This window comes from Stenotrophomonas sp. SRS1 (assembly GCF_026130205.1).
GTDB lineage: Bacteria > Pseudomonadota > Gammaproteobacteria > Xanthomonadales > Xanthomonadaceae > Stenotrophomonas > Stenotrophomonas rhizophila_B.
The window spans coordinates 977,755-1,093,097 of record NZ_JAINFD010000002.1 but is presented as its reverse complement, the minus strand read 5'-3'; the positions used below and the strand labels follow the sequence as shown (position 1 = coordinate 1,093,097).

Sequence of the window (115,343 nt, the reverse complement as noted above, 5' to 3'; positions counted from 1 at the left end):
CGCCGACATCGTGGCGTGGCGGCGCGAGTGCGAAGCGCGCGGCGAGGCGGCCGTGCTGCTGTGCTACGCGCTTGGCAAAGCACAGCGGATCCTTGCCGAACTGCTGCCACTGGATGACCAGCCTGCGCTGCTGCATGGCGCGATCGCCACCGGTGTCGCGGTCTATCGCGAAGCCGGCATTCCCATGCTGGCCACCGAGCCGGTCAGCGAACAGGCGCGCGGCGCCGAGTTCGCCGGCAAGCTGATTCTTGCCCCACCCTCGGCCGCCGGCAGCGCGTGGATGCGCCGCTTCAAGCGCGCGCAGCTGGGCTTTGCCTCCGGCTGGATGCGGGTGCGTGGCAACCGCCGCCGGCGCAACTACGATCGCGGCTTTGTGGTCTCCGATCACGCCGACTGGCCCGACCTGCTGCGCACCATCGCCGAGACCGGCGCACGCCGCGTCATCGCCACCCACGGCAATACCGATGCGCTGATCCGGTTCCTGCGCGAGCGGGGTGTCGCCGCCGAGGCCTTCGCCACCGGCTACGGGGACGAAGAATGAAACGCTTCGCCGCGCTTTACAGCGAACTCGACCGCAGCACCGCCACCGGCGACAAGCGCGCTGCGCTGGTGCGCTACTTCCAGCAGGCGCCTGCGCACGACGCGGCATGGGCCCTGTTCCTGTTGGCCGGCGGCAAGGTCACCAGTGCGCGGCAGAAGATCGCCGGCAATGCCGAACTGCGCGCGTGGGTAGCCGAGATGTCCGACACACCGGCGTGGCTGGTGGACGACAGCTACGACCAGGTCGGCGATCTGGCCGAGACACTCACCCTGCTGATGGATGATCCGGTGCAGGCCGGTGCGGATGTCGCGCTCGCCGACTGGATCGAGCAGAAGCTGCTGCCGGTCGCCAATCAACCCGAGCCGGTGCGCCACGCCGCGATCACCCAGGCGTGGCAACAGCTTGCCTTCGACGAGCGGCTGGTGTTCAACAAGCTGCTGACCGGCGCGCTGCGCGTGGGGGTGTCACAGCGGCTGGTGCAGCAGGCACTGGCCGAATGGTCCGGCATTGATATCGCGCGCATCGCCCAGCGCATGCTCGGCAGCTGGGTGCCCACGCCCGGGCTGCTGGCGGCATTGCTGTCGCCGGAAGAGCGGCCGGAAGATCGCCAGCAACCCTACCCGTTCTTCCTGGCCTCCCCCCTGGAGGCGGAGGTCGACACGCTCGGACCGATCGACGACTGGCTGCTGGAGTGGAAATGGGACGGTATCCGCCTTCAGGTCCTGCGCCGCCAGGGTGAGGTCGCGCTGTGGTCGCGCGGCGAAGAACGCCTGGATGGCCGCTTCCCGGAGATTGAAGCGGCGGCGATGGCCTTGCCCGATGGCTGTGTGATCGATGGCGAGTTGCTGGCCTGGGCCGACGGCGATGATCTGCCGTTGCCCTTCACCGCGCTGCAGACGCGCATCCAGCGCCTCAAGCCTGGCCCGAAGACGCTGCGCGATACGCCGGTGCGCGTGCTCGCCTACGATCTGCTTGAACTGGGTGGTGACGACCTGCGCGCCTTGCCGCTCGCGCAACGGCGTGCGCGCCTGGCCGAGGTGCTTGCCGCGCTGGACGACCCTCGCCTGATGCTGTCGCCGGCGGTCCGCGTGGCGGATTGGAGCGAGGCGGCCGCGCAGCGCGATCTGGCCCGCGAGCGCGGTGTGGAAGGGCTGATGCTCAAACGCGGCGACTCTGTCTACCAGGCCGGGCGCCGACGCGGCGACTGGTGGAAGTGGAAGATCGCCCCGCTGACCATCGATGCAGTGATGATCTACGCGCAGTCCGGCCACGGCCGGCGCAGCACGCTCTACACCGATTACACCTTCGGGGTGTGGGACGGCGAAACGCTGGTGCCGGTGGCCAAGGCGTACTCGGGCCTGGACGACAAGGAAATCCTGGCGCTGGACCGCTGGATCCGCGCGAACACGATCGAGCGCTTCGGGCCAGTGCGCAGCGTGCGTGGCGAGCAGGTATTCGAACTTGGCTTCGAAGCGGTGAACCGCAGCAAACGGCACAAATCCGGCATCGCCGTGCGCTTCCCGCGCATCCTGCGCTGGCGGCATGACAAGCCGGCCAGCGAGGCCGACACGCTGGCCCAGCTGCAGGCGCTGGCGCGGTGACCCGACGCGAGGCCATGGCCCGCCTGACGGCGTGGTTCGCCAGCCGGGGCTGGGCGCCGCTGCCCTTCCAGAAAGCGATGTGGCGGCACTACCTGGCCGGCGAGTCCGGCCTGCTGCATACCCCGACGGGCAGCGGCAAGACGCTGGCGATGTTCGGTGGGCCGCTGCTGCAGGCGCTCAACGATCCACCGCCACGTACCACCCGCGGCCGCGCAAAGACTCCCGTACCCGTCCTGCAGGTGCTGTGGATCACGCCACTGCGCGCACTGGCCGCCGACACGGCGCGCGCCCTGCGTGAGCCGCTGGATGCCCTCGGGTTGGACTGGCAGGTGGGCCTGCGTACCGGCGATGCCAGCGCGCGCGACAAGCGGTTGGCGCGAGAAGGCCGGCTCGACGTGCTGGTCACCACGCCGGAGTCGCTGGCGCTGTTGCTCAGCTATCCCGACACGATGGCGCGCCTGCAGCACCTGCGCTGCGTGGTGGTGGATGAGTGGCACGAACTGCTGGGCAACAAGCGCGGCGTGCTGCTGCAGTTGAATCTGCGCCGCCTGCGCGATGCCCTGCCCGCGCTGCAGGTGTGGGGGCTGTCTGCAACGCTGGGCAATCTGGACGAAGCGCGCGAGGTGCTGTTGCCCGATGTACCCGATGCCCCGCTGGTGGCCGGCGTGCGGCCTCGCCCGGTCAGTGTGGAGACGCTGCTGCCCGCTCAGGGCGAGCGCTTCCCGTGGGCAGGCCACCTGGGTCTGTCGCAGTTGCAGCGCGTGCTGGAAAAACTGCTGACGGTGCGCACCAGCCTGCTGTTCACCAACACGCGTGCCCACGCCGAGCTCTGGCATCAGGCGCTGTCCGCAGTGTGGCCGGAAGACCCGGACACACTCGCGCTGCATCACGGCTCGCTCGACCCGGCCCTGCGCCGCGCTGCCGAGGAAGGCCTGCGCGAAGGCCGGCTGCGCTGCGTGGTGGCCACCTCCAGCCTGGACCTCGGCGTTGATTTTCCCAGTGTCGATCAGGTGCTGCAGATCGGCAGCCCCAAGGGCATCGCGCGTTTGCTGCAGCGTGCGGGGCGCGCCAAACATCGCCCCGGCGAATCCGGGCACATCGTGTGTGTGCCTTCGCATGCGCTGGAGCTGGTCGAGTATGCCGCGGCACGTCGGGCGCTGGCGCAAGGGCACATCGAAGCACGCCGGCCGCTGAAATTGTCGCTGGATGTACTGGCGCAGCATGCGGTGAGCTGCGCGCTTGGCGGCGGCTTCGAACCGGAGGCATTGTTTGAACAGGTACGACGGACGCATGCCTTCGCCGCACTGGACCACGCGCACTGGGACGGCGTGCTGGAGTTCATCGTGCAGGGCGGTCGTGCGCTGTCGCAGTACCCGGACTTCCACAAGGTCGTGCGCGATGACGATGGCCTCTACCGCGTGCATGACCGCCGCGTCGCGCTGCGGCATCGGCTGTCGATCGGCACCATCACCAGCGATGGCAGCGTCATGGTGCAGTTCCTGCGCGGCGGCCGGCTCGGTGCGGTGGAGGAACAGTTCCTCAGCCGGCTGCGCCCGGGCGATCGCTTCCAGTTCGCCGGCCGCCTGCTGGAACTGGTGCGCCTGGAGAATCTGACCGCCTACGTGCGCGTGGCACGCGGCGGCGATGGGGTGGTGCCGCGCTGGCAGGGTGGTCGGCTGCCGCTGTCGGAGGCGCTCGGGCATGAAATGGAAACGGTGCTGGCCAGCCCACCCGAGAGCCCGGAGATGCAGTGGCTGGCCCCGCTGTTGTCGCTGCAGACGCGCCTGTCCGCACTGCCCGCCCCCGACCGGCTGCTGGTGGAACATGTCCGCCGCCGCGAGGGCCAGTTCGTGTTCGTGTATCCCTTCGCAGGGCGGCAGGTAAATGAAGGGCTGGCCGCGTTGATGGCGATGCGCTGGACGCGGCTGCAGGCCAACACGTTCGGGTATGCGGCCAACGACTATGGCTTCGTACTGGCACCCGCGCGCGCTGTCGAGATAGACGCGGCACGCGTGCGGACGCTGCTCCAACCGGAGGGGCTGCTCACGGATCTGCGCGAGAGTCTCAATCTGGGCGAACTCGCACGACGCCAGTTCCGCGACATCGCGCGCGTGTCCGGCATGCTGGTGCCCGCATTGCCGGGACGCACGCCGCGCAGCCTGCGTCAGCTGCAGGCCTCCAGTGGGCTTCTGTACGACGTGCTGCGCCAGCACGATCCGGATCACATTCTGCTGACGCTGGCCGAACACGAAGTGCTGCACGATCAGCTTGAGCTTGGCAGTCTGGCCACGACGCTGTCGTCCTGCCAGGCGCGCACCCTGAGCCTGCAGCATCCGACCAGCCTGGGGCCGCTGTCCTTCCCGCTGTGGGCCGAACGGCTGCGCGGTCAGTTCAGCAACGAAGACTGGAAAACCCGCGTACTGCGCGCGGCACAGCAACTGGAGAAACGTCATGGCGCCTGAGCTGCCGATCACCCTCGCTGGCGAAACGGTGCACCTGCTGGGCGCACGTGCGATGTACTGGCCTGCGCGGCACGGCTTGTTGATCGCCGATCTGCATCTGGGCAAGGCCGATCTGTTCCGGCGTGCAGGCATCGGGCTGCCCCGGGGTGGCACGCAGGATGATCTGGAGCAGCTGGGCCGGTTGCTGCAACAGCACGACGTGCGCCAACTGTGGATTCTGGGCGATGTGCTGCATGGCGCCGCCCATCGCGCGGCGTGGTACCGCCAGTGGCAGGGCTGGCGCGAGCAGCACCCGGACCTGTGGATCGGCGCGCTTGAAGGCAATCACGATCGCGTGCTGCCCAAGGCAGACCTGGGTATCGAGTTGCTGGGCGAACGTGTGCAGGAAGGCCCCTTTCTGCTCCGTCATGCGCCACAGCCGCATCCGGGACTGCACGTGCTGTGTGGCCATCTGCATCCACTGGCACGCCTGCCGGGCATGCAACGGCGCTGGCCGGCGTTCTGGTTGCGCGAGCGACTGACGATACTGCCGGCGTTCTCCCGGTTCACCGCAGGCATTGCACCCGTCATGGACGCCGGAGAGCGCTTGGTGGCCTGCGTCGAAGACCAGGCCATCGCACTGCCGGCGCGCTAGCCTGGCCAGCGCGCAACGGCATGCACCGCATGCTCAGGCGGCCGAAGCCACCAGCAGGTCCGGCATCAACCGGATATCCGGTGCGTTCGGATTGGGACGCACCGGTTGCCGCTGGATCGCGGTGAGCATGTCGTGTGCGGCGGCACGGATGCGCGGGTGGTGCTCCGGCGCGGCGTGGGTAATGAGGCTGGTGACATGGAATTCGAACACGTCTTCCATCACATCCGGCTGATCCTCATGCAGCATCTGCAGTAGTCCGCGAAGTTTGCGGATTTCACTTTCCAGAGTTTCGGCCGAGAACAGCATTTCAATCTCCTTGGGTTGCGATCGGTCCAAAGGACCGTGAGTCGCAAACGCAGCCCCACAGTACCACCGGTCGGTGGCGCTGCTCTTGGCGATCAGGAATCGGACAGAGCACCAGCGGAAGCAACATGACGCGTATCGAACACGCACACGCCTGCTGCGTTTGCCTGAGTGTTGTCCCATGCGGGCGGTGAGTCCACCGTCAATGAATGTTATTCACGCCTTCACATCGCCGCGCATGCACTGCTGCGCGTGGTTATCAGCTGATGCGATCACGCGTGTGGGCATCGTTCAATGCCGCCAGGAAACCCGCCGACAGCGGCAAGCGGCCCAGCCAACCGCGCTGCGTGCCACTGAGCACGCGCAACATATGACCGCGCCCGCCCGGCACACGCCCCATCGGCTGGAACAGCACATCGCGCGCACGCGCCAGCCCATCACGATCGGACTGGAACAACGGCGTCAGCCATCGGCTCCAGTACTGGTAGATCGCCACGTGCGCGCGCCGTTGTACCTGGTAGGCCTGCAGTGCGGCCTCCAACGCGCCGTGCGCGCGCAGGGCATCGCGCAAGGCCATCGCATCCATCAGCGCCATGTTCACGCCCTGCCCCAGCTGTGGGCTCATCGCATGGGCGGCGTCGCCGGCCAGCACCAGCCGCTCACGATGCCAGCGCGACATCACCGCGTCGCGATAGCCGGCGCGGGCAAGCTGATCCGTTTCACGCACACCGGCCAGGCGCGCGTGCGCCTGCGGCCACAGGGCCGCGATCTCATCGAGCCAGCGCGTCATCCCGTCGCGCTCCCACTGGGCGAACTGGTCACGCGGCAGGCTCCAGAAGAAACTCAACTGCGGCACATCGTGGCCGGGACGCGTGCCGACGGGCAGCAGCCCGATCATCTTGCGGGCCGCGACATAGCGTTGGCGCAGTTCATCCACGTGCGGCCAGTCGCCGCGCGGCAGCAGGCACCACAGCGCGCCCCACGGGTACTCGCGGTCGAGCGTGGTGGCCTGCACCTGCGTGCGCAGCGTCGAGGCCGCGCCATCGGCAGCGATCACCAGATCGTAGGGGCCATGCCAGCGGCCGCGCGCATCGCGCAGTCGCCCCTGCGCGGCATCCACCGCCACGATCGCCGTATCAGGCTGGAGATTGCCGGGGTGTTCCCATGCTTCGGCCAGCAGCGAAAACAACGCGCCCCGTTGCATGCCCACGCCATGCAGCCGGGCATCAAGCTGCGCATAGCGCATGTCCATCACCGCGCGTCCGCACGGCGTCTCGCCGTACAGCCGGCGCACGCTGGCGCCGTGGTGCAGCACATCGGGCAGCAGCCCCATCTGCCACAGCACCTCCAGGCCGCTGGGCTGCAGCAGGAAACCGGCGCCGACCGGACCCGGGGTTGCGGCACGCTCGAACACGTGCACTTCGTGATGATCGCGCGAAAGCAGGATCGACAGCGCCTGCCCGGCGGTGCCGTAGCCGACGATGGCGATGGTGCGACGTGGGGACATGCGCGTACTCACTGATGAAAAAAAACCCCGCCGAAGCGGGGTTTTCAATGCGCAGCTGAAAGAATCACTCAGCCGGCACGATGTTCGAGGCTTGGGCGCCCTTCGGGCCCTGGGTCACGTCATAGGTGACCTTCTGGCCTTCCTGCAGACTGCGGAAGCCCTTGGAGTTGATCGCGGAGAAGTGCGCGAAGACGTCGGCGCTGCCGTCCTCCGGCGAGATAAAGCCAAATCCCTTGGCGTCGTTGAACCACTTGACGGTACCGTTCGGCATGGTGATGCGAGACCTTCTTCTATGAATGGGTGGTGTACGCTCAACCAGCGCACTGGCGGAGTATGCAAACCTTGTACCGGAATGACAATCACCCCCGTGCCAATTCACCGATCAATTCGGGCAGGCCGGAGGAGGCAGCGTCTACATTGGCCAGCACTTCGGCCATCGTGATTTCATCGCCATCGCCACAGCCGGCGGCCCAATTGGCCACGATTGCCAGGCACGCATAGTCCAGGCCGAGCTCACGGGCCAGGCTGGCTTCGGGCATGCCGGTCATGCCGACCAGGTCACAGCCATCACGGCGCATGCGCGCGATTTCGGCATTGGTTTCCAGACGCGGGCCTTGGGTGGCGCCATAGCAGCCGCCATCCTGCAGGCGCACGCCGGTCACTTTCGCCGCGGCCAGCACCTTGCTGCGCAGCATCGGCGTGTACGGATGGCCAAAGTCCACGTGCAGCACGTCGGTGCCCGGTTCTTCGCACAGGGTGGAGATGCGGCCCCAGGTGTAATCGATCAACTGGTCAGGGCAGGCCAGCACGCGCGGGCCGAAGTGCTCGGTGATCCCGCCGACGGTGTTCAGCGCAAGCACGCGCTGCGCACCGATCTGCTGGAGCGCGGCGAGGTTGGCACGGTAGTTGATCTTGTGCGGCGGCAGCGAATGGCCTTCGCCATGACGCGCCAGAAACGCTACGCGCTGACCCAGCAGCGTGCCGACGCGGATCGGACCGGACGGCGTGCCGTAGCGCGTCTCGACCTGATGGCTGCTCACGTCGTCGAGCTGTGCCAGCTTGTAGACGCCGGTGCCGCCGATGACGGCGAGAGAGATGTGCTCCATCATTCCTTCATCGCGTAGATGGCCGGCACGCAGCGCAGCGTCTCATTGACGTCCATGCCGAACCCGAACACATAGCGGTCCGGGAGGTCGATGCCGGCATAGTCGGCTTTGACGTCCGGCAGTGCGCGGTCGTGCAGCTTGACCGTCAGCGCGGCGATGCGCACATCGGTGGCGCCCTGCTCCAGGCACCAGGTGCGCACGCCCTGCAGCGTGTAACCCTCGTCGAGGATGTCGTCGACCAGCAGCACGCGGCGACCGAACAGCGAGGTGGCCGGCTTGTGCTTCCAGACCAGATCGCCGCCGGTGGTTTCACCGCGGTAGCGGGTGGCGTGCAGGTAATCGAACTGCACGTCCTGGCCACGTGCGCCCAGCTCCAGCGCGAGCTGGCCGGCGAACGGCAGCGCGCCGTGCATGATCGACAGGAACAACGGGACCTCGCCCTTGTAATCGCGCGCGATGGCGTCGGCGATGCCAGCGATGGCCTTGTCGATGGTGGGACGGTCGACCAGCAGGTCGGCCTGGGCCAGGGCCTGGGAAATGGTGAGGTTGGGCATCAGACGGTTCTTCCAAGGGTGTCAAGCAAACGGGATTGGGTAGTGCCATGGCGGGAATCGGCCAACAGGCCGTCCCAGCCCAGCGCGCCACGACCGATCAGGCCGAGCAGCGCAGCAGTGTTGAGGGTGCGGCCTTCGACCGCGCGCAGCGATTCTTCCACCAGTTCGGGGTGGCAGACCAGCACCACGTCGCAGCCGGCATCCAGGTGCGCATCCACGCGCGCCTTGACGCCACCGGCCGAGAACGAGGCGGCCATGCCGATGTCGTCGGAGAAGACCACGCCACGGAAGCCCATCTCCTCGCGCAGGATCTGCTGGATCCAGCGTGGCGAGTAGCCGGCCGGTTCCGGCGCGACCTGCGGGTAGACCACGTGGGCCATCATCACCGCATCGGCGCCGGCAGTGATGCCGGCCGCGAACGGGATCAGGTCCAGCGCGCGCAGTTCATCGAGCGAACGCGGGTCGCTGGCATCGTGGAAATGGGTATCTTCCAGCACGGTGCCGTGCCCGGGGAAATGCTTGAGCGTGGCGGCCATGCCGACGCTGTGCATGCCGCGCACATAGGCGGCGGTGAATGCAGCGACGACCTGCGGGTCCGCGCTGAACGCGCGATCGCCGATAGCCAGGTTGCCACGGCCCAGATCAACCACCGGGGCGAAACTGAGGTCCACGCCGCTGGCGCGCACTTCGCTGGCCATCAGCCAGGCATGCTGTTCGGCCAATGCCAGCGCAGCCTCGGGATCGGTGGCATACAGGGCGTCGAAGCCCTGCAGCGGCGGCAGCGCGCTGTAACCGTCACGGAAGCGCTGCACGCGGCCGCCTTCCTGGTCCACGCAGATCAACTGCGGGCGCGGCGCGGCGGCGCGGATGGCCGCCGACAGCTCGGCCACCTGCTCGCGCGAGGCGAAGTTGCGCTTGAACAGGATGACGCCGGCCACGGCATCGTGCTGCAGCCACTCGCGTTCCTGGGCGGTGAGTTCGGTCCCGGCAACGCCGATCACGAGCATGGGATGTCTCCAATACGGGGCGCCATGATGGCGCACCGCCGCATTGTCGCAGAACCCGCGCGCAGCGTCAGACCTCGCAGCCGTCCGGGCCGCAGCCATCACCGGGCCCGGCAGCCCCTGCGGCCGGGCCTTGCGCTGCGATCTGCCGCAACGCCTGGGCGAAGGCTTCGGCCGGCTGGGCACCCTGGATGGCGTACTGATCGTTGATCACAAAGGTGGGCACCGACTGAATACCCAGTGCCTGGGCCTGGGAAAGCTGGGCCTGGATCTCCTCCAGCCCCTCCTCACCCGCCAGCAGCCCGGTGATGCGCTCGGCGCTGAGGCCACCGGCGGCGCCGGCGGCGATCAGGGTCTGCGGGTCGGCCAGGTTGCGGCCCTCCACGAAATGCGCGCGGAACAGCGCCTCGCCGACCGCCGCCTGGACGCCTTCACGCCCGGCCAGCCACATCAGGCGGTGTGCGGGCAGCGTGGTCACCCGGACCTGGCCCTGGTCGAAATCCATCGGCAGGCCTTCGGCGCGCGCGGCGGTCTGGGTCTGGGTCAGGACCTGCCGGGTGCGCTCGGCGCTGCCGAACTTGGCCTCGTAGGCCTCGCGCAGCGGTACAGGGGTGGTTCCCGCGTCGGGATCCAGCAGGAAGGGGTGCCAGTGCACCTCCACCTCGGGGGCGTCATCACCCAACAGCGCCAGGCCCTGCTGGAACCGGTGCTTGCCGATCCAACACCAGGGGCACACCACATCCGACCAGATATCGATTTTCATCCGGCCAGATTGTGGGTGCTGCGGAGCGTTTACAAGGTCTGGCGGTCAGCTGCGTTCAGCACTGGACCAGCGTGAAAACGGATGGGCAGCCAGTGCCAGATTGTAATAACGGACCTCGTCGGTGACTTCAGCGCCGGCCCAGTCGGGCAGCGTGATCGCCTGATCGGCGTGCTCGAGCTCGACTTCGGCCACCACCAGCCCGGCGTTCTCGCCCAGGAACTCGTCCACTTCCCACAGCAGCCCCTGGTGCTCGACCAGATGCCGACGCTTATCGATCAGCCCGCCGACACACAGCGCCAGCAGCGCGCGTGCATCCTCCACCGGAATCGGGTAATCGAACTCCTGCCGGGTGTGCCCGATCTCGCGCGATTTCATGTTGAGGAAGGCCTGCCCGCCCTGGATGCGCACGCGCACCGAGGCCTTCTGTGCGCCGCTGTCCAATGCGGCGGTGTCGTTGAGATAGCCCTGCGCCATCGGGATCACCGCGTGCGCGGCAGTGCGCCAGCCCTCACCGGTGACGAGGTATTTGCGTTCGATTTCAATGCCCATGCGCACAGTATGCGGCGATCACCGCACTGCGACCACGGTCGGCTTCTATACTGGCCGGCTGCGCTACATGGACGCCCGATGAAACCCCTTTTCCCCACCCTGTTGCTGACCCTGCTGCCACTGCCCGGGGTCGCCGCGACGCCACCGACCCCTGCGCAGATCGAAGCGGCCATCATGGCCATGATCGAGGCCGAGAAGAAGCCGGCGGGCTCCGCGCAGGATCTGCTGCTGCAGTCGATGTTCACCCCGCGCGGGTTCGAGCATGGGCCGTGCTTTGCCAGCACGACGGTCACCGGTGCCTACGAGTGTCTGGTCGGCATGGAGATCGGGCTCAAGAACCGCTACCGGATGCTGCGCTTCGTTCCGCAGGGCATGGGCTGGGCGATGCAGCGGGCTGATGTCGCTGCACCGGTTCCCCCGCGCGAGCGTGTCCGCGAACTGCTCATCGAACAGCTCGGTCAGCGTGCCGCATCCCTCACCGATGCCGCCGCCCGCGACGAACTGCGCGCCTTCCAGCAGCGCGTGCAGATTCTTGCGGTCGACGACTGCGAACTGCACAGCACGCAGTCGCCGGACATCCGCTGCGATATCACCGCGGGCGATGACACCGAGCGCGGCACCTACCCGCAGACCTATGTGTTCGACGCACAGGGCCAGTGGCAGAACGCCGCACCGGGGAACGGCCGGTAAGCGCGAACGCCGTCAGCGCTTTTCGAACACCGCGATGCTTTCCACGTGCGCGGTGTGCGGGAACATGTCCATCGCGCCGGCCGAGACCAGGGTAAAGCCCTGCTCGTTGACCAGGTAGCCGGCGTCGCGCGCCAGCGAGCCGGGATGGCAGCTCACGTAGACGATCCGCTTGAACTGCTTCAGCGGCAGCTGCTGCAGCACTTCGATGGCGCCCGAGCGCGGCGGATCCAGCAGCAGCTTGTCGAAGCCCTGGCGCATCCACGGCGTCTGGCGCTGGTCCTGGGTCAGGTCCGCTGCGTAGAACTCGGCATTCTCCAGCCCATTGCGCACGGCGTTCTCTTTCGCACGCGCCACCAGGCCGGCGTCACCTTCCACACCGACCACGTTGCGCACGGTGCGCGCCAGCGGCAGGGTGAAGTTGCCCAGCCCGCAGAACAGATCCAGCACGCGCTCGTCCGGACCCGCATCAAGCAGGGCCAGCGCATGGGCGATCATCTGCACATTGAGCTTGGCGTTGACCTGGATGAAGTCCAGCGGGCGGAACGCCAGCTCGACATCCCACGGTGCCAGCTTGAACGACAGCGGCACCTCGGCCGGCCACAGCGGGTGGACCGACTCCACGCCGCCAGGCTGCAGCGAAATCGCGAAGCCGTGTTCCTGCCCGAAGGCGGTCCATGCAGCACGGTCGGCGTCGCTGAGCGGCTGCATGTGACGGATGGTCAGCATGATCGCGTCATCGCCGGCGATGAATTCGATCTGGGGGATATCACGCTTGCCATCGAGGGTTTCGATGAACTCGGCCAGCACGCCCACCTTCATGCCGATTTCCGGGATGACGGTCAGGCACTGGCTCAGGTCCGCGACGAAACGCGGATCCTGTTCACGGAAGCCGACCAGGGTCTTGTCCTTCTTTTCGACGCGGCGCACCGAGAAGCGGCCTTTGCGGCGGTAGCCCCAGCTGTCGCCGACCAGCGGCGGCAGCACGGTGCCGGGACTGACGTGACCGATCCGGGTCAGGTTGTCGATCAGCACCCGCTGCTTGGCCACGATCTGCTGCGACTCCTCCAGGTGCTGCAGCACGCAGCCGGCGCAGACGCCGAAATGCGGGCAGCGCGGGGTCACCCGCTGCGGCGAGGCCTGTACGACCTCGATGGTCCGGGCTTCATCGAAATGACGATTGCGCGCGGTCGGCTCCGCGGTCACCACCTCACCCGGCAGCGCGCCGGTGATGAAGGTGACCTTGCCACCCTCGCCGTCGCGGCGGGCAACGCCACGGCCGTCATGGCTGAGGTCGAGGATGTCGGTCTGGAAGGGGGTACGGTCGAGTCGGGAGCGGGTTCGGGCCACGTGGCAACAGGCTGCGGGCAAAAAGGGTGCGTATTGTCGCAGATACCAACTGCCAACTGACTTGCCGCCCGCTGAAACCGCTTGCAGGCGAGGACTTCGCGTTTAATATGGAGGCCGCTGACATGGAGGCAGCCACAATGCAGATGACCCCGAGGGATCCCATGCCCCGATTCCTGCTCGTCGAGGACGACACCATCAGCCGCGGCTTCTTCAAGGCCGCGCTGGAAACCCTGCCGGCGCAGGTGGATACCGCCGACTCCCTTGCCACGGCCATGGACCGCGCCCGCGGCAACCAGCACGATCTGTGGCTTATCGACGTCAACCTGCCTGACGGCAATGGCACCCAGCTGCTGCAGGAACTGCGCCGCTCGCGCCCGGACACCCCGGCGCTGGCGCATACCGCCGACGGCGACACCTCGATCCACTCGCGCCTGCGCGATGCCGGTTTCAGTGAAACCCTGGTCAAGCCGCTGAGCCGCGAGCATCTGCTCAAGGCCGTCCGCCGCGCCCTGGTGCATACCGCTGGCAGCCTGTCCGCCCCGGCGGTTGCCGGGTCCGACGAGGTCGAAGGCGAGCGCCAGGACTGGGATGAAACCACCGCCCTGGCTGCGCTGAACGGGCAGCGCCACCACCTCATCGCGCTGCGCGAACTGTTCCTGGCCGAGTTGCCCGGGGTCCGCGACGCTGTGGCCCAGGCCCTGCGCGAGGACGATGTGCGGGCCCTGCGCGGGCAGTTGCATCGGCTGCAGGCCAGCTGCGGGTTCGTCGGCGCCGCACGCTTGGCTCGGGCAGTCCGTCAACTGCACCAGGCGCCGGAGTCGACCGGTGCGCAGAGCCGCTTCCGCGTCGCGGTTGACGCCCTGCTGCAGTGAGCACGGGGCGGCAGCCCGGGCACCGGCGCCGCTTGAGTCACCCCGCAACGATGCAGCGGCCCGCCAGGGCCTACGTGCGCCGCCGGGCCAGGTCCTCCAGCATTTCCCATGATTTCAGCCCCCGCCCGCCCAGATGGTGCATCAGCACCGCGCGGATCGGCCGACGCAGGCTGACCAGATCCTCGGTACCGGGCATTTCATCGGCAGCCAACGCCAGCAGCGCGCTGCCGGTGGCGGTACCACGGCGCTGATCCACGCCCCGATCGCTGAGCAGCCGGCGAGGCCCCTCCTGCGGATCCAGCTCATACCGCGCCGCCGGATCGACAGGCTCGTCATCGCTGCCGTGCAGCAGGTCGAAGCCGAAACCCAAGGCCTCCAGCAGGTCACGCTCGAAACGACGCAGCGTCCACGCCAAGGGCTCTCCGTCACGCAGCCGCGCACGCACCTGCGCGTAATGGTCGTACAGCTCCGGCAGCGGATCCTGGCGGGGCGCCAGCCGCATCATCAGTTCGTTGATATAGAACCCGGCCAGCATCGCTTCGCCGGTCAACCGCGGCGCGGCGTCCAAGGCCTCGGCACCGCGCAGCTGGGCCAGTTCGCCCCGCTGCACGGCAGTCAGGCGGATCCACTGCAGCGGCTGCAGGGCCGCGCGCAACGCCTGGCTGCGCGGGCTGGACACGCCCCGCGCGAGCACCCCGATCCGGCCGTACTGCTCGGTCAGCACCTCGACCAGCAGACTGGTCTCGCGCCAGGCCCGGGCGTGCAAGACGAAGGCCGGCTCATCCTCGATGCGCATGGCTCAACCGCCCGGGGCCGGAGTGGCCGGCTTATTCGTAGCCGAACGCCTTGAGCGCGGCTTCGTCGTCGGACCAGCCTTCGCGCACGCGCACCCAGGTTTCCAGGAAGACCTTGGCCCCGAACAGGCGCTCCATCTGCAGGCGCGACTTGGCGCCGATTTCCTTCAGGCGGGTGCCGGCCTTGCCGATCACGATCGCCTTCTGACCTTCGCGTTCAACCCAGATCACCGCGCCGATGCGCAGCAGGTTGCCGTCTTCGACAAAGCGCTCGATCTCGACCGTGGTCGCATACGGCAGCTCTTCGCCCAACTGGCGCATCAGCTGCTCGCGGACCAGTTCACCGGCGAGGAAGCGCTGGCTGCGGTCGGTGATCTCATCCTCGCCGAACATCGGCGGGGCTTCCGGCAACAACTTCATCAGGTCGCGGACCAGCGATTCCAGGCCGTTGCGCTTCTGCGCCGAGATCGGGTGCACGGCCGCGAACGTGCGGCCTTCGGTGACCTGCTGCAGGAACGGCAGCAGGGCGCCCTTGTCCTTCAGGCGGTCGATCTTGTTGACCACCAGCACCACCGGGATGCCCGAGTCGCTGAGCACGTTGAAGGCCAGGGTGTCTTCGTCATCCCAGCGGCCGGCCTCGATCACCAGCATGCCGGCATCCACGCCCTCGAGCGAGCCGCGCGCGGCGCGGTTCATCACCCGGTTCATGGCCCGCTTCTGCGCACGGTGCAGGCCGGGGGTATCGACCAGCACGATCTGGCCTTCCGGGTAGCTGGCAATACCCAGCAACCGGTGCCGCGTGGTCTGCGGGCGATTGGAGACGATGCTGACCTTGGCGCCCACCAGGGCGTTGGTCAGGGTGGATTTGCCGACGTTGGGGCGACCGATGACGGCCACGCTGCCGGAACGATGGGGGGTTGCTTCGTTCACTTGGAATCCAGTTGCTCAAGGGCGGCCGCAGCCGCTTGTTGTTCGGCCAGCCGTCGCGAGGCACCTTCGCCTTCGGTGCTGACAGCGGGGTCGGTTACGCCGCAGCGTACCCGGAAGGTCTTGGCGTGATCGTCACCCGATTCTGACACCAGCTCGTACAGCGGCAGCGCCTTCTGTCGGGCCTGCAGCCATTCCTGCAGGCGGGTCTTGGGGTCTTTCTCCGGCTTGCCGGTCGCCGGCAGGGCCTGCATCGAGGCCAGGAACCACGGCAGCACCACGGTCTGGCAGACCGCAAAACCGGCATCGAGGTAGATCGCCGCGACCACCGCTTCCAGCGCATCGGCCAGGATGGAGTCGCGACGGTGGCCGCCGGTCTTCATCTCGCCGGGCCCCAGGATCAGGCGATCGCCCAGCTGCAGCTCGCGCGCGATCACCGCCAGTGCGCCTTCGCGCACCAGTTCGGCGCGGGCGCGGGTCAGCGCGCCTTCGTCAGCCTTGGGCCAGCGTTCGTACAGCGCCTGGGCCACCATCATGTTGACGATGCTGTCGCCGAGGAATTCCAGCCGCTCGTTGTTGGGCGAGCCGGCGCTGCGATGCGTCAAGGCCTGCGTGAGCAGGCCCGGATCGTTGAAGGCGTGACCTATCAGGTCACCGCGTTGAAAAGTCTTAGTCGGCACCGCGGAGAGTCAAATCCTGGTTTGTGTCAAATTTGCCCACCACATCGAGATTGCCGATCAGTTCACGGCGCACTTCGTAGTTGACCTTCAAGTTCCAGCCGCCATCAATGCGATCGAACTTGATATCGGAGGGCTTGAGATTTTCCGAGTAACTCATGCGAACGCGCTTGAAGAACAGCTCCTGGACCCGTGCCGGCTCCATGTTCGCCACACCCGGCTCCTTGGCCAGGCTCTTCAGCGCCGTGCGTACGGCGTAGTACTCCTGGTACATCGGGAACAGCTTCATGCCGACGTACAGGCCGAAAGCGACCACGATCAGCACCACCAGGAACGAGGTCAAGGTGATGCCGCGCTGCGATGTCATCTTCTTCATTGCGTTTCTCCCCAGATACGCGTGTGCCATGAATCAATGGATAGCCGTGCCGATCCGCGACGGCTCGAAGCCGTCCTTGCAGAACCAGCCGGAGCAGTTAAGCCAGATCAGGAACGCCTTGCCACGGAGATTCTCCTCCGGCAGCAGGCCCCAGAAGCGGCCGTCGTCACTATTGTCGCGGTTGTCGCCCATGACCAGGTACTTGCCGGCCGGCACGGTCCACTGGCCCTGCCCACGCGCGTAGTCGGTCTCGAGCACGGTGTGGGTACGGCCCGGCAGGTGCTCGACCAGCAGTGAGCTGCCCTCGCCCTGCCCATTGTGGCCGGCGTACAGGCCCTTGTTGTCGTACGTGACCGGCTCGCCGTTGAGGATCAGGCCGTTGCCCTGGAATTCGATCTGGTCACCCGGCACGCCGATCACGCGCTTGATGAAGTTCTCGCCCTTGGCCGGATCGTTGTCCGAATGGCCCGGGAAATGGAACACCACCACGTCGCCGCGCTTGGGCTCGCCGAACGGCACCACCTTGGCGTTGTTCAGCGGCAGGCGCAGGCCGTAGGAGAACTTGTTGACCAGGATGAAATCGCCGATCAGCAGGTTGGGCATCATCGAGCTGGACGGAATCTTGTACGGCTCGGCGATGAAGCTGCGCACCACCAGCACGATCGCCAGCACGGGGAAGAACGCCCGCGCGTAGTCGACCATCACCGGCTCGGTATCCAGCAGGCCGGCACGCTGGGCGCGGCGCTTGGCGAAGTACAGCTTCTCGCCCAGCAGGATCAGGCCCGAAGCCAGCGTCAGTACGACCAGGAGGATCTCAAACAATTTCATGCAGTGTCCTTGGGAACGATTGCAGCGGTACGGGGGTGGTTCCCTGCGCGCCCGGCGACACCGGGAGGGTGCCGCCTGCCGCCACCGGGAGGCCGTCCGGCCTTACTTGTCCATCTGCAGCACGGCCAGGAAGGCTTCCTGCGGGATTTCCACGCGGCCGACCTGCTTCATGCGCTTTTTGCCTTCCTTCTGCTTTTCGAGCAACTTCTTCTTGCGCGAAACGTCGCCACCATAGCACTTGGCCAACACGTTCTTGCGCATCGCCTTGACCGTGGTGCGCGAGATGATCTGCGAGCCGACGGCGGCCTGGATGGCCACGTCGAACTGCTGGCGCGGGATCAGTTCCTTCATCTTCTCGCACAGCTCGCGGCCGCGGCGGTCGGCATGGCTGCGGTGCACGATCAGCGACAGCGCATCGACCTTGTCGCCGTTGATCAGCACGTCCACGCGGACGAACGGACCGGCATCGAAACGCACGAAGTGGTAGTCCAGCGAGGCATAGCCGCGGCTGACCGACTTCAGCTTGTCGAAGAAGTCCAGCACCACTTCGGCCATCGGCAGCTCGTAGCTGATCTGCACCTGGCTGCCGAGGTAGTTGATGCCGATCTGGCTGCCGCGCTTTTCTTCGCACAGCTTGATGATGTTGCCGATGTACTCCTCGGGGGTGAGCACGTTGGCGCGGATGATCGGCTCGCGGATCTCATCGACCATGTTCACCGGCGGCAGCTTGGCCGGGTTGTCCATGTTGATGATGCTGCCGTCGGTCTTGAGCACTTCATAGACGACGGTCGGCGCGGTGCTGATCAGGTCCAGGTTGTATTCGCGCTCCAGGCGCTCCTGCACGATTTCCATGTGCAGCATGCCCAGGAAGCCGCAGCGGAAGCCGAAGCCCATCGCTTCGGAGCTTTCCGGCTCGAAGCGCAGCGCCGCATCGTTCAGGCGCAGCTTGTCCAGCGCTTCGCGCAGGTCCGGGTAATCCTCGGCATCGACCGGGAACAGGCCGGCGAACACGCGCGGCTGCATTTCCTGGAAGCCCGGCAGCGGCTTGGCGGCCGGATCGGCGGCCAGGGTCAGGGTGTCGCCGACCGGCGCACCGTGCACGTCCTTGATGCTGGCCGTCACCCAGCCCACCTCACCGGCGTTCAGTGCCGGCAGCACCTTGCGCTTGGGGGTGAACACGCCGACGTTGTCGACCTGGTGGTTGCGGCCCGTGGACATGACCTGCAGCTTGTCGCCGGCCTTGATCTGGCCCTGCATGACGCGCACCAGCGAGACCACGCCGAGGTAGTTGTCGAACCACGAGTCGATGATCAGCGCCTGCAGCTTGTCGGTATCGCGCGGCACCGGCGGCGGAATGCGATGCACGATCGCCTCCAGCACGTCGCCCACGTTCAGGCCGGTCTTGGCGCTGACCGCCACGGCGTCGGTCGCATCGATGCCGATCACGGCCTCGATCTCGGCCTTGGCACGGTCGATATCGGCGGTGGGCAGGTCGATCTTGTTGATCACCGGCACCACTTCCAGCCCCTGCTCGACGGCCGTGTAGCAGTTGGCGACGGACTGCGCTTCCACGCCCTGGGCCGCATCGACCACCAGCAGCGCGCCTTCGCAGGCGGCCAGCGAGCGGCTGACTTCATAGGAGAAGTCGACATGCCCGGGGGTGTCGATGAAGTTCAGGTGGTAGGTGTGGCCGTCTTTGGCGACATACGGCAGCGAGACCGACTGGGCCTTGATGGTGATGCCACGCTCGCGCTCGATCGGGTTCGAGTCGAGCACCTGCGCCTCCATCTCACGGGCCTGGAGGCCGCCGCAAAGCTGGATGATGCGATCGGCCAGCGTGGACTTGCCGTGGTCGACGTGGGCGATGATGGAGAAGTTGCGGATGAACCGCATCGAATCAGAAGACATAGGTGGCGGCGGCGCGTCGCGTCGTCAGGATGACTGCGGATTATCGCATGGCCGGCCCGGTCCCGCGTGGGCCCGGTAGCGATTGTCGCCAACGGCCCCCCAGAAACGACCGGGCCCGCCGAAGCGGGCCCGGAAACGCAGGCGGGGCGGGCTTATTGGCCGGCCTTGACCGGCACGAACGCGCTGTTGCCGTTGGCACGGACCAGCAACATGACCACATCGCCCTTGCTGTAACCGCCCAGTGCCCTGTTCAGCGCGGCCACGCTGCCGACCGGGGTCCGCCCGACCTGCAGCACCACCATGCCCTGCGACAGGCGCGCATCCCGTGCCGACTGACCGGTGACCCGGGTGATGCGCACGCCCTCACCCGAGGCCAGGCCCAGCTGCTGGCGTTGCGGCGCGGTCAGATCGGCCACTTCCAGGCCCAGCAGGGCATTGGCACCGGTTTCCGGCTTGGCCGCGTCGGCCGTCTGGGGCGCGTTGCCGCGATCGGCGTCCTCGGCCAACTCGGTCAGCGTGGCGGTGATCTCGCGCTCCTTGCCCTCTCGCAGCACCACGATGCGCACCTTGGTTCCCGGCGGCAGGGCACCGATCAACGGCGGCAGGTCGCTGGACACGTTGATCGGCGTGCCGTTCACGGACCGGATCACGTCACCGACCTCCAGGCCGGACCTGGCGGCGGCGCTGCCGGGCACCAGCTGGTTGACCAGTGCGCCGCGGCTGTCGGGCAGCTTGAAGCCCTCCGCGACGTCCGCCGTGACCGCCCCCACCATCGCGCCCAGCTGGCCGCGGCTGACCCGGCCATTCTTCTTGATCTGTTCGACCGCCCCCATGGCCAGGTCGATCGGGATCGCGAAGCTGATGCCCATGTAGCCGCCGGAGGCGGAGAAGATCTGCGAGTTGATGCCGACCACTTCACCGCGGGTGTTGAGCAGGGGGCCGCCGGAGTTGCCCTGGTTGATCGCCACATCGGTCTGGATGAAGGGCACGTAGCGCTGGTCAGCGCCGCCGGTGCTGCGGCCCACCGCGCTGACCACGCCGGCGGTGACCGAATGATCCAGGCCGAACGGCGAGCCGATCGCGACGACCCACTGGCCCGGCTTGAGGGTGTTGGAATCCCCCACGCGTACGGTCGGCAGATTCTTGCCGTCGATCTTGAGCAGCGCAACGTCGTACTGCTGATCGCTGCCGATCACCTTGGCGGTGAACTCGCGGCGGTCGCCCAGCTTGACCTTCACTTCGCTGGCGTCGGCGACCACGTGATAGTTGGTCAGCACATAGCCATCGGCGGAGATGATGAAGCCCGAGCCCATGCCCCGGCCCTGGATGCGGGGACTGTCGTCCTGGCCACCGGGGCCCTGCCCCGGCATCTGGAAGTCCGGGCCGAAGAAGCGGCGGAAGAACTCGGGCATTTCATCGTCGCCGCCCGGCCCCATGGTCCGGGCCTGGCGGTTGCTGCGCACGATGGTGGTTTCGACATTGACCACGCCCGGGCCGACCTGTTCGACCAGGTTGGTGAAGTCCGGCAGGCCACTGACCAACTGCGGCGCAGGTGCCCGCGGTGCGGCGGCGGCCGGTGCGGCCGGGGTCGTCGGCGATGGCGACTGAGCGCAGGCCACCAGCGGCAGGGTCATGGCGATCAGCGCCAGGGCATGGGTACGGATACGGGCGGTCATCAGACACGAACCTCCGGGTCAGGGAACAAAGCGGGGGGGAGCGCTCCGGCGCACAGGCCGGAGCGGAACGTCAGGGCAACGATGTTCAGTCGCGGTGCCGGCGCGCAGGTTCGGCCGTGTCGGCCGATTCCTGAAGACGCGGCTCGAACGGATAGAACGCGGCCTGCGGTGCCTGCGTGGAGAAGCTGGCATTGAGCGCGCCGCCCGCGGCCGGGGCCAGGCTGGAGCGCGGCCACGGTTTGGCCTGCAGATTGCCCACCTCACCGAACGGGAACTGGCGCGCGGTGGCCGCCGGTACGGCCGGCGTCAGCGGCGCCTGGCCGGCGACCGCACGCTGCGGCTCGGCACTGCGCTCGGCAGCGCTGCGTGCCGCCTGCTGGGTGCGGGTGGCACTGGCGCGGCGCACATTGGCCACGTCCTGGCGGCGGCTGGCGGCCGCCACGGCTGCAGCCGGAACCGCCGCTACGGCCAGCGCCTGCTCGGCGGCAGAGGCTTCGGTCGCCGGCGCGGGCGCGGGCGGCAGCTCGGCCTGGCTGGCGATGATGGTGGTCGGCGCGTCCAGCGCTGCCGGGTCCGGCAGCTGCTCGCGGGTCATGAACATCGCCACGGCCGCGACGGAAGCGGCCAGTGCCGCGCCACCGCCCCAACGACGCCAGCCGCCACGGCGTTCCTGGCTGCGCTCGACATTGGCCTGCATCGCTGGTGCCGGCTCAGCGGCCACGGAAACGCGGACCCGCTCGGCGAAATCGACCGGCGCCGGTGCGCAGGCCTGCCCGCGCAGCACATCACCGAGCATCTGCCAGCGCTCGTTGCAGCTGGACAACGCCTCATCGTGTTCCAGCCGACGCAGCATGAAACGCGCTTCATGGGCTGACAGCTCGCCATCGATCAACGAGGACAGCTGCTGCCGGTAATGGGCGTCGAATTTATCGGGGGACGCGCCCCGGGAAGCATTATTGGACATATCGTGGCTCATGCGCGGCTCTTCTCGCGGGTGGCGCTGCCCACATCGAGCAGCGGCCGAAGTTCAGTGTCGATCGCCTCGCGGGCACGGAAGATCCGCGACCGCACGGTGCCGATCGGGCACCCCATCTTCTGCGCGATTTCGTCGTAGCTCAGGCCGTCCACCTCGCGCATGGTGATGGCCGATCGCAGTTCTTCAGGCAGCGCGGAGACCGCCTTCATCACCGTCTGTTCCAGCTCCTGCCGCATCAACTCGCGCTCGGGCGTGTCGGTGTCGCGCAGACGCGTACCGCTGTCGAACTGTTCGGCGTCCCCGATCTCGATGTCATCGGTGGGCGGACGGCGGTTGTGGGCGGCGAGATGGTTCTTGGCAGTGTTCACGGCGATCCTGTGCAACCAGGTATAGAACTGGGCGTCGCCGCGGAAACTGCCGATCGCGCGATACGCGCGGACGAAAGTGTCCTGGGCCACGTCCTGACATTCACTCCAGTCCGCGATGTAGCGCCCGATCAGCGCGATGATCCGATGCTGGTACTTGCGCACCAGGACATCGAACGCCGCGCTCTCGCCACGCTGCACACGTCGGACCAGCTCCAGGTCCAGCTCCTGTGGTGTTTCAACCTCGGCCATGGGGGGCCGCACTCCTGTCAGCCCAACCGACGTCGGGCAATGAGACTGCCAATCCCGGGAAAAGTTCAGCGCTCGATCACACCGCGCCGCACCAGCTTTTAACCACCGTTCCGTTAAGGTTTCCGATCCAGGCAATGGATCGGCGGCTTCTCTCCCCAGCTATAGGGATTTGACGGGGAGGAAACAACCTCTGGATCATAGCCCCCTTCTCCATACACAACCGGATGGAACGTTCCCATGCTCTCAGGCTTCGATGGGCTCCGCTTCTCGCATTGGCACCCGCAGATCCGTGACGATGGCGTCGTCGTGCTCAGCCTCGACCGCCAGGACAGCAGCGTCAATGCCATGTCGCAGGACGTGCTGCTCGAGCTGGGCGACCTGATCGAGCGGATCGCGATGGACCCGCCCAAGGCGGTGGTGATCCAGTCGATCAAGGCCGCCGGCTTCATCGCCGGTGCGGACCTGAAGGAATTCCAGGAATTCGACCGCCGCGGCACCGTCAATGACGCGATCCGCCGTGGCCAGAGCACCTACCAGAAGCTGGCCGAACTGCCCTGCCCGACCGTCGCGGCGATCCACGGCCACTGCCTGGGTGGCGGCACCGAGCTGGCGCTGGCCTGCCGCTATCGCGTCGCCTCCAACGATGCCTCCACCCGCATCGGCCTGCCGGAAACCCAGTTGGGCATCTTCCCGGGCTGGGGCGGCAGCTCGCGCCTGCCGCAGCTGGTCGGCGCCCCGGCGGCGATGGACATGATGCTGACCGGCCGCAACCTGTCGGCCTCGGCCGCGCGCAACATCGGCCTGGTCGACAAGGTCGTCGCACCGGCCGTGCTGCTCGACACCGCCGTGTCGCTCGCGCTGAAGGGCACTACCCGCCCATTCAAGCAGCGCGCGACCGCGTGGATCACCAACACCTGGCTGGCGCGCAAGCTGCTCGCCCCGCAGATGGCCAAGCAGGTCGCCCGCAAGGCGCGCAAGGAGCATTACCCCGCTCCCTACGCACTGATCAACACCTGGGCACGCACCGGTGGCAGCCCGATCCAGACGCGTCTGGATGCCGAACGCCGCGCTGTGGTGAAGCTGGCCGGCACCCCGACCGCACGCAACCTGATCCGCATTTTCTTCCTGACCGAACGCCTGAAGGCACTGGGCGGCAAGGACCACGGCATCCAGCACGTACATGTGGTCGGCGCCGGCGTGATGGGCGGCGACATCGCGGCGTGGTCGGCCTACAAGGGCTTCAACGTGACCCTGCAGGATCGCGAGCAGCGCTTCATCGACCCGGCCATGGAACGTGCGCAGGCGCTGTTCGCCAAGCGGGTGAAGGACGACAGCAAGCGCCCGGCCGTGGCGGCGCGCCTGAAAGCCGATCTCGCTGGCGAGGGCGTCGCCCAGGCCGATCTGGTGATCGAAGCCATCATCGAAAACCCGGAGGCCAAGCGCGAGCTGTACCAGTCGCTGGAGCCCAGGATGAAGGCCGATGCGCTGCTGACCACCAACACGTCCTCGATTCCGCTGGACGAACTGCGCGACCACATCCAGCGCCCGGCGCAGTTCGCCGGCCTGCATTACTTCAACCCGGTCGCGCAGATGCCGCTGGTGGAAATCATCCATCACGAGGGCATGGCGCCGGAGACCGAGCGCCGCCTGGCCTCCTTCTGCAAGGCACTGGGCAAGTTCCCGGTGCCGGTCGCCGGCACCCCGGGCTTCCTGGTCAACCGCGTGCTGTTCCCGTACATGCTTGAAGCTGCCACCGCGTATGCCGAAGGCGTGCCGGGCCCGGTGCTGGACAAGGCCGCGGTGAAGTTCGGCATGCCGATGGGCCCGATCGAACTGCTCGACACCGTTGGCCTGGATGTGGCCGCCGGCGTCGGCAAGGAACTGGCGCCCTTCCTCGGCCTGCAGGTACCGGCCGCCCTGGCGACCGTGGAACAGGGCAAGCGTGGCAAGAAGGACGGCCAAGGCCTGTACAAGTGGGAGAACGGCCGCGCCCAGAAGCCGGACGTCCCCGCCAACTACGAGGTCCCGGCCGATCTGGAAGACCGCCTGATCCTGCCACTGCTCAACGAAGCCGTGGCCTGCCTGCACGACGGCGTCGTCGCAGACGCCGACCTGTTGGATGCCGGCGTGATCTTCGGCACCGGCTTCGCCCCGTTCCGCGGCGGCCCGATCCAGTACATCCGCGCCACCGGCGCCGATGCCCTGGTCGAACGCCTCAAGGTCCTGCAGCAGCGCTACGGCGATCGCTTCGCCCCGCGCCCGGGCTGGGATTCGCCGGTACTGCGCGAACCGGTGATCTGAGGATCGCGAAAACGCCAGCGCACGCTGGCGTTTTTGCTTGTGTCCGCCTGCGTGCAACCAGAACAACCTGTTACCGATACAGGCCTCCCACCCCCACACCCCGCATGCGATCCTCCCGCTCTGTCCCCGCCAGCGAGACCGCCCGCATGACGACCATCATCGCCCCCCGCATCCATGACATCGGTGGCCTGCAGGTCCGCCGCGCCGTGCCGACCCTGCAGGCGCGCAGTGTCGGTCCGTTCGTGTTCGTCGACCAGATGGGCCCGGCCGTGCTCTCCCCGGGCACCGGCATCGACGTACGCCCCCATCCGCATATCGGCCTGGCCACGGTCACCTTCCTCTGGTCCGGCGCCATCGGCCACCGCGATACCCTCGGCTCGGACCAGGTCATCCGCCCCGGCGACGTCAACTGGATGACCGCCGGCCGTGGCATCGCCCACTCCGAACGCACGCCTGCCGTCGAACGCGAACACGACCACCCGCTGCACGGCATGCAGACCTGGCTGGCGCTTCCAAAAGACGTTGAAGAAACCGACCCCGCGTTCTACCACCACGCGGCCGCGACCCTGCCCCAGCAGCGCCGCAACGGTGCCTGGCTGCGCGTCATCGCCGGCCGCGCGTACGGCGAAGAATCCCCGGTCAAGGTCTTCGCCGACACCCTCAACGTTGCCATCGATCTCGATGCCGATGCGGAAATCGACCTGGATACCGGCCATGCCGAACGCTCGCTCTACATCCTCGAAGGCCAGGCCCAGCTCGACGGTGTGGATGTCCCTGCCCAGCACCTGATCATTCCCGAGCCCGGTGCACGCGGCCGCCTGCGCGCCAAGACCCCGATCAAGGCAATGCTGATGGGTGGCGAACCGCTCGACGGGCCACGCCATCTCTGGTGGAACTTCGTCTCCAGCTCCACCGAGCGGATCGAGCAGGCCAAGCACGACTGGGAATCCGGCCGCTTCGGCACGATTCCGGGCGACGATAAAGAGTTCATCCCGCTGCCTGCGTACTGAGCCGCCCAGTCGGCGGACAACCGTTCGTCGGCTGTTGACGCGACCATCACCCCGATGAACCCCGATTCAGCTACGTTGCGCCTGCCCACCCCGGGCGTAACGTGGAGCACGTCGATGAGCATGGGCAAACGTCTGGCCGCCGAGTTCCTGGGCACGTTCTGGCTGGTGTTGGGCGGGTGTGGCAGCGCGGTGCTGGCCGCGAAGTTCGGTGGTGATGGCAATCCGCTGGGGATCGGTTTTCTGGGCGTGGCGCTGGCCTTCGGCCTGACCGTGCTGACCGGCGCCTATGCGTTCGGGCACGTCTCCGGCGCGCACTTCAATCCCGCGGTCAGTGTCGGCCTGTGGGCCGGCGGTCGTTTCCCCGCCCGTGACGTGCTTCCCTACATCGTGGCGCAGGTGCTGGGTGGCGCGCTGGCCGGTTTCATTCTGCTGCAGATCGCCTCCGGAGCGCCGGGTTTCCAGATCGATGGCAGCCAGGCCGGCGCGTTCGCGAGCAATGGCTACGGCGCCCTCTCACCGGGCGGTTACAGCGTTGCCGCCGCCTTCCTGTGTGAAGTGGTCCTCACCGCGTTCTTCCTGATCGTGATCATGGGCGCGACCCACGGCAACGCGCCTGCGGGGTTTGCCCCGATCGCGATCGGCCTGGCGCTGACGTTGATCCATCTGATCAGCATTCCGGTCACCAATACCTCGGTCAATCCGGCGCGCTCCACCGCCGTGGCGCTGTTCGCCGGCAGCGGCGCGCTCAGCCAGCTGTGGTTATTCTGGCTGGCACCGCTGCTGGGCGGCCTGATCGGCGGCATCGTCTACAAATGGATGGGTTCCGCGCCCCGCTGACGGTTTGGCCGGGCGGTCCCCGAACCGCCCAGCGTCAGCGCATGAAGGTTCACCTGAAACCGTTATTTGTACACTGAGTCACATTCCGTTAAGGTCCCGATCACTCGTCCGACACTGATGGCAGCGAGTGATCCGGTACGCGCGCGGGGAATGCGCCACCACGGCCTGGGTTGTCGACGGCCACCGGAATGCCTGTCAGCGACGGACGCGATCATCGACCTTGGGGGAATCATGAACGTCCTGCGCGCTGTCGTATGTATATGTCTGCTGGTCACCGCCGGCGCCGTTGCGGCGCAATCGACCAGCGAATGTCCGTCCCTGCCCGCCAGCAGCGGGCTGCAATGGCAGGAGCTCGCCCAGCGCGACTTCATCCTGTGCAAGGCCACCGCCGCCGATGGGCGCGAAGTGCTCAGCCTGACCTTGAGCGCCCGCAATCCCGAGCTGCCGTTGAACCGCTCGCTGCGCCAGGAAAAAGGCAGCTTCGCCGGTGAAACGCTGTACTGGTACCAGCCCGACCTGGGTGGACAGAAACCGCCGGGCTATGAGACGCGCCGGATCACGGTGGTGAAGTTCGACAAGAACCGTTTCGCGCAGATCGCGCTGTACGCTGGCGACAAGAGCGAACTGGGTTCGCTGCAATCGCTGGCGCAGGGCATGAACCTGACGCCCTCGGCCGTGGCCGCCGGGCGCTGAGCACGAGGCCGGGACGGTGCACCGCACTCATCCCGCCATCCACGGTAGCGCCGGCCGCTGGCCGGCGCCTCCCACACCGTCAGGTGTCATGCGTTTGCCGGCCAGCGAGCGGTGCCAACGCGCCTCAGAAACGGCCTTCCTGGAAATCCACGAAGGCCTGCATCAGCTCCTGCTTGGTGTTCATCACGAACGGCCCGTGGCGCATCACCGGCTCACGCAGCGGGCGGCCCGCCACCAGGATCAGGCGCGCACCCGTGTCGCCTGCGCGCAGGGTCAGCCGCTCACCGCCGCCCAGCACCGCCATTTCCTGCTTGGCCACCGGGCGCGCGTCGTCGCCCTCGCCGATCTCCAGGCCCCCTTCGAACACGTACGCGAAGGCGTTGTGGCCATCCGGCAGCGTGTAGCTCCAGCCCGCGCGCGCATCCAGGGTGATGTCCAGGTACACCGGATCGGTGGCCGGCTGCACGATCGGCCCAACGGTGTCACCCACCTCACCGGCGATGACCTTGACCTGCACGCCGTCGGCCGGCGCGGTCACCGGGATGTGGTCCGGCGCGAACTCCTGGTACTTCGGGTCGGTCATCTTGTCGCGCGCCGGCAGGTTCACCCACAGCTGGAACCCACGCATCTGCCCGGATTCCTGCTCGGGCATCTCCGAGTGGATGAGACCGCGGCCGGCCGTCATCCATTGCACGCTGCCCGGCGTCAGCAGGCCCTCGTTGCCGTGGTTGTCCTTGTGCCGCATGCGCCCGTCGAGCATGTAGGTCACGGTCTCGAACCCACGGTGCGGATGGCTGGGGAAGCCTGCGATGTAGTCCTCGGCGCGGTCCGTGCCGAATTCATCCAGCAGCAGGAACGGATCCAGATCGGGCAGCGAGGGGCCACCGATCACCCGCGTCAGGCGCACGCCGGCGCCATCGGAGGTGGCCATGCCACGGATGGTGCGCAGCACGCGCACCGGGGTTGGGCTGCTCATGGTGACTCCAGACTGAGGAAACTGGGTACAAGATGGGCGCACGCGTCCCCCCGGCCAACGGTCATGCCCGCAACCGATTGTTCCAAGCGTGATGTTCCGGCGACGTGTACAGGCACGCGCCACACCCACCCTACGACCAAAGTACTAGCGGCAAGCCCCCGCCATTGCATTGACCCGGTCAGTGCCAAGGCGGACTCTTACGACGATCTCCAGGGAGACGCAATCTCATGAAAGGTTTTTCAAAACTGGGTTGGGCAGTCATCGCACTGCTTGGCGCATTCTGTCTAGGCACCGTCGCACTGCGCCGCGGTGAACCCATCAATGCGCTGTGGATCGTCGTCGCTGCGGTCTCCATCTATCTCATCGCGTATCGCTTCTACAGCCTGTTCATCGCCGACAAGGTGATGCAGCTCGATCCGACCCGGGCCACGCCCGCGGTGATCAACAACGATGGCCTGGATTACGTCCCGACCAACAAACACGTGCTGTTCGGCCACCACTTCGCCGCCATCGCCGGCGCAGGCCCGCTGGTCGGCCCGGTGCTGGCCGCGCAGATGGGCTACCTGCCCGGCCTGCTCTGGCTGGTGGTGGGCGTGGTCGTGGCCGGCGCGGTGCAGGATTTCATGATCCTGTTCCTCTCCAGCCGCCGCAACGGCCGCTCGCTGGGTGACCTGGTGCGCGAGGAAATGGGGCCGGTGCCCGGCACCATCGCCTTGTTCGGCGCCTTCCTGATCATGATCATCATCCTGGCGGTGCTGGCGATGGTGGTGGTCAAGGCGCTGGCCGAAAGCCCCTGGGGCATGTTCACGGTCATCGCGACCATGCCGATCGCGATCCTGATGGGCGTGTACATGCGTTACATCCGCCCGGGCAAGATCGGCGAGATCTCCGTGGTCGGGCTGATCCTGCTGCTGGCCGCGATCTGGTTCGGTGGCAAGGTCGCCGCCGATCCGGTCTGGGGCCCGGCCTTCACCTTCACCGGGATCCAGATCACCTGGATGCTCATCGGCTACGGCTTCGTGGCCTCGGTGCTGCCGGTGTGGCTGCTGCTGGCCCCGCGCGATTACCTGTCCACCTTCCTCAAGATCGGCACCATCGTGGCGCTGGCGATCGGCATCCTGATCGTCATGCCGGAACTGAAGATGCCGGCCCTGACCCAGTTCGCCGCCAGTGGCGACGGCCCGGTCTGGAAAGGCGGGATGTTCCCGTTCCTGTTCATCACCATCGCCTGCGGTGCGGTTTCCGGCTTCCATGCCCTGATCGCCTCGGGCACCACGCCCAAGCTGCTCGCCAATGAGCGCCACATGCGCTACATCGGCTACGGCGGCATGCTGATGGAATCGTTCGTCGCGGTGATGGCCTTGGTGGCCGCCTCGATCATCGACCCGGGCATCTACTTCGCCATGAACGCGCCGGCAGCCGTGATCGGCCCGGATGCGGTCTCCGCTGCGGCCTACATCAGCAATACGTGGGGCTTCATCATCACCCCCGAGCAACTGGAGGCCACGGCCGCGGCGATCGGCGAGCCGACCATCCTGCACCGCGCCGGTGGCGCACCGACGCTGGCGGTGGGCATCGCGCAGATCCTGCACGAGGCGATCCCCAGCGGCAGCAACGCGATGATGGCGTTCTGGTATCACTTCGCGATCCTGTTCGAAGCATTGTTCATCCTCACCGCAGTCGACGCCGGTACCCGTGCCGGTCGCTTCATGCTGCAGGACCTGCTGGGCAACTTCATCCCGGCCCTGAAGAAGACAGAATCGTGGACCGCCAACATCATCGCCACCGCCGGTTGCGTGGCGCTGTGGGGCTACCTGCTCTACACGGGCGTGGTCGATCCCTTCGGTGGCATCCAGACCTTGTGGCCGCTGTTCGGCATCTCCAACCAGATGCTGGCCGGTATCGCGCTGATGCTCGGCACCGTGGTGCTGTTCAAGATGAAGCGTGACCGCTTCGCCTGGGTGACCGGCGTGCCGGCGGTGTGGCTGCTGATCTGCACCACGTATGCGGGCCTGATCAAGATCTTCGACAAGAACCCGGCCCAGGGCTTCCTGGCCCAGGCCCACAAGTACCAGGATGCGATCGCCAGCGGCACGCTGACCGCGCCGGCCAAGACCGTCGGCCAGATGCATCAGATCGTGGTCAACGCCTACGTCAACACCGGCCTGACCGTCCTGTTCCTGTTCGTGGTGTTCTCGATCCTGTTCTACGCGATCAAGACCATCTTCATGGCCCGTCGCACCGCGCAGCGGACCGACAAGGAAACCCCGTACGTGGCGCTTGAGCCGCACCAGATGGCGGACCTGTAATGAGTACCGAACTCGTCCCCGCCGGTCAGTACCAGGCCCACCGCCGCATCTGGCGGCGCCTGGTGCAGACCGCGCGGCTGTGCTGCGGCATTCCCGACTACGACAACTACGTCCGGCACGTGCTGGAAAAACATCCCGACCGTGTACCGATGGACTACAAGACGTTCTTCCGCGAGCGCCAGGAGGCGCGTTACAGCGGCAAGAACGGCGGACGCTGCTGCTGACGTCCGGCAGCGGATGAACTCCAACACGGCGGCGCGAAAGCGCCGCCGTTTTTACTGGGCTGCATACTGGCCACGCAGAGGAGCGAAGCGCACAAAAAAAAGGCGGCCCTCAAGGCCGCCTCCAGAAACACCATGGGCAGCGTGCGTTACGCGCCCGCCATCCATTTCAGGATCAGCCCGGTCACATACGCCAAGCCGGTCCCGGTGGCATAGCCCACGGTGCCCAGCAGCACGCCGACCGGCGCCAGCGACGGATGGAACGCGGCGGCGACCACGGGGGCCGATGCGGCTGCACCGATATTGCCCTGCGAGCCGATCGCGAAGAAGAACAGCGGCGCGCGCAGCAGCTTGGCTGCAATCCACAGCACCAGGATGTGGGTCAGCATCCAGATCGCGCCGAGCGCGAACAGCCACGGACGATCGAGCAGCGAGAGCAGGTCCATCTGCATGCCGATGCAGGCGATCAGGAAATACAGGAACAACGTGCCCAGTCGCGAGGCACCGGCCGACTCCAGGCGCCGCGCACGGGTGAAGCTCAGGCCCAGGCCGAGCGCCGTGGACAACAGCACCACCCAGACGAACGCGCTGTCCAGGCTGAACTGACTGGCCCAGCTCACATTGGCTTTGAACCAGCCGCTCAGCGGCGCCGCGATGGCATGCGCCAGGCCGACGCCGCCCAGCGCCACGCCGACGATCACCATCAGGTCGGTCAGGCTGGGGATCCGCGCGTTCTGCGCCTCGTAGGCGGAAATCCGCGCCTTCATCTCATCGATGGCGCGGGTATCGGCGCCATTGCGCGTGTCGATCTGCTGGGCGCGGTTGGCCAGGAACAGAAGCACCGCCATCCACAGGCTCGCGCAGGCCACATCGACCACGGCGAACTGGCCGAAGGTGGTCGCATCCGTGCCGAACACTTCACGCATCGCCACCATGTTGGCACCGCCGCCGATCCAGCTGCCGGCCAACGCGGCCATGCCCTTCCAGGTATCGCCAGCCACCGTGGCCGGGTGGATCCAGGACATCGCCTGGAACGACACGATCGCACCGAGAACGATGCCCAGCGTGCCGGCGCAGAACATCACCAGCAGCTTCGGGCCCAGCTTCAGGATGCCTTTCAGATCGATCGAGAGCGTCAGCAGCACCAGCGCGGCGGGCAGCAGCACGTCACGCGCGATCGGGTTGTAGAGCGAGGTGTTGTGGCCGTCGATGAGGCCGGCCGTGTTGTAGATGGCCGGGATGAAGTAGCACAGCAGCAGGGCCGGCACCCACGCGAAAATTTTCTTGAGGATCGGGGTCGGGCCGCTGGCGGCCCAGAAGATCACGGCCAGGGTGGCGGCGATCAGGCCGAGGCCGACAATGTCGTTGGTGATCAGGGCAGTACTGGGTTCGGTCGGCATCACGCCATCCTCTGTCGATCGAAGGGATAAAAAAAAGCGCCGCATAGAGCGGCGCCTCCGGAGCTTAACATTGTCTTCACGACGCCACACTTTGCAGCGCAGCGCGCGGGCTGATTACGTCTCAGGCAGCGACGGACGCGCGTTGGCCTCCGGCAACGAGGCACCGAGATCGAGAATCACACAGGTTCCGCGTGGCACGCAGGGTGCGATCTGCAGCGCCCAGCCCAGGTGTTCACAGAGCCGGGCGATCAGCTCCAGCCCGATTCCGCTCTGCTCATTGCGGTCACCTCGTGCCATGCGCGCGTGCACGGCGGCGATTTCTTCCGGACTCATGCCCAACCCGGGATCCTGCAGGGTCACCACCGCCTGATCGGACACCTGGATGTGGATGGTGCCGCGGCCGCTGTTCTCGATGGCGTTGCGCAGCAGATTGCCGATCGCCGCCTGGACCACGCCCAGTGGCGCGACGATATCCACCCGTGCCAGACCATCGATCTCGATGCGCAGGTCCTTGTCGCCCATCAGGTGACGATGGTCTTCAATGATGTCCGGCACCAGCAGATCGAGCGGAATGCGCTCGCCGAGTGCTGCCAGTCGTGCCGGGTCGCGCGCCAGCACCAGCAGCAGCTGGATCAGCTGCTCCACGCCTTGGGCCGTGCGATGCACACGCTGCATCTGCTGTCGCGCGCGGTCGGGGATCTCCGGCTGGCCCAGCGCAAGCTCGGCAGCCCCGGTGATCACCGCGATCGGCGTGCGCAGTTCATGGCTGGCCGTGCTGATGAAGATCCGCTCGCGTTCGACGAACTGCTCGTTGCGCGCCAGATAGTCGTTCAACGCATTGGCGATCACGTACAGCTCGGAGCTGGCGCGCGGGTCCACCTCCACCCGCTGCCCGGGCACCCCAGGGTGCAGGTCGTCGATGCGTTTGGCCAGCGAGCTCAGCGGCCGTACCAGACGACCGACGCCGAAGGACGCCATCAGCACGGTGACGATGATCATCAGCACGCCGGCCAGCAGCACCCAGCGCGTGGCGAACTGTTCCAGCTCATGGAAGTCGTTGATGTCCAGCACCAGCGCCAGCCGCCCCAGCTGCGTGGTCTCCCGGACCATCACGGCGCTGGCACGACCGGTGACCTCCACGCCGTCGTGCAGCCCGGGATGCAGGGTGCGCAGGCTTTCCGGCACCGTCGGGCTGCCGTTGAGGTAGAACAACCGCAGCGTGTCCGAATCCTGCCAGCGATAGTGCGGCTCGTGCTCGATGTGGTTGACGATGCTGTCCAGCTCGGAGTTGAGCAGGGCGCGCCACGCCGAGTGCTCGGCATGTTCATGCACGTAGTTGCCGACACTGAATACCGCCAGCGAGATCAGCGCCAGGTAGCCCAGCAACCACCAGACCATGCGCCGGTGCATCGGCGCTGGCGTTGGCGTGCGCTTATGCCGCGTCATCTGCACCGTCCGCGGCCGACACGCCCAAACGGTAGCCGACCCGTGGCAACGTGTGGATCAACTTCTGCTGGAACGGGCCATCCACGCTGCGACGCAGCTCGTAGACATGCGAGCGCAGCAGATCGCCATCAGGCAACTCGTCGCCCCACAGCGCGAACTCCAGCTGCTGGCGGGTCACCGCGCCCGGGCTGGCCCGCATCAGCACTTCCAACAGCTTGCGGCAGGCCGGGTACAGGTGCAGCACCTTGCCGTCGCGATGCGCCTCCAGCGTGGCAAGATCCAGCTTGAGATCGGCCACTTCCAGCACCTTGCGCGGGTTGCGTCCCTTGGCCCGCACCATCAATGCTTCCAGGCGCACTTCCAGCTCGGGCAGTGCGAACGGCTTGGTCAGGTAATCATCGGCGCCCGCACGGAAGCCGGCGATCTTGTCCGGCAGCTCATCGCGCGCGGTGAGCATGATCACCGGCACTTCCGAACCGTGGTCGGCACGCAGCCGGCGCAGCACTTCCGGGCCTTCCATGCGCGGCAGCATCCAATCCAGGATCAGCGCGTCATAAGGCTGCGACACGGCCAGGTGCAGGCCGGTCACGCCGTCGGGCGCGACATCGAGCACATGGCCCCGCGACTCGAAATAATCGAATAGATTGGCAACCAGCTGACGGTTGTCTTCAATGACCAGCAGCCGCATGGGAGACTCTCTTGACCGGTTGAGCGCATGGTAGCGGCAACCGTGTCGGAATCCGGTCGCAATGGGGTGGTTTACGACGCTTTTCCTACGCTGTCGGGGAGACAGTGGCTGTTTTGCCGACGAGCCTGCGCGTGCCCGACTCCTTCTTCCTGCGGCGGTGGCCGCGTGTGCTGGTCTGCCTCGCTCTGCTGCTGGCACTGGCCGCCGGCATCGGCCTGCGCCAGCCCTCCCCGCCCGATGAACCGCGTTTCGTGCTCGCAGCACGGGCCATGGTCGCGTCCGGCCAGTGGCTGCTGCCACACCGTGGCAGCGAGCTGTATGCGGAAAAGCCGCCGGTCTTCATGTGGATGCAGGCGGCCAGCCATCAGCTGTTCGACGGCTGGGCCCTCGCCTTTCTGGTGCCCTCGCTGCTGGCCGCGCTGCTCACGCTGTGGCTGACCTGGGACCTCGGCCGACGCCTGTGGACCCGACGCATCGGCTGGTGGGCGATGCTCGCCTTGTTCAGCTGCCTGCAGTTCGGCCTGATGGCCAAACGGGCCCAGATCGACATGGTGCTGGTAGCGATGACCACTCTGTCGCTGTGGGGGCTGCTGCGCCACCTGCTGGAGCGCCGCAACCGGCCGGTGCTGTGGCTGGCCGGCTTCGCCGCCGGGCTGGGCACGGTGACCAAGGGCGTCGGCTTCCTGCCGCTGCTGGTGCTGGTGCCGTTTGCCCTGTGGCGCTGGCGCAACCGTGGCACGGCGCTGCCGCCGGGCACCGCGCGCGATCTGTGGTGGCTGCTGCCGGCCTTCCTGCTCGGCACCGCGGTCTGGCTGGCACCGCTGGGGGTGGCGCTGCTGCACTCGCCCGACCCCGCCCTGCACGCGTATGCGCGCGAACTGCTGTTCAAGCAGACCGGCACCCGCTACGCGAACGCCTGGCACCACGTGAAGCCGGCGTGGTACTACCTGCAGGTGATGGCGACGTTGTGGCTGCCCGGCAGCCTGCTGTTGCCGGCGCTGATCCCCGCGTGGTGGCGCCGCCTCAACCGCCTGGACGGGCGCTGGTGGCTGTTGCTGGGCTGGGCGCTGCTGGTACTCGTATTCTTCAGTGCCAGCCCGGGCAAGCGCGAGGTGTACCTCTTCCCGATGCTGCCCGCGCTATGCCTGGCCGCCGCACCGCTGCTGCCCGGGCTGCTGCGCCGGGCCGGGCTGCGCTGGCTGCTGTGGGCGTATGTCGCCGTGCTGGGCGCAGCGGCGCTGTACATCGGCACGCAGCTGTGGAGCGGCAGCGCGTGGGCGCACCTCCAGCTGGCCCGACGTGCCATGCCCGATGCACTGCTGCCCGTGCTGGGCGGCTGGTTGATCGCCTTCGGCGTGGCGCTGCTGGCCTTGGCGCTGTGGTGGCGCCAACGGCGCGCGGGCGCACTGGTGGTGGCGACCGCCTTCCTGCTCTGGAATCTGTACGGCTGGGTGTTGATGCCCACGCTGGATCCGTACAGCTCCGCCTCCGCCGTGATGCAGCGGGTGGGCGCACGGATCGGGCCGGAGGCCGAGCTGGGTGTAGTGGCCTGGCGCGAGCAGAACCTGCTGCAGGCCGACCGCCCGGTGACCGATTTCGGCTTCAAGACGCCATGGGAGCAGCAATGGCAGGCCGCCGGCCCGTGGCTGGCGCAGGCGCCAGCACAGCGCTGGCTGCTGGTGCTTGATGAGGCGATCAGCCCGTGCGTGGATCCCTCGGCGGTGATCGAGATCGGCAGCGCCAACCGCAACCGCTGGCTGCTGTTCCCGGGAACCGCGTGGCGAGCGGACTGCCATGCCGCAGTGACGGCCAACGACACCGGGCGGGACGAAGAAGACTGAACGATGGGTCGCGCTTAACTGACGGGCAACATCGCTCCGACCGCTCTCCGACACCCCGCTGACGACCATGGCGCCGGAATCTCCCGCCGGCCCCATTGTCCATGTTCCCAGCGTCCACCGTTGCCGTTTCCTCCGCGCCAGTGGCGACCGCCACGCCGCGCTTCCTCCGCGACCACCTCTGGGCTCCGCTGGCGTTGACCCTGCTCGCCAGCGCTGTGCTGATGGGCGTCGGGGGCGACCAGTGGCTGGCCGACCAGTGGTATCGCCTGGAGGGGCAACAGTGGGCGCTGCAGAACGCTTGGGTCACCACTCACCTGATCCATCACGCCGGCAAATGGGCCAGCAGTGCCGCGGCACTGGCGGCGATCGTGCTGTGCACCCACGCCTGGCGCAGTGAGCGCGCGGCCGCATGGCGCTGGCCGCTGCTGTACCTGGTGCTGGCGGTCGCGCTGGGGACCGGTCTGGTCTCGCTGCTCAAGTCACTGACCAACATGGACTGCCCGTGGGATCTGGCCCGCTACGGCGGCACCCGCCCGTTCATCGGCCTGTTCTCGATCCGCCCGACCGGCATGCCGCGCGGTGTGTGTTTTCCCGGCGGGCACTCCAGCGCTGGCTTCGCCTGGATCAGCCTGTATTTCTTCGCCCTGATGGTGCGCCCGGCGTGGCGGTGGCGTGGCCTTGGGGTCGGCCTGCTGGCCGGTGGGCTGTTCGGGTTCTCGCAGCAGTTGCGCGGTGCCCACTTTCTCTCGCACGACCTGTGGACGCTGGCCACCTGCTGGGCGGTATCGCTGAGCCTGCATCTGCTGGTTGAACGCGTCCGGTTGCGCGAACGCAGCGCTGCACCGGGCATCGCGCAGGAAGACGCAGCATGAGCGCGACCCTTCCACGCGTTGCGCGCTTTCCCGCACTGGCCACCCTGCGTGCGTGGCGTCCGCAGTGCACGACCGAGACCCTGATCGTGCTCACCAGCGTGTTCTTCGCGCTGGCCTGCAATGGCCTGTTCTGGCGCAACGCGATGGCGACCCACCCGGGCAGCATCCGCTTCGCGCTCTCGCTGCTGCTGTTCCTGGTCGGCGCGCACAGCCTGTTGATGGGCCTGCTGGTCTGGCGCTGGAATGCCAAGGTCGTGATCAGTGTGCTGCTGCTCGGCACCGCACTGGCCGCGCACTACATGAGCAGTTACCACATCTATCTGGATGCGGACATGCTGCGCAATGTGCTGGCGACCGATCACAAGGAAAGCGGCGAGCTGATCACCCCTACGCTGATCCTGCCGCTGCTGCTGTTGGCCCTCGCCCCCATGCTGCTGCTGTGGCGCGTGCAGCTGCGCCGGCGCACGCTGGGCAGGGCGCTGCTGTGGCGCATCGGTTTCCTGCTGCTGTCGGCGCTGATCGCCTTCGGCGGGGCGATGCTGTCCTTCCAGGAAATGTCATCGCTGATGCGCAACCAGCGCGAGGTGCGTTACCTGGCCACGCCCGGCAACTTCCTGCTCGGCCTGCCCAAGGCACTGCGTGGTGACAATCCGATCCAGCGCGCTCCCAAGCTGCCGATCGGCATGGATGCCAAAGCGACTCCACGTGCTGCGGGCGGCCGCCCGCGTTTGCTGGTGATCGTGATGGGCGAGACCGCACGCGCGCAGAACTGGGGCCTCAACGGCTATGCCAGGCAGACCACGCCGGAACTGGCCCAGGCCGGGGTGATCAACTTCCCGGACATGCACTCCTGCGGCACCAGTACCGAGGTCTCCCTGCCCTGCCTGTTCTCGCCGTACGGGCGGCATGACTACGACGAAACGAAGATCCGCGCACACCAGTCACTGCTGCACGTGCTGGACCACGCGGGCATCAGCACCTTGTGGCGCGACAACCAGTCCGGCTGCAAGGGCGTGTGCGAGGGTCTGGAAATGCAGGCACTGGACGATGCCAGGCACCCGACCCTGTGCGCCAACGGGCGTTGCATGGACGAGATCCTGATCGACGATCTGGCCACCCAGGTGCGCGCCAGACCGGGCGACCGCGTGGTGGTGCTGCATCAGCTGGGCAACCACGGCCCGAGCTACTTCGAACGCTATCCGGCGCGCTTCCGTCGCTTCACGCCGACCTGCGACACGCCGGACCTGGGCAAGTGCAGCCGCGAGCAGATCACCAACAGCTACGACAATGCGCTGCTGTACACCGATCACCTGCTGTCGCGCACGATCGGCACGCTGAAAGGCATGGACGACTACGACACGGCGATGATCTACCTCTCCGATCACGGTGAATCGCTGGGCGAAAAGGGCTTGTATCTGCACGGCGTGCCGTATGCGATCGCCCCGCAGGAGCAGACCCGCGTGCCGATGACGATGTGGTTCTCGCCGTCCTTCGCGGCCAATCGCGGGCTCAACCTGGCCTGCGTGCGGGAGCGTGCGGGCAAGTACACCGACCACGACAATCTGTTCCCGTCGGTACTCGGACTGATGCAGGTCAAGACGTCGGTGTATGAACGTGACCGGGATCTGTTTGCGTCGTGCGAGGTTTGAAGCGGAACGACCACTGCTGTCAGCTATTCGCTCTTCCGTTTTGGGCGAGGCAGGCCATACCGTGGCGGGACGCGCCGTAAACCCCGCTCCGCGGCCCGGCCCAGCCGCTGGCGGCTGTGCGTTCGAACGCATGCGAGGCAGTGCCTCGCAAGCAATGCGCTCTCACCCATGGGGGCTCGACGTGCGCCATCCATGGCGCCCGACGGTCCCGCCACGGTATGGCCTGCCTCGCCCCCACACTGTCCGTCGGCGGATAGTCGAGCAAAGACAATGGCTTCGGCTGTGGGTTGGTCTCGAGCCGTTGTTGTTCCCATGCGCACCGACCCACTGTCGACGGGGCGGTGTGGGTGGGTTGGCGGGACCGTTATGCGCCATGGATGGCGCATATCGAGCCCCCATGGATGGGCTCACGGCGGGTCCCGACACCCCGCCCGCACCGACCCAAACCACGATGCAATGACGCCACGCCGTTGACGTTGGCGCTACGATCCCACGCGAACCCTGCTGCCCTGCCCCTTGCGGTGCGCCCGGCGCTTCACTAGCCTTCGCCGGTCTGTCACCACCCAAGGATGTGCCCGTGAACCACCGCCTGCTCCTGCTGGCCCTGGCAGTCAGTGCTGCCGCACTGACGCTGGCGGCCTGCCAGAAGGACCCGTCCCCCGCCGATGCACCGGCCACGGGCACCACCCAGTCCAAGGAAACCGCGGACCAGTTCATCGCCCGCGTCAACGCCGAGTACAAAGCCATGTACCCGGAAATGACCTCGGCCCAGTGGCTGTCCTCGACCTACATCAACGACGATTCCGAGCGCGTCGCGGCCAAGGCCAACGAACGCTGGCTCACCGTCCTCAATGGCTGGATCACCCAGGCCGGCCAGTACGACGGCCAGCCCATGAGCGAAGACACCAAGCGCCAGATCCACCTGCTCAAGCTGATGACCTCCATGCCCGCCCCGCGCGACCCGGCCAAGCTCTCCGAGCTGACCCGCATCGCCAGCCGCATGGAAGGCGCCTACGGCTCCGGCAAATACTGCACCGATGAAGCCAACCCGCAGACCTGCCGCCAGCTCGGCGATCTGGAACAGGTCCTCGCCCGCAGCCGCGACTACGACAAGCAGCTCGACGCCTGGCAGGGCTGGCACGGCACCACCAAGCCGATGCGCGCCGATTACGAACGCTTCGTCAGCCTGGTCAATGAAGGCGCCAAGGAAATGGGCTTCGCCGATGCCGGCCAGATGTGGCGCAGCGGCTATGACATGCCCGCCGACCAGATCGGCCCGGAAACCGACCGTCTCTGGGACCAGGTCAAGCCGATGTACGAGCAGCTGCACTGCTATGCCCGCACCAAGCTGGACGGCACGTACGGCAAGGACAAAGCCGAGGTCAATGGCGGCCTGATCGCCGCGCACCTGACCGGCAACATGTGGCAGCAGGACTGGTCCAACCTGTGGGACCAGCTGGAGCCGTATCCCGGTGCCGGCAACCTGGACATCACCGCCGCACTGGAAAAGCAGTACCAGACCAACCTCAGTGGCGCACTGGCCAAGGCCGGCAGCGGCGCGAACGTGGAAGCGTTGTACAAGGCGCAGCGTGAAGCCGAACTGCGCACCGCCAAGCAGATGACCGAGCGCGCGCAGGACTTCTATGTCTCGCTCGGCATGCCGGCACTGCCGAAGTCCTACTGGGACAAGACCCAGTTCATCAAGCCGCTGGACCGTGATGTGGTCTGCCACGCCAGCGCGTGGGACATGAACATGGAAGGCGACGTGCGCACCAAGATGTGCATCAAGCCGAACGAAGAAAACTTCACCACCATCTACCACGAGCTGGGCCACATCTATTACGACCTGGCCTACAACCCGCTGCCGCCGTTGTTCCAGGGCGGTGCCAACGATGGCTTCCATGAGGCGATCGGCGACACCATCGTGCTGGCGATGACGCCGCAGTACCTCAACTCGATCGGCCTGGTCGACACCCCGCAGGAAAGCCGCGAGGCGACCATCAACGCGCAGATGCGCATGGCCCTGAGCGGCGTGTCGTTCCTGCCGTTCGGCCTGATGATCGACCGCTGGCGCTGGGGTGTGTTCGATGGCTCGATCACCCCGGACCACTACAACCAGGCATGGTGGGACCTGAAGGCCAAGTACCAGGGTGTGGCGCCGGCCAGCGCACGCGGAGAGGAGTTCTTCGACGCGGGTGCCAAGTACCACGTGCCGGGCAACACCCCGTACACCCGTTACTTCCTGGCCCGCATCCTGCAGTTCCAGTTCTACAAGGGCCTGTGCGACGCCTCCGGCTACAAGGGCCCGCTGCACCAGTGCAGCTTCTACGGCAACAAGGAAGCCGGCCAGAAGTTCTGGGCAATGCTGAGCAAGGGCGCCAGCCAGCCGTGGCAGGCCACGCTGAAGGAAATCACCGGCGGCGACAAGCTCGATGCCGGCCCGATGATCGAGTACTTCACCCCGGTCAACGAATGGCTCAAGCAGCAGAACCAGGGCCAGATGTGTGGTTGGCAGGTACCGGCGGCCACGGCTGCCGCCCCGGCCGCACCGACGGCGCCCGCGGCACCGTAACCGGTTGGGCCGGGCCCTGCCCGGCCGCAGCCTGCAATGAAAAAACCGGCCGAAAGGCCGGTTTTCTTGTCCCTGACGCTTTGGCCTGCGTCCGGCCTCGATGGGCCGGGAGCAGGTGCAACCACGCGTGGCGTAGCGCTACGACTTGGGTTTCAGGGCGGCCGCCAGCTCGGTCTTGAACTGCTCGAAGTCCATGCCGTCGGCCTTGGCCTCGGCGTGCGCGGCATCCTTCAACGCGTCCGAGTACACCAGCCGGACCGGCGTGCCCTGCCGCTCGTGCAGTTCGGCGGCCTGCATGATCAAGGCCAGCACGCGTGCCGCGCTGGTGGTCTGGCCGGCGATACGCCCATCCATGCCCAGCACCCACTCGCCATCGCGGCGTACCACGCCGGCCAGCAGCGTACGTTGCTGGTCGCGCAGTTCGGCATGCGGCTCGACCGGCGGGGTGGCGGCCTGCTCGCGGTTGGCGGCCAGGGTTTCACGGCGCCGGCGGATGTCGCGGCGCAGTTTGGAGGTGGTCGACATCAGGGGCTTCCGGACTGCATGAAAGGGCAAAGGATACCGCACGGGCCCTGATGGACCCGCCAGCCGCGTGGCCTACTCGATGGGTGTCAGTACTTCGCGGCGGCGCTCACAATAGCGCTCCCAGTACCAGAACGAGCCGCCCAGCGCGAAGAAGCCCATGTAGCCCAACGCCAGATGCACCGGACTGCTGCTGAGCATCGGCGAGACCACACCGGCCACGACGGTGTTGATCATCAGCTGGATGAACATCTGCATCGAAGACGCCAGGCCGCGCTGGTGCGGGTACATGTCCAGGACCGCCAGCGCCAGCACCGGGAAGATCAGCGCCATGCCCACGCCGCCCAGGAAGATCGGCATCACCGCCCACGGCAGCGCGATCTGCTGCACGGACAGCACGTAGGTGATGTTGAGCACGGCCGACACTGCGCACAGGCCGAATCCGATCGCGATCTGCCGCTGCGGCAGGATCCGCCCGGCCATCCGACCGGACAGGAACGAGCCCATCGTCATGCCGCCGATGGTTGGAATGAACAACCAGGCAAAACCGCCCTCGCCCAGCTTGAGGTGCTGCATCACCAGCACCGGCGCCGAGGCGATGTACAGGAAAATGCCGGAGAAATTCAGCGCACCGGCGGCCGACAGCCGCAGCAGGCGCGCGTTGGAGCCCATGCGGGCATAGCTGCGCAGCAGTTCACGCATCGACAGTGGCGTGCGCGCCTCGACCGGATGGGTTTCCGGCAGCCACTTGCCCGTGGCCAGCAGCAGGACCACGCCGAACAGCACCAGGAACCAGAAGATCAGCGGCCAGTCGCCGCCGCCGAGCAGGATCCAGCCACCGATGATCGGGGCGATCGCTGGGGCCACGCCGAAGATCATCGAGACCTGGCTCATCAAGCGCTGCGCGTCGGCACCGTGGTACAGATCGCGGATCACCGCGCGGCCGACGATCACGCCGACGCCGGCGGTCACGCCCTGCAACGCGCGGAACACCAGCAACGTGGTCATGTCCCGCGACAGCGCACAGCCGATCGAGGCGCCGATGAACAACACCAGCCCGCCGATGATCACCCGCTTGCGGCCGAAGGCATCCGACAGCGGGCCGTGCGCCAGGCTCATCAGGCCATAGAACAGCAGGTAGACGCTGATGGTCTGCTGCACCGCGACCTGATCCACCTGCATGCGCTCGCCCAGCAACAGGAAGGCCGGGAAAATGGTGTCGATCGAGAACGGACCGAACATCGCCAGGCCTGCAAGCAGCAGGGCCAGACGGCGGGTCGAGGGTGAGGCGGGCGTCATGCGGGCTTCCGTCAGCGGCCATGCGCACTGCACGGCGGGCGCCTGGCCCGGAACGGGCGGCGCCAGATGAATACGAGGATCCATTGATCATAGGCCTTTGCCGCCCCCGGCACCATGGCCAGACGCGGTTTCCGGGGTCCGTGCGCCCCCGTATTCAGGTGCTGGAAAGGCCCAGCGAGTCAAAGCGCTGGGCTATAATCGCCCCGCTACATGGTGGGAGAAGCGGATACCCGCTGCCGAAGGCGCAACGCCCGTAATCGCTCAGGCCCGATACCACCCGTACCAAAACTCTGGAGAGACCGGCCCATTGCCGGCGCCGAAGGGGCACGAAGCACGCAGATGCGCGCTTTTAAACTCTCAGGCAAAAGGACAGAGGGGCACCCAGGAAGACCGCAAGGTCCGGTGGATCGCTGTCGCCCGCGACGCGCCCTGGCCCCGGCCGCCTTCCGAACGTGCGTGCCCTCTCTTCCGGATGCCAGCCATGTCCCAGAACACCCCCTCCCTGCGCGAGCTTGAACACAGCCACGCGTTCGTCGAACGCCACATCGGCCCCAACGACGCCGAAATCGCGCAGATGCTCGACGTGGTCGGCCATGCCTCGCTGGACGCGCTGACCGATGCGATCGTCCCGGCCGGGATCAAATCGCCGGCACCGCTCGACCTGCCCGAGTCGCTGACCGAAGTGCAGGCACTGGCCAAGATCCGCGCCATCGCCGACAAGAACCAGGTGTTCCGCACCTTCATCGGCCAGGGCTACTACGGCACGCTGACCCCGAACGTCATCCTGCGCAACGTGCTGGAAAACCCGGCGTGGTACACCGCCTACACCCCGTACCAGGCCGAGATTTCGCAGGGCCGCATGGAAGCGCTGATCAACTTCCAGACGCTGTGCGCGGACCTCACCGGCATGGAGATCGCCAACGCCTCGCTGCTCGATGAAGCCACCGCCGCGGCCGAAGCGATGACGCTGGCCAAGCGCTCGGCCAAGTCCAAGTCCGATACGTTCTTCGTGCACGACGCCGTGCACCCGCAGACGCTGGAACTGCTGCGCACCCGCGCCGAGCCGATGGGCATCGTGCTGCGCGTGGGCACCCCGGCCGAGGCGATGGAAGCCGAAGCCTACGGCGTGTTGCTGCAGTACCCGGACACCTTCGGCCATATCGGCGATTACAAGGCGCTGGCCGATGCCGTCCACGCGCGCGGCGGCCTGGTCGCCGTGGCCACCGATCTGCTCGCACTGACCCTGATCGCCGCCCCCGGCGAATGGGGCGCGGACATCGTGGTCGGCAACTCGCAGCGCTTCGGCGTGCCGTTCGGCTTCGGTGGCCCGCACGCCGCCTTCATGGCCTGCCGCGATGCGTACAAGCGCTCGATGCCGGGCCGCCTGATCGGTGTCTCGGTCGATGCGCAGGGCAATGCCGCCTACCGCCTGACCCTGCAGACCCGCGAGCAGCACATCCGCCGCGAGAAGGCGACGTCCAACATCTGTACCGCGCAGGTGCTGCTGGCGGTGATGGCCTCGATGTACGCCGTGTACCACGGCCCGGAAGGCCTGACCCGCATCGCCCGTCGCACCCACCGCCTGGCCGCGATCCTGGCCGCCGCACTGCGCGGCGCCGGCGTCAACGTGGGCGAGCACTTCTTCGACACCCTGCACGTCAAGGATGTGGACGCCAAGGCGATCCACGCCAAGGCTGCGGCGGCGCGCATCAACCTGCGTGCGATCGACAGCGATGCAGTCGGCATCAGCCTGGATGAAACCGCGACCCGCGCCGACATCGTCGCGCTCGGCCAGCTGTTCGGTGCCACGGTCGACGTGGATGCACTGGATGCGGCCACCGCCGATGCGCTGCCGGCCGATCTGGTGCGCACCAGCGACTTCCTGACCCACCCGGTGTTCAACACCCACCACAGCGAACACGAACTGCTGCGGTACCTGCGTTCGCTGGCGGACAAGGACCTGGCGATGGATCGCACCATGATCCCGCTGGGCAGCTGCACGATGAAGCTCAACGCCACCGCCGAGATGATCCCGGTGACCTGGCCGGAGTTCGCCAACATCCATCCGCTGGCTCCGGCCGACCAGGCCACCGGCTACAAGGAGCTGATCGACGGCCTGGAAGCGATGCTGGTCGAGTGCACCGGCTATGACGCGGTCAGCCTGCAGCCGAACTCCGGCGCGCAGGGCGAGTACGCCGGCCTGCTGGCGATCCGCGCCTACCACCGCTCGCGCGGCGAAGGCCATCGCGACGTCTGCCTGATCCCGGATTCGGCACACGGCACCAACCCGGCCTCGGCCCAGATGTGCGGCATGAAGGTCGTGGTGACCAAGACCGACGCCAACGGCAACGTCGACCTGGACGACATCCGCATCAATGCGGAGAAGTACAGCGACCGCCTGGCCGCACTGATGATCACCTACCCGTCCACGCACGGCGTGTTCGAGGAAGAGGTGGTGGAGATCTGCGAGATCGTGCACCAGCACGGCGGCCAGGTGTACACCGACGGCGCCAACATGAACGCCCTGGTCGGCGTGGCCAAGCCCGGCAAGTGGGGCTCGGACGTCTCGCACCTGAACCTGCACAAGACCTTCTGCATCCCGCACGGCGGCGGCGGCCCGGGCGTCGGCCCGTGTGCGGTCAAGTCGCACCTCGCCCCGTTCCTGCCGAAGGTGCTGGGCGGCGAAGGCGATGTCGGCATGGTCAGCGCGGCCAGCTTCGGCAGCGCCTCGATCCTGCCGATCAGCTGGATGTACATCACGCTGATGGGCACCGCCGGCCTGCGCAAGGCAACCCAGGTGGCCCTGCTCAACGCCAACTACATCGCCAAGCGCCTGGCCCCGCACTTCAAGACGCTGTACACCGGCCGCAACGGCCTGGTGGCGCACGAGTGCATCCTGGACGTGCGTCCGCTGGAGAAGACCTCCGGCATCGGCGCCGAGGACGTGGCCAAGCGCCTGATCGATTTCGGCTTCCACGCCCCGACCCTGAGCTTCCCGGTCGCGGGCACGCTGATGGTGGAACCGACCGAGAGCGAATCGCTGCACGAACTGGACCGTTTCATCAACGCGATGATCCAGATCCGCGAGGAAATCGCCGCGATCGAAGACGGCCGTCTGGACCGCGAGGACAACCCGCTCAAGCACGCCCCGCACACCGCCACGGCGGTCTCGGCCAGCGAGTGGGCCCACGCCTACCCGCGCGAGCTGGCGGCCTTCCCGCTGGCCAGCCTGCGCCAGCAGAAGTACTGGCCGCCGGTGGCGCGCGTGGACAACGTCTACGGCGACAAGAACGTGATGTGCGCCTGCATCCCGGTCGATGCGTACAAGGAAGACGAGGGCGTGGAGGTCTAAGCCTCCCTACCCTGACGCAACAGCAGACGGCCCGCGCAAGCGGGCCGTTTTTGTTATGGGCTGCTACCGACTCCCCGCGTCCCGGCTTCCGCGCGCCTCGGAGGATAGCCGCCTTCAGATTCTGCAGGCTGGGCAGGGGTGTGCGGGTTCGCGGGACACGCCGTGAATCCGTCCATGGAGGCTCATGTCGCGCCATCCATGGCGCTCATGGTCCCGCCAACCCACACACCCCCGCCCTCGACAGTCTGTCGGTCGCCCATGAAAAAGCAAACGCAGATGCCCTGCGGCGGAGATGAGCGTCAGTAGGTCATGCCGTCGTCGCGTCGCGTTGTAGTCAATCACTTGGGCATCAGCATCAGCATCAGCATCAGCAACTGCGTTGGCGTTGGCGTTGGCGTTGGCGTTGAACATCGAACACTGTGCATCGAGCATCGAGCATCGAGCATCGGGCATCGGGCATCGGGCATTGAGCACTGAGCGCTGAGCGCTGAGCGCTGAGTATCCAGATTCGAGAAGCGAGCAGCGCAACACCAGCTCGGCAGCGTTCTGCGTTCTGCGTTCTGCTTTTGACTTCCCATTGCCCATCAGCCCCCTGTCAAAGGGTGGGCACGGGTGGGTTGGCGGGACCGTATGCCGCCATGGATGGCGGCATACGAGCTTACATGGACGTACTTGCAGCGGGTCCCGACAACCCACCCGTGCCCGCCCAGGCGAGCGGAGGCTCAAACCTGCGGCTGTTGGCTGCTGGCTGCTGGCTGTTAGCAGTTGGCAATCAGCTACCCCGACCAGCCCGGACCCGACGCGCAATCTCACTGCTCGCCGCAATCACCGCCGTCAGCGCCGCCATCGACAGGAACTGCAACCGCGTATGCGACTCGGAGAGCAGCAGACCGAAAATCAACGCCAACACCCCCAACCCGATCACCGTCAGATACGGATACCCCGCCATCCGGAACGGCAGACGCGTCCCATCCCGGTTCGCACGATGGCGCAGAATCAACTGCGACAACAACGAAATCGTCCACACCAACAGACACGTCGAGCCCACGATGTTGAGCAGCACCGGCAACACCTTGTCCGGGAACACCAGCTCCATCACCGTCGCCGCAAAACCGAACAGCACACTGGCCAGCACCGCAATGATCGGCACCTGGCGCGGATCGGTCCAGCCCAGCACCGCCGGGGCCTCACGGCGCTGCGCCAGCGAGTACATCATCCGCGACGCGCCGTAGAGATTCGCATTGAGCGCCGACAGCAGCGCGATCACCGCGATCAGCGTGATCGCCGTCGCCGCGCCCGGAATCTTGGCCGCTTCCAGCACCGCCGCAAACGGCGACTTCAGCGCCTCGCTGGTCCACGGCACCACCGCGATGATCACGCTCAGCGAGCCGATGTAGAACACCAGGATGCGCCACGCCACGGTACGGATCGCGCGGGCGATGCTGCGCTCGGGATCTTCGGTCTCGGCCGCAGCCACCGCCACGATCTCGGTACCCCCGAAGGCGAACACCACCACCAGCAGCGCCGCGCCGATCCCGGCCAGGCCCTTGGGCATGAAGCCACCGTGCTCGGTGAAATTGCGCAGGCCCGGCGAGGCCACGTCCGGCAGCCAGCCCATCAGCAGGGCCACGCCGATCAGGATGAAGCCGATGATCGCAGCCACTTTGAGGATCGCGAACCAGAATTCGAACTCGCCGAAGTTCTTCACCCCGAGCAGGTTGATCGCCGTGAAGAACAGCATGAAGGCCAGCGCGGCCATCGGGACCGGGATCGCCGGCCAGACCGTCGCCAGCAGCCCAGCGGCCCCCACCGCCTCGGCGGCGATGACGATTACCAGCTGTACCCACCACAGCCAGCCGACCGTGGCACCGGCGGTGGCACCCATGGCGTCGGCGGCGTAGACCGAGAACGCGCCGCTGGTCGGCTTGGCCGCGGCCATTTCGCCGAGCGCGTTCATCACGATGATCACCAGCGCGCCGGCGACCAGATACGACAGCAGCACCGCCGGTCCGGCGGCCTGGACGCCCACCCCGGAGCCGAGGAACAGGCCAGCGCCGATCGCGCTGCCCAGGCCCATCATGATCAGCTGGCGGGGCTTGAGCGCGTGCCCGAGGCGGGCAGCGGCGGGCGGAGTGGCGGAAGCCGGAGTCTGGGATGCGGGCATCGGAATCGATTGGCGGGCAACAAGTGCGACACCATACCCTGTCGGCCGCGCGACGGCATAGGCCACAAGCCCCACCCCGCCTCAGGCGGCCGCGCGCTCGCTGATCTGGGCGCGGTAGGCCCGTGGCGACAGCCCGACCTCGGCCTTGAACTTGCGGGTGAACGCGCTCTGGTCGGTAAAGCCGCAGGCCTGGCCGATGCTGGCGATGCTGTCCGGGCCATGCAGCAGATGCACCGCCATCTGGATGCGCAGCCGGGTCAGCACCTGCTGCGGGGTCATCTGGAACACCTTGCGGAAGGTGCGCTCCAGTTTGGACAGCGAGAACCCGGTGATGTCGAGCAGGGTCTGCATGCGCACGTTCTCGGCGTAATGCGCATTCAGATGCGCCAGCGCGAGGCGGAGCTGTTCGTACTGCGTGCCCAGGCTGTCCTTCTGGCCCAGATCGCGCGAGATCCCGATCAGCCCGCGGATCTGCCCGTCCACCACCAGCGGCCGCTTGCAGGTCAGGCACCACCCCGGCTCGCGGTTGGCGAACAGGTGCAGCTCCATCAGGTTCTCGATGACCTTGCCGGCCAGCACCTGCTCGTCCTGGGTGGCGTAATCGGCACCCAGCCCGGTCGGGTAGATCTCCGCTGCGGTGCGCCCGATCACGTCCTTGCGGGATTTCAGCCCCAGCCGACGCAACATGGTCTGGTTGATGTGTGTGTAGCGCCCGTCGCAGTCCTTCATGAAGAACAGGACGTCCGGGATCGCATCAAACAGGGCTTCGATGTCGGCAGGTTCAACGCGCATGCGGCGGGGAAAGACAGAAGGACACGCCATCAAGGATACCCGCCCGGGCGCCGCCGACCCAGCGCCGAAGCGCCACATGTGAAGCGCGGGTGCAAGCGGCGCCGCCTTTTCGCACCCTCGATTAACGCCCCGGCCGCCAGTGTGAATCGATCCCCCTTCCCGCCAGCTCCCGGAGTCGCCTCATGGCCGCCAGCAAGAAAAGCACGAAGAACGCCCCTGCACCCGCCACCGATGTCCGTGGCGAAGGGGATGAACTGCACCAGCGTGCAGGCAATGGCCATCCCGTGCTGACCACCAACCAGGGCATCCCGGTCGGTGACAACCAGAACTCGCTGCGCGCCACCCCGCGCGGGCCGACGCTGCTGGAAGACTTCATCCTGCGCGAGAAGATCACCCACTTCGATCATGAGCGCATCCCCGAACGCATCGTGCATGCGCGCGGCAGCGCCGCCCATGGCTACTTCGAGCTGACCCGCTCGCTCGGCGAGTACACCCGCGCCCGTATCCTCAGTGAAGTCGGTGTGCGCACGCCGTTGTTCACCCGCTTCTCCACCGTGGCTGGCGGCGCCGGTTCGGTGGATACCCCGCGCGATGTGCGCGGCTTCGCGGTCAAGTTCTACACCAAGGAAGGCAACTGGGATCTGGTCGGCAACAACATCCCGGTGTTCTTCATCCAGGACGCGATCAAGTTCCCCGACCTGATCCATGCGGTGAAGATGGAGCCGGACCGTGCCTTCCCGCAGGCGGCGAGCGCGCACGACACCTTCTGGGATTTCGTCTCGCTGATGCCCGAGTCGATGCACATGATCATGTGGGCGATGAGCGACCGCACGATCCCGCGCTCGCTGCGCACCATCGAGGGCTTCGGCATCCACAGCTTCCGGCTGATCAACGATGCCGGCGAATCGACCTTCGTCAAATTCCATTGGCGACCGAAGCTGGGCATCCAGTCCACGGTGTGGGACGAGGCGGTCAAGCTGCAGAGCGCGGACAACGACTTCCACCGCCGCGATCTGTTCGAGGCGATCACCGCCGGCGACTTCCCCGAGTGGGAGCTGGCCGTGCAGCTGTTCACTGAAGAACAGGCCGACGCCTTCCCGTTCGATCACCTGGATTCGACCAAGATCATTCCTGAGTCGCTGGTGCCGCTGACCGTGATCGGGCGCATGGTGCTGGACCGCTGGCCGGACAACTTCTTCGCCGAGACCGAGCAGGTCGCCTACTGCCCGGCCAACGTGCCGCCGGGCATCGACTTCAGCAACGATCCGCTGCTGCAGGGTCGCCTGTTCTCGTATCTGGATACCCAGCTCAGCCGACTGGGCGGGCCGAATTTCCACCAGATCCCCGTCAACGCGCCCAAGTGCCCGTTCGCCAACCACCAGCGCGACGGCCACATGCAGATGAACATCCCGAAGGGACGGGTCGCCTACGATCCGAGTTCGCTGCAGGGCGACAGCCCGCGTGAGAGCGTCGACGGCTTCCCCAGTCACGCCACCGCGCCGGATGACGGCCGCAAGGGCCGCGTGCGCGCGGAGAGCTTCGCCGATCACTACAGCCAGGCCCGCATGTTCTTCCGCAGCCTGGAGGCACCGGAGCAGGCGCATCTGGCTTCGGCGCTGGTGTTCGAGCTCTCCAAGGTGGAGACGGTCAAGGTGCGCGAACGCACCGTGAGTCACCTGCGCAACATCGACGATGCACTGGCCAAGCGCGTGGCCGACGGCCTGGCGATGCCCGCGCTGCCCGAGCCGGCCGCCACGCAGACCCCGGCACAGGATTTCCCGAAGGCACCGGAGGTGCGCATCATCGGCCGCACCAAGGACCTGCTCAAAGGCCGCTGCATCGGCATCCTGTTCGACGAGGGCTCCGATGCAGCCTTGATCGCCAACCTGCGCAAGGCGGCCGACAAGGCCGGGGCCAGCGTCAAGCTGGTCGCGCCCAAGATCGGTGGCGCCAAGCTCAGTGACGGCAAGACGCTGGCCGCTGATGGCCAGCTGGCGGGCACGCCCTCGGTGGTTTTCGATGCGGTCGCCGTGGTGCTGAGCAGTGATGCCGCCAAGAAGCTGAGCAGGGAATCGGCCGCGATCGATTTCGTCAGCGACGCCTGGGCCCATCTGAAGGCGATCGCTGCCGATGACGGTGCACAGGCGCTGCTGAAGATTGCCCGGGTCGGCAACGATGCTGGCGTGGTCGAGGCGGAGGACGCCAAGGCCTTCCTGGCTGCGGCGGCCACCCGCCAGTGGGCGCGTGAACCCAAGGTGCGCACGCTCGCCTGAGCCGTGCGCGGTGCGCCGTGCTGATCTCAGCGGGGCGCGGGTGGCGCCGGGGCCTGTTTGGGCACCGGCGCCGGCGCCGGCTTCATGGGGACGGCCATCGACTGCAGCCGCCGGATCGAGCCGATCGGCACGGCTTCCGCACGCCGCTGCGCCGGCCACCACAGGAACACGAACGCGCTGCTGGAGCCCAGCAGCTTCGCAGTGCCGGGCAAGGTGGCGCTATCACCGTTGAGCATCACCTGGACCGGCGTGCCTCCGTTGCCATCCCGGATGGCTTCGGCCTTGTTCAACGCATACAGTGCGGCGCCGATGGCCATGAAACAGACCACCCCCATGCACATGCCGGTCAGGGGGCGCAGCCCGGAAAACTCCCAGTTCATCCACGGCGATTCGGAGAACAGCATCCGCCATCCCCAATGCCGCGCACGCAGGCGTGCGACTTTGGCCGGGTTGCGCCGCCTCAGTGTTTCCGGCCAGCCCAGCAGCACCGCCAGCAGTGCGCCCAGCAGCAGGATCAGCACATAGGCCGGATCGCGCAGACCGGCGACCAGGAAGTCGCTGACCTGCAGGTAATCCAGGATCGACAGCCGGAACTTGAAGTAGAAGAAATAGCTCGACCACAGCCCCAGCGCGGACAGGAACACGTAGCCCGCGCTCACCATCAACGCCGGCTCCTGGCGCAGCAGGCGCCAGATCACCGCGACCATCGAGTCTTCGTTGCCATGCGTGACCGGCAGCAACGACCAGTCGGTCGGCGTCTGATCCGCCGCTGGTGTCTGCGACTCGCCGCCAGCGGCCGTCGCGATGCCCTCGTCCCTGTTCCCCATGCGCCCCTCCCCGTTCAGCAGAGCATCGCGCACTTTGGCGGTGGACGGAAGCGGGCGTGGCAGTGGGCGGATGTGGTGCGAGGACCGCCCCGCTTCAGTGCACGCTGAAACTGGCCACCGTGGCGTGCTCGGTTCCCTCGATGCGCAGGTCGATGGCGAAGCGGTCGCACAGCCGGTACACGATCGCCAGGCCGAGCCCAAAGCCGGCACTGCCTTCGCCTTTGGCGAAAGGCCGCACGATCGTGTCAGGGTCACCGGCCGGTGCGGTGTTGCGGATGCGCAGCCGTCCGGCCGCGACATCGATGTGCACCTCACCTGCCCGCGTGTGCGCGAACGCATTGCCGACCAGATTGGCCAGCAGCATGTGCAGCACCGGCCCGGGCACCGTCAGGCGCACGTTGCCGGGTACCTCGACACGCACCTGCACCGGCTTGCCGTCCAGCAGCGCGGCCTGCTCGACTACTACCTCTTCCAGTACCGGCAGCACCGCCAGTGGCAGCGCGTCCTGCTCAAGGCTCTCTTCGCGGGCCAGGGTAAGCAGGGTGATCACCGTTTGTTCGAGCTGACGCGCCGAGTGCTGCACATGCGCCAGCTGCAACCGTCCGGCCACAGACAGCTCCGGTTCGTTGGCCAGCTGTTCGGTCGCGCTGCGGATTACCGCCAAGGGGGTGCGCAGCTCATGGCTGGCATCCCGGGTAAAGGCATGTTCGCGGGCAACAAAAGCACGCACCCGCCCGGTCAGGTTGTCCAGCCCCCGGGCGAGCACGCCGATTTCATCATCGGGGAACTCGGCCGCGAACCCGACGGGCAGTCGATCAGGCGCCATCCCATCGACCAGTGCGGCCAGCTTGGACAAGGGACGCGTGGTGCGTCGTGCCAGCCACGCACCGGCCAGCACGGCAACGACCACCACGGCCAGCCCGGACCAGGCCAACAGCCCCAGAATCTGGCCGCGCATCGGCCGCACCACCAGCTGCTCGCTGACCTCGGCGACCAGCCATCCCGGTGTACCGGCGCCGACCGGCTGCAGTGCGCGCAGGTGATAGTGCCGCCCCTGCGTGCCAGCGAACTCGTGGCGCCACGGCTCGGCATCGAACGCGGTTTTCAGATCGGCCGGGAACGTGGCACTGCTTTCGTGCACGGTCATGAACGCGTTGCGCGGCGCCGACCAGATACCACCCGCGGCCCGCTGATCCAGCTGCTGATGCGCTTCCTGTTCGAGCATCGCATCGAAGAAGCGATCCTCCACGCTGTACACGAACACCGCCACGTACAGGCAGAACAGGCTGGCCACCGCCAGTGCGAACACCGCGAAGGCCAGCATCAACCGGTTGCGCAGGCGATGCACACGCGTCGTCATGCGTCGGCCTCCAGCTTGAAGCCGACATCGTGCACGGTCTTGAGCATGGGCCGATCGAACGGTTTGTCCAGGGCCTGGCGCAGCAGGTACAGGTGCGAGCGCAGCGGATCCGACGGTGGCGCTTCATCGCCCCACAGACGACGGATCAGCTCGCTGCGGGTCACCGTGCGCGGCCATGCCTCGGCCAGCAGCACCAGCAGGCGATACGCGGTCTGCGGCAGCTCAAGCACCTGGCTGCGGCGAGTCGCGCTGCCGCGGCGGCGATCGATATGCAGCGAGCCGATGCGCAGCACGTGACCCTCGCGCCGCTCATGCCGGTGCGCCAGCGCCAGGCACCGCGCCAGCAGTTCCTCACCGGCGAACGGCTTGACCAGATAGTCATCGGCACCGGCCTGGAAGCCGATCAGTTTGTCGCCGAGTGTGTCACGTGCGGTCAGCATCAGGATCGGGATGTGGCGGTCGGCCCGCTCGCGCAGATGGCTGCACACACCCAGACCGTCCATACCCGGCAGAGTCAGGTCCAGCACCAGCACGTCCGGCGGCGCGTCCAGCGCCATCTGCAGGCCGCTGAGCCCATCGGCGGCGAAGGCCACGCGATGGCCGCGCGCCTCCAGCAGCGTGGCCATGCCGGCGCGCAGCGCCGGGTTGTCCTCGATGACCAGGATGTGCAGGCCGTCATGCATGGCGTCAGCCTTCGATCGTGTCCTTGAGCTGCTTAGCTTCGGCCATGTCAGGGTGCGTTTCCAGCAGTTTGCCGAGCACGCTGCGCGCCTGCTCCACCTCGCCCAGCCGCCAGTGCGCCTGCGCGATGCCCAGCGGCAGCTGCGGCTCGCTCATGTACGGCGCCGCCAGCTGCATGATCGCCAGGGCGTCCCGCACGGCCGCATCGTCCTGCGCGGCCTGCAGCTGGTAGTAGCCGAGCACGCCGATCAACTGGTCGTGATAGCCGGTGCGGTCGCTGGCCAGCTCGCGCTTGACCGCCTCCCCTTCACCGTCGAGCAGGCGCTGCACAAGCGTCATGCTGGCCTCATCACGCCAGGGGGTACGGGCGACCGGGGTGCGACCGGTGGCACGTACGATCGCCTCGGCGACCGCCGGCGTGGAGTACGGGTTCTGTCCGGTGATCAGACGCCCGTCCACCACCAGCTTGGGCATCATCAGCGGCGCCTGCTCCCAGCGCGCACCGCGTTCGCGCAGCGCGGTTTCCAGCAGGAACGGGAACTCCTTGGCCCAGCGCTTGCCGAACACGCCCTCCTCCGCATTGGTGAAACCGGTCATGCGGCGACCTGCGACCAGCAGTGATCCGTCCGTCAGCCGTACATCCACCAGCGCGGCCGGACCGTGGCAGACGGCGGCGACCACGGCGCCGCCGTCGTGCAGCGTACCGAGCAGGCCGCGCAGCGCCGCATCGGTCGGCAGATCGAACATGGCGCCCTTGCCGCCAACCACGTAGACCGCCGCATAGTCGGCCGCACGCAGGGTCGAGGTGGCGCGGGTATCGGCCAGCAGCGCGATCGCCGCCGGATCGGCCAGCACGCGCGCGTTGAAGGGCTCCTTCGGGTCGAACTTGTCGGCCTCCACCGGCCCGCCGCGTGGGCTGGCCACCTGCACGGCCAGGCCGTTGTCGCGGAAGATCAGGTAGGCCTGGGCAAACTCGTCCATCTCGAAACCGGGGCGGGTCTTGCCGTGATCACGGCCTTCGCCGCTGACCACGATCAGCACCGTATCGGATGCCGCGGGGCGGGCATGCAGTGCGGGGACAGCCAGCAGCAGGGCCAGAACGGCACCGGTGCGGCGCAGCAGGGACAGCATCATGGGTGGCACTCCTTGGGAAGTGACCCCAGCCTGCCGCGCGGATGTGAAGCAGATTTCAAGCGGGCGCCTGCGTGCACGCAGCTGAACAACCCGACCGCCGGGCGCCGTGTCGATGGCTCCATCGGCCCGAAGATGCGAAAATCCCTCCCCCTCCAGGGCAGGCCCCGCGCCAGCCGATTCCCGAGATACCGTGAAGACCCCCCAAGGCTTGCAGGCGCTGATCGACGACGGCGTGATCGATGAAGTGCTCCGCCCGCTCAAGAGCGGCAAGGAAGCAGCGGTATACGTGGTCCGCAGCGGCGACGATGTGCGCTGCGCGAAGGTCTACAAGGACATGGCCCAGCGCAGCTTCCAGCAGCGCGTGCAGTACCAGGAAGGCCGCAAGGTCCGTGGCAGCCGCGAAGCGCGCGCCGTGGGCAAGGCCAGCAACTACGGCCGCAAGCAGCAGGAAGCAGCCTGGAAGAACACCGAGGTCGATGCGCTGTACCAGCTGCGCGATGCCGGCGTGCGCGTGCCCGAGCCGTATGGCTACTTCCACGGCGTGCTGGTGATGGAGCTGGTCACCGATGCTGAAGGCTATTCCGCCGCGCGCCTGGGCGAGGTTGAACTCAGCCCGGAACAGGCGCGCGAGTTCCACCAGATCCTGGTCCGCCAGGTGGTGCGCATGCTGTGCTGCGGTCTGATCCACGGCGATCTGTCGCCGTACAACGTGCTGGTCGGCCCGGAAGGCCCGGTGGTGATCGATTTCCCGCAGGTGGTCAGTGCGGCGGGCAACAATGCCGCACGCACGATGCTGCTGCGCGACGTCAACAACCTCACCGCGTATCTGGGCCGCTGGGCACCGGAGCTGCTGGAGACCTGGTACGGCGAGGAGATGTGGGCGCTGTTCGAGGCTGGCGATCTGCTGCCGGACAGCGTACTGACCGGTGAATTCGAGCAGGATGAGAGCACCATCGATCTGGATGGCGTCCGCCATGCCATCAACGATGCGCGCGAAGAAGCGCTGATCCGCCAGCAGGGCCGCGAAGCAGCGGAAGAGAACGAGGACTGAGCGGGCGCGCCGCTGCGTCGGCCAGCCCGATCGGCATGAAAAAGCCCCGCCGAAGCGGGGCTTTTCTGTATTACTCAGCGCACACGTGTCGTCATGCTGCCTGCAATGCCGCCGGGCGACGCAGGCTTGCCGCGCTGTTGTCCAGCTTGAACACCGCCACCGATTCGGTCAGTGCATACGCCTGTTCTTCCAGCGCGCGGCTGGCAGCGGTGGCTTCTTCCACGAGCGCCGCGTTCTGCTGGGTCACCTGGTCCATCTGCACGACCACCTGGTTGACCTGCTCGATGCCGGCGGCCTGTTCCTTGGTCGCGGCGGCGATGTCGCTCATCAGCTGATTGGTGCGCGAGCTGGCCTGGGTCAGGCGGGCGATCGCCGCTTCGGACTGCACGGTCACGCTCAGTCCGGTCTTGACCTTGCTGCTGGACTCGTCGATCAGGTCCTTGATCTCCTTGGCCGCCGTACCGGCACGCTGCGCCAGCGTGCGCACCTCGGTCGCCACGACCGCGAAACCGCGCCCGTTCTCACCGGCACGGGCCGCTTCCACCGCCGCGTTCAAGGCCAGGATATTGGTCTGGAACGCGATGCCATCGATCACCGAGGAGATCTCGGAGATGCGCGCCGAAGACTGGTCGATCTCGCTCATGACGGCTGCCATCTGCGCGATGGCCTGCTCGGTTGCCTTGACCGCGGCACCGGCCGCATGGGCTTCGTGGTCGGCCTGGTTGGCCAGCTCGGCGTTCTGGCGGACCGTGGAGGTCAGCTCTTCCATCGAGGCAGCGGCCTCTTCCAGATTGGCCGCCTGCTGCTCGGTGCGGCGCGACAGGTCGCTGTGGCCTGCGGCCAGTTCCTGTGCGGCATCGTTGATGCTGCCGGCTGCACCCTGGATCTGCTGCACGATGCCGGTCAGCTGCACAGCGGTTACCGTGGCATCGTCGCGCATCTGCGCGAACACACCTTCGTAGTGGCCATCCATGCGCGAGGTCAGATCGCCCGTGGAGATCGCGCGCAGCACCTGCGACAGGTCGGCGATGCTGCTCTGCGAGCTGGCCATCATCCCGTTCAACTGGGCGACCATCGCGCGGAACTGGAACTGGAAGCTCTGCTCGGTACCACGCACCGAGAAGTCGCCCGCACGTGCAGCCGACGCCAGCGTCTCGATCTGCTGGTTGATCGCCATCAGGCTGTCCTTGACGGTCGCCATGGTGGTGGTCAATACCGCCTTTTCACCTGGATAGGTGTCCAGATCGCGGCTCAGGTCGCCGATCGCATAGCGCTGCATCACCTCGACCATGTGGAACTCGACGGCCACGTGTGACCCGACGAGCTCGTTGGTGGCGCGGATCATGCGTCCGAAATCGCCGGGGAAGGCGGCTTCGTCCATGCGGTAGCTGATGGCGCCGGCTTCATGCTGGCGGGCCATGTCCAGCTGGGCAGTGATCGCGCCCTGGACGGTCTGGCGGACCGTGGCCATGGCGTTGCCCAACTGGGTGATCTCGTCGCGGCCGCCCAGGCGGAAGTCCTGCTCCAGGTCGCCCTTGGCCATGCGGGTCGCCAGACCGACGGCGCGTGCCAGCGGACCAGTCAAGCTGCGCCCGATCAACACCGAGGCCGTGATGCCGACCACCAGCGCGATCGCGCCCAGCACCAGCAACTGCAGGAACGTGCGCTCACCCAGCCGGATCGCCTCGGCGGCAGCCTGGCGGCTCTGCGTTTCTTCGTAGCTCACCCCATCGCCGAGGGCTTTGTTCCAAGCGTTGGCAGCTTCCTGCACGGCGCCCAGCGTCAACGCGGTGGCACCGGCGAAATCGCCCAGCTTGAGCTGTTCGCTCATCTGCTTGTTGAGCGGGCGCGCGACCGCGCGGGCCGCTGCGATGGCGTCGCCGATCGCCTTGTCGTCAGCATTGGTGGGCAACGCCTGATAGGCAGTCCAGCTGGCCTCGTAACGCTTCACCAGGTCGGCGATGCGCACTTCGTCATCGGCCAGGCGGTCGCCCTGGCGGATCAGCATCTCGCGCCGCACCACCATCATCTGGTTGTTGGCATCGAGCATTTCCGACAGCAGCCGGACCTTGGCCACATTGACCTCGACCACCTGCTGCATCGACTGTTTCTGTTCCGCGCTGCCGGTCGCGCCGATGGCGACGACCGCAGCCACCAGCAGCAGCAACAGACCGAAGCCCAGGCCAAGCCGCCAGACGACGCTGACGTTCCGCAAATAATCCATGACAACTTCCAAACGTGGGGGGTGCACTGGTATCGGCCTTCCCTGGGCGGCCTTGATCCGTGGGCGTGTTGAGGGGTGAATGGGTTCACGTAGCGGACACATTGGCCGGGCCGGTGCCCACACTCAGCCGCGCGTCAGGCTTTTCACGGCCACTGCGCATGCCCGGCAGGCATGGTGGAAGCACGTCTCTCCTGGAATGTCCGATGACCCCTCGCCTGCACCAGATCGCCCGCATGTCCGCCCTCGCCCTGGCGCTTGCCGCCCCTGTCTGGGCGGTCGCCCAGACGGCACCGGCCGCGACACCGGCTACCGCCACGGCCGACACGCCGCTGGCCACCGGGCCGCGCTCGGACCTGCATGCCCAGGTGCTGCTTGACCGCGCCCACTTCTCTCCGGGGCAGATCGATGGCGAAGTGGGTTCCAACCAGAAGCGGGCCGTGTCCGGCTTCCAGGCCGCCCGCGGGATCAAGGTGACCGGTGAACTGGACGATGCGACCTGGAAGGCCCTGCAGCCGGACAGCGCCCCGCCGCTGGTGCGCTACACGCTGACCGCCGAGGATGTGGCCGGCCCGTTCCAGCCCGTGCCGAAGGGGCCGGCCGAACAGGCCAAGCTGACATCGCTGGGCTTCGGCTCCGTGGAAGAAGCACTGGGCGAACGCTTCCACGCCTCGCCCGACCTGCTGAAGGCGCTCAATCCCGGTGTGGACCTGGGCAAGGCCGGCAGCGTGATCCAGGTACCGAACATCGCGGTCACCCCGCTGGCCAAAGCCAGCAAGCTGGTGATCGACAAATCCGACTCGACGCTCCGGTTGTTCGATGCCGATGGCAAGGTCTATGCACAGTTCCCCGTGTCGTCGGGCAGCAAACATGACCCGCTGCCGATTGGCAAATGGAAGATCCTCGGCATCTCGCGCGATCCGACCTTCCACTACAACCCCAAGTTGTTCTGGGACGCCAAGGCCGGCGACAGCAAGGCGGTGCTGCCGCCGGGCCCGAACAATCCGGTCGGCGTGGTCTGGATCGACATTTCCAAACCGCATTACGGTCTGCACGGCACGCCCGAGCCTGGCCACGTGGGCAAGACCGAGTCCCATGGCTGTGTGCGCCTGACCAACTGGGATGCGCTGCAGGTAGCCGACGCGGTGGATGCCTCCGTGCCCGTCGTGATGCAGGAGTAAGCGCATGAAGACCCTGCGACTGCTGGCGGTAGGGCTGGTGATCGGCGTGGTCGGCTACTGGCTGCTGGGGCCGGGGCCGTCCGCCCGCCTTGGCGCCGCCGAACCGGCCAAGGTGGGATCGGCCACGAGTTCCGCCCGTGCCGCACTCGATGCGCCACCGCCGCCTGCTTCCACGCCGGCGGCGACACCGGCACCGATCCAGACCATGCCCGCACCGCCTGTGCCTGACCCGGGCGGTGTCGCGGCGCCTCCAGCAGATGCCGGCGGCGCCCTGCTGCTGCCGGTGCAGGGCATCCGCGCGGACCAACTGCAGGACACCTTCACCGATGCCCGCAGCGAGGGCCGCGTGCACGATGCCATCGACATCCTGGCGCCGAACGGCACGCCGGTGCTGGCCGTCGCCGACGGTACCGTGGAGAAACTGTTCGACAGCGTGCGGGGTGGGCTCACCGTGTACCAGTTCGAACCGAGCGGTCGCTACTGCTATTACTACGCCCATCTGGACCGTTACGCCGACGGCCTGGCGGAGAAAAAGACCGTCAAGCGCGGTGAGGTGATCGGCTATGTCGGCAGCACGGGCAACGCGAGTCCGGAGGCACCCCACCTGCATTTCGAGATCCATGTACTGGGCCCGGAAAAGCAGTGGTGGAAGGGCGAATCGATCAACCCCTATCCGGTGCTGACCGGTCGGCCGGCGCTGTGATCAACGCGGGCTGGCTGTTGCATCCCGGATCGCTCGTGCCAGTTCCCAGGCACGGCCGCGCAATGCGTCCAGACGCTCATTGAGTTCACCCGCGTCCGCGCGCCACTGGAAGTGGCCATTGCTGTAGTCCTGCCCGAGCGCGAGATCGTTGAACGACCCCATGCCGCCATAGGCGCGCAGCAGGCTCTCCGGCGCGCTTGGATCGCCCTGCTCAAGCTGGATGATGACCCGCTGCATCCAATCGGCCCAGTGGTTTTCTCCATCGCCGCGCAACAGCGCCTCAAGCTCGGACACCACCGCATGCAGGGCGCGGTTCGCGTTGCTCATGCGCGACCCCGCGCGATCTCCAGATTCCATACCGGCCCGTGTGACTGTTGTGAGACTGCCCAGCATGCCATGCCCGGCGGGGGCACGAGCACTGCGGTCAGCGACCGCGATCAACCAGTAAAACTACTGGCGCGAATGCGGAAAAATGCCGTTGTCCTGGTCACCCACGGAGCGGACACTGACCGCTGACGGCATGCCTCACCATTCGCACCGCTCTGGAGATGACCGTGATGATGCTCGCACCTCGCGTTGCCCTGCTCCTTCTGTCTGGCGTTGGCGCAACAGGCACCGCCGTCGCACAGGACCTGCCCGCCACCGCGCCGGACCGCTTCGCGATGCTGGATCGCAATGGCGATGGCAAGGTCAGCCGTGATGAGTACGACGGTGACGCGTTCTTCCGTCTGGTCGATGCGGATCACAACTACCGTGTGAGCGTCGATGAAGTGCAGGCGGTGCTCGGTCCGCAGCGTGATGGCGAGTTCTCGGCAGCCGAATGGGTGCGCATTGCCGATCAGAACGGCGACGGCGAGCTGAGTGCCGAGGAAATACGCCGCTCGTCAGAGATGCGTTTCCAGAGCCTGGATGCCAACCACGATGAGAATCTGGAACTGTCGGAACTGCAGATGGGCATCGGCCGGCGCTGACCCGGGCTTGGCAACGAAAAAGCCCCGCTTGCGCGGGGCTTTTACACCTTACACCTTCACGCGATACCGGGCATGGCCCGGCACGGCGCGCCTGATCAGGCGAACGGATCCTGCAGGACCATGGTGTGGTCGCGGTCCGGGCCGGTCGAGACGATGCTCACCGGGCAACCGGCCAGCTCTTCCAGCGCGCGCAGGTAAGCGCGGGCGGCCGGCGGCAGATCATCCCAGTTGGTGATGCCGTGGGTGTTCTCGGTCCAGCCCGGGAACTCCAGGTACACCGGCGTGCATTCTTCCCAGCCCTGCGCGTCCAGCGGCGCGTACTCGGTACGCTTGCCGCGGTATTCGTAGGCGATGCAGACCTTCAGCTTTTCCATGCCGTCGAGCACGTCCAGCTTGGTGATGCACAGGCCGCTGATGCCGTTGATGGCCACGGCGCGCTTGAGCGCGACGATGTCCATCCAGCCGCAGCGACGCGGACGGCCGGTCGAGGCGCCGTACTCGGCACCGCGGTCGCGGATGCCCTGGCCGACTTCATCGTCCAGCTCGGTCGGGAACGGGCCACCGCCGACGCGGGTCGCGTAGGCCTTGGCGATACCCAGCACGTAGTCGATCGCATCGGCGCCGACGCCGGCACCGGCCAGTGCACCACCGACAGTGGTGTTGGAGCTGGTGACGTACGGGTAGGTGCCGTGATCGATATCCAGCAGCGCGCCCTGGGCGCCTTCGAACAGCACGCGCTTACCCTGCTTGCGCAGGTCGTGCAGGATGCCGGCAACGTCGGACTTCATCGGCTCGACGTATTCGCCGAAGGCCAGCGCTTCGTCGTAGGTCTTCTGGAAGTCGACCGCGTCGGTCTTGAGGTAATTGGTCAGCACGAAGTTGTGGTAATCCAGCGCGGTGCGCAGGAGTTCTTCCAGCTGGGCCGGGTAATGCAGGTCGGCGATGCGGATGCCGCGACGCGCCACCTTGTCTTCATACGCCGGGCCGATGCCACGGCCGGTGGTGCCGATCGCCTTGCCGCCGGCAGCGCGTTCGCGCGCCTGGTCCAGGGCGATGTGGTACGGCATGATCAGCGGCGCGGCCGGGGAGATCTTCAGGCGCGAACGGACTTCCACGCCGGAGGTTTCCAGCTCGGCGATTTCCTTCTGCAGCGCGGCCGGCGAGATCACCACGCCGTTGCCGATCAGGCACAGCGCGTCTTCACGCAGGATGCCCGACGGAATCAGGTGCAGCACGGTCTTCTTGCCATTGATGACCAGCGTGTGGCCGGCATTGTGGCCGCCCTGGAAGCGCACGACAGCGCCGATTTCCTCGGTGAGCAGATCGACGATCTTGCCCTTGCCTTCATCGCCCCACTGGGCACCCAACACGACAACTGACTGACCCATGACGGGTAACTCCTGGTTTTTGTGCGGCCATCGGGGCCGCGGGTTTGGGACCATGCCGGGGTGGCCGCTCAGCGCGGGGTGGCGGGCTCCAGCGGGGAGCGCGCCGACGCTGGGGGACCCAGACACGGAAAAAGCCGGACGAGTAACTCTAAAACAGAGTGCCCGTCCGGCTTTTGTGCATTATCCGGGTTTCCGGTGGCTGCTGCCACCCCGGGGGCCGGTGGACTTCACCGGCCGGTCAGAACCGCCGCTTGGGTAGTGCCGGCCGCTGGCCGGCTCCAAGCCATTCGGTAGTGCCGGCCGCTGGCCGGCTTGCGGGATGGCCGGGAGCCGGCCAGCGGCCGGCACTACCAACCAGCGCATGGCGGGAACCGGCTCAGTGCTTCAACCACCACAGGGTGGTCAGGCCCGCCAGCAGGATCACCCCGCCCCAGGTGCGCAGGGCGCTGCTGCGCAGCATCAGCAGCTGCTCGGCCATCCGCTTCCAGGCCAACGGGGCGGCGAACAGGAACAGGCCTTCGAGCACGGCGACCAGGCACAGGGCCGAGAACAGATCTTTCATGACATCTCCACAAACAAAACGGGGACCCGGTCTGCACCGGGTCCCCGTGGATGACTACCGCCTGCGGCCTCAGCGATCGCTCTTGAGGTACTGCAGGAACGGGTCGTTCTTGTCGAGCACGATCACGCCGTTGCCGTCGGTCATGGAGCCACGGTAGGCCTCCAGGCTGCGGTAGAAGGCGTAGAACGACGGGTCGGCCGAGCCGGCCTTGCCGTAGATGCGGGCGGCATCGGCATCGCCGGCACCGCGCAGCTGCTGGGCGTCGCGCTCGGCTTCGGCCACGATCACGGTGCTCTCGCGGTCGGCCTGGGCACGGATGGTCAGCGACTGCTCTTCACCCTCGGCGCGCAGCTTGGCCGCTTCCTGCTTACGCTGGGCGCGCATGCGCTCGTACACATCGTTGATCACCTGGCTGTCGGTCGGCAGGTCGATCTGCTTGATGCGCAGGTCGATGATCTGCATGCCGAGCGCCTTGACCGACTCGTTGATGCCGGTCAGCTGGTTGGCGATCAGTTCGCTGCGATCCCCGGACACCAGCTGCTGCAACGACCGCGAGTTGATCTGGTTGCGCAGCGAGTCGGTGATGATCGGGGCCAGACGGGCATTGGCCACCCGGGCATCGCCGCCGGTCGCACGGAAGTACGCGCGCACGTCGGAGATGTAACCGATGGCGAAGAAGTCGACGCTGACGTCCTTCTGCTCAGCGGTGAAGTAACGCGCCGGGGCGGTGTCGAGCACCTGGAAACGGCGATCGAACACGCGCACGGTTTCCACCAGCGGCACCTTGAAGTGCAGGCCCGGCTTGATGTCCGCACGGACCACCTTGCCCAGGTTCAGCACCATCGCAGTCTGGTCCTCACGGACCACGTAAACCGACCCCAACAGCCCAAGCAGGACCGCTACGGCCAGACCAATCCACAGTGAACTTCTCATCGGCTGCCCTCCTCACGACCGGTCGGGCGCGTCGTCGGACGCTCCGCATTGCGAACGCCATCCACGGCCGTGCTGGCAGGCAGCGACGGCAGCATGACTTCCGGGGTCACCGCCGGAGCGGCATTGGTGCTGGTGCGGTTGTCGCCCGGCATCGGCACGTAGATCAGCTGGCGGCCATCGCCACCGATGATCTTGCGGTTCTCCGAGAGCACCTTCTGCACCGTTTCCAGCCACAGACGCTTGCGCGTGACTTCCGGGGCGTCCTTGTACTGGACCTGCAGCAGGCTGAAGCGCGAGGCATCACCCTCGGCCTTGGCGACCACGGCCTGCTTGTAGCCTTCGGCGGTGGTACGGGCCCGCGAGGCCTGGCCGCGCGCTTCTGGAACCACCTTGGCGGCGTAAGCCTGGGCTTCGTTGATCAGACGCTCCTTGACCTGCTGGGCACCGTTGACCTCGTCGAAGGCCGGCTTGACCTCCTCGGGCGGGCGGGCATCGGGCAGGGTCAGGCCGGTCACCGACAGACCGGTGCGGTAGCTGCCAAGCGAGGCCTGCAGGCGCTCTTCGGCGGCCACGGCGAGCGGGCCACGGTTGTTCAGCACGTTGTTGAGGTCGGCACGACCGACCTGCTCACGCACCGCGCTCTGCGCGGTCTGTTCCAGCACCTGGTCGGCATCGACCGAGCCGAACAGGTACAGGCGTGGATCGTCGATGCGGTACTGGACGTTGAGCGAGACGTTGACGATGTTCTCGTCGCGGGTCAGGACCGGCACCTGGCTGCTGAACGTCTTGATCTCGGTGGCATTGACCTTGGTCACCGATTCCAGCGGCCAGGGCAGCTTGAAGTTCGGGCCAGGCTGCAGGATGCGATGGAATTGACCGAAGCGCAGCACGACGCCGCGTTGCTGTTCGCCGATCAGCTGGAAGCTGGAGAACAGCAGCAGCAACACCGCAGCCACTGCAACCCACCGCAGGATGCCGCCATCGAACAGGTCTTTCAGCGGACCGGGCAAACCGCCCCAACCGCCGCCATTGCCGCCACCGCGAGGACCGAACGGCCCACGTCGATTCTCGTCGGGGCCTTGTCCGCCCTTGTTGCCGCCGGGTGTATTCCAGGCCATGCACGCTCCATCAAGGTAAGGTTGCCTGCGGGCCACTCCCGCACCGTCAACCGTTAAAACGTTGTCGATTCTACTAGATGGGGCAGATCGACAGGATTGGAAGGGGTCACGCATCTCGGGGAACGATTCATAACTGCATCCGCGAGGGCCGATGAGGGTCCCCGCACGCCGGAGCAGCAGGTAAGGTGGCGTTTTCCCCCGTCAGGCATCTTCATGGCAATTCCCGACCGGTTCAACGCTTTCCGCATCCACCAGGACGATACCGGCTACCACGCCGGGCTGGAACCGATCGGCCTGGACCAGCTCAACCCCGGCGAGGTGGTCCTCCGCGCGCACTGGTCCTCGGTCAACTATAAAGATGCGTTGGCCGGCACCGGCAAGGGCAAGATCCTGCGGCGCTTCCCGCTGGTCGGTGGTATCGACGTGGCCGGCACCGTGGTCGCTTCGACCGACCCGGCCTACCGCGAAGGCGATGCCGTGCTCGCCACCGGGTGCGGGCTCAGCGAGACCCGCGATGGGGGCTACAGCCCGTATGTGCGCCTGGCCGCCAGTGCGGTGATCCCCCAGCCGGCCGGGCTGAGCCCGCGCGAGGCGATGATCCTGGGGACGGCCGGGTTTACTGCCGCGCTGGCCCTGGTGCGGATGCTGGACAACCGTCAGACCCCCGCCCACGGGCCGCTGGCAGTGACCGGGGCGACCGGGGGGGTCGGCTCGCTGGCGGTGGATATCTTCACCCGGGCCGGTTTCGAGGTGCATGCGATCAGCGGCAAGGCCGACCAGGCCGGCTATCTGCGGGGCCTGGGGGCCCGCGAGGTTCTGCCGCGAGATGTGCTGGCGACCTCCCGCCCGATGGAATCGGCGCGTTTCGGCGGTGGCCTGGACAACGCCGGCGGCGCGATGCTGACCAGCCTGCTGGCCCAGACCGTGCCCTACGGTTCGGTGGTCAGTGCCGGTCTCGCCGCCAGCCCGGCACTGGACATGACGGTGATGCCCTTCATCATCCGCGGCGTGTCGCTGCTGGGTGTGTCGTCCTCCAGCGCACCGCGTGATCTGCGCGAAGCGGTCTGGGACAAGCTGGGCGGCGCGTGGAAACCGGCGCATCTGGAGACGATCTGCACCGGCGAGGTCGGGCTGGATGGCCTGCCCGCGGCGTTCGATACCCTGCTCGCGGGCGGCAACCACGGCCGCACGGTGGTACGAATCGACTGAGCGTGGCAGCCGGGCGACGGACGGCACGCTTGGTGCTTCACGACAATGCGAGGCCCGCACTACACTGCGGGCATCACACGGGGAACACCATGGCACGCATTCTGATCGTCGACGATTCACCGTCGCAGCTGTTGGGGATACAGCGGATCGTCGAAAAACTCGGGCACGAGATCCTGACCGCCACCGATGGCGCCGCCGGGGTGGAAACGGCCAAGGCCGAGCTGCCCGATCTGGTGCTGATGGACGTGGTCATGCCCAACCTCAATGGCTTCCAGGCGACCCGCACGCTGGCGCGCGACGCCTCGACCAAGCACATCCCGGTGATCCTGGTGACCACCAAGGACCAGGACACCGACCGCATGTGGGGCATGCGCCAGGGCGCCAAGGCCTACATCACCAAGCCGTTCTCGGAAGACGAGCTGTCCGAGGTGCTGGAGCGCGTTTTCAGCCACCAGGAACCGCCGACGGCGTGAGCTGATGGCACGGTGAGCCGACCAACGGTCGGCTTCTACCGCGAAGGCAATCGCGGCCGCCCCGGTAGACACCGACCGTTGGTCAGTGCGCAACGATGACCCGGACGCCGCGCACCACCTGCCTCAGACCTTCTCGCCGAATGCCTTGGCCAGCGTCTTGTACGCTTTCTTCTGCGCCTCATCGGTGGGCGCCGGCGCAATGATCTCCAGCTCCACGATCTGATCGCCATCCGGGTTGCCCGGCAGGCCGCGGCCACGCAGGCGCAGCTTGCGGCCGGCATCGGACTCGGCCGGCACCTTCAGCTCCACCGCACCGCCCAGGGTCGGCACGCTGATGCTGGTGCCCAGCGCGGCCTGCCACGGGGTCACCTGCAGGGTGTACAGAATGTTGCGGCCATCTACCTCGAACTGCGGGTGCTCGGCGTATTCCACTTCCAGCAGCAGGTTGCCGCCACCGGTGCCCTGCCCGCCCAGCCGGATCACCTGGCCCGGGCGGATGCCCTTGGGCACGCGCACATCCAGCTGCTTGCCGCCCACGTTGATGCGCAGGCTGTCGCCCTGGTAGGCGGCCTCCAACGGCACCGACAGCTTGGCACGGGTATCGCGGGTCGGCTGCGGGCCCTGGCTGGCGCCGCCGAAGCCACTGGCGCGGCCACCGCCACCGCCGCGCTGGCGCGCGAACAGGCTCTCGAAGAAATCGCTGAAGCCGCCGCCACCGGCGCCGCCACCGAACACCTCTTCGAAGTCATACCCCTGGCCACCGCCGTAGTTCGGCGGGGTATGGAACTCCTCGCCGGGCCGGTAGCCCTGCGCCTTGAGCTGGTCATAGGCCGCGCGCTTCTGCGGATCGCGCAGCGCCTCGTAAGCCTCGTTGACCGCCTTGAACTTGTCCTCGGCCCCGGCTTCCTTGCTCACATCCGGGTGGTACTTGCGCGCCAGGCGGCGGTACGCGGTCTTGATCTCAGCATCGCCCGCGGTGGGTTCCACCCCGAGCGTGGCGTAGTAATCCTTGAATTCCATCCAAACACCTCGACTAAGTTCGGCCACCCGCGTGGGCGGGCGCCGTCCGCGCAATTCTAGCTGCTGCGGACCGGCCCACCGTCACGCCGGGCGCGAATGATCCTGCGCAATGCGGCGGACATCCCGGACGGCTACGCTGCCCCCGTGGCCCGCCTTTCCCGCTACAGATGGGTCTGCACGTCGGCTTTTCAACGTATTGACATGGCCATCCCATGCCCCTCACTACCCTGCCTGTGTCCAAGGAGTCCGCATGACCATCCACGTTGGCGACCGCATTCCCGAAGTCACCCTCAAGCGCATCCGCGAGGGCATGGAGACCATCGATACCCATGCCCTGTTCGATTCGCGCAAAGCGGTGCTGTTCGGCGTGCCCGGCGCATTCACCCCGACCTGTTCGGCCCGGCACCTGCCCGGCTTCATCGAGCAGTTCCCCGAATTCCGCCACCGCGGGATCGAGGTGTTCTGCATGGCGGTCAACGATCCGTTCGTGATGAAGGCCTGGGGCGAGAGCCAGCAGGTGCCCGACGGCCTGCAGCTGCTGTCTGACGGCAATGGGGAGTTCACCCGTGCGCTGGGCCTGGAAATGGATGCCAGCAGCTCGGGGATGGGCATCCGCTCGCGCCGCTTCGCGCTGTACGTCGAAGACGGTGTCGTGCGCGAGACCTTCATCGAGGAACCCGGAAAATTCGAGGTGTCTTCGGCGCAGTACGTGCTGGAGCATCTCCCCCGCTAGACCCACGCAACAGAGGAACCCGGCCAGCCATGTCAACGCCAGCCAAGAACACCCCGAACGCCACCCCGGACAACAGCCGTCCGCCGGGCATCAGCGACACCGCCACCCTGCGTGCCAAGGCCCGCAAGGACATCGAAGATGGCGCCATCACCGACAGCTACAGTGCCGACCGCGAAGCGGTCATCAAGCTGCTCAATGATGCGCTCGCCACCGAGTACGTCTGCGTGCTGCGCTACTACCGCCATTACTTCATGGCCAAGGGCATGCTCGCCGATTCGATCAAGGCCGAGTTCCTGGAACACGCACAGCAGGAACAGGCGCACGCCGGCAAGCTGGCCGAACGCATCGTGCAGCTGGGCGGCGAGCCCGACCTCAATCCGGACACACTCACTGCGCGCTCGCATGCCGAGTACAAGGAAGGCAGCGACCTGCGCGACATGGTCCGCGAGAACCTGATTGCAGAGCGCATCGCGATCGACAGCTACCGCGAGATGATCAACTTCGTGGGCGACAAGGACACCACGACCAAGCGCATCCTGGAAGAGATCCTGGCGCAGGAAGAAGAACACGCCGACGAATTCGCCGACCTGCTGGACGGCTGGATCGGGGAGTAATGCCGGCCGCGGGCCGGCTCCTGGCGCTGTAGTGCCGGCCAGCGGCCGGCACTACCGTTCATGGTGTGATGCCGGCCAGTGGCCGGCACCATCGCACCGCGCGCAGCGCAACGTCAGCGCAGGATCCGGAACCGCACCTGCGTCCACGCGCCATCGGCGGCCAGCGCGGTCAACGTGTGCTCACCGACTTCATCAAAGTCACGCTGGAACAGTCGCGGCCCTTCGGTGCGGGCAATCCAGCGGTCGTCCAGCAGCCAATCGACTGTCGTTTCATTGCCCAGTGCACGCAGTTGCAGGCGCACGCCGTGCTCGGCATTCGGTGCGCGTGCGAGGGTGGCGCGGTCGTTGAGCCCCTCGATATGCAGGGTGCCACCACTTTCGCGGCCGTCGTCGCTGCAGTCCGGCGACAGTGCCGGCAGCTGCGAGGCCTGACGCTGCGCCTGTGGCAACCACGGCGACAACAGCGCCGGCCAGCGCGCGATCTCACGCGGCTCCGCCGCATGCGGCCGGCTGCACTCCGGCGACAGCCGCAGCCCCGTGCGCGCATCCACCTGGAAACGCTGCAGGCCCGGCTGCCACAGCCGCGCCTCGCGTTCGGCGAAGGTCGGCGGCACGACCCCGTCCAGCACGAAGGCCGGCATACGGCGTTGGCACAGGGGCGCTGCGGTCTGCTCCGCCAAGCCGCCGGTCGGCCAGCAGATCTCGGCCTGCGTTACGCTCGCCGGCATCGGCGCCGCACTGGCATCACCAGCCTGGCGCGGCAGACTGTCGATCACCTCGAACATCAGCGGCAACGCGGTCACCGCGCCGTACTGCCCGGGCAGCGGCGTGCCGTCCGGACGCCCTACCCAGACGCCCACCGTGTAATGCCGCGTGGTGCCGATCGCCCAGGCGTCGCGATAGCCATAGCTGGTGCCGGTCTTCCAGGCCACACGCGGGCGGCCGGTGACATCGAAGGTGCCGGTGCCGTAGCCCGGGCGTGGATTGGACTCAAGCATCTCGCGGGTGATCCAGGCCGCGCCCGGTGACATCAGGCGTCGCTCGATCACGGCGTCCTCGGCGGTGTAACGCACGCGCCCGGCGATGCCGTTGCGGTTGAACGCGGCGAAGGTACCGACCAGGTCCTCCAGTCGCGCGCCGGTGCCGCCGAGGATCAGCGACAGGTTCGGCGCGCTGCCGTGCGGAAAGCGCAGATTGATGCCGGCGTGCGACAGGCGTGCGGCGAAACGCGCCGAACCAACCCGGTCCAGCAGGTCCACCGCCGGCACGTTGAGCGACAACCGCAGGGCCGTGGCGGCACTGACCGGCCCGTTGAAGGCCGCATCGAAATTGCCGGGCCGGTAGCCACCGAAGCTCTGCGGCGCATCCACCATCAGGCTTTCCGAATGGATCAGGCCATCATCCAGCGCCATGCCATACAGGAACGGCTTGAGCGTGGAGCCCGGTGAGCGCCAGGCCTGCACCATGTCCACATGGCCGAGCCGCTGCTTGTCGCCGAACGCCACCGAACCGACGTAGGCACGTGCCTCCAGTGTTCGGTTGTCCACCACCAGCAACGCCGCCGAGGTGCGCTCGGGCAGCTGCGAAAAGTAGGACGACACACGCTCTTCCAGCGTGCGCTGCAGGCCGATATCCAGCGTGCTCTCGATCCGCGCCGCCCGCGGCTGTGCCGAGCGCAGCCGCTGGGCGAGCAGCGCCGCATGCAGCGGGGGCTGCAGCGCGCGCGTGACCACCGGCTCGATGCGCGCATCGTCGACCTCCTCGCGTGACCACACGCCGAGCGACACCATCCGCTCCAGCACCTTGTCGCGCGCACGCTGCGCCGCTTCCGGATGGCGGTCCGGACGCAACCGGCTGGGCGACTGTGGCAACACCGCCAGCAACGCGGCTTCCGCATGCGACAGCTGCGAGGCCGGCTTGCCCAGATAGGCCCAGCTCGCCGCCTCCACGCCTTCAATGGTGCCGCCATACGGTGCGCGTTCCAGGTACAGGCCGAGGATCTGCGCCTTGCTCAGGTGCAGTTCCAGCTGCACCGCGCGCAGCAGCTGCTTGGCTTTGCCCCACGGCGTGCGCGTATGCGGATCAAGGATCCGCGCAACCTGCATGGTCAGCGTCGAACCACCGGAGACGATCCGCTGCTCGAACAGCCATTGCTTGCCGGCGCGCAGCAGGCCCCACGGGTTGATGCCGGGATGCCGCCAGAACCAGCGGTCTTCGTAGTTCAGCAGGGCCTGCAGATACAGCGGCGAGACGCTGTCGGCCGAGGCCGGATAACGCCACACCCCGTCGGCATCGGCGAAGGCGCGCAGTGGCGTGCCATCGCGCGCAACCACCAGGGTGCTGGTGTCGCGCTGCCTGGGCAGCGGTGGCGGGAACGCGAGATCCAGCACCAGCAGCAGTGTGAGCAGCGCAGCCGTACCCCATCGCAGGTACGGCAGCACGCCGCGCAGCACCGACGCCCACCACCGCTTGGAGAAAAGAGACGTCATGTCGATTCAGCAGCGAGGCAGGCGGGCCGTCACCGGGACGGCCCGCCCTGCGATCAGGGCTGCACCACGGTCAGCGAGGCCGGGAGGCTGCGCCCCACGCCGCGCAGGTCCGGACGGTACATGTCCTCCACCAGCGGCGGCGGCACGCGGTAGGTGCCCGGCGTGACCGCGCGCACCAGATAGAACACCTTGGCAGTGCTGCCCCGCGAGAGTTTCAGCGCGGCCACGTAGCGGTCGTCGCGGAACTCCTCGTGCTTGATGTTGGCCGCATCGCCACGATCGTTGACGCTCAACCCGTCGACCACCACATCGGCCCACTGTTTGGCATCGCCGAGGTTGAAGTTCTCGATCTCCAGCCCGGCCGGCAGCAGATCGGTCAGCAGCGCATCGGGCATGTCCACGTTCGGGGTGACGCTGACCCGCACGATCAGGGCCTCGCCTTCCTTCAGCGGACGCGGCGTCCACGGCTTGCCATCCGTGGTGTACCAGCTGCGCTCCACGCCGAGCGTGCGGCTGTCCGGTTCCGGCGGGTTGCGCGGAATGCCGGCCACTTCCAGGCTGGCGAACATCGGCGGCTCCCCCTGCGGGGTGAAGCGCACGCCCTTGGCCAGCGCGGCGTAGTCGACGCTGCGGCCGAACATGCGCCGCGCCGAGATGCTCTCGCTTTCGCCACCCACCACCAGTTCGCCGGAAACCAGTTTCTTCTGGTTGGCCGACAACGCCTTGCCCATGCGCGCCAGCGCCACCTGCTCCTGGGTGCTCAGCCACATCCAGCCACTATTGCGGCGGGCATCCAGCGCGCGGCCGAGATCGACCGCACGTGCATCGTAGGCCGGCTTGGACAACTTGCGCTCGTGCAGCAGCGCGATCATCAGCGCGTCATCGCGCACCGCGCTGCCGTAATCGCCGAAGTACGCCGGACGATCACTGCCTGTTTTGGCGAAGCCGGCGGCAATGGCCGCATCGCCGCGCTTGTGGTCGCCCTGCAGGGACAGCGCGATGCCCAGGTGCACCAGCGACAGGCCGGTCAGCGACTTGCTGCGCTCGTTGTCGTACAGCGCACGCAGGGTACCCAGTGGCGCGCGGTTGACGCGGGCCAGCACGTAGCCCGAATACGCCTGGTTGGCGAACTTCAGGTTCTCGCGGCGATCCTCGCCATAGAACTGGTTGCCGCCGGACAGCAGATCTTCGCTCAGGCGATTCAGCGCTTTCTGCAGCACGTTGTCCGGTACCGCGAAGCCGGCGTCCTTGGCGTCGAGCAGGAACTCGGCGATGTACGGCGTCAGCCACGGATTGATGTAGCCGTCGTCGCCCCACATCGAGAAGTTGCCGTTGGCCACCTGCATCGAGGCCAGGCGGCCGAAGGCACCTTCCATGCGCTCGCGGCGGGTCTTGGCATCCAGCCCGTCCGCGCCGAGCATGGCCGAGGTCGCCTCATCCAGCATCAGCGCGGCGTAGCCCTTGCTGGTGGTCTGCTCGGCGCAGCCATACGGGTAGTTGAGCGCGCCACTCAAGGCACTGGCGAACGGAATCGGCGGCAGCGCGCTGACCAGCATGCGTGCGGTCACCGAGTCGTTCATCAGGCCATCGGCCAGCCCGGCCTCCATCGTGACGGCGGCCAGCGGATCCAGCGTGCGGGTCTGTGCGCGCAGCACCTGCGGCCATGCCGCACGCACCGGCAGGTCATAGCGGCGATCAACCTTGAAGCCGTTGCCATCCACGCGCACGCGCACCTTGGCCACGGTGTAGCCCTCGCGCGCGGTCAGCGGGAAGCTCAGCGTGCTCTTCGCATCGGCATTGAGCTTGAGCGTGCGGCTGGATTCGCCCAGGGTCAGCGGTCCGATACCATCGACCTGCACCTTGAACTCGCCCGGTGTGCCGGTGAAGTTCTGCACGTCCAAAGTGACCGTGCTGGTATCCCCGGGCGCCATCACGCGCGGCATGCTGGCTTCGGCCAGGATCGGCGCGCGCACCACGGTTTCCACATCGCGCTTGCCGTACTGGTCATCGGCGTAGACCAGCGCCGACACGCGCAGCGTGCCGTTGAAATCCGGCACCTTCAGCGCGATCCGGGCGATGCCCTTGGCATCGAGCTTCACCGGGCCGGAGAACAGGTCCACCGTCTGCACCCGCGCGGTCGGGCGCTTGGCCTGCGGCATCGCCGCCAGCGCCATGTCGCCACCGAACTTCAGCTTGCCGCTGCTGCCGTCGAAGCTTTCGATCACGCGGCTGTAGATGTCATACGCATCCACGCCCAGGCGACGCTGTGCGAAGAAGTGGCCCGCGGCATCCGGCACCGGGAAACGGGTGATGTTGAGGATGCCCACGTCCACCGCCGAAACGGTCACATGCGCGACCTTGCCGGCCAGCTGCGGGGCACTCACGGTGACCGGCAGCGTCTGCTCCGGGCGCATCTGCTTGGGGGCCACCAGGCCGACCGCGATCTGCCGCGCCTTGCGGTCCATCGGCACATGCACCACGCCGACCGCACGGGCCGGGGTGATTTTGCTCGGGGCACTGCCGCCGCGGAACACCAGCGCGGTGATGTAGACGTCGTGGCGTTCCCATTCGGCGGTGACCGGAATGTCGTAGGTGCTGCCCGGCTTGGCATCGATATCCTGGACGTAGAGCATCTTGTCGCTCTCGACCATCAGCACGCCCTTGCCGGCATGCGGCGGGGTCACCGTGACGCGCGCGGTATCGCCGGCCTTGTAGCCGGTCCTGTCCAGCGCCAGCTTGACCTTGTCCGGACGCGCATCCAGGCCGCGGTTGTCGTCGTTCCAGCTCCAGCCGGCGTTGAAGGGATAGCGGCTGGTCAGCCCGGTGGCCGGATCGAACACGTCCAGCCGGTACTCGCCCCACTCCACCGGGAAATCAATGCCGACCGCCGCATTGCCTGCATCGACGGTACGGGTGTCCTTGTTCTCGAAGCGGCGGGTGAAGTCGTAATCCCAGCGGTTGTCGTTGAAGGTCCAGTGGTAATCGCGCAGTTCGCGCACCAGCGTGACCTTCAGACCCTTGGCCGGCTGCGGCTTGCCGGCCGCGTCCACGCGCATCAGCTCGAAGCGCGCGTTGCTGTTGGCGTCCGCGCCATCCTTGGGATCGAACAGCGGGCGCACGCCCACCAGCGCGGCGGCCGGCCACATCACCCGCTTCAGCGTGCGGGTCACGGTGCGGCCACCGGTTTCATACACGCTGCCGGAAAGCACCACGGCGATCGGTGCGGTCGGCTTGACCTCGGCCGGCAGCTCCACGTCCTGGCGGAGCTTGCCGTCGGCCGGGAACTCGGTATCGATGACGTCGCGCGCCTCGCGCGGCAGCGCGGTGGTCGGGTCGCCGAAGAAGTAGCCCGGCAGCGACTCGACCGGCGACTGCTCGGCCGCCACGGCCAATCGCGCGGTGAAGCGGTTGCCATCGGCCGGCGCACCGTACAGATACGCCGCATCGGCCTGCAGCTTGAGCGGCTCGCCCGGCTTGAGCGTCTTCTGCGCGCTGTCCAGGTCCAGCTTCATGCGCTCGGGCAGGAACTCCTCGATGCGCAGGGTCATGCCCTGGATCGCTTCTTTGCTCGCCGGGTTGGTGCGGAACTCCACCTGCCAGCGCCCGGTAGGGGCCTCGGCCGGGATCAGCTGCTCGAAGCTGAAGTAGCCCTGCTCGCCCGGGGTCAGGCGGGTCTCGCGGAAGGTCTTGCCGTCGGGCTGCTTCAGGCGCAGGAAGACGGGCTGTGGCTTCACCGGCTTGCCGTCGTTGTCGCGCAGCAGGGCGGAAATGCGCACGCTCTCGCCGGGACGGTACAGGTCGCGGCCCGACCAGGTGAACACGTCGAACCAGGCGTTGTCGCGCCCGGCCACGGCGAACTCGCTCAGGTCCAGCGCGGGCTGGTTGAACGGCAGCATCGAGGTATCGCCGCCACTGCTGGCGATCAGCACGTGGCTGGCATCGAGGGTGTAGTTCAGCAGCGCATTGCCGTTGCCGTCGGTCGCGCCCTTGAGCACCACCTCGCCCTTGCCATCCAGGATGCGCAGCTCGACTTTCTTCAGCGACGCGCCGCTCTGCAGCGAAGCGGTATGTACGAACAGTTTGTCCTTGTAGGCACGCGTATGCAGGCCGATGTCGCTGACGGTGAAGAAGGCGGTGTCGTACTCGCCTTCGAACGAGCCACTGCGCTTCATCACCGCGAAATACAGGCCGGGCTGCTGCAGCTCCTTGATGTCCTGCGTCGGCAGGTAGGTGAGCACGCGCTCGTTCTGCTTGCCGCCGATCACGAAGCGGTTGACGTACACCGGCTCGGCCAACTGCGACATCGGCGTCTTGTCGCCGTACTCGCTCTCCAGCTCCCAGCTGCCGCGGCGGCCGCCGCGCTGGTACTGGCTGAAGAAGTTCGGCAGTTCCTTCTCGCGCACGCGCAGGAACTCCACGTCCACTTCCGGCACGTTGACCGACACCACCGGCAGGCCACGGCTGTCCTTGGCCGGCAGCACGCTGCCCTGCGAGGCGAACCCGGCCACCGGCTTGAGCTCGCCGGTGAAGACCTTCTGGCGCAGTTCCTTGCCGATCCGGCTGCCATCGGCGGCGAGCAGGTCGGGCGAGACGATCAGGGAGTATTCCTTGGCCGCCTCCACGAACGGATAGCGCAGGGTCTTGCCGTCATCGGACAGCGACCAGCTGCTGTCCTCGGTGCCGACCTTCTCGGCAAAGCGGACCAGCGCGTCGAAATCCTGGGTGCCGACCAGCGGGCGCGAGAACTCCAGCGCCAGCGACAGGCCGTCGCTCTTCTGATCCGGGTAGGCCCGGACCAGGGTGAACTCGGTGACCGCTTCGGCCTTGGCCGTGATCGGCGCGCCGGACGGTGCGGGCAGCTGGCCGCTGTCATTGCGCTTGCAGCCTCCGACGCCGATGGCCAGGCCGGCGACCAGCGCTAGGCCCGCGATTCCCTTCCAGCTCCACTGCCCGAACCGACTGCGGCTAGCCATGACGTCACTCCTTGAACAAGGCGGCCAGTATACGGGCCGTCCCGGCCCGTCCGGGGGCGGGGAGCCCTGGCAGTGCGAGCGTCATGGTGGGCGGGCAGGTGCGCCGCGGGCGGCGGCGGACGGTAGCCGACCAACGGTCGGCTTCTACCCGGCGACGTAGAGGTCCACGTACTCGTGCACCGGCATCGCTTCCAGCGCGACCGGGTCCAGCGAGGCCTCGAGGATCCGGCGCTGCTGCACGGTCGGGAACACCCCGGCGAGGTGACGGCGGAACTTGTCCTCCAGCAGCGGGATGCCCTCGGCCCGGCGCCGGGCGTGGCCCAGCGGGTACTCGACCACGGCCTCCATCGTGCTGCCATCGGAGAAGGTCACGTGCAGCGCGTTGGCGATGCTGCGCCTGTCCGGGTCCAGGTAGTCGGCCGTGAACTGCGGCGCTTCCACGCAGGTGATCTTCGCCCGCAGCGGATCGATGCGCGGATCGGCAGCGACGTCGTCCTCGTAGTCCTCGGCAACCAGCCGGCCGAAGATCAGGCCGATCGCCACCATGTACTGCACGCAGTGGTCGCGGTCGGCCGGGTTATGCAGCGGGCCGGGCTTGTCGATGATGCGCAGACAGGCCTGCTGGGTGCGCAGGATGATCTGCGCGATGTCTTCGCTGCGTTTGCCGCTGGCGCGCATCTGCGCATGCACGTGCATTGCCGCTTCGACCGCGGTCTGGCCATGGAACTCGGCCGGATAGCTGATCTTGAACAGCACGTTCTCCATCACATAGCTGCCGTACGGCCGCTGGAAACGGAACGGCTGCCCGCCGAAGGAGACATCGTAGAAGCCCCAGGTCGGCGCGGTCAGCGCACTGGGATAGCCCATCTCGCCGGCCGCGGCCATCAGCGACAGGCGCACCGCACGGCTGGTGGCATCGCCCGCTGCCCAGCTCTTGCGCGAGCCGGTGTTGGGCGCGTGCCGGTAGGTGCGCAGCGACTGCCCATCCACCCAGGCCAGCGACAAAGCATTGAGCATGCGCTCGCGATCCAGGCCGAGCATGTGCGACACCACCGCGGTGGAGGCAACCTTGACCAGCACCACGTGGTCCAGCCCGACCCGGTTGAACGCGTTCTCCAGCGCCAGGCAGCCCTGGATCTCATGCGCCTTGACCATCGCCTCCAGCACATCGCGCATGGTCAGCGGCGCCCGCCGCAGCGCCTCGGCATTGCGGCTGAGCCAGTCGGCGGTGGCAAGAATGCCGCCGAGGTTGTCGGAGGGATGCCCCCACTCAGCCGCCAGCCAGGTGTCGTTGAAATCCAGCCAGCGGATCATCGCGCCGATGTTGAAGGCGGCCTGGACCGGATCCAGTTCGAACCGGGTACCGGGCACGCGCGCGCCGTTGATCACCCGCATGCCCGGCACCAGCGGCCCGAGCAGCTTGCTGCAGGCCGGGAACGAGAGCGCCGCCAACCCGCAGCCCAGTGTATCGATCAGGCAGTGCCGCGCGGTGGTGTATGCCAGCGGCGAACTGACCTGGTAGTCGCGGACGTAATCGACGATGTCGGTCAGGACCGTGTCCCATGCGGGGCGCTGGTTGCTGTGGCTGTCATGACCGGACATCGCGATTCTCCTGTTGGGACTTACAACGTGGTGGCAGGCACCCTCACCGCACCGTCCATCAATACGCGGGCACTGCGGCTCATGATGGCCTTGGTGACCGTCCACTGACCGTCAACGAGCGCCGCATGCGCGCCCACCCGCAGCGTGCCGGAGGGATGACCGAAGTTCACCGATTCACGCTCACCGCCACCGGCGGCCAGGTTCACCAGCGTGCCCGGGATGGCGGCGGCGGTGCCGATGGCGACCGCGGCGGTGCCCATCATCGCGTGGTGCAGCTTGCCCATGGACAGCGCGCGCGCGTGCAGATCGATATCCCCGGCAGCGATCTGCTTGCCGCTGGAGGAGACGTAGTCCTGCGCGGGGGCGACGAAGGCGACCTTGGGCGTGTGCTGGCGGGTCGCGGCCTGTTCGATGGTCTCGATCAGCCCCATGCGCACCGCGCCGTGCGCGCGGATCGCTTCGAAACGTGCCAGGGCGGCCTTGTCCTCGTTGATCGCTGGCTGCAGTTCGGTACCGGTGTAGCCCAGGTCGGCCGCGTTGAGGAAGATGGTCGGAATGCCGGCGGTGATCATCGTCACCGCGAAGCTGCCCACGCCGGGGACGTCGAGCGTGTCGACCAGATTGCCGGTCGGGAACATCGCACCGCCCTCGCCATCATCGGAGGGATCCAGGAATTCCAGCTGGATCTCCGCGGCCGGGAAGGTCACGCCATCGAGTTCGAAATCGCCGTCCTCCTGCACCTGACCCTCCACGATCGGCACGTGCGCCAGGATGGTCTTGCCGATGTTGGCCTGCCAGATCCGCACGGTGCACAGGCCGTTGTGCGGAATCCGCGCCGGATCGATCAATCCGTTGCTGATCGCGAACGGTCCCACCGCGGTGCTGAGGTTGCCGCAGTTGCCGCTCCAATCGACGAACGCGGTCTCGATTGCGACCTGGCCGTACAGATAATCCACGTCGTGCTCCGGCACCGACGGCGCGGAGATGATCACGCACTTGCTGGTGCTGGAGGTCGCGCCGCCCATGCCATCGGTGTGTTTGGCATACGGATCAGGCGAGCCGATCACGCGCATCAGCAGCGCATCGCGCGCCGGGCCCGGCACCTGCGCGGCGGCAGGCAGGTCGGTCAGCTTGAAGAACACGCCCTTGCTGGTGCCACCGCGCAGGTAGGTGGCGGGGATGCGGAGCTGGGGGAGATGGGTCATGAAATCATGTCCGTGCAGGATGGATGGGGACGAGCGGATGCGTCATCCGTTTGAATGGCGCTGCGTGCACTGGGGAACGGTCATGGCATCTGATCCATCAATGCATCCAAACCGCGCGAGGCATCCCAAACGCGAAGGATGTCAACGCAGTCCGGTAGGTCGAGGTAATAGATCAGATAGCGATCAAAGACGGGCAGCACCGTGAATCGCAGCGGGACCGGCAGTTCCTCGGTGACCCAGGCATGCCGAGCCGATCCTGCCTCAGGAAACGCTGCAATCCGCGCCAACGCGGCATCCACCGTTGCAATGAACCGTTCGCCCAGTGCCAGCCCGCCCTGACGCGCGAACCAGAGCGCAGCCTCGGCCACGTCCCGTTCCGCGCGTGGCCGCCACTCAATCGGCTTCACGGTCCAACCGCTCTGCCAGATCCTGGCGCATCCGTTCGAAGGTCGCCGGGGTGACCGGAACACTTGGGCCAGACGCCAGGCCCTCCGCAATCAACCGGCGCAGCAGCTCTTCGGCTTTTTGCCGCTGACGCTGGCGGATCAGGTCGCGCACGTAATCGGACGTACTGGAGTACCCGCCCTGAGTAACTTCCTCATCGACAAACTGCTTGAGCGGATCGGTGAGCGAGATGTTCATCGTGGCCATGATCAGACCTCTTTGGCAATTTTTGCCATAAAAGTGTGCACCTACCTTTCATTGATCGCAACTCCGCCTCGTTCATCCCGCCGATCTACTCTTTCCGCCCCCCGTGCTACGACGCTCCCAGCGAAACAGCCACAGAATGGCCAGCTTGGTGCTGCCGCTGACCACAGCCAGCAGCAGCAGCGGCCAGCCCAGGCGCAGCCCCATGGCGAAGGCGAACACTATGGTGGAGATGTCCATCAGCAAGATCAGCTGGCTCATCCGCAGCGACACCGCGCCGGTGCGGCCGGAGCGCCAGATCAGCAGGATCTGGTGCGCATAGCCCTGTGCCAGCAGCACGGTGATGGCCACGATCATCGCCGAGGCGAGCACGCGCCCCTCATCCACGTGACGCTGCCCCCAGACCAGCCCAGCCAGCGCACATAGCAGCGCGAGGCAAGCCAGCGCCAGCCCAATGGTGGCCGCGCGGCTGCGCCGGTCCATCCAGATCTCGCGCAGGATCAGCAGCACAAGTACCGAGGCCAGCAGGCGCGGCCAGACAATGAAATGGTTGAACGGCTGGATGGAGTAGCCGTAGACGAAGAACGACAGGTACGCGAGGAAACTCACCGTGAACTGGTTGAGCGACAGGATGTCGGTGGCGATTGCGCCCGGCGTCCCGCTCGCGCGGCGCCGCCATACCTTGCGCAGCTGGGCCCACACACCCACCAGGCTGAGCAGGATGAAGGCGGTATTGATCGCGCCCGCCACCGTGTAAAACATGTCGCCGCCTGTCCTGGTTGTTGTGGAACCTTCGCGCCGATGGCCCCATGCCAGCGACGCGCCAGGCCCGCACCTCGCGGGCGGGCCTGGCATACCGTCACATCGCCTGCGCCGATTCCAGGAAGTCCTGCGCGAACCGCTGCAGCACGCCACCGGCCTCGTAGATCGAGACCTCTTCGGCGGTGTCCAGCCGGCAGGTGACCGGCACCCGCAGCTGTTCACCGTTGCGACGTTGGACGACCAGGGTGAGTTCGGCACGCGGCACGCGATCGCCGAGCACGTCGAACGTTTCGGTGCCATCGATGCCCAGGGTCTTGCGGTTGACGCCTTCCTTGAACTCCAGCGGCAGCACGCCCATGCCGATCAGGTTGGTGCGGTGGATGCGCTCGAAGCCTTCGGCGGCGATGGCTTCCACGCCGGCCAGGCGCACGCCCTTGGCGGCCCAGTCACGCGAGCTGCCCTGGCCGTAGTCGGCACCGGCGATGATGATCAGCGGCTGCTTGCGGCCCATGTAGGTTTCGATCGCTTCCCACATGCGGGTGACCTGCCCTTCCGGCTCCACGCGCGCCAGCGAGCCCTGCGTGACCTGGCCATCGACCACCGCCATTTCATTGATCAGCTTCGGGTTGGCGAAGGTGGCACGCTGCGCGGTGAGGTGATCGCCGCGGTGGGTCGCGTAGGAATTGAAGTCTTCCTCGGGCAGGCCCATCTTCGCCAGGTACTCGCCGGCCGCGCTGCTGGCCATGATCGCGTTGGACGGCGACAGGTGATCGGTGGTGATGTTGTCGCCGAGCACGGCCAGCGGGCGCATGCCGGTCAGGCTGCGGGTGCCGGCCAACGCGCCTTCCCAGTACGGCGGGCGGCGGATGTAGGTGCTCTGCGGGCGCCAGTCGTACAGCGGGCTGATCGGGGCGCCGTGCTCCACCTTGAAGGTGAACATCGGGTCGTAGACCTTGCGGAACTGTTCCGGCTTGACGCTGGCCTTGACCACCGCGTCGATCTCGGCATCGCTCGGCCACAGATCCTTCAGCGTGATCGGGTTGCCGTCGGCATCATGGCCGAGCGCGTCCTTCTCGATATCGAAGCGCACCGTACCGGCGATCGCATAGGCCACCACCAGCGGCGGCGAGGCGAGGAAGGCCTGCTTGGCGTACGGGTGAATGCGGCCGTCGAAGTTGCGATTGCCCGAGAGCACGGCGGTGGCATACAGGTCGCGATCAATGACTTCCTGCTGGATCTTCGGATCCAGCGCGCCGCTCATGCCGTTACAGGTGGTGCAGGCAAACGCCACGATGCCAAAGCCCATCTGCTCCAGCTCGGTCAGCAGGCCGGCTTCTTCCAGATACAGCTGCACGGCCTTGGAACCGGGCGCCAGCGAGCTCTTCACCCACGGCTTGCGGGTCAGGCCGGCGCGGTTGGCGTTGCGCGCCAGCAAGGCCGCGGAGATCACGTTGCGCGGGTTGCTGGTGTTGGTGCAGCTGGTGATCGCGGCGATGATCACCGCGCCATCGGGCATCAGGCCATCGGCCTGTTCCTGCTTGCCCGAGGCCAGCTTGCCTTCATCGGCGATGCCGCGCGCAGCCAGATCGGTCGTCGCCACACGCTTGTGCGGGTTGGACGGGCCGGCCATGTTGCGCACTACGGTGGACAGGTCGAACTGCAGCACGCGCTCGTACTGCGCGGTGACCAGATCGTCAGCCCACAGGCCGGTGGCCTTGGCGTAGGTTTCCACCAGTGCGACCTGGGCATCCTCGCGGCCGGTCAGGCGCAGGTAGTCCAGGGTCTGCTGGTCGATGTAGAACATCGCCGCGGTGGCGCCGAACTCCGGCGTCATGTTGGAGATGGTGGCGCGGTCACCGATGGTCAGCGCATTGGCGCCCTCCCCGTAGAACTCGATCCACGCGCCGACCACACGCTCCTTGCGCAGGAACTCGGTCAGCGCCAGCACCACGTCGGTGCAGGTAATGCCCGGCTGCGGGCGGCCGGTCAGCTCCACGCCGATGATGTCGGGCAGGCGCATCCAGGAAGCACGACCGAGCATCACGCTCTCCGCTTCCAGGCCACCCACGCCGATCGCGATCACGCCCAGCGCGTCCACGTGCGGGGTGTGGCTGTCGGTGCCCACGCAGGTATCCGGGAAGGCCACGCCGTCGCGTACCTGCACGACCGGCGACATCTTCTCCAGGTTGATCTGGTGCATGATCCCGTTGCCCGGCGGAATCACGTCGACGTTCTTGAAGGCCTTCTTGGTCCAATTGATGAAGTGGAAGCGGTCTTCATTGCGGCGGTCCTCGACGGCGCGGTTCTTCTCGAACGCAGCCTTGTCGAAGCCGGGGAATTCCACCGCCAGCGAGTGATCCACGATCAGCTGGGTCGGCACCACCGGATTGATCTGCGCCGGGTCACCGCCGGCATCGGCAATGGCGTCACGCAGGCCAGCCAGATCGACCAGGGCGGTCTGGCCCAGAATGTCATGGCACACCACGCGGGCCGGGAACCACGGGAAATCCAGGTCTTGGCGGCGCTCGATCAACTGGCGCAGCGAGGCCTCCAGCGTGGCCGGATCGCAGCGGCGCACCAGGTTTTCGGCCAGCACGCGCGAGGTATACGGCAGCGTGGCATAGGCACCGGGCTGCAACGCGTCGACGGCGGCACGGGTATCGAAATAGTCCAGCGCGGTGCCGGGGAGGTTCTTGCGGTACTGAGTATTCATGGCTGGCGATAGCTGCTTGTTGGCGGGCCGGGGCGTCGTGACACCGGCGAAGAAGGAGTAGCGACGCCGCAACGGAGCAGACCGGCATCGCGCCGGCCTGTTCCGCAAAGCACCCGCGAACGGGTGCGGTACGTCTGTGTTACTTGCGCTGGTCGATCGGCACGAAGGCCTGGTCTTCCGGGCCGGTGTAGTTCGCACTCGGGCGGATGATCTTGCCGTCGATGCGCTGCTCGATGATGTGCGCGCTCCAACCGGAGGTGCGCGCGATCACGAACAACGGGGTGAACATGGCCGTCGGCACGCCCATCATGTGGTAGCTGACCGCGCTGAACCAATCCAGGTTCGGGAACATCTTCTTGATGTCCCACATCACCGACTCCAGACGCTCGGCGATGTCGTACATCTTGACGTTCTGCTGTTCGGCGGACAGGTCGCGCGCGACTTCTTTGATGATGTTGTTGCGCGGATCGCTGACGGTATAGACCGGGTGGCCGAAACCGATAACGACTTCCTTGCGCTCCACGCGGGCCTTGATGTCGGCCTCGGCATCGTCCGGGCTGTCGTAGCGCTTCTGCACTTCGAAGGCCACTTCATTGGCGCCGCCGTGCTTGGGACCGCGCAGGGCGCCGATGCCGCCGGTGATCGCGCTGTACATGTCGCTGCCGGTACCGGCGATGACGCGGCACGCGAAAGTCGAGGCGTTGAACTCGTGCTCGGCGTACAGGATCAGCGAGGTGTGCATCGCCTTGACCCACGAATCCTGCGGCTTTTCACCGTGCAGCAGATGCAGGAAATGGCCACCGATGGAGTCGTCGTCGGTCTCCACGTCGATCGCGCGGCCATTGTGGCTCCAGTGGTACCAGTACAGCAGCATCGAGCCCAGGCAGGCCATCAGCTTGTCAGCGATATCGCGCGCGCCCGGATGGTTGTGGTCGTCCTTCTCCGGCGACACGCAGCCGAGCACGGACACGCCGGTGCGCATCACGTCCATCGGGTGCGCCGACGGCGGCAGCTCTTCCAGCGCGGCCTTGACCGCGGCCGGGATGCCACGCAGCGACTTCAGCTTGGTCTTGTAGGCAACCAGCTCAGCGCGGGTCGGCAGCTTGCCGTGGACCAGCAGATGCGCGATTTCCTCGAACTCGCTGGTGTTGGCCAGATCGGCGATGTCATACCCGCGGTAATGCAGGTCGTTGCCGCTGCGGCCGACGGTGCACAGCGCGGTGTTGCCGGCAGCGGTGCCCGACAGGGCGACGGATTTCTTCGGCTTGAAGCCGGGGGCGGTAGTGGTGTCGCTCATGATCCCTCCAGAAAACAGTGTGCGGTCTTACTTCTTGGCGGCGAACAACGCATCGAGCTGCTGCTCGAAGGCGTGGTAACCGATACGGTCGTAAAGCTCTTCGCGCGTCTGCATCGCCTCCACCACATTACGCTGGTGGCCCTCGCGGCGGATGGTCTCATACACGTTCTCTGCCGCCTTGTTGGCAGCGCGGAACGCAGACAGCGGGAACAGCTGGATGGCGACGCCGGCCGAGGCCAGTTCATCGCGGCTGAACAGCGGGGTGGCACCGAACTCGGTGATGTTGGCCAGCACCGGCACCTTCACCGCATCGACAAAGCGGCGGTAGGTCTCCAGATCGTAGGCGGCCTCGGCGAAGATGCCATCGGCACCGGCCTCGACGCAGGCGATGGCACGTTCGATCGCGGCATCCACGCCATCGACCTGGATGGCATCGGTGCGCGCGATCAGGAAGAAGTCCGGATCGGTCTTCGCATCGGCGGCGGCCTTGACCCGGTCCACCATCTCACCCTGCGACACGATCTCCTTGCCCGGGCGGTGACCGCAGCGCTTGGCGCCGACCTGGTCTTCGATATGGCAGGCGGCCGCGCCGGCCTTGATCAGCGACTTGACCGTACGCGCGATATTGAACGCGCTGGGGCCAAAACCGGTGTCGATATCCACCATCAGCGGCAGGTCGCACACATCGGTGATGCGGCGCACATCGATCAGCACGTCTTCCAGGGTGTTGATGCCCAGGTCCGGCAGACCCAGCGAGCCGGCCGCGACGCCGCCGCCGGAGAGGTAGATCGCCCGGTAGCCGGCGCGCTTGGCCAGCAGCGCGTGGTTGGCGTTGATCGCGCCGATCACCTGCAACGGCGATTCGGCGGCCAGTGCGGCGCGGAAACGGGCGCCAGCGGAGGAAACAGGGGTGCTCATGCGGCATTCCATCGTGGTTGACCTGTAGATAAACGCAAGGGCCGTGCCAGCGGGCAAGTGTCTGATTTCATTGAGGCACCGCGATGACCGAAGCGTTTCACCTTGAAACATTGAAACATCTGTAACATGGCTGGAACTGAAACATCGAAACGTGCCCATGTCGATCAGCCTGCCCCGACACCGTTCCCGCCTGTCCGATCCGGATGCTGGCCAATTGCCCGTAATCTGGACGGTCAGCGTGTCGCGCCTGACCGGCCTGCTCGGCGATGTGATTCCGGAGTTCGACCGCCGCGCCCGCATCGTGCCGATCAATCTCGGCTTTGAGGAGGCAGTGGATGTGATCGGTCAACGCCTGCGGCGCGAGCACTGCGATGTCGTGATCGCCGGCGGCTCCAATGCGGCCTACCTGCGCAGCCGGTTGGAGGTGCCTTTGGTACCGATCCAAGCCAACGGCTTCGACCTGATGGAGGCGCTGGCGCGCGCACGCCGGATCGCACCACGGATCGGACTGGTCACGCATGCCACCGATGTGCCGACCTTTGGCAGCTTCCAGCACAGTTTCGGTCTGGACATCGAGCACCGCCGCTTCGTCACCCGTGAGGATGCGCGCGACTGCATCGCCGATCTGCGTGCCAACGGTATCGAGGTGATCGTCGGCACCGGCATGGCGATCGACCATGCCGAGCAGGTCGGGCTGCCCGGTGTGCTGCTGTACTCGGCCGACTCGGTGCGGCAAGCCTTCGAACATGCCTTGGAGCTGACCCAGACCCTGGCCCGTTCCGGGGCATCGTCACTGCGGCGGCGGGCACCGGCCAAGCGCCGGGATGCGGACTACGCCCTGCTCGGCGACAGCGCGCTGATCCAGCAGGTGCGCGAACACATTGCGCTGTATGCCCCGTACGACAGCACCGTGCTGGTGACCGGCGCGACCGGCGCCGGCAAGGAGCTGGTCGCGCGGCAACTGCATAGCGCCAGTGGCCGCCGGGGTCGTTTCGTCGCGCTGAACTGCGGGGCGATCAGCGAGTCACTGCTGGAAGCCGAGCTGTTCGGTTACAACGAGGGCGCGTTCACCGGCGCGCGTCGTGGCGGTCGTGTCGGTCTAGTAGAAGCCGCCGAGGGCGGCACGCTGTTCCTCGATGAAATCGGCGAACTGCCGCTGCCGTTGCAGACCCGGCTGCTGCGGGTACTGGAAGAGCGCGAAGTGCTGCGCGTGGGCGCCACCGAGCCGACGCCGGTCGACGTGCGCGTGGTCGCGGCCACGCTGCAGACACTGGAATCGCTGGTGGACGCGCAGCGCTTTCGTCGCGATCTGTATTACCGCCTGGCGGCACTGCGCATTGCGCTGCCGACGCTGCACGAACGGCGCGAGGATGTCCCCGTGCTGGTGAGCCACTTCTTCCGGCAGCTGGCTGGTACCGACGCACCGCTGTCCACCGAGGCGATGGCGCGGCTGCGCGACTACGCCTGGCCGGGCAATGTGCGCGAACTGCGCAACATGGTCGACCGCCTGCGCATTCACTGGCAGCAGCAGCCGGGTGCGCTGTCGCTGCCGCAGATGCTGCAGTGGTTGCCGGAGCTGCATGCGGTGCAGCGCCCACGCGTGCTGCCAGGTCCCGGCGAACCGGCAGCGCTCAGCGCTGCTTCGGCGGCGCGACCGGATTCGGACGCGCTGCACCAGCTGCTGGCCGACTGCGGCGGCAACCGCGCGCAGGCCTGCGCGCAGCTGGGGGTCTCGCGAACGACGTTGTGGCGTTGGCTGCGCGAAGCAACGCCGGCCTAGATCAGGGAAACAGCATCCGCTTGCTCCACTGCCCGTCCGCGCCGATCTCATAGCACCAGCGCTCGTGCAGACGGAATTGCGCGCCGTACCAGAACTCGATCCGCTGCGGCACCACGCGCAGCCCGCTCCAGCCTTCCGGTCGCGGCACATCGCGACCGTCGAAGCTGGCTTCGGTGGTGGCCACGCGCGCGTCAAACTCTTCGCGCGAGGCCAACGTCCTGGATTGCAGCGACGCCCACGCACCGATCTGGCTCATGCGCGGCCGCGAGGCGAAATACGCATCGGCCTCGGCATCGCTGACCTGCTCCACGCGGCCTTCGATACGCACCTGGATGCCGGCTTCGCGCAGACTGCGCCACAGGAACAACAGCGCCGCCTGCGGATTGGCCTGCAGCTCACGGCCCTTGTGGCTGTCCAGGTGGGTGTAGAACACGAAGCCGCGCTCGTCGAACGCCTTCAACAACACCGTCCGCGCGGAGGGCTGACCGCTCTGGTCGGCCGTGGCCACGGTCATCGCATTTGGTTCGACTTCGCGGCTTCCCTTGGCTTCTTCGAACAGCCCGGCAAAGGTGGACAACGCTTCGGCATACAGATCGGTCATGGCGGTTTTCTTGTCACGCGGTTTGGGTTTATTGTCGCTGCATGTCTGCACCTGCGTACATGCCCCCGACGAGAGGTTTTCCGGATGCACTGGTCGCACAGGCGCTGGACGACGCGCTGAGCTGCGGCGCGGGCATCCCAGTATTGGCGATCAGCGGCCTGCAGGGGAGCGGCAAATCGACGCTGGCGGCCCAGGTGGTTGCCTTGGCGCAAACGCGCGGCCTGCGTGCGGCCATGCTCTCCATCGACGATGTGTACCTCACCCGTGCCCAGCGCCAACGTCTGGCCCGCCAGGTGCACCCGTTGCTGCTGACCCGCGGCCCGCCGGGCACCCACGATCTGGCCTTGGCCCATGCCACCTTGGACGCGGTCGCGGCCGGCGGCCCGGTCGCCCTGCCCCGCTTTGACAAACTCGCCGACGAGCGCCTGCCCGAAAAGGACTGGCCGCGCATTGACGGGCCACTCGACCTGCTGGTGTTCGAAGGCTGGTTCCTGGGGACCCCGGCGCAGGACGAGACCGATCTGGCCGAACCACTCAACGCGCTCGAGCGCGAGGCCGACGCCGATGGCCGCTGGCGGCGCGGGTGCAATCACGCCCTCGCCACCGACTACCCCGCACTGTGGCAGCGCTGCGACCGGCTGTGGTTCCTGCAACCGCCGGACTTCTCGGTTATCCCGCGCTGGCGCTGGCAGCAGGAGCAGAACCTGCAGGCGGCCCAGCCCGATCGCAGCAGCATGAGCCGCGCTCAGCTGGAGCGATTCGTGCAGTACTACGAACGGGTCAGCCGCCAGGCACTGCGTACCTTGCCCGCGTTGGCAGACACCGTCATTGCGCTGGACGAGCAGCGCCGGATCATTCCGACGCGCTGACCACGGCCACCACAGGGCGCGAGCGGATCAACCGACCAGGAAGGTGACCCGCAGATTCACCCGCCACTCGGTGATATTGCCCTCACCATCGGTCACCACCTTGGTTTCATTGATCCAGGCGCCCTGGATGCCTTTGACCGTCTCGGCCACCTTCTTCAGGCCACCGCGTACGGCGTCTTCCACGCTGGTCTTGGAGGACGCGTTGATCTCGATGATTTTGGCGACGGACATGGAGCGCTCCGATGGCGCGCGGGACAGTCCGCGCCGGCCCACCATGGGGGGCCGCGCGTAAAGGCGATGGCACGGAGATGTTAGGATCGAGGGTAATGAATCCCGCTCCGAACCTCATCCTGATTGGCCCGATGGGCGCCGGCAAAACCTGCATCGGGCGCCGGCTGGCCGAGCGCTTCACGCTGGACTTCGTGGATGCCGACCAGGCCATCGTGGACAGCACCGGGGCCAGCATTCCGGCGATTTTCGAACACTCCGGGGAGGCCGGCTTCCGCCAGCATGAGCGTCAGGTCCTGCACGCCCTGCTCGATGGCCACGGTCAACTGATTTCCACCGGCGGTGGCGCGGTGCTGGATCCTGACAACCGCGCGGCGATCGCCCGCCGGGGTTTCGTGGTCTACCTGCGGGTCAGTGTGCCGGCCCAGCTGGAGCGGCTTGCCCGTGACCGCGGCCGCCCGCTGCTGCAGCGCCCGGACCGCGAACAGGTACTGCACGAGATGGCCGCCGCCCGTGACCCGCTGTACCAGGGCCTGGCCGACCTCACCCTGGATACCGACCTCTACACGCCCGCCGAGGCCACCGCGCAGTTGGTGCTGCGCCTGGCCGCGCAGTGGCAGCGACAGGAAACACCCGAATGACCCCCTCCCCGCGCACCGTTGCCGTCAGCGGCGACACCCCCTACACCATCCACATCGGCCCGGGCCTGCTCGGCCAGGGCGAGCTGCTGGCCCGCCATGTGCGCGGCCGCCATGTGCTGCTGCTCAGCGATTCCTCGGTGGCGCCGCTGTATCTGGCCGGGGTGACATCGGCGTTGCTGGCCGCGCGCCCGGACCTGCTGATCGGTGAGCTGGTGCTGCCGGCCGGCGAAGCCTCCAAGACCTTGGCCCACTTCGGCGATGCGATCACTGCACTGGCCGCCCTCGGCGCCACCCGCGATGCCTGCGTGATGGCGCTCGGTGGCGGCGTCGCTGGCGATCTGGCCGGCTTCGCGGCCGCCTGCTGGATGCGCGGTGTCGACTGCGTGCAGCTGCCGACCTCGCTGCTGGCGATGGTCGATTCCTCGGTCGGCGGCAAGACCGCGGTGGATATCCCCGAAGGCAAGAATCTGGTCGGCGCGTTCCACCCGCCGCGCGCCGTCATTGCCGATACCGCCGCCCTGCGTACCCTTCCGCCGCGCGAGCTGCGGGCCGGTCTGGCCGAGGTGATCAAGTACGGTGCGATCCGCGACCCGTTGTTCTTCCAGTGGCTGCAGGCCGAACACGCCGCGCTGCTGGCCGGCGATGACACCGCGCTGGCCCAGGCCATCGCACGCAGCTGCGAGCACAAGGCCGAGATCGTGGCGCGCGATCCGCTGGAAAAAGGCGAGCGCGCCCTGCTCAACCTGGGCCACACCTTCGGCCACGCGATCGAAACCGAACAGGGCTACGGCGCACCGGGCAACGACAACCTCAACCACGGCGAAGCCGTCGCGGTCGGCATGGTCCTGGCCGCGCGCCTGTCGGCCCAGCTGGGCATGAGCGAAGACGCCGACACCGACCAACTGCGCGAGCTGCTGCTGCGCTACGAACTGCCGGTCGCCATTCCGACGGGCCTGCAGCCCGAAGCCCTGCTGGCCCGGATGCGGCTGGACAAGAAGAACGTCGCCGGCCGGTTGCGCCTGGTGCTGTGGCGCGGGATCGGCCGGGCCGAAGTGGTCGCCGATGTCGACGAGGCCGACGTCCTGCGCGTGCTCGCCGCCGGCTGAGCCTGCGACGTTCCGCCGCACCTGTCCGTCGCTGACGGCCGCCTGCGGCGTTCACGGCTACAATCGGGGCATGCGCGTCTTCCTGCACCAACACGCCCGCGGTGCCGATCCGGCCCGCTATCTCCAGCTCACCCTGCAACCGGACCTGTTCGGTGGCTGGGAACTGCTGCTCGAGTCCGGCCCCATCGGCGGGCGCGGGCAACTGCGCCGCGAGCTGCATCTGCAGGAAGACCTGGCGCTGGCCGCGTTCGAGAAGGCGCGCGACGCGCACCTGCATCGCGGCTACGAAGTGACCTATACCAGCGGTGATCCGCCGCCCTGAGCGGCCACCCCACCGCCATCGCCCTACCGCCACGACCCCATTCGGCCCTGCGCCACCAGATCCCAAGGAAGCGTTCCGTGACCAGCCCCTCCCGCCATGATCGCCTGCTGCGCGCCCTGCGCCGCGAACCGGTGGACTGCACCCCCGTCTGGCTGATGCGCCAGGCCGGCCGCTACCTGCCCGAGTACCGCGCCACCCGCGCCAAGGCCGGCAGCTTCCTGGCGATGGCGAAGAACCCGGACATCGCCTGCGAAGTCACCCTGCAGCCGCTGCGCCGCTTCGACCTCGATGCCGCCATCCTGTTCTCGGACATCCTCACCATCCCCGACGCGATGGGCCTGGAGCTGTACTTCGTCGAAGGCGAAGGCCCGAAGTTCCGCCACCCGGTCCGCGACGCAGCCGCCATCGCCAAGCTGGCGGTGCCGGACATGGAAACCGAACTGCGCTACGTGATGGACGCCGTCCGCGTGATCCGCCGCGAACTCGATGGCAGCGTGCCCCTGATCGGCTTCTCCGGCAGCCCGTGGACGCTGGCCTGCTACATGGTCGAAGGCGGCGGCAGCAAGGACTTTGCCCGCATCAAGGCGATGGCCCTGAACGAACCGGCCGCCCTGCACCAGCTGCTCTCGGTCGTCACCGACGCGGTGATCGCCTACCTCGCCGCCCAGCGCGCGGCCGGCGCCCAGGTCCTGCAGGTGTTCGATACGTGGGGCGGCGTACTCAGCCCGACCATGTACCGCGAATTCTCCCTGCGCTACCTGACCCGCATCGCCCAGGAACTCGAACGCGGTGAAGGCGCCGAACGCACCCCGCTGATCCTGTTCGGCAAAGGCACCGGCCTGCACCTCGGCACCCTCGCCGACACCGGCGCCGACGCCCTCGGCGTCGACTGGACCCTCGACCTCGCCGACGCCGTTGCCCGCACCGGCGGCCGCGTCGCCCTGCAGGGCAACCTCGACCCCACCACCCTCTACGGCAACCCCGCCGCCATCGAACGCGCCGCCGGCCAGGTGCTCGACAGCTACGCCCAAGGCAACGGCGGCTCGCGCGAAGGCCACGTCTTCAACCTCGGCCACGGCATGTCGCCGGACATGAACCCCGACCACGTGCAGGTCCTGGTCGAAGCTGTACACCGCTTGAGCCGACGCTGATCGCGATCGGCAGGTAGCCGGCCAGCGGCCGGCACTACCCGGGCACGGCCGACGACGCGCGCGTTCTGCATCCAGGACGCGTGCTTTCGGTTTTGCACCTCAAGACGACGTATGCATCCCATCGAGTGCCTGATCGGCCCCGATCATTGCCGCGCTGCGCGCGGCCATCCACGCATGGCGTGGATCTACCCATGCCATTTCCGGCATCACGTCCATTCCAGCGGAGCGCCTGATTTCCTGTATTTCCGCTTTTCCTGTGACAGCCAGACAACAGTCATGGGTGTGGCACGGGTGGGTTGGCGGGACCATGAGCGCCATGGATGGCGCGACATGAGCCTCCATGGACGGATTTACGGCGTGTCCCGCCGACCCACCCGTGCCGCACCCTCTCCGCGACACCGACCGATCCAGTGCTTCGGCTTCGGCTTCGGCTTCGGCTTCGGCTTCAACTTTGACCACACCCTGATCCCACATCGGCGATCATATCGCCCTCGTTGACGAAGGCCCGCACCATGACGACCAGCAGCTACGCCTCGATCCGGCCCCTGTTGTGGCTCGTATCGCTGGCCATCTTCATGCAGATGCTGGACTCCACCATCGTCAACACCGCCCTGCCTGCCATGGCCCGCAGCCTCGGCGAAAGCCCCCTGCAGATGCAGTCGGTCGTCTTCAGCTACGCCCTCGCCGTGGCCACGTTCATCCCCGCTTCCGGCTGGATCGCCGACCGCTTCGGTACACGGCGCACCTTCCTCGTCGCCATCATCCTGTTCACCCTGGGCTCGCTCGCCTGCGCCCTTGCCCAGACCCTGCACCAGCTCGTCGGTGCGCGCGTCCTGCAGGGCATCGGCGGCGCCATGCTGCTGCCGGTCGGGCGCCTGGCCGTCATGCGCTCCGTCTCGCGCGAAGAGTTCCTGCGCGCCATGAGTTTCATCGCCATCCCCGCCTTGATCGGCCCGCTGATCGGACCGACCCTGGGCGGCTGGCTGGTCGAAGTCGCCTCCTGGCACTGGGTGTTCCTGATCAACCTCCCGATCGGCATCATCGGCTACGTCGCGGCCATGAAAATCATGCCGGACCACTACGCCGAGCACCGCACCCGCTTCGACATCGCCGGCTACCTCATGCTCGCCTTCGGCATGGTCGTGCTATCCCTGGCGCTGGACGGCATCTCCGGCATGGCAACACCGCACGCGCTGGTGATGCTCATGACCGTCGCCGGCCTCGCCGCGCTCGTCGGCTACTGGCTGCATGCGGCCAACTCGACGGCGCCGCTGTTCTCGCTCGCGCTGTTCCATGTCCCCAGCTACCGCATCGGCATCCTCGGCAACCTGTTCTCGCGCATCGGCAGCAGTGCCATGCCCCTGCTGATTCCGCTGCTGTTGCAGGTGGGCATGGGGATGAGTCCGATGAACGCCGGCCTGTTGATGATTCCGGTCGCTGCCGCCGGCATGGTGTCCAAGCGCTATGCGGTCAAGCTCGTCGAACGCTTCGGCTACCGCCGCGTGCTGATGGTCAACACCGTGCTGGTCGGCCTGGCGATGGCCAGTTTCATCTTCATGACACCCGGGCAACCCGTGTGGGTCCGTGTCGTCCAGCTGGCCCTGTTCGGCGCCGTCAACTCGCTGCAGTTCACCGTCATGAACACCGTCACCCTGCGCGATCTGGACCGCGACTTCGCCAGTGCCGGCAACAGCCTGCTGTCGATGGTGATGATGCTCGCCACCGGCTTCGGTGCCGCGGCGGCGGGCAGCCTGCTCGCCGCGTTCAACCACCTCGACGTCGCGCACGGCGCCACCGCTGCGTTGCACGCCACCTTCGTCTGCGTGGGTGCGATCACCCTGACCTCCACGCTGATCTTCTGGCAGTTGCCCGATACCCGCCCCTCCCCGCGCGACGTTGAAGAGGTCGCCGAATGACGGCGGCCACGTAACGGCAGGCACGCACGGTCAGCGGACCAACGCTCCGCCGCTACCGGGTAGCGTGCAACACGCGCGCGATCGCCTCCACCAGCAGATCGCCGGTCACCGGCTTGCGCAGGAACCCATTGAAACCTGCTGCGCGCGCCTGCTCCTCGATCGCCGGGTCCGTGCGCGCCGTCACCGCGATCAACGGCATCTCGAAGCCCTGGCTGCGCAGGTGTTCGGCCAGCGCGATGCCGCCCAGTCCCGGCAGATCCAGATCCATCAGCACCACGTCGAACAGCGCCTCGCTGACCTCGCGCAGTGCCGACAGGGCATGCTCGGCGTGCACCACCTCATGGCCGCGCGCCGACAGCAGTCCGCGCACCACCTCGGCCACGGTCAGATCGTCCTCCACCAGCAGGATCCGCAAGGGCGTCAGCACCCACCGCTCGCCCTCGGCACCGACCACCTCGGCCACCATACCCGACTGCAGGGCCAGCGGCAGCGTCACCGTGAAGCGCGTGCCGACGCCAAGCTGGCTGCGCACGCCGATCTGCCCCTGCATCGCCAGCGTCAGTTCGCGGCAGATCGCCAGGCCCAGCCCGCTGCCGCCGTACTGGGCGGCGGTGCGAGCGCCATCGGCCTGCTCGAAACGCCGGAACAGGCGTTCCTGCTGATCGCTGCTGATGCCCGGTCCGGTGTCTGCCACCTCGATGTGCAGGCCCCGTTCGGCGGTGATCCCGCGCACGATCAGGCGTACTTCGCCATGGCGGGTGAACTTCACCGCGTTGCCCAGCAGATTGAGCAGGATCTGGCGCACGCGCAGTTCGTCGCCCACCGTACTGGTGCCCACCGGCAACGCGTTGTCGACTACGAAACGCAGCCCCTTCTGCTCGGCCAGTGCCGCCATCAAGGTGCACACATCATCCACCAGGCGCTGCAGGTGGAACGGCTGCGCCTGCAGCTCCAGCCGGCCTGATTCGATCCGCGCCAGGTCCAGCGCATCGTTGACCAGATGCAGCAGATGTTCGCCGGCGTGCCGGATCGATTCGGTGTAACTGCGCTGCTGTGGATTCAAGGGCGAGGACAGCAGCAGCTCGCTCATGCCCAGCACCCCGGTCATCGGCGTGCGTACCTCATGCCCAAGATTCGCCAGGAAACGGGTCTTGGCCATCGAGGCCTGCTCGGCCAGCTCCTGCTTCTGCAGGGCCAGCTGGTACGCATGCCGGCGCTGCAACCGGCGCCGGTACAGCCATGCGAACAGACTCAGCAACAGCAACACCGCAGACGTCAGCAGCAACAGGCCGGTCAAACTGCGCCACCACGGCGGCTGCACGCGGAACTCAAGCACCTGCACGCGCGACCAGATGTGATCGGCCGAGCGCGCCTGCACCTCCAATCGATAACGGCCAGGCGGCAGGCGCGAGAACAGACGCTCGCCTGCCGGCCCCACTTCCACCCAGTCCGGATCGTAGCCAGCCAGCCGGTAGCGGTAATTGTTCGAGGTGGAATCGGCGAAGGACAGCAACCGCGCCACGATGCGCAGATCGCGATCACCGTCGGCGATGTCCAGCGGCGTGACATGGGTCAGGTCGAGCACCCGCTCGCCGCGACGCACCTCCACGCGTTCGATCACCAATGGCGCACGGCGCGTGGCCGGCTTGACCTGCTCCGGATCGAACACCACCACGCCGGCCGGGGTACCGCCCACGATGCGTCCGCTCGGCGTCACTGTCAGCGTGCGGCGACGGAATTCCTGGCTGGGCAGGCCGTCATGCACGCCGTACGGACGCACGCTGCCGGTGACCGGATCGACGCGGATCAATCCGCGTGCATTCGCCGCCCACACTACGCCTTGACCGTCCACGACCAGTCCGGTGGCGGTCACCTCGGGATATCCAGCACTGCTGCCGATCACCGACTGCGGCGTAAGCCGGCCGTTGTCCCAGCGATACTGCGAGAGCTTTCCTTCTTCGGACAACCACACACTGTCATCCGCCGCGAAGGCGAGCGCATGCACCCCGCCCGTGGGGCCGCCGGGCAGTGGTTCGAATCGGGATCGCGCCGGCACCCAGTGCAGCAGTCCCTGGCCCGTCGCCACCCAGAGCCGGTCCTGGGGACCGCACTGGATGTCCTGCGCGATCTGCGTGGGCGCCAGCCCGGCGTGGCCCAACGTCACCCGGTGCAGCACGCGTCCATCCAGGTCGCGCTGCTGCAGCCCGCTCGCCGAGGATGTCCACAGCCGCTGGCCATCGCACAGCGCCATCGATTCGATCGCGCCGTCCATCGTTGCATCGACCGCCGCGTCGCGATCCCAGCGCTGGATCCGGTCCTGTTTCGGGTCATACCGCAGCAGCGCGTCCCATGAGCCGATCCAGACCTGTCCACGCGGATCTTCCAGCACCGACTGCAGCCACTGCGTGCCGTCCACCCAGGTGCGATGCTGCTGGATCTCGCCGCTCACCGGGTCGAACTTGTCCAATGCACCGTGCGTACCCACCGTCCACACACCACCGTCCGCCGCCGCGCCCATGCCGAGCACATAGGCATTGCGCAATGACGCCGGATCGTCCTCCAACCGCGACAGCACCGAGAACTGCCACCAGCGCGGCAGCAGGTGCCAGAGCCCTCCGTTGGTGCTGGCCAGCCAGATGCCGCCTTCGCGGTCTTCGTAGGCACCGGTCCAGTTCGGCCGCACCTGGCCACGCGCGACCGCGCTGTACAGCGGCACCTGCTGGTACTGGTTGTTCATGGCCCGGCCCAGCCCGGAACGGGTATCGAGCCAGTACCCGCCCTGCTCATCGCGCAGCATCATGCCCAGGATCTGGTCGCCCTCGGTGACCTTCCACGGCGCCGGTTCGAAGCGGCCATCCGGGCGGCGTACGGTGACCCCGGCGTTGCTGCTGATCCACAGGCTGCCATCCGGCTCGGCGGTCAGGCCGTTGATCACCCGCGGTGCCAGCTGCGCGTCAGGGACGGGATCGAAATCGTGGCCGGTCCAGCGTGCCAGCCCCGCCTTGGTACCCACCCAGAGGCTGCCATCCAGGGTCGTGGCCAGATACCCGACCGATGCCGCCGGCAGGCTGCGCGGGTTGCCTGGCTCGGGCATGTAGCGGGTCAGCGTGCCGTCGCGATCCAGCCGATGCAGGCCGCCCTGGTATGTGCCGAACCAGATCGCCCCGTCCGGCGTGGAGGCCAGGCTCCAGATCGTATTGCTGCCGATCTCCGGATGGCTGTCGCGATCGTAGAAGCGGATCTCGCGCCGATCGGCCGACATCATCGCCAGCCCGGCATTCTCCGTGCCGATCCAGACCTGGTTGCGTGCATCCACGTGCACCGTCCAGACGTGGTTGTCGCGCAGGCCATCCTCGGCGCGCCAGATGCGGTAATTGCGCCCGTCATAGCGGGCCAGACCGTCATTGGTGGCGATCCACAGATAGCCGAAGCGGTCTTCGGCCATACGGTTGACGGTATTGGAGGGCAGACCGTCGAACACGGTGAGCTGCCGCGGCGTCGGCGGTACCGGCTGGGCCGACACGCAGGTCGTCCAGAGCACACACAGGCCGATCAGCAACGGCCACAGCACACGCAACACCAATGGCTCTCCCGGGTCTGTCAGTGGATCCCCTGCCGCCGCCCGGCAATGCCCCGCATAGTAAACCGTTCCCCGCGCCGGCACGATCCACTCAGCACGGCCGTACCCGCTGCAGGGCCGCCTGCAGCGCGTCGCCGCCCAGCGGCTTGTGCAGCACGCCATCCGCACCGGCCCCGGCGACTTCGGCCGCCAGCGTGTCCTCGCGGCGCGCGGTGATCACCAGTACCGGCATGCCGTGCCCCTGCTGCCGGATCAGCCTGAGCAGTGACAGCCCGTCCATCCCCGGCAGATCCAGATCCAGCAGGATCACCTGCGTACCGGCGCTGGCCAGGTGCGACAGGGCCGCCAGCGCGTGACCGGCGTGGATGACGGCATGACCCTGGATCTGGAGCAGGCCCGAGACGACTTCGGCGACAAGCGGATCGTCCTCCACCAGCAGCACCTGCAGCGCACCGGGTGCGGGCGCGTCCGCTCTGACCGGGTCCTGCCGCTGCCATGGCAACGGCACGCTGAGCATAGCCTGCCAGGCTGGGCCGGCACGCTGCAGCAGGTGCAGGCGACCTTCAAGGGCGCGCGCCAGCATGTCGGTGTCGGCCAACGCGTCGCGTAGCGTCGACAGGGCCGGCACGGGTCCCCCGCCCGGTGTGACAATCACGTCGAACAACACGCCCGCGCGCCCTGGCAGCGACGCCACGCGCAGCACGATCCCCACTGCGGCGGTGTGCGCGACGAGGACGCCGAGCAGGCTCGCCAGCGCCTGCTGCAGGCGCTCCGGATCGCCCTCGGCATGGGCCCCGTCAGGCAGCTGCCGGCATAGCGTGAGTGCGCAGTGCCTGGGAACCAGTGAGCGTTCCAGCGCCGCGTGGAGGTCGCCAAGCCACGCGGCGATGTCGATGCGGCGCATCTGCAGCGGCAGCTTGCCGGCCTGCAGGCGTGCGGTCTGCAGCGCAGCGTCGACCACCTCCAGTACCTCTCGGCCGCCCTTCTGTATGTGCAGCACCTGCGCATGCTCGGCCGCCGACAGCGGCGCCGTCAGCAGCAGCTCGCTCATCCCCAGTACGCCGGTCAACGGCGTGCGTATCTCATGGCCAAGCATCGCCAGATAGCGTGCCTTGGCCTGCGCCGCCCGTTCTGCGCGCGCCTGCCGTCGCGTGGCGCGCTGGCGTGCGACGTACCGGGTGTAGTGCCGACGCACCCGCCACGCGATGAGCATCAGCGCCCCGATCATCCCGATCAGCAACAACGCCCAGGCGCCGGGATGCGACCAGCCGCTGTAGGCCACCTGCAGGCGGGTGGACTGCAGCGGTGACCAGCGGCCATCCACGCCCCGGGCCTGGTATTCCAGCACATGCTCGCCCGGTGGCAGCCGCGGAAATCCGCGTGTGCCACGCTGTCCGGCACGGACCCACTCCGGATCTTTGCCACGCAGCCGGAACCGGTAATCGCTCACCCCGCCCTGGCTGCCGGTGAGCAGCCGCGCCGAAAGCTGGATGTCGCGATCATCGGCATTGAACCGGAGCGGATCGGCCACGGGCAGCTCGATCCAGCGCCCATGGCGACGCACCTGGACCCGGTCGATGACCAGCGTCGGCAGCAGCGTGGCTGCCGCCATTGCGGACGGGTCCAGCACCAGTACGTCACCCTCCACGTCCATTGCCATGAGGTGATTGCCGGCCACGATGAGGTCGTGACCGAACACCATCATCGGCATTCCATCCTCGGCGGTGTAAAGCCGGATACCGCGCTGGTCGGGCTGCAGCCTCACCACCCCGCGTGCGCTGGTGGCCCACAAGGTGCCATCGCCGCTCTCGGCCAGACCACGCGGCAGCACCGCCGGCAGCCCATGGGTCGTATCGAACTGCTGGGACCGTTGCAGCCGCCCTGCGTCTTGCCCGTAGGCCACCCAGCCCTCTGCATCGGCCACCCACAGCCGTCCATCGACGCCCTGTCGCAGCCCGCCCGCCTGGCGCCGCGGCGCGCCGGGGACGAGAGCGAAGTACTGCCCGGCGGAGTGCCACTGTTTAAGTCCTTCGCGGTCGCCCAGCCACATCTGTTCCGTCCTGTCGCAGTACAGGACGAAAGGCGCAGCCCCGGGACGCAACCGCACCGCATCGTAGGACCAGGTGCCAAGCACGGTGCCCGCCAGGGTGCGCTGTTGCAGACGCCCTTGGCCGGCAAGCCAGAGATGACCGCCACAGATGCGCAGCACGGCATGCCCGGCTGTTGTGTGACCTTCGGTCACGGGGTCCTGGTCCGCAACGCGCCAGCGCCGCTGACGGCGCCGCTCGGCATCCATCCGCGTCAGCCATGGTGCGGCGAACACCCACACCTGACCGCGACCATCGTCCACCACTGCGTGGCGATCGGTGCGCTGCCGATCATGTGCATAGGGCCAGCGCCGCCGGTCGAATCCGTTCATCGGCGACACCTTGCCGAGCCACCCGCCGCGCGCGTGCCATGCAGTGCCGTCCGTCGCTGCGGTCAGTCCACCGGGCGCTACGCCGGCCACGACCGCTGGCGCTGCAAACCGCTCCACATGCCGCCATTGCGTACCAAGTCGCCACACACCTTGATGGCTGCCGAGCAACCAGGCCCTCCCCTGGCGATCTTCGACCACACGGGTGATGTGCGGCCGCGAATGCCGATCCCGCCCGGACAGCGTGACCGCATGCCGGTCCTGCCCCGAGCGGTCCTCCCACCACACCTGTGCACCGTCGGAGAACCATTGCCCACCCTCCCGGCTGTAACCCAGCCAGCGGTGACCCGGGTGACCGCGGCCCAGGTCGAGCTGCCCGGATGGCAGCTGGCGGACATCGGTGCCCTCGGCCGTGCTCGACCACAGTGACCCCTGCGCATCCACGCCCAGCGCGGTCACCGGCCGCGCGATCGCACCGAGCCTGGCCGGCGGCTGGAACCGGTCGTCCTGCCACCGCGTCAGCCCCGCAGCCGTGCCCATCCACACGCCCCCCTCGGTATCGGCAGCCAGCCGCTCCACGCGGGCCGATGGCAGGCCGCGGCCATCGGCTGCCGGCAGATACTGGCGCAGACGCCCATCGACACCCAATCGGTAAGCGCCTGCGTCACGGGTACCGAACCAGACGCTGCCGTCGCCCAGCGGCTGCACCGCGAGCACCGGACTGGCGGCCGGTGCCGCGGCGCGCGGGCCTGGCCAGCGCGCCAGCTGCTGCCGATCGGCGGACAGACGTTGAAGGTAGCCATTGCCGGTACCGATCCAGAGCTGGTCCTGCCTGTCCAGTGCCAGGCTGCGCACATCGTTGTCGGCCAATCCATCCTCCATGCGCCACACACGGAACCCGCTGCCATCGTGCCGGGCGAGGCCATCGGCGGTGGCGAACCAGAGATAGCCATGGCGATCCTCCACGATCTGATGGACCTCGTTGGCGGGCAGTCCGTCTGCGGTCGTGATGCGCTGCGCAGGGCTGGACACTGCCGCTGCCGGAAAGGCCGTGATGAGCCAGCACAGGACCGTGCGCAGGCATCGCATCCTCGCCCGCCCCGTCATGCGCGTTGCCGGCATTGCGCCAGGCACGCCGCCAGCCTGGCCCGGCTCGCCGGCAGCCGCAGGAACAGATCGAACCCGGCGGCAGCCGCATCGCGCTCGGCCGCCGTGTCCGCGCGCGGTGTCAGCGCCAGCCGCGGAATGCCGGGCCAGCGGCGCTGCACGACAGTGCCGATCCGCTCTCCGTCCACACGCAAGCCCGGATCACTGACGATCAGATCCCAGCGCGCATCGCCCAGCGAGGCCGCCGCAGGATCATCAACGCTGCGCACCCACGCCACCCCATGCCCCAATGAACTCAGCAAGGCGTGCAGCACCTCGGCCACGGGCGTGGCGGGCAACACCAGCAGCACACGCAGGCCGCCATGGAGCGCTTGGCCGGGGACCACAGGCAGCGCCGGCTCCCGGACATCGGCAGGGCAGCGCGGCAGCGGCAACCGCACCCGGAAACACGCCCCCTCGCCCGGCCGGCTCGACACGTCGATGTCGCCTCCCATGGCCCGCGCCAGATCGCGCGATATGGCCAGGCCCAGCCCACTGCCGCCATAGCGGGCCAACGTCTGCGCACCGTCTGCCTGTTCGAACCGTTGGAACAGACGCGCGCACTGCGCCGCACTCATTCCCGGGCCGGTATCGATCACCTGCAACATCACGCCCTCGCCCTCGGCACCGGCACGGACCTCCAGGCGAACCGTGCCGCATGCGGTGAACTTGAGTGCGTTGCCCAGCAGGTTGAGCAGGATCTGCCGCAGATACCGCGCATCACCGTTGAAGCATGCAGACGCCGGCAGCGTACTGTGCCAAGCAAGTACCAGCCGCTTGCCCTGCGCCACCGGCAGCAGCAAGGCATGGACCGCCACGATCACCGGCTGAAGCAGGAACGGCACCGGCTGCGGCGTCAGGTGTCCGGATTCGATGCAGGCCAGATCAAGCGCGTCATCCATCAGGCGCAGCAGATGCTCGCCGGCCTGGTGGATGCTGCCGACCCGGCTGCGCTCGGCAGGCGCGAGCGGTGCGTGCGCCAACAGTTCACTCCAGCCCAGCACTGCCGTCATCGGCACACGGATGCGGGCACCCAGTGTCGTGAGGAACCGCGTGCGCTGCAGTGATGCCTGTTCGGCCAGGCGCTGTCCTTCGCGCAACCCCCGCCAGCGACGTCGGCGCGTCCGACGTACCTCGCATGCCCATACCCCCAATCCCAGCAGCGCAACGCCGGCTGCGGCCGCGCTCCAACGGGCGAGCGGGGTCTGCCACCACGCAGGCGAGACCTGCAATGCAATGCGCCGGATCGGCGACCAGTCACCCTCGCCCTTCCGGGCTTGCACCTCCAGCGTGTGCAGACCCACGGGCAAGCGCTCGAAAACACGCTGGCCGGCCGACCCGCTGTGCACCCAATCCGGATCGTATCCCTGCAACCGGAACCGGTACCGCACGTTGCCCGGTGCGCCGCCGAGCAATCGTGCCGCCACCCGGACATGGCGATCAGCACCGGAAAGCGGCACGGATGCAACGCCCGCCGGCAACGTGATCTGTCGGCTGCCTCGCCTGGCCGTGATCGCGTGCACGACCAGGCCGGGCATCCGTGCCGGGGCCTGGACGGCGCGCGGCTCGAACAGCAACAGCCCGCCTTCGTGCACTGCTGCAGCGACACGCCCGCCGACGGTGTGTATCAACCGCCGGGGCAGCACCGCCTGTGCGGGCAGGCCATCGTCACTGCCGAACTGCCGGACGCCGCCACCATCGGGATCAACCCGGATCAATCCGCGCGCGGCGCCCGCCCACGCGATGCCACGTTCATCGACCACCAGCGCCCGCGCAAGCAGCTGCGGGTACCCGTGCACGGCGCTGAAACTGTGGGTTTTGCGCAACTGCTGCCCGTCCCAGCGGTATCGGCGCAGCACACCCGGGCTGCTGGCCCAATAGTGGTCATCCTCCCCGCGGGCGATGGCGCCGACTTCCTCCAGCGGGCCACCGCGCACCGCCGCGAAGCGCTCCTGCGCCGGCAACCAGCGTTTGATGCCAGCACGATCGCTTGCCCACAACGATCCGTCCTCGCCGCACAACAGCTGTGGCCCCGCGGCAGGCGGCAGCAGCCCGAGCGTCTGCGGCGCCGCCGACAGCTGCAGCACGCCATCGGCATCGCGCCGCTGTATGCGGTCTGCCCGGGCCAACCACAGCGCGCCATCGCTGCACACCTTCAGGTCCACACCGCCTGCGGTGCTGCCCAGATCCAGCAGCCAGTGCCGCATCCCGCCCGTGGTCGGCTCGTAGCGGGAGAGGGTGTTCCCGCTGGCCAACCACAGCCGGCCACGCAGATCTTCGGCCATCCCTACCGCCGCCTGCTGCATCCCCGCGGGCCGGTAATCGATGCGCAGTCGGCTGGTTCCGGTGCGCAGATCCACGCGCTGCACCTGCCCGCCATCCGTGGCGACCCACACCCGCTCACCGCGCGAGGGTGCCAGTGCCCAGACGTGTCCGCTGTCCAGGCCGGGGCTGCCCTTCCGGGCCGCCGGGAGCAGCGCGAACTGGCGCCAGCGTGCGGGAAGGTGCCACAGCCCTTGATCGTGCCCCGCCCACCACAGTCCTCCCAGACGGTCCTGGAAGGCAGCACTCACCAGCGTCGTGGACGAGGCGCCATCGTGACCGGGGAGCGGCACCGGCTGTGCGGCGTCGCCAGCACGATGCCGGAACATGCCTTCTGGGCCGCTCGTCCACAGCTCCCCCTCGCGGCTGCGCAGCACCGGCATGTCCCGTTGCGATGACGGTGCAACGCGCGCGCCATCGTCGTCCCACCGGATCACCGCGCGGCGGGTACGCGCCCAGACACCGCCCTGCGGATCGGCCCAGAGCGATTGGAGGCCACCGTGATCGCCTGCAGGCAGCGCCAGCGCAGTGAACCGGTTACCGTCGCGGCGCATCACGCTCTGCGGCGTACCTACCCAGAGCCGGCCATGACGGTCGACCACCAACGCGGTGACCTGGCTCGTCGGCACCCCGTCGTGCCGCAGCGATATGTTGCGCCACCGGCCATCACCATGCCGGGCGAACAGGCCATGGCCGGTCGTGCCGACCCACAGGATGCCATCCGGGGTACTGGTCACCTGCACGACACCGGTGCGCGGCAACACGGCACCGCCCTCGCCGCGCTCGCCATGGAAGACACGACGATCCGCCGACAGCGCAACCAGCCCCTGCGACGCCGTCGCCAACCAGATGCGCTGCTGCGCGTCGACATGCAGGGCGCGCAGGTCGCCATCGGGCAGTCCCTGCTCGCGGCGCCACGCGCGAAAGCGATGGCCATCGAAACGCAGCAGGCCATCGTCGCTGGCCATCCACAGATAACCGTCCTGGTCTTCGTCGATCGCGCGGATCGCCGATGTCGGCAACGCATCTGCCGGCCCCAGCCGCCGTGGCCACGGCAGGGTGACCAGACCATCAGCCATTGCCGGGACGGGCAACAACAGCACGGCCAGGAGAATGAAGGCGATCCATCCCCTGCCTGCACGACCGCACTGGCCTCCTGCCACCTGTACTCCAACCATCCTCAGCTGCTCGAACAGCACGGTATGTCGAAGCGGTGGCCGTACCATCGGCCAGACCGTGCGGCCGTCACATCCCGGTCAATCAAGTTTCAGATTGAAATCGCAGGTTCGAAACAAAAATTCGATGTACACCTCATGCGATCCGCAGCCGGATCAGTAACGCAACGCCCGTCCGGCGCGTGCCTGTGCAATGGCGTCCACCAGCAGATCACCGGTGACCGGCTTGCGCAGGAAACCGTCAAAGCCCGCGGCAAGCACCTGCTGTTCGGCGTAGGCATCCGAGCGCGCGGTGACCGCGATCAGCGGCAGCTCATACCCCATCGCGCGCAGCTGCCCGGCAATGGCGATGCCATCCAAGGCGGGCAGGTCGAGATCGAGCAGGCCGATATCGAAGCTTCCCGCCGCCACTTCCGACAACGCCGCCAGGCCGTGCAGAACATGCACCACCTCGTGCCCACGGGTCCGCAGCAGGCCAACGATCACGTCAGCCACGGTGGGGTCGTCTTCGACCAGCAGGATCCGCAGCGGCGGCAGCTGTGTGCGCGTTTCCGCGCCGGCGTCCCGCGACATTCCCATCGGTGAGAGCGACCAAGGCAACGGCAGCTCGACGGTGAAGCGCGCGCCATGACCGGGTCGGCTGTCGATGCCGATGCGCCCCCCCATCGCCACCGCCAACTCCTGGCAGATCGCCAGCCCCAGCCCGCTGCCACCGTAGCGCGACGCCGTGCGTGGGCCGTCAGCCTGCTCGAAGCGATGAAACAGCCGCGCCTGCTGGTCCTGGTTGATGCCCGGCCCGGTATCGGATACGTCGAAGACGAGGCCGCGTCCATCACCGCTCAGTTCCACGCCCAGCCCGACATGGCCCTGCTCGGTGAACTTGATCGCGTTGCCGAGCAGATTCATCAGGATCTGGCGCACGCGCATTTCATCGCCACTGACCTGCACGGGACCGGGCAGGTTGAAGCTGCGCTCGAACGCCAACCCGCGATGATGCGCCATCGGCTCCATCAGCGCTTCCACCTGCTCCATCAACGACATCAGGTCGAACGGCCGCAGGTCCAGCTCCAGTCGACCGGCCTCGATACGCGCCAGATCCAGTGCGTCATTGACCAGCCGCAGCAGGTGCTTGCCGGCATGCTGGATCGAGCCCGCGTAGCCCCGCTGCACCTCATCCAGCGGGGTGGCCAGCAGCAACTCGCTCATGCCCAGCACGCCGGTCATGGGGGTGCGCACTTCATGACCCAGCGTCGCCAGGAAGCGGCTCTTCGCCTGCGAGGCCTGCTCGGCCAGCTGCTGTTTGTGCACGGTCAGCTGCCATTGTTGACGACGGCGCAGGCGGGCACGCGCAACGTAGGCCAGCGCTGCAACCGCGACCAGGCCAAGCAGTACGTACCCCACAATCGCCCAGCCACTGCGCCACCATGGCGGGCGTACCTCCAGCGCCAGCGTGCTGGAGGGCGTCCAGTCGCCCTGCGACGTGGCTGCCTGCACCTCGATGCGGTAGTGACCCGCCGGCAGCCGCGACAGCAGTCGCTCCCCATCGGCGGCCTGCATGACCCAGTTCTGGTCGTAGCCGGAGACGCGGTAGCGATAGCGGTTGCCATGTGGGTTGGCAAAGGACAGCAAGCGTGCGGACACGATGAGATCGCGGTCCTGTGGGCCGAGCACGATCGGCGCATGCGTGGACAACATCTGCTGACCCTCGGCGTCATCGCGACGGACCTGCACGCTGTCGATCACCAGCTGCGAAGGCGGCAACACCCTGTCAGGCGCGTCCGGATCGAAGCCGACCAGCCCGGTCGCGGTGACGGCCAGCACACGGCCATCGCGCGCCTGCACCGGTGGGCGATTGCTGAATTCCACATCCGGCAGCCCATCGCGCTCGCCATACAACCGCAGCTGCCGCGCGTCGGCATGCCAGCAGATCAGCCCGCGTGGCGTGGTCGCCCACACCTGTCCGTGTCTGCCCAGCGCCAGTCCGCCCATGGACACCGGCGGCATGCCCTCGGCAGGGCCGACGCGTTCACGCAGGCTCATGCTCAACCCATCCCAGCGGTACCGTTCCAGCGCCCCCTGGCGGGCCAGCCAAAGCTCGTCCGGCCCTGTCCACGCGGCATCGTAGATGTTGCCGCGCGAAATCCCGGGCACCTGCTCGAAGCGGCCATCATGCCAACGCCGCAGGCCCAGCGCGCCGCCCATCACCCACAGCTGGCCGCGCGGATCGAACACCATCTGTTCCACCGGGTCTTCCACGAGCCCACGGTCCTGGTCGTTGCGGATGGTGTCGAGCACGTTGCCCTGGGCATCGCGGCGCTGGATGCCGAAGTTCATGATCGACAACCACAGCTCACCATTGGGTGCCTGGCGGATCAGATCGATGCGCTGACGCACATCCGCGCCACCGCCGATCTTCCACTCCCGCAGTGTGCGCGTGGCGGGCTGGTACAGGCTCAATCGACCGGCACGCCCGATCCACACGGCCCCGTCGTCGCGCGGCAACAGCGACCAGGCCGCACCGACACCGATCTGCGTATCGTCGGCGATCTGGCGCAGCTCGCCCTGCGCATCAAGGCGGTAAAGCCCGTGCGCGCCGGAGATGTAATAGTCATCGCCCGCTGCCGCGGCGCCGAGCAGATAGACACTGTCCAGCGGCTTGCCATCGAGCTGGTACCAGCTTGAGAAGCGTTTCCAGTCCGGCGGCAGATAGGCAAGGCCCTGGGTCAGCATGGCCACCCACAGGCCGCCCTCATGATCCTGCAGCATGTCCAGCACGCCACTGCGTGCGGTCAGGAAGCCGCTGCCCGCGTCGCCGGCGAGCAGGCGCATCGCGCGATCATCGCCCCGGTACAGGCCATCGGCCGTGCCCAGCCAGTACCCGCCATGACGGTCGTGGATGACCGTCGCCGCACGCACATCCGCGCTGAGCTTCCAGGCTGCCGCACGGGCCTGGTCGTCGGCATCGATGCGGAACAGCCCACCTTCAGTACCTGCCCAGACCGTCCCGTCCGGCTCACGGGTGAGGCGGAACACACTCTTGCCGCCGAGCAGCGCCGGCGCGATACGGGTGAAGCCATCGCCATCCCAACGGGCCACGCCATTGGACGTACCCACCCATACCCGCCCCTGCGGATCGGCCAGGAGACTGTAGATGGTGTTGTCGGGCAGGCTGCGTGGATCGTTCGGGTCTGCCTGGTAGGTGACCAGCGTGCCATCCTCGCTGCGCCGGCACAGACCATGCTGGTTGGTGCCGATCCACAAGGACTGCGCGGCATACGCCAGCGACCAGAACTGGCCTTCGCAGGCCTCGCTCAAGGCGGAAAAACGGGTGAATGCCGTGCGTTCCGGGCCGAGCATGCTCAGGCCAACGCCGTTGCTCCCCACCCAGACCCGGTCCAGCGGATCGACCAGCAGCGTTTCCACCTCGTTACCGGGCAGCGAGCCAGGATCGGCCGGATCATTGCGCCACACCCGCAGGCCGACGCCGTCCACGCGGGCCAGCCCGTCATCGGTACCGGCCCAGATGTACCCCTGGCGGTCCTGGGCCAGCGCCAGCACCATGCGCGATGGCATGCCTTCGGCGGCGCTCAGGCGGCGCAAACGTGGCGTTTCTGCCGATGTCCCTGCGGCTTCCAACACTGACGGCACTGCGCACAACCACAGCGCCAACAGCACGATGCCTGCACCCCAGCGGCGCGTGCTCATCGATCCGGATCTCCCTGTTGCTGAGGATTGTCACACAGCGATCAGCACGGTGTCCGCATTCTGGCCCCGCTGCCGTGGATGGAACGGGTTGTTTCCGCCGCAGGCGAGTGAGACAGCACAGGCGGGCGGCGCTGTTGTCCGCCGCACCACGATCTGTTTCAGCCATGACGCTGCATCCGATGACATGGCTGTGCGTATGATCGCCCCAGACCCTGATGGAGGCTGCGACGTGCTCAAGCGCCTGACACTTTCCCTGCTGCTGGCCACCACCCCGCTGCTCGCCACTGCTGCGCCGGACAGCTATCGGTTGGACCCGGTGCACACCCGTGTGCTGTTCGCGGTGGAGCATGCCGGTTTCTCGCATGCGTTGGGGACGGTATCGGGCAGCGAAGGCGTGCTGGTGTTCGATCCGGATGACTGGCGCAGCGCGCGACTGGAGGTCAGCGTGCCGATCCAGCGGCTGGACCTGGGCGATGCCAAATGGAACACCGCCACGCTGGCGCGCAACCTGCTCGATGGCGAGCGATTTCCTCAGGCACGCTTCGTCTCCACACATGTCGAGCCCATTGATCCGACCCACGCCAACGTTACCGGCCAGCTCACCGTCCGCGGGGTGACCCGCGAGGTGACCCTGGCGGTCACCCTCAACGCACTCAAGCGGCATCCACTGCCTCCGTTCCGGCGTACCGCTGGCTTCTCGGCCACCGCCACGCTCAGCCGCAGCGCCTTCGGCGTGGATGGCTGGGCCTCGATGATCGGTGATGAGGTGCAGTTGCGGATCGAGGCCGAAGCCGTGCGTGATCGCAACGCCGGCGATCCTGCCGATACCGCCCCCACCGATGCGCCGGGAACTCCCGCCGCCCCGGCCGACTCAGATTTCCCACAGCCGGTCCAGGAGACCACGCCATGACCGCCAAGAACACCCCGACCCGATGGGGTGGCGTCAGCCAGACCCTGCACTGGCTGATCGCCGTACTGATCCTCGCGCTGGGCATCGTCGGGCTGACCATGGGCGAACTGCCCAGGACCCCGAAGTACTTCTGGGTCTACACCATGCACAAATCGATCGGCATCACCGTGCTGGCGTTGGTCGTGACCCGCCTGCTGTGGCGCCTGTACGCCGGCGCACCACACCCGGTGCCGGGCACGCCGACGTGGCAGGAGCGCATCGCCTCGGCCACCCATTGGCTGCTGTACGTGCTGATGTTCGGCATTCCGCTGTCGGGCTGGCTCTACGACTCCGCCAGCGGCCTGCGTCCGTTCCGCTGGTTCGGGCTGGTCGACGTGCCGAAGCTGAGCCCACCGGACGAACGCGTCACACAGATCTCGCACGCCATCCATGAGTGGGGCTTCTGGCTGCTGATCGCCGTGGTGGTCGCCCATGCCGGTGCGGCGCTTTATCACCATTTTTACCAACGCGATGCCACGCTTGCGCGCATGCTCCCGCAGCGCTGGCTTGCCTCCCCCCAGAAGGATTGACCATGAACATCAAGCTCACCTCTCCCGCCGCCGTCGCTGCCGCCCTGGCCGGGCTGCTGGCCACTGCCCCGGTGCTGGCCGCCGATTACGTGCAGGCACCCGGCTCGGTGCTGGCCTTTGCCACCAAGTACGACGGCGAAGTGTTCACCGGCACCTTCCCGGGCTTCGACACCCGGATCAGCTTCGATCCGGCCAAGCTGGACGATGCCAAGCTGGAAGTGACCATTCCGCTGGCCAGCGCCAAGAGCGGCAACAGCGACCGCGATTCGACCCTGCAGGGCGCGGACTTCTTCAACGTGGGCAAGTTCGCCCAGGCCAAGTACAGCGCCACCAAGTTCCGCTCGCTGGGCAACAACCAGTACGCCGCCGACGGTACGCTGGAGCTGCGTGGCGTGAGCAAGCCGGTCACGCTCACCTTCACCTGGACCCCGGGCGCGCAGCCGGTGCTGGCCGGCAAGGCCACGGTCAAGCGCCTGGACTTCGGCGTGGGTGGCGGCGACTGGGCCGACACCAAAACGATCCCGAACGAAACCGCGATCAGCACCAAAGTGGTCCTGAAGGCGAAGTAACGTCAGATGGCGGTAGTGCCGGCCGCTGGCCGGCTCCTCGCGCGATGATCGAATCCCGGCGAGCCGTCCAGCGGCCGGCGCTACGGCATCCAGCACCGCCAAGCGGCGCTGGGTGTCAGCCGATCCAGGCCCGCAGTCCCGCCACATCGAACGGCCAGTCCAGTTCCCGCCCCTGCGCATCGCGCAGCACCGGCACCCGCAGCCCGTAGCGGGCCTCCAGCGCGATGTCATCGTCGATGAACACACTGTCCAGATCGGCCACCCGGGCCTGGGCCAGCACCGCCAGGGCCTGGTCGCACAACTGGCAGTCATCACGCTGGTACAAGGTAAACACCGGCCCACCCGCCTTGGGAAATGTTGCGCCGCAGCCAGAGCCGGCGGCACGAAGCGCATAGAATAGCGCTCCATCCGATACCCGCAGTTTGGCAATCATGGCTGTCAGCACGTTCGACGTATTCAAGATCGGCATTGGCCCGAGTTCTTCGCACACCGTGGGACCGATGAAGGCTGCCGAACGTTTCGTGCACCGCTGGCTCCTCGATCCCGGCCATCTGCAGGACGTGGTGCGCATCCGCGCCGACGTCTACGGCTCGCTGGCCCTGACCGGCCGTGGCCATGGCACCGACAAGGCCGTGCTGCTCGGGCTGGAAGGCCAGCGCCCGAACCTGATCGATCCGGACATCATCCCCGAGACGCTCGAGCGGATCCGCAGCAGCAAGCGCATCCGCCTGATGGGGCAGCATGAGATCGTCTTCGACGAGAAGCGCGACCTGGGTTTGAACAAACGCCAGAAACTGCCCTACCACACCAACGGCATGCGCTTTACTGCCTACGGTGCGGACGAGCAGGTGATCGCCACGCGCGATTACTACTCCGTCGGTGGTGGCTTCGTGGTCAACCAGGACGACGCAGCCGATGACCGCATCGTGCCCGATGAAACCCCCCTGCCCTACCCGTTCAAGAGCGGCGACGAGCTGCTCGCGCAGACCGCACGCAGTGGCCTGAGCATCGCCCAGATGATGTTCGAGAACGAGAAGTGCTGGCGTACAGAGGACGAGATCCGCGACAGCCTGCGCGAAATCTGGAGCGCCATGCAGGCCTGCGTGGAGCGTGGCATCCGCCAGGAAGGCACCCTGCCCGGCGGCCTGCATGTCTCGCGCCGCGCCCCGGCGCTGTACCGCGAACTGTCCTCCAAGCCGGAAGCGGCGATGCGCGACCCGCTGACCACGCTGGACTGGGTCAACCTGTACGCGCTGGCCGTGAACGAAGAAAACGCCGCCGGTGGCCGCGTGGTGACCGCACCGACCAACGGCGCAGCCGGCGTACTGCCAGCGGTGCTGCACTATTTTGACCGTTTCTGCCCCGGCGCCAACGAACAGCGCGTGTTCGATTTCCTGCTGACCTCCGCGGCGATCGGCATCCTGTACAAGGAAAATGCCTCCATCTCCGGTGCCGAAGTCGGCTGCCAGGGCGAAGTGGGCGTGGCCTGCTCGATGGCGGCCGGCGGCCTGGTCGCTGCACTCGGCGGCAACCCGAGCCAGATCGAGAATGCCGCTGAAATCGGCATGGAACACAACCTCGGCCTGACCTGCGACCCGATCGGTGGGCTGGTGCAGATTCCGTGCATCGAGCGCAATGCAATGGGCGCGGTCAAGGCGATCAACGCCTCGCGCATGGCGATGCGTGGCGATGGCAAGCACAAGGTCTCGCTGGACAAGGTCATCAAGACCATGCGCGACACTGGCCGCGACATGCAGGACAAGTACAAGGAGACCAGCCGCGGCGGGCTGGCGGTCAACGTCATCGAGTGCTGATCGACCGTCCCCGGCGGTAGAGCCGACCGTTGGTCGGCTGCTCCGGTGGCATCGTCGGTACGCCTGCACGGCCGCTCCGGTACAGTCAGGACTTCCCCCCGATGGAGACCGCCATGCGCATCCTGGCTGCCGCCCTGCTCGCCTGCCTGCCGCTGACCACCCTCGCCGCCGACACCTACGGCCCGCGACTGGAAGGCTTCGACTACCCGTACCCCGTGAAGATCTTCCGGTTCGAGTCCCAGCGCCAGCCGCTGGAGATGGCCTACATCGACGTCCCCGCCGGTGGCAAAGGCTTCGCCGGGACGGTGGTGCTGCTGCACGGCAAGAATTTCTGCGCGGCCACCTGGAAGGACACCATCGCGGCACTGAGCGCGGCCAGCTACCGGGTGATCGCACCGGACCAGATCGGCTTCTGCAAATCGAGCAAGCCCGAGCGCTACCAGTACTCGTTCGGCCAGTTGGCTGCCAATACCGAAGCGCTGCTGGAGCATCTTGGCTACGGCGAAGGCAAGCTGCACATCGTCGGCCATTCGATGGGAGGCATGCTCGCGGCCCGCTTCGCGCTGATGTACCCGCAGCGCACCCTCAGTCTCTCGCTGGTCAACCCGATCGGACTGGAAGACTGGAAGGCCAAGGGCGTGCCATGGCGCAGCATCGACGCCTGGTATGCGGGCGAGCTGAAGACCAGCTTCGACAGCATCAAGAAGTACCAGCTCGACGTCTATTACAACGGCCAGTGGAAGCCCGAGTACGAGCAGTGGGTGCGCATGCAGTCGCGCATGTACGACGGCCCCGGCAAACAGGCGGTGGCATGGAGCCAGGCGCTGACCTCGGACATGGTATTCAACCAGCCGGTGGTCCATGAGTTGCCCAGGCTGACGGTGCCGACCACGTTGTTCATCGGCCAGACCGACCGCACTGCAATCGGCCGTGATCTGGCACCACCCGCCCTGAAAGCGACGCTCGGCAACTACCCTGCGCTGGGCAAAGCGGCGGCGGCAGCGATCCCAGGCGCCACCCTGGTGAGCTTCGAAGACCTCGGCCACTCGCCACAGGTGCAGGACCCGGACCGGTTCAATGCGGCACTGCTGAAGGCAATCTCACAGCACGACTGACCTGCCCACCACCCCGGTAGTGCCACGCCATGCGTGGCAGCAGCCGTCCTCACCATTATCCGCCGACGCAGCCAGCCCACCCTTGGCGCCACCGTGTGCCTGGGTGGGATCGCACGGCATTCAGCGCCGCACGATCGCCAGCACGTCGTCCAGCAACGCGGCGGCGGTGACGTCCGCCCCGGCGCCCGGCCCCTGGATCAGCAGCGGCTGGGCGTGATACCGGTCGCTGTGGATCGCGACCCGGTTGTCGGTCTGTGCACCGCCGGCCAGCGGATGATCGCGCGGGAGCACGCGCAGCCCAACCGCCGCTCCGTCGTGGTCGAAACCACCGACGAAACGTAGACACCCTGCTTGTTCCTGCGCCTGCTGCCAGTAAGCTTGCAGCGGTGCGTCCAGCACAGAAAGCTGACCCAACGCATCCGCCGGTGACAGCGCGGCGAGCGCGTCAGGTACCAATGAAGCGACCTGCACCTGCTCGGCACGCAACGCGATGCCGCTGGCCCGCGCCAGGATCAGCAGTTTGCGGCGCACGTCCTCGCCGGAGAGATCCACACGCGGGTCCGGCTCGGTGTAGCCGGCCTCGGCCGCCTCACGCACCCACGCCGAAAACGGTCGCTGGCCATCGTAGTGATGGAACAACCACGCCAGCGAACCGGACAACACGCCCTCCACGCGATGGATGCGGTCGCCGCC

Annotated in this window: 93 protein-coding genes and 1 riboswitch (2 of these 94 only partly in view); of the genes, 38 read left to right on the top strand and 55 right to left on the bottom strand. The window is 67.3% G+C overall.

Annotated features, from left to right (window positions below):
• The 4 genes in view from K4043_RS10440 to pdeM are tightly spaced (at most 14 nt apart) and all read left to right on the top strand, a layout consistent with a single transcriptional unit that may run on beyond the window.
• Positions 1 to 541: the 3' portion of a ligase-associated DNA damage response exonuclease gene (locus K4043_RS10440; protein WP_123730539.1), read on the top strand. Its footprint begins 467 nt before the window's first position; only the last 541 of its 1,008 coding nucleotides appear in the window; its start codon lies off the left edge, out of view; the stop codon is at positions 539 to 541.
• A complete protein-coding gene (locus K4043_RS10435; RefSeq protein WP_265309284.1) occupies positions 538 to 2,142 on the top strand; it encodes an ATP-dependent DNA ligase in 1,605 nt (534 codons plus the stop codon). Before K4043_RS10440 ends, K4043_RS10435 begins: the two co-directional genes overlap by 4 nt.
• A gap of 14 nt (positions 2,143 to 2,156) precedes the next feature.
• Positions 2,157 to 4,604 carry a ligase-associated DNA damage response DEXH box helicase gene (locus tag K4043_RS10430; RefSeq protein WP_265309323.1) on the top strand — a complete coding sequence of 816 codons (2,448 nt, stop codon included), beginning with the start codon at positions 2,157 to 2,159 and terminating at the stop codon, positions 4,602 to 4,604.
• Positions 4,594 to 5,238 (top strand): ligase-associated DNA damage response endonuclease PdeM, encoded by a 645-nt coding sequence (pdeM, locus tag K4043_RS10425; protein ID WP_123730536.1) that lies wholly within the window; start codon positions 4,594 to 4,596, stop codon positions 5,236 to 5,238. Before K4043_RS10430 ends, pdeM begins: the two co-directional genes overlap by 11 nt.
• Before the next feature lie 33 nt (positions 5,239 to 5,271).
• On the opposite strand, the gene K4043_RS10420 is transcribed toward pdeM, so the two are convergent.
• From K4043_RS10420 to K4043_RS10385, 8 genes are all read right to left on the bottom strand, one after another.
• Positions 5,272 to 5,544: a hypothetical protein gene (locus K4043_RS10420; protein WP_123730535.1), complete on the bottom strand. Its 273-nt coding sequence runs from the start codon at positions 5,542 to 5,544 to the stop codon at positions 5,272 to 5,274.
• Between the two features lie 256 nt (positions 5,545 to 5,800).
• Positions 5,801 to 7,048 carry an NAD(P)/FAD-dependent oxidoreductase gene (locus K4043_RS10415; protein WP_265309283.1) on the bottom strand — a complete coding sequence of 416 codons (1,248 nt, stop codon included), beginning with the start codon at positions 7,046 to 7,048 and terminating at the stop codon, positions 5,801 to 5,803.
• A 64-nt stretch (positions 7,049 to 7,112) separates the two neighbouring features.
• Positions 7,113 to 7,319: a cold-shock protein gene (locus tag K4043_RS10410; RefSeq protein WP_019183439.1), complete on the bottom strand. Its 207-nt coding sequence runs from the start codon at positions 7,317 to 7,319 to the stop codon at positions 7,113 to 7,115.
• A gap of 88 nt (positions 7,320 to 7,407) precedes the next feature.
• Positions 7,408 to 8,154: an S-methyl-5'-thioinosine phosphorylase gene (locus K4043_RS10405; RefSeq protein ID WP_176989199.1), complete on the bottom strand. Its 747-nt coding sequence runs from the start codon at positions 8,152 to 8,154 to the stop codon at positions 7,408 to 7,410.
• The gene (locus tag K4043_RS10400) at positions 8,154 to 8,708 is read right to left on the bottom strand and encodes a hypoxanthine-guanine phosphoribosyltransferase (RefSeq protein ID WP_123730532.1); all 555 of its coding nucleotides are present in this window, start codon (positions 8,706 to 8,708) and stop codon (positions 8,154 to 8,156) included. The genes K4043_RS10405 and K4043_RS10400 overlap by 1 nt, the downstream gene beginning before the upstream one ends.
• Positions 8,708 to 9,715 carry a beta-N-acetylhexosaminidase gene (nagZ, locus tag K4043_RS10395; protein ID WP_265309282.1) on the bottom strand — a complete coding sequence of 336 codons (1,008 nt, stop codon included), beginning with the start codon at positions 9,713 to 9,715 and terminating at the stop codon, positions 8,708 to 8,710. Before nagZ ends, K4043_RS10400 begins: the two co-directional genes overlap by 1 nt.
• Positions 9,716 to 9,782: 67 nt before the next feature.
• Positions 9,783 to 10,475, bottom strand: coding sequence for a DsbA family oxidoreductase (locus tag K4043_RS10390; protein WP_265309281.1), 693 nt, complete (start codon positions 10,473 to 10,475; stop codon positions 9,783 to 9,785).
• Between the two features lie 45 nt (positions 10,476 to 10,520).
• Entirely contained in the window at positions 10,521 to 11,024 is a 504-nt protein-coding gene (locus K4043_RS10385) for a CYTH domain-containing protein (RefSeq protein WP_123730529.1), read from the bottom strand.
• Between the two features lie 78 nt (positions 11,025 to 11,102).
• Between K4043_RS10385 and K4043_RS10380 the strand changes: the two genes are divergently transcribed.
• On the top strand, positions 11,103 to 11,714 hold the full coding sequence (locus K4043_RS10380; protein WP_265309280.1) for a hypothetical protein: 612 nt from the start codon (positions 11,103 to 11,105) through the stop codon (positions 11,712 to 11,714).
• A 12-nt stretch (positions 11,715 to 11,726) separates the two neighbouring features.
• Here K4043_RS10380 and rlmD read toward each other — a convergent pair whose 3' ends face one another.
• Positions 11,727 to 13,061 (bottom strand): 23S rRNA (uracil(1939)-C(5))-methyltransferase RlmD, encoded by a 1,335-nt coding sequence (gene rlmD / locus K4043_RS10375; RefSeq protein WP_123730527.1) that lies wholly within the window; start codon positions 13,059 to 13,061, stop codon positions 11,727 to 11,729.
• Between the two features lie 137 nt (positions 13,062 to 13,198).
• On the opposite strand from rlmD, the gene K4043_RS10370 reads away from it, so the two are divergent.
• The gene (locus tag K4043_RS10370; protein WP_123730526.1) at positions 13,199 to 13,933 is read left to right on the top strand and encodes a response regulator; all 735 of its coding nucleotides are present in this window, start codon (positions 13,199 to 13,201) and stop codon (positions 13,931 to 13,933) included.
• A 70-nt stretch (positions 13,934 to 14,003) separates the two neighbouring features.
• Here K4043_RS10370 and recO read toward each other — a convergent pair whose 3' ends face one another.
• The 9 genes from recO to rpoE form a co-directional block, all read right to left on the bottom strand.
• On the bottom strand, positions 14,004 to 14,729 hold the full coding sequence (gene recO, locus K4043_RS10365; RefSeq protein WP_123730525.1) for a DNA repair protein RecO: 726 nt from the start codon (positions 14,727 to 14,729) through the stop codon (positions 14,004 to 14,006).
• Positions 14,730 to 14,760: 31 nt separating this feature from the next.
• Positions 14,761 to 15,657 (bottom strand): GTPase Era, encoded by an 897-nt coding sequence (gene era, locus K4043_RS10360; RefSeq protein WP_121038751.1) that lies wholly within the window; start codon positions 15,655 to 15,657, stop codon positions 14,761 to 14,763.
• The gene (rnc, locus tag K4043_RS10355) at positions 15,654 to 16,334 is read right to left on the bottom strand and encodes a ribonuclease III (RefSeq protein ID WP_123730524.1); all 681 of its coding nucleotides are present in this window, start codon (positions 16,332 to 16,334) and stop codon (positions 15,654 to 15,656) included. The genes era and rnc overlap by 4 nt, the downstream gene beginning before the upstream one ends.
• Positions 16,324 to 16,707, bottom strand: coding sequence for a DUF4845 domain-containing protein (locus K4043_RS10350; protein WP_265309276.1), 384 nt, complete (start codon positions 16,705 to 16,707; stop codon positions 16,324 to 16,326). Before K4043_RS10350 ends, rnc begins: the two co-directional genes overlap by 11 nt.
• Before the next feature lie 33 nt (positions 16,708 to 16,740).
• On the bottom strand, positions 16,741 to 17,535 hold the full coding sequence (gene lepB, locus K4043_RS10345; RefSeq protein WP_123730522.1) for a signal peptidase I: 795 nt from the start codon (positions 17,533 to 17,535) through the stop codon (positions 16,741 to 16,743).
• Between the two features lie 102 nt (positions 17,536 to 17,637).
• Positions 17,638 to 19,428 carry a translation elongation factor 4 gene (gene lepA, locus K4043_RS10340; protein WP_184997305.1) on the bottom strand — a complete coding sequence of 597 codons (1,791 nt, stop codon included), beginning with the start codon at positions 19,426 to 19,428 and terminating at the stop codon, positions 17,638 to 17,640.
• 167 nt (positions 19,429 to 19,595) lie between these two features.
• Positions 19,596 to 21,119, bottom strand: a complete 1,524-nt coding sequence (locus K4043_RS10335; protein WP_265309275.1) for a DegQ family serine endoprotease — start codon at positions 21,117 to 21,119, stop codon at positions 19,596 to 19,598.
• Between the two features lie 85 nt (positions 21,120 to 21,204).
• Positions 21,205 to 22,083 (bottom strand): sigma-E factor negative regulatory protein, encoded by an 879-nt coding sequence (locus K4043_RS10330; RefSeq protein ID WP_321160139.1) that lies wholly within the window; start codon positions 22,081 to 22,083, stop codon positions 21,205 to 21,207.
• Positions 22,084 to 22,091: 8 nt separating this feature from the next.
• Positions 22,092 to 22,712 (bottom strand): RNA polymerase sigma factor RpoE, encoded by a 621-nt coding sequence (gene rpoE / locus K4043_RS10325; RefSeq protein ID WP_123730518.1) that lies wholly within the window; start codon positions 22,710 to 22,712, stop codon positions 22,092 to 22,094.
• Positions 22,713 to 22,949: 237 nt separating this feature from the next.
• Between rpoE and K4043_RS10320 the strand changes: the two genes are divergently transcribed.
• The 4 genes from K4043_RS10320 to K4043_RS10305 all read left to right on the top strand — a co-directional run bounded on the left by K4043_RS10320 (position 22,950) and on the right by K4043_RS10305 (position 27,553).
• Positions 22,950 to 25,013, top strand: coding sequence for a 3-hydroxyacyl-CoA dehydrogenase NAD-binding domain-containing protein (locus tag K4043_RS10320; RefSeq protein ID WP_265309273.1), 2,064 nt, complete (start codon positions 22,950 to 22,952; stop codon positions 25,011 to 25,013).
• 146 nt (positions 25,014 to 25,159) lie between these two features.
• Positions 25,160 to 26,023 carry a pirin family protein gene (locus tag K4043_RS10315; protein ID WP_265309272.1) on the top strand — a complete coding sequence of 288 codons (864 nt, stop codon included), beginning with the start codon at positions 25,160 to 25,162 and terminating at the stop codon, positions 26,021 to 26,023.
• A 114-nt stretch (positions 26,024 to 26,137) separates the two neighbouring features.
• Positions 26,138 to 26,860, top strand: a complete 723-nt coding sequence (gene aqpZ / locus K4043_RS10310) for an aquaporin Z (RefSeq protein WP_265309271.1) — start codon at positions 26,138 to 26,140, stop codon at positions 26,858 to 26,860.
• A 231-nt stretch (positions 26,861 to 27,091) separates the two neighbouring features.
• Complete coding sequence (locus K4043_RS10305; protein ID WP_265309270.1) at positions 27,092 to 27,553, top strand: hypothetical protein; 462 nt, start codon at positions 27,092 to 27,094, stop codon at positions 27,551 to 27,553.
• 124 nt (positions 27,554 to 27,677) lie between these two features.
• On the opposite strand, the gene K4043_RS10300 is transcribed toward K4043_RS10305, so the two are convergent.
• Positions 27,678 to 28,529: a pirin family protein gene (locus K4043_RS10300; protein WP_265309269.1), complete on the bottom strand. Its 852-nt coding sequence runs from the start codon at positions 28,527 to 28,529 to the stop codon at positions 27,678 to 27,680.
• A 227-nt stretch (positions 28,530 to 28,756) separates the two neighbouring features.
• Between K4043_RS10300 and K4043_RS10295 the strand changes: the two genes are divergently transcribed.
• Positions 28,757 to 30,838, top strand: a complete 2,082-nt coding sequence (locus K4043_RS10295) for a carbon starvation CstA family protein (protein WP_123730512.1) — start codon at positions 28,757 to 28,759, stop codon at positions 30,836 to 30,838.
• Positions 30,838 to 31,062, top strand: coding sequence for a CstA-like transporter-associated (seleno)protein (locus K4043_RS10290; RefSeq protein WP_019183464.1), 225 nt, complete (start codon positions 30,838 to 30,840; stop codon positions 31,060 to 31,062). Before K4043_RS10295 ends, K4043_RS10290 begins: the two co-directional genes overlap by 1 nt.
• A 146-nt stretch (positions 31,063 to 31,208) precedes the next feature.
• Here K4043_RS10290 and K4043_RS10285 read toward each other — a convergent pair whose 3' ends face one another.
• The 3 genes from K4043_RS10285 to K4043_RS10275 form a co-directional block, all read right to left on the bottom strand.
• On the bottom strand, positions 31,209 to 32,459 hold the full coding sequence (locus tag K4043_RS10285; protein ID WP_265309268.1) for a DUF819 family protein: 1,251 nt from the start codon (positions 32,457 to 32,459) through the stop codon (positions 31,209 to 31,211).
• Between the two features lie 114 nt (positions 32,460 to 32,573).
• The gene (locus K4043_RS10280) at positions 32,574 to 33,905 is read right to left on the bottom strand and encodes a HAMP domain-containing sensor histidine kinase (protein WP_265309266.1); all 1,332 of its coding nucleotides are present in this window, start codon (positions 33,903 to 33,905) and stop codon (positions 32,574 to 32,576) included.
• On the bottom strand, positions 33,892 to 34,593 hold the full coding sequence (locus K4043_RS10275) for a response regulator transcription factor (protein WP_265309265.1): 702 nt from the start codon (positions 34,591 to 34,593) through the stop codon (positions 33,892 to 33,894). Before K4043_RS10275 ends, K4043_RS10280 begins: the two co-directional genes overlap by 14 nt.
• Positions 34,594 to 34,724: 131 nt before the next feature.
• Between K4043_RS10275 and K4043_RS10270 the strand changes: the two genes are divergently transcribed.
• From K4043_RS10270 to K4043_RS10255, 4 genes are all read left to right on the top strand, one after another.
• Positions 34,725 to 36,434 carry a glycosyltransferase family 39 protein gene (locus tag K4043_RS10270; RefSeq protein ID WP_265309263.1) on the top strand — a complete coding sequence of 570 codons (1,710 nt, stop codon included), beginning with the start codon at positions 34,725 to 34,727 and terminating at the stop codon, positions 36,432 to 36,434.
• A gap of 101 nt (positions 36,435 to 36,535) precedes the next feature.
• Positions 36,536 to 37,306, top strand: a complete 771-nt coding sequence (locus K4043_RS10265) for a phosphatase PAP2 family protein (protein WP_265309262.1) — start codon at positions 36,536 to 36,538, stop codon at positions 37,304 to 37,306.
• Positions 37,303 to 38,955 carry a phosphoethanolamine transferase gene (locus K4043_RS10260; protein WP_265309261.1) on the top strand — a complete coding sequence of 551 codons (1,653 nt, stop codon included), beginning with the start codon at positions 37,303 to 37,305 and terminating at the stop codon, positions 38,953 to 38,955. The genes K4043_RS10265 and K4043_RS10260 overlap by 4 nt, the downstream gene beginning before the upstream one ends.
• 577 nt (positions 38,956 to 39,532) lie before the next feature.
• Positions 39,533 to 41,527 carry a M2 family metallopeptidase gene (locus K4043_RS10255; protein WP_265309260.1) on the top strand — a complete coding sequence of 665 codons (1,995 nt, stop codon included), beginning with the start codon at positions 39,533 to 39,535 and terminating at the stop codon, positions 41,525 to 41,527.
• Between the two features lie 138 nt (positions 41,528 to 41,665).
• Here K4043_RS10255 and K4043_RS10250 read toward each other — a convergent pair whose 3' ends face one another.
• Together K4043_RS10250 and K4043_RS10245 are read right to left on the bottom strand one after the other, a co-directional pair.
• Entirely contained in the window at positions 41,666 to 42,052 is a 387-nt protein-coding gene (locus tag K4043_RS10250; protein ID WP_123730505.1) for a hypothetical protein, read from the bottom strand.
• Positions 42,053 to 42,124: 72 nt separating this feature from the next.
• Positions 42,125 to 43,348 carry a multidrug effflux MFS transporter gene (locus K4043_RS10245; RefSeq protein ID WP_123730504.1) on the bottom strand — a complete coding sequence of 408 codons (1,224 nt, stop codon included), beginning with the start codon at positions 43,346 to 43,348 and terminating at the stop codon, positions 42,125 to 42,127.
• 280 nt (positions 43,349 to 43,628) lie between these two features.
• Positions 43,629 to 43,731, top strand: a riboswitch (glycine riboswitch).
• A gap of 89 nt (positions 43,732 to 43,820) precedes the next feature.
• Between K4043_RS10245 and gcvP the strand changes: the two genes are divergently transcribed.
• Complete coding sequence (gcvP, locus tag K4043_RS10240; RefSeq protein ID WP_259259513.1) at positions 43,821 to 46,700, top strand: aminomethyl-transferring glycine dehydrogenase; 2,880 nt, start codon at positions 43,821 to 43,823, stop codon at positions 46,698 to 46,700.
• 772 nt (positions 46,701 to 47,472) lie between these two features.
• Here the strand turns inward: gcvP and K4043_RS10235 are convergent.
• Both K4043_RS10235 and K4043_RS10230 read right to left on the bottom strand, forming a co-directional pair.
• Positions 47,473 to 48,864, bottom strand: a complete 1,392-nt coding sequence (locus K4043_RS10235; protein WP_265309257.1) for an amino acid permease — start codon at positions 48,862 to 48,864, stop codon at positions 47,473 to 47,475.
• Between the two features lie 81 nt (positions 48,865 to 48,945).
• Positions 48,946 to 49,656: an AraC family transcriptional regulator gene (locus tag K4043_RS10230; protein WP_123730501.1), complete on the bottom strand. Its 711-nt coding sequence runs from the start codon at positions 49,654 to 49,656 to the stop codon at positions 48,946 to 48,948.
• A 182-nt stretch (positions 49,657 to 49,838) separates the two neighbouring features.
• On the opposite strand from K4043_RS10230, the gene K4043_RS10225 reads away from it, so the two are divergent.
• Positions 49,839 to 51,929, top strand: a complete 2,091-nt coding sequence (locus K4043_RS10225; RefSeq protein ID WP_123730500.1) for a catalase — start codon at positions 49,839 to 49,841, stop codon at positions 51,927 to 51,929.
• Positions 51,930 to 51,955: 26 nt separating this feature from the next.
• On the opposite strand, the gene K4043_RS10220 is transcribed toward K4043_RS10225, so the two are convergent.
• The 4 genes from K4043_RS10220 to K4043_RS10205 form a co-directional block, all read right to left on the bottom strand.
• Positions 51,956 to 52,756, bottom strand: coding sequence for a hypothetical protein (locus K4043_RS10220; RefSeq protein ID WP_265309256.1), 801 nt, complete (start codon positions 52,754 to 52,756; stop codon positions 51,956 to 51,958).
• 94 nt (positions 52,757 to 52,850) lie between these two features.
• Entirely contained in the window at positions 52,851 to 54,116 is a 1,266-nt protein-coding gene (locus K4043_RS10215; protein ID WP_265309255.1) for a HAMP domain-containing sensor histidine kinase, read from the bottom strand.
• Positions 54,113 to 54,799, bottom strand: coding sequence for a response regulator transcription factor (locus K4043_RS10210; protein WP_265309254.1), 687 nt, complete (start codon positions 54,797 to 54,799; stop codon positions 54,113 to 54,115). Before K4043_RS10210 ends, K4043_RS10215 begins: the two co-directional genes overlap by 4 nt.
• 4 nt (positions 54,800 to 54,803) lie before the next feature.
• A complete protein-coding gene (locus K4043_RS10205; RefSeq protein WP_265309252.1) occupies positions 54,804 to 55,931 on the bottom strand; it encodes a DJ-1/PfpI family protein in 1,128 nt (375 codons plus the stop codon).
• Between the two features lie 190 nt (positions 55,932 to 56,121).
• Here K4043_RS10205 and K4043_RS10200 point away from each other — a divergent pair, with 190 nt between their 5' ends.
• Positions 56,122 to 56,982, top strand: a complete 861-nt coding sequence (locus K4043_RS10200; protein ID WP_123730495.1) for a PA4780 family RIO1-like protein kinase — start codon at positions 56,122 to 56,124, stop codon at positions 56,980 to 56,982.
• Positions 56,983 to 57,073: 91 nt separating this feature from the next.
• Here K4043_RS10200 and K4043_RS10195 read toward each other — a convergent pair whose 3' ends face one another.
• The gene (locus K4043_RS10195) at positions 57,074 to 59,206 is read right to left on the bottom strand and encodes a methyl-accepting chemotaxis protein (RefSeq protein ID WP_265309250.1); all 2,133 of its coding nucleotides are present in this window, start codon (positions 59,204 to 59,206) and stop codon (positions 57,074 to 57,076) included.
• 203 nt (positions 59,207 to 59,409) lie between these two features.
• Here K4043_RS10195 and K4043_RS10190 point away from each other — a divergent pair, with 203 nt between their 5' ends.
• Positions 59,410 to 60,384, top strand: coding sequence for a L,D-transpeptidase (locus K4043_RS10190; RefSeq protein ID WP_123730493.1), 975 nt, complete (start codon positions 59,410 to 59,412; stop codon positions 60,382 to 60,384).
• A 4-nt stretch (positions 60,385 to 60,388) separates the two neighbouring features.
• Complete coding sequence (locus K4043_RS10185; RefSeq protein WP_265309249.1) at positions 60,389 to 61,087, top strand: M23 family metallopeptidase; 699 nt, start codon at positions 60,389 to 60,391, stop codon at positions 61,085 to 61,087.
• Here the strand turns inward: K4043_RS10185 and K4043_RS10180 are convergent, their stop codons facing one another.
• Positions 61,088 to 61,414 carry a hypothetical protein gene (locus K4043_RS10180; RefSeq protein ID WP_265309248.1) on the bottom strand — a complete coding sequence of 109 codons (327 nt, stop codon included), beginning with the start codon at positions 61,412 to 61,414 and terminating at the stop codon, positions 61,088 to 61,090.
• Between the two features lie 233 nt (positions 61,415 to 61,647).
• Between K4043_RS10180 and K4043_RS10175 the strand changes: the two genes are divergently transcribed.
• The gene (locus tag K4043_RS10175; protein WP_265309247.1) at positions 61,648 to 62,058 is read left to right on the top strand and encodes a hypothetical protein; all 411 of its coding nucleotides are present in this window, start codon (positions 61,648 to 61,650) and stop codon (positions 62,056 to 62,058) included.
• Between the two features lie 95 nt (positions 62,059 to 62,153).
• Here K4043_RS10175 and K4043_RS10170 read toward each other — a convergent pair whose 3' ends face one another.
• From K4043_RS10170 to hflK, 4 genes are all read right to left on the bottom strand, one after another.
• The gene (locus K4043_RS10170; RefSeq protein ID WP_088432983.1) at positions 62,154 to 63,446 is read right to left on the bottom strand and encodes an adenylosuccinate synthase; all 1,293 of its coding nucleotides are present in this window, start codon (positions 63,444 to 63,446) and stop codon (positions 62,154 to 62,156) included.
• 376 nt (positions 63,447 to 63,822) lie between these two features.
• Positions 63,823 to 64,008, bottom strand: a complete 186-nt coding sequence (locus K4043_RS10165) for a DUF2065 family protein (protein WP_121038863.1) — start codon at positions 64,006 to 64,008, stop codon at positions 63,823 to 63,825.
• Between the two features lie 69 nt (positions 64,009 to 64,077).
• Complete coding sequence (locus K4043_RS10160) at positions 64,078 to 64,941, bottom strand: protease modulator HflC (protein WP_019186091.1); 864 nt, start codon at positions 64,939 to 64,941, stop codon at positions 64,078 to 64,080.
• Positions 64,938 to 66,059 (bottom strand): FtsH protease activity modulator HflK, encoded by a 1,122-nt coding sequence (gene hflK / locus K4043_RS10155; protein ID WP_121038866.1) that lies wholly within the window; start codon positions 66,057 to 66,059, stop codon positions 64,938 to 64,940. The genes K4043_RS10160 and hflK overlap by 4 nt, the downstream gene beginning before the upstream one ends.
• A gap of 213 nt (positions 66,060 to 66,272) precedes the next feature.
• Between hflK and K4043_RS10150 the strand changes: the two genes are divergently transcribed.
• Together K4043_RS10150 and pilH are read left to right on the top strand one after the other, a co-directional pair.
• Entirely contained in the window at positions 66,273 to 67,268 is a 996-nt protein-coding gene (locus K4043_RS10150; RefSeq protein ID WP_265309246.1) for a YhdH/YhfP family quinone oxidoreductase, read from the top strand.
• Between the two features lie 89 nt (positions 67,269 to 67,357).
• The gene (gene pilH / locus K4043_RS10145) at positions 67,358 to 67,741 is read left to right on the top strand and encodes a twitching motility response regulator PilH (protein ID WP_123730488.1); all 384 of its coding nucleotides are present in this window, start codon (positions 67,358 to 67,360) and stop codon (positions 67,739 to 67,741) included.
• 123 nt (positions 67,742 to 67,864) lie between these two features.
• Here the strand turns inward: pilH and K4043_RS10140 are convergent, their stop codons facing one another.
• Positions 67,865 to 68,761 (bottom strand): DnaJ C-terminal domain-containing protein, encoded by an 897-nt coding sequence (locus K4043_RS10140; protein ID WP_123730487.1) that lies wholly within the window; start codon positions 68,759 to 68,761, stop codon positions 67,865 to 67,867.
• 250 nt (positions 68,762 to 69,011) lie between these two features.
• Between K4043_RS10140 and K4043_RS10135 the strand changes: the two genes are divergently transcribed.
• Both K4043_RS10135 and K4043_RS10130 read left to right on the top strand, forming a co-directional pair.
• Positions 69,012 to 69,494 (top strand): peroxiredoxin, encoded by a 483-nt coding sequence (locus tag K4043_RS10135; RefSeq protein ID WP_102788119.1) that lies wholly within the window; start codon positions 69,012 to 69,014, stop codon positions 69,492 to 69,494.
• A 29-nt stretch (positions 69,495 to 69,523) separates the two neighbouring features.
• Positions 69,524 to 70,108 (top strand): ferritin-like domain-containing protein, encoded by a 585-nt coding sequence (locus K4043_RS10130; RefSeq protein ID WP_265309244.1) that lies wholly within the window; start codon positions 69,524 to 69,526, stop codon positions 70,106 to 70,108.
• A gap of 113 nt (positions 70,109 to 70,221) precedes the next feature.
• Here the strand turns inward: K4043_RS10130 and pbpC are convergent, their stop codons facing one another.
• The 10 genes from pbpC to prpB all read right to left on the bottom strand — a co-directional run bounded on the left by pbpC (position 70,222) and on the right by prpB (position 86,715).
• On the bottom strand, positions 70,222 to 72,597 hold the full coding sequence (pbpC, locus tag K4043_RS10125; RefSeq protein ID WP_265309243.1) for a penicillin-binding protein 1C: 2,376 nt from the start codon (positions 72,595 to 72,597) through the stop codon (positions 70,222 to 70,224).
• A 53-nt stretch (positions 72,598 to 72,650) separates the two neighbouring features.
• On the bottom strand, positions 72,651 to 77,570 hold the full coding sequence (locus K4043_RS10120) for an alpha-2-macroglobulin (protein WP_265309241.1): 4,920 nt from the start codon (positions 77,568 to 77,570) through the stop codon (positions 72,651 to 72,653).
• 144 nt (positions 77,571 to 77,714) lie between these two features.
• Positions 77,715 to 79,172: a bifunctional 2-methylcitrate dehydratase/aconitate hydratase gene (locus tag K4043_RS10115; protein ID WP_265309239.1), complete on the bottom strand. Its 1,458-nt coding sequence runs from the start codon at positions 79,170 to 79,172 to the stop codon at positions 77,715 to 77,717.
• A 20-nt stretch (positions 79,173 to 79,192) separates the two neighbouring features.
• Positions 79,193 to 80,377: a 2-methylaconitate cis-trans isomerase PrpF gene (gene prpF, locus K4043_RS10110; RefSeq protein ID WP_265309238.1), complete on the bottom strand. Its 1,185-nt coding sequence runs from the start codon at positions 80,375 to 80,377 to the stop codon at positions 79,193 to 79,195.
• 80 nt (positions 80,378 to 80,457) lie between these two features.
• Positions 80,458 to 80,745 carry a type II toxin-antitoxin system RelE/ParE family toxin gene (locus tag K4043_RS10105; RefSeq protein WP_260232257.1) on the bottom strand — a complete coding sequence of 96 codons (288 nt, stop codon included), beginning with the start codon at positions 80,743 to 80,745 and terminating at the stop codon, positions 80,458 to 80,460.
• A gap of 25 nt (positions 80,746 to 80,770) precedes the next feature.
• Complete coding sequence (locus K4043_RS10100) at positions 80,771 to 81,028, bottom strand: type II toxin-antitoxin system ParD family antitoxin (protein ID WP_123730480.1); 258 nt, start codon at positions 81,026 to 81,028, stop codon at positions 80,771 to 80,773.
• Between the two features lie 72 nt (positions 81,029 to 81,100).
• Positions 81,101 to 81,775 (bottom strand): hypothetical protein, encoded by a 675-nt coding sequence (locus K4043_RS10095; RefSeq protein WP_265309235.1) that lies wholly within the window; start codon positions 81,773 to 81,775, stop codon positions 81,101 to 81,103.
• Between the two features lie 109 nt (positions 81,776 to 81,884).
• A complete protein-coding gene (acnD, locus tag K4043_RS10090) occupies positions 81,885 to 84,500 on the bottom strand; it encodes a Fe/S-dependent 2-methylisocitrate dehydratase AcnD (RefSeq protein ID WP_265309233.1) in 2,616 nt (871 codons plus the stop codon).
• 139 nt (positions 84,501 to 84,639) lie between these two features.
• Positions 84,640 to 85,797, bottom strand: coding sequence for a 2-methylcitrate synthase (gene prpC / locus K4043_RS10085; RefSeq protein WP_123730477.1), 1,158 nt, complete (start codon positions 85,795 to 85,797; stop codon positions 84,640 to 84,642).
• Positions 85,798 to 85,824: 27 nt separating this feature from the next.
• On the bottom strand, positions 85,825 to 86,715 hold the full coding sequence (gene prpB / locus K4043_RS10080; protein WP_123730476.1) for a methylisocitrate lyase: 891 nt from the start codon (positions 86,713 to 86,715) through the stop codon (positions 85,825 to 85,827).
• Positions 86,716 to 86,872: 157 nt separating this feature from the next.
• Here prpB and prpR point away from each other — a divergent pair, with 157 nt between their 5' ends.
• On the top strand, positions 86,873 to 88,495 hold the full coding sequence (gene prpR, locus K4043_RS10075) for a propionate catabolism operon regulatory protein PrpR (protein WP_265309231.1): 1,623 nt from the start codon (positions 86,873 to 86,875) through the stop codon (positions 88,493 to 88,495).
• A 1-nt stretch (position 88,496) separates the two neighbouring features.
• Here prpR and pdxH read toward each other — a convergent pair whose 3' ends face one another.
• Positions 88,497 to 89,096, bottom strand: a complete 600-nt coding sequence (pdxH, locus tag K4043_RS10070; protein ID WP_265309230.1) for a pyridoxamine 5'-phosphate oxidase — start codon at positions 89,094 to 89,096, stop codon at positions 88,497 to 88,499.
• 41 nt (positions 89,097 to 89,137) lie between these two features.
• On the opposite strand from pdxH, the gene K4043_RS10065 reads away from it, so the two are divergent.
• Positions 89,138 to 89,965 (top strand): kinase, encoded by an 828-nt coding sequence (locus tag K4043_RS10065; RefSeq protein WP_123730474.1) that lies wholly within the window; start codon positions 89,138 to 89,140, stop codon positions 89,963 to 89,965.
• 27 nt (positions 89,966 to 89,992) lie between these two features.
• Here K4043_RS10065 and K4043_RS10060 read toward each other — a convergent pair whose 3' ends face one another.
• Positions 89,993 to 90,196 carry a dodecin family protein gene (locus tag K4043_RS10060; protein ID WP_265309227.1) on the bottom strand — a complete coding sequence of 68 codons (204 nt, stop codon included), beginning with the start codon at positions 90,194 to 90,196 and terminating at the stop codon, positions 89,993 to 89,995.
• 95 nt (positions 90,197 to 90,291) lie between these two features.
• Here K4043_RS10060 and K4043_RS10055 point away from each other — a divergent pair, with 95 nt between their 5' ends.
• The 5 genes from K4043_RS10055 to mdtD all read left to right on the top strand — a co-directional run bounded on the left by K4043_RS10055 (position 90,292) and on the right by mdtD (position 95,329).
• Complete coding sequence (locus K4043_RS10055; RefSeq protein WP_123730472.1) at positions 90,292 to 90,834, top strand: shikimate kinase; 543 nt, start codon at positions 90,292 to 90,294, stop codon at positions 90,832 to 90,834.
• Complete coding sequence (aroB, locus tag K4043_RS10050; protein ID WP_265309225.1) at positions 90,831 to 91,940, top strand: 3-dehydroquinate synthase; 1,110 nt, start codon at positions 90,831 to 90,833, stop codon at positions 91,938 to 91,940. The genes K4043_RS10055 and aroB overlap by 4 nt, the downstream gene beginning before the upstream one ends.
• 70 nt (positions 91,941 to 92,010) lie before the next feature.
• Positions 92,011 to 92,262 carry a WGR domain-containing protein gene (locus K4043_RS10045; RefSeq protein WP_123730470.1) on the top strand — a complete coding sequence of 84 codons (252 nt, stop codon included), beginning with the start codon at positions 92,011 to 92,013 and terminating at the stop codon, positions 92,260 to 92,262.
• 77 nt (positions 92,263 to 92,339) lie between these two features.
• Entirely contained in the window at positions 92,340 to 93,413 is a 1,074-nt protein-coding gene (hemE, locus tag K4043_RS10040) for a uroporphyrinogen decarboxylase (protein WP_265309223.1), read from the top strand.
• Between the two features lie 512 nt (positions 93,414 to 93,925).
• Positions 93,926 to 95,329: a multidrug transporter subunit MdtD gene (gene mdtD / locus K4043_RS10035; RefSeq protein ID WP_123730468.1), complete on the top strand. Its 1,404-nt coding sequence runs from the start codon at positions 93,926 to 93,928 to the stop codon at positions 95,327 to 95,329.
• A 52-nt stretch (positions 95,330 to 95,381) separates the two neighbouring features.
• Here the strand turns inward: mdtD and K4043_RS10030 are convergent, their stop codons facing one another.
• The 4 genes from K4043_RS10030 to K4043_RS10015 all read right to left on the bottom strand — a co-directional run bounded on the left by K4043_RS10030 (position 95,382) and on the right by K4043_RS10015 (position 109,673).
• Positions 95,382 to 98,909: an ATP-binding protein gene (locus tag K4043_RS10030; RefSeq protein WP_265309221.1), complete on the bottom strand. Its 3,528-nt coding sequence runs from the start codon at positions 98,907 to 98,909 to the stop codon at positions 95,382 to 95,384.
• Between the two features lie 91 nt (positions 98,910 to 99,000).
• Positions 99,001 to 102,357, bottom strand: coding sequence for a hybrid sensor histidine kinase/response regulator (locus tag K4043_RS10025; RefSeq protein WP_265309220.1), 3,357 nt, complete (start codon positions 102,355 to 102,357; stop codon positions 99,001 to 99,003).
• 71 nt (positions 102,358 to 102,428) lie between these two features.
• The gene (locus tag K4043_RS10020) at positions 102,429 to 105,872 is read right to left on the bottom strand and encodes a hybrid sensor histidine kinase/response regulator (protein WP_265309219.1); all 3,444 of its coding nucleotides are present in this window, start codon (positions 105,870 to 105,872) and stop codon (positions 102,429 to 102,431) included.
• Between the two features lie 252 nt (positions 105,873 to 106,124).
• Complete coding sequence (locus tag K4043_RS10015) at positions 106,125 to 109,673, bottom strand: hybrid sensor histidine kinase/response regulator (RefSeq protein WP_265309218.1); 3,549 nt, start codon at positions 109,671 to 109,673, stop codon at positions 106,125 to 106,127.
• A gap of 229 nt (positions 109,674 to 109,902) precedes the next feature.
• Between K4043_RS10015 and K4043_RS10010 the strand changes: the two genes are divergently transcribed.
• From K4043_RS10010 to K4043_RS10000, 3 genes are read left to right on the top strand one after another with little or no spacing between them, the layout of a single operon-like run.
• The gene (locus K4043_RS10010) at positions 109,903 to 110,583 is read left to right on the top strand and encodes a YceI family protein (protein WP_265309216.1); all 681 of its coding nucleotides are present in this window, start codon (positions 109,903 to 109,905) and stop codon (positions 110,581 to 110,583) included.
• Positions 110,580 to 111,152: a cytochrome b gene (locus K4043_RS10005; RefSeq protein WP_123730462.1), complete on the top strand. Its 573-nt coding sequence runs from the start codon at positions 110,580 to 110,582 to the stop codon at positions 111,150 to 111,152. The genes K4043_RS10010 and K4043_RS10005 overlap by 4 nt, the downstream gene beginning before the upstream one ends.
• Before the next feature lie 2 nt (positions 111,153 to 111,154).
• Positions 111,155 to 111,721 carry a YceI family protein gene (locus K4043_RS10000; RefSeq protein WP_019186059.1) on the top strand — a complete coding sequence of 189 codons (567 nt, stop codon included), beginning with the start codon at positions 111,155 to 111,157 and terminating at the stop codon, positions 111,719 to 111,721.
• Between the two features lie 115 nt (positions 111,722 to 111,836).
• Here K4043_RS10000 and K4043_RS09995 read toward each other — a convergent pair whose 3' ends face one another.
• Positions 111,837 to 112,055, bottom strand: a complete 219-nt coding sequence (locus tag K4043_RS09995; protein WP_265309214.1) for a glutaredoxin family protein — start codon at positions 112,053 to 112,055, stop codon at positions 111,837 to 111,839.
• A gap of 97 nt (positions 112,056 to 112,152) precedes the next feature.
• On the opposite strand from K4043_RS09995, the gene K4043_RS09990 reads away from it, so the two are divergent.
• Both K4043_RS09990 and K4043_RS09985 read left to right on the top strand, forming a co-directional pair.
• The gene (locus K4043_RS09990; RefSeq protein WP_265309212.1) at positions 112,153 to 113,535 is read left to right on the top strand and encodes an L-serine ammonia-lyase; all 1,383 of its coding nucleotides are present in this window, start codon (positions 112,153 to 112,155) and stop codon (positions 113,533 to 113,535) included.
• Between the two features lie 113 nt (positions 113,536 to 113,648).
• Positions 113,649 to 114,650, top strand: coding sequence for an alpha/beta hydrolase (locus K4043_RS09985; RefSeq protein WP_123730879.1), 1,002 nt, complete (start codon positions 113,649 to 113,651; stop codon positions 114,648 to 114,650).
• Positions 114,651 to 114,770: 120 nt separating this feature from the next.
• On the opposite strand, the gene K4043_RS09980 is transcribed toward K4043_RS09985, so the two are convergent.
• A protein-coding gene (locus K4043_RS09980; RefSeq protein ID WP_265309210.1) for a homoserine dehydrogenase crosses the window boundary here: on the bottom strand, positions 114,771 to 115,343 show its 3' portion. The gene runs 495 nt beyond the window's last position; 573 of the gene's 1,068 nt are visible here — the last part of the coding sequence; its start codon lies beyond the right edge, outside the window — the gene reads right to left on this strand; the stop codon is at positions 114,771 to 114,773.

Coding starts and splice junctions, on each gene's coding strand:
- K4043_RS10435 (WP_265309284.1), top strand. CDS start 538: ATGAAACGCTTCGCCGCGCTTTACAGCGAACTCGACCGCAGCACCGCC.
- K4043_RS10430 (WP_265309323.1), top strand. CDS start 2,157: ATGGCCCGCCTGACGGCGTGGTTCGCCAGCCGGGGCTGGGCGCCGCTG.
- pdeM (WP_123730536.1), top strand. CDS start 4,594: ATGGCGCCTGAGCTGCCGATCACCCTCGCTGGCGAAACGGTGCACCTG.
- K4043_RS10420 (WP_123730535.1), bottom strand. CDS start 5,544: ATGCTGTTCTCGGCCGAAACTCTGGAAAGTGAAATCCGCAAACTTCGC.
- K4043_RS10415 (WP_265309283.1), bottom strand. CDS start 7,048: ATGTCCCCACGTCGCACCATCGCCATCGTCGGCTACGGCACCGCCGGG.
- K4043_RS10410 (WP_019183439.1), bottom strand. CDS start 7,319: ATGCCGAACGGTACCGTCAAGTGGTTCAACGACGCCAAGGGATTTGGC.
- K4043_RS10405 (WP_176989199.1), bottom strand. CDS start 8,154: ATGGAGCACATCTCTCTCGCCGTCATCGGCGGCACCGGCGTCTACAAG.
- K4043_RS10400 (WP_123730532.1), bottom strand. CDS start 8,708: ATGCCCAACCTCACCATTTCCCAGGCCCTGGCCCAGGCCGACCTGCTG.
- nagZ (WP_265309282.1), bottom strand. CDS start 9,715: ATGCTCGTGATCGGCGTTGCCGGGACCGAACTCACCGCCCAGGAACGC.
- K4043_RS10390 (WP_265309281.1), bottom strand. CDS start 10,475: ATGAAAATCGATATCTGGTCGGATGTGGTGTGCCCCTGGTGTTGGATC.
- K4043_RS10385 (WP_123730529.1), bottom strand. CDS start 11,024: ATGGGCATTGAAATCGAACGCAAATACCTCGTCACCGGTGAGGGCTGG.
- K4043_RS10380 (WP_265309280.1), top strand. CDS start 11,103: ATGAAACCCCTTTTCCCCACCCTGTTGCTGACCCTGCTGCCACTGCCC.
- K4043_RS10370 (WP_123730526.1), top strand. CDS start 13,199: ATGCAGATGACCCCGAGGGATCCCATGCCCCGATTCCTGCTCGTCGAG.
- recO (WP_123730525.1), bottom strand. CDS start 14,729: ATGCGCATCGAGGATGAGCCGGCCTTCGTCTTGCACGCCCGGGCCTGG.
- K4043_RS10350 (WP_265309276.1), bottom strand. CDS start 16,707: ATGAAGAAGATGACATCGCAGCGCGGCATCACCTTGACCTCGTTCCTG.
- lepB (WP_123730522.1), bottom strand. CDS start 17,535: ATGAAATTGTTTGAGATCCTCCTGGTCGTACTGACGCTGGCTTCGGGC.
- lepA (WP_184997305.1), bottom strand. CDS start 19,428: ATGCGGTTCATCCGCAACTTCTCCATCATCGCCCACGTCGACCACGGC.
- K4043_RS10335 (WP_265309275.1), bottom strand. CDS start 21,119: ATGACCGCCCGTATCCGTACCCATGCCCTGGCGCTGATCGCCATGACC.
- K4043_RS10330 (WP_321160139.1), bottom strand. CDS start 22,083: ATGTCCAATAATGCTTCCCGGGGCGCGTCCCCCGATAAATTCGACGCC.
- rpoE (WP_123730518.1), bottom strand. CDS start 22,712: ATGGCCGAGGTTGAAACACCACAGGAGCTGGACCTGGAGCTGGTCCGA.
- K4043_RS10320 (WP_265309273.1), top strand. CDS start 22,950: ATGCTCTCAGGCTTCGATGGGCTCCGCTTCTCGCATTGGCACCCGCAG.
- K4043_RS10315 (WP_265309272.1), top strand. CDS start 25,160: ATGACGACCATCATCGCCCCCCGCATCCATGACATCGGTGGCCTGCAG.
- aqpZ (WP_265309271.1), top strand. CDS start 26,138: ATGAGCATGGGCAAACGTCTGGCCGCCGAGTTCCTGGGCACGTTCTGG.
- K4043_RS10305 (WP_265309270.1), top strand. CDS start 27,092: ATGAACGTCCTGCGCGCTGTCGTATGTATATGTCTGCTGGTCACCGCC.
- K4043_RS10300 (WP_265309269.1), bottom strand. CDS start 28,529: ATGAGCAGCCCAACCCCGGTGCGCGTGCTGCGCACCATCCGTGGCATG.
- K4043_RS10295 (WP_123730512.1), top strand. CDS start 28,757: ATGAAAGGTTTTTCAAAACTGGGTTGGGCAGTCATCGCACTGCTTGGC.
- K4043_RS10290 (WP_019183464.1), top strand. CDS start 30,838: ATGAGTACCGAACTCGTCCCCGCCGGTCAGTACCAGGCCCACCGCCGC.
- K4043_RS10285 (WP_265309268.1), bottom strand. CDS start 32,459: ATGCCGACCGAACCCAGTACTGCCCTGATCACCAACGACATTGTCGGC.
- K4043_RS10280 (WP_265309266.1), bottom strand. CDS start 33,905: ATGACGCGGCATAAGCGCACGCCAACGCCAGCGCCGATGCACCGGCGC.
- K4043_RS10275 (WP_265309265.1), bottom strand. CDS start 34,593: ATGCGGCTGCTGGTCATTGAAGACAACCGTCAGCTGGTTGCCAATCTA.
- K4043_RS10265 (WP_265309262.1), top strand. CDS start 36,536: ATGTTCCCAGCGTCCACCGTTGCCGTTTCCTCCGCGCCAGTGGCGACC.
- K4043_RS10260 (WP_265309261.1), top strand. CDS start 37,303: ATGAGCGCGACCCTTCCACGCGTTGCGCGCTTTCCCGCACTGGCCACC.
- K4043_RS10250 (WP_123730505.1), bottom strand. CDS start 42,052: ATGTCGACCACCTCCAAACTGCGCCGCGACATCCGCCGGCGCCGTGAA.
- K4043_RS10245 (WP_123730504.1), bottom strand. CDS start 43,348: ATGACGCCCGCCTCACCCTCGACCCGCCGTCTGGCCCTGCTGCTTGCA.
- gcvP (WP_259259513.1), top strand. CDS start 43,821: ATGCCAGCCATGTCCCAGAACACCCCCTCCCTGCGCGAGCTTGAACAC.
- K4043_RS10235 (WP_265309257.1), bottom strand. CDS start 48,864: ATGCCCGCATCCCAGACTCCGGCTTCCGCCACTCCGCCCGCCGCTGCC.
- K4043_RS10230 (WP_123730501.1), bottom strand. CDS start 49,656: ATGCGCGTTGAACCTGCCGACATCGAAGCCCTGTTTGATGCGATCCCG.
- K4043_RS10225 (WP_123730500.1), top strand. CDS start 49,839: ATGGCCGCCAGCAAGAAAAGCACGAAGAACGCCCCTGCACCCGCCACC.
- K4043_RS10220 (WP_265309256.1), bottom strand. CDS start 52,756: ATGGGGAACAGGGACGAGGGCATCGCGACGGCCGCTGGCGGCGAGTCG.
- K4043_RS10215 (WP_265309255.1), bottom strand. CDS start 54,116: ATGACGACGCGTGTGCATCGCCTGCGCAACCGGTTGATGCTGGCCTTC.
- K4043_RS10210 (WP_265309254.1), bottom strand. CDS start 54,799: ATGCATGACGGCCTGCACATCCTGGTCATCGAGGACAACCCGGCGCTG.
- K4043_RS10205 (WP_265309252.1), bottom strand. CDS start 55,931: ATGATGCTGTCCCTGCTGCGCCGCACCGGTGCCGTTCTGGCCCTGCTG.
- K4043_RS10195 (WP_265309250.1), bottom strand. CDS start 59,206: ATGGATTATTTGCGGAACGTCAGCGTCGTCTGGCGGCTTGGCCTGGGC.
- K4043_RS10190 (WP_123730493.1), top strand. CDS start 59,410: ATGACCCCTCGCCTGCACCAGATCGCCCGCATGTCCGCCCTCGCCCTG.
- K4043_RS10185 (WP_265309249.1), top strand. CDS start 60,389: ATGAAGACCCTGCGACTGCTGGCGGTAGGGCTGGTGATCGGCGTGGTC.
- K4043_RS10180 (WP_265309248.1), bottom strand. CDS start 61,414: ATGAGCAACGCGAACCGCGCCCTGCATGCGGTGGTGTCCGAGCTTGAG.
- K4043_RS10175 (WP_265309247.1), top strand. CDS start 61,648: ATGCTCGCACCTCGCGTTGCCCTGCTCCTTCTGTCTGGCGTTGGCGCA.
- K4043_RS10170 (WP_088432983.1), bottom strand. CDS start 63,446: ATGGGTCAGTCAGTTGTCGTGTTGGGTGCCCAGTGGGGCGATGAAGGC.
- K4043_RS10165 (WP_121038863.1), bottom strand. CDS start 64,008: ATGAAAGATCTGTTCTCGGCCCTGTGCCTGGTCGCCGTGCTCGAAGGC.
- K4043_RS10160 (WP_019186091.1), bottom strand. CDS start 64,941: ATGAGAAGTTCACTGTGGATTGGTCTGGCCGTAGCGGTCCTGCTTGGG.
- hflK (WP_121038866.1), bottom strand. CDS start 66,059: ATGGCCTGGAATACACCCGGCGGCAACAAGGGCGGACAAGGCCCCGAC.
- K4043_RS10150 (WP_265309246.1), top strand. CDS start 66,273: ATGGCAATTCCCGACCGGTTCAACGCTTTCCGCATCCACCAGGACGAT.
- pilH (WP_123730488.1), top strand. CDS start 67,358: ATGGCACGCATTCTGATCGTCGACGATTCACCGTCGCAGCTGTTGGGG.
- K4043_RS10140 (WP_123730487.1), bottom strand. CDS start 68,761: ATGGAATTCAAGGATTACTACGCCACGCTCGGGGTGGAACCCACCGCG.
- K4043_RS10135 (WP_102788119.1), top strand. CDS start 69,012: ATGACCATCCACGTTGGCGACCGCATTCCCGAAGTCACCCTCAAGCGC.
- K4043_RS10130 (WP_265309244.1), top strand. CDS start 69,524: ATGTCAACGCCAGCCAAGAACACCCCGAACGCCACCCCGGACAACAGC.
- pbpC (WP_265309243.1), bottom strand. CDS start 72,597: ATGACGTCTCTTTTCTCCAAGCGGTGGTGGGCGTCGGTGCTGCGCGGC.
- K4043_RS10120 (WP_265309241.1), bottom strand. CDS start 77,570: ATGGCTAGCCGCAGTCGGTTCGGGCAGTGGAGCTGGAAGGGAATCGCG.
- K4043_RS10115 (WP_265309239.1), bottom strand. CDS start 79,172: ATGTCCGGTCATGACAGCCACAGCAACCAGCGCCCCGCATGGGACACG.
- prpF (WP_265309238.1), bottom strand. CDS start 80,377: ATGACCCATCTCCCCCAGCTCCGCATCCCCGCCACCTACCTGCGCGGT.
- K4043_RS10100 (WP_123730480.1), bottom strand. CDS start 81,028: ATGGCCACGATGAACATCTCGCTCACCGATCCGCTCAAGCAGTTTGTC.
- acnD (WP_265309233.1), bottom strand. CDS start 84,500: ATGAATACTCAGTACCGCAAGAACCTCCCCGGCACCGCGCTGGACTAT.
- prpC (WP_123730477.1), bottom strand. CDS start 85,797: ATGAGCGACACCACTACCGCCCCCGGCTTCAAGCCGAAGAAATCCGTC.
- prpB (WP_123730476.1), bottom strand. CDS start 86,715: ATGAGCACCCCTGTTTCCTCCGCTGGCGCCCGTTTCCGCGCCGCACTG.
- prpR (WP_265309231.1), top strand. CDS start 86,873: ATGTCGATCAGCCTGCCCCGACACCGTTCCCGCCTGTCCGATCCGGAT.
- pdxH (WP_265309230.1), bottom strand. CDS start 89,096: ATGACCGATCTGTATGCCGAAGCGTTGTCCACCTTTGCCGGGCTGTTC.
- K4043_RS10065 (WP_123730474.1), top strand. CDS start 89,138: ATGTCTGCACCTGCGTACATGCCCCCGACGAGAGGTTTTCCGGATGCA.
- K4043_RS10060 (WP_265309227.1), bottom strand. CDS start 90,196: ATGTCCGTCGCCAAAATCATCGAGATCAACGCGTCCTCCAAGACCAGC.
- K4043_RS10055 (WP_123730472.1), top strand. CDS start 90,292: ATGAATCCCGCTCCGAACCTCATCCTGATTGGCCCGATGGGCGCCGGC.
- aroB (WP_265309225.1), top strand. CDS start 90,831: ATGACCCCCTCCCCGCGCACCGTTGCCGTCAGCGGCGACACCCCCTAC.
- K4043_RS10045 (WP_123730470.1), top strand. CDS start 92,011: ATGCGCGTCTTCCTGCACCAACACGCCCGCGGTGCCGATCCGGCCCGC.
- mdtD (WP_123730468.1), top strand. CDS start 93,926: ATGACGACCAGCAGCTACGCCTCGATCCGGCCCCTGTTGTGGCTCGTA.
- K4043_RS10020 (WP_265309219.1), bottom strand. CDS start 105,872: ATGGCTGATGGTCTGGTCACCCTGCCGTGGCCACGGCGGCTGGGGCCG.
- K4043_RS10015 (WP_265309218.1), bottom strand. CDS start 109,673: ATGAGCACGCGCCGCTGGGGTGCAGGCATCGTGCTGTTGGCGCTGTGG.
- K4043_RS10005 (WP_123730462.1), top strand. CDS start 110,580: ATGACCGCCAAGAACACCCCGACCCGATGGGGTGGCGTCAGCCAGACC.
- K4043_RS10000 (WP_019186059.1), top strand. CDS start 111,155: ATGAACATCAAGCTCACCTCTCCCGCCGCCGTCGCTGCCGCCCTGGCC.
- K4043_RS09990 (WP_265309212.1), top strand. CDS start 112,153: ATGGCTGTCAGCACGTTCGACGTATTCAAGATCGGCATTGGCCCGAGT.
- K4043_RS09985 (WP_123730879.1), top strand. CDS start 113,649: ATGCGCATCCTGGCTGCCGCCCTGCTCGCCTGCCTGCCGCTGACCACC.